106 protein-coding genes, 2 tRNA genes, 1 pseudogene and 1 other annotated feature (1 of these 110 running past the window's edge) are annotated in these 113,867 nt (G+C 59.3%); of the genes and pseudogenes, 45 read left to right on the forward strand and 64 right to left on the reverse strand.

The annotated features are described in order from the left end of the window. Nucleotides 1-1,782: 1,782 nt before the first annotated feature. The 4 genes from NW822_RS06100 to rimP all read right to left on the reverse strand — a co-directional run bounded on the left by NW822_RS06100 (nt 1,783) and on the right by rimP (nt 5,577). Nucleotides 1,783-2,814, reverse strand: coding sequence for a LysR substrate-binding domain-containing protein (locus NW822_RS06100; protein WP_414403861.1), 1,032 nt, complete (start codon nt 2,812-2,814; stop codon nt 1,783-1,785). A gap of 128 nt (nt 2,815-2,942) precedes the next feature. Further along, entirely contained in the window at nt 2,943-3,590 is a 648-nt protein-coding gene (locus NW822_RS06105) for a flavin prenyltransferase UbiX (RefSeq protein ID WP_414360105.1), read from the reverse strand. A 56-nt stretch (nt 3,591-3,646) separates the two neighbouring features. Next, nucleotides 3,647-5,011: a transcription termination factor NusA gene (gene nusA, locus NW822_RS06110; RefSeq protein WP_414403862.1), complete on the reverse strand. Its 1,365-nt coding sequence runs from the start codon at nt 5,009-5,011 to the stop codon at nt 3,647-3,649. Between the two features lie 92 nt (nt 5,012-5,103). Next, the gene (gene rimP, locus NW822_RS06115) at nt 5,104-5,577 is read right to left on the reverse strand and encodes a ribosome maturation factor RimP (RefSeq protein WP_414360111.1); all 474 of its coding nucleotides are present in this window, start codon (nt 5,575-5,577) and stop codon (nt 5,104-5,106) included. 269 nt (nt 5,578-5,846) lie between these two features. Between rimP and NW822_RS06120 the strand changes: the two genes are divergently transcribed. Together NW822_RS06120 and NW822_RS06125 are read left to right on the forward strand one after the other, a co-directional pair. Then, entirely contained in the window at nt 5,847-6,362 is a 516-nt protein-coding gene (locus tag NW822_RS06120; protein WP_414403863.1) for a TIGR02652 family protein, read from the forward strand. 33 nt (nt 6,363-6,395) lie between these two features. Next, nucleotides 6,396-7,163, forward strand: coding sequence for an MlaE family lipid ABC transporter permease subunit (locus NW822_RS06125; RefSeq protein ID WP_414403864.1), 768 nt, complete (start codon nt 6,396-6,398; stop codon nt 7,161-7,163). 7 nt (nt 7,164-7,170) lie between these two features. Here the strand turns inward: NW822_RS06125 and NW822_RS06130 are convergent, their stop codons facing one another. The 9 genes from NW822_RS06130 to NW822_RS06170 form a co-directional block, all read right to left on the reverse strand. Then, nucleotides 7,171-7,968: an ABC transporter permease gene (locus tag NW822_RS06130; protein WP_414360118.1), complete on the reverse strand. Its 798-nt coding sequence runs from the start codon at nt 7,966-7,968 to the stop codon at nt 7,171-7,173. 126 nt (nt 7,969-8,094) lie between these two features. Continuing rightward, nucleotides 8,095-9,006 (reverse strand): alpha/beta fold hydrolase, encoded by a 912-nt coding sequence (locus tag NW822_RS06135; protein WP_414403865.1) that lies wholly within the window; start codon nt 9,004-9,006, stop codon nt 8,095-8,097. Between the two features lie 40 nt (nt 9,007-9,046). After that, on the reverse strand, nt 9,047-9,997 hold the full coding sequence (locus NW822_RS06140; protein WP_414360123.1) for a LysR substrate-binding domain-containing protein: 951 nt from the start codon (nt 9,995-9,997) through the stop codon (nt 9,047-9,049). Between the two features lie 151 nt (nt 9,998-10,148). Beyond that, nucleotides 10,149-10,748 carry a thermonuclease family protein gene (locus NW822_RS06145; protein WP_414403866.1) on the reverse strand — a complete coding sequence of 200 codons (600 nt, stop codon included), beginning with the start codon at nt 10,746-10,748 and terminating at the stop codon, nt 10,149-10,151. An 85-nt stretch (nt 10,749-10,833) separates the two neighbouring features. Then, on the reverse strand, nt 10,834-11,310 hold the full coding sequence (locus tag NW822_RS06150) for a YqeG family HAD IIIA-type phosphatase (RefSeq protein ID WP_414360128.1): 477 nt from the start codon (nt 11,308-11,310) through the stop codon (nt 10,834-10,836). Nucleotides 11,311-11,314: 4 nt separating this feature from the next. Then, on the reverse strand, nt 11,315-12,337 hold the full coding sequence (gene mltG, locus NW822_RS06155; protein WP_414403989.1) for an endolytic transglycosylase MltG: 1,023 nt from the start codon (nt 12,335-12,337) through the stop codon (nt 11,315-11,317). Between the two features lie 264 nt (nt 12,338-12,601). Continuing rightward, nucleotides 12,602-13,360 carry a UMP kinase gene (pyrH, locus tag NW822_RS06160; RefSeq protein ID WP_414360130.1) on the reverse strand — a complete coding sequence of 253 codons (759 nt, stop codon included), beginning with the start codon at nt 13,358-13,360 and terminating at the stop codon, nt 12,602-12,604. Between the two features lie 123 nt (nt 13,361-13,483). Then, nucleotides 13,484-13,816, reverse strand: coding sequence for a TMEM165/GDT1 family protein (locus NW822_RS06165; RefSeq protein WP_414360133.1), 333 nt, complete (start codon nt 13,814-13,816; stop codon nt 13,484-13,486). A gap of 49 nt (nt 13,817-13,865) precedes the next feature. Next, the gene (locus NW822_RS06170; protein WP_414403867.1) at nt 13,866-14,270 is read right to left on the reverse strand and encodes a TMEM165/GDT1 family protein; all 405 of its coding nucleotides are present in this window, start codon (nt 14,268-14,270) and stop codon (nt 13,866-13,868) included. A 127-nt stretch (nt 14,271-14,397) separates the two neighbouring features. Here NW822_RS06170 and NW822_RS06175 point away from each other — a divergent pair, with 127 nt between their 5' ends. Together NW822_RS06175 and NW822_RS06180 are read left to right on the forward strand one after the other, a co-directional pair. Beyond that, nucleotides 14,398-15,414, forward strand: a complete 1,017-nt coding sequence (locus NW822_RS06175; RefSeq protein ID WP_414403868.1) for a CobW family GTP-binding protein — start codon at nt 14,398-14,400, stop codon at nt 15,412-15,414. Between the two features lie 83 nt (nt 15,415-15,497). Then, nucleotides 15,498-15,824 carry a hypothetical protein gene (locus NW822_RS06180; protein ID WP_414360139.1) on the forward strand — a complete coding sequence of 109 codons (327 nt, stop codon included), beginning with the start codon at nt 15,498-15,500 and terminating at the stop codon, nt 15,822-15,824. Between the two features lie 133 nt (nt 15,825-15,957). On the opposite strand, the gene guaA is transcribed toward NW822_RS06180, so the two are convergent. After that, nucleotides 15,958-17,508 carry a glutamine-hydrolyzing GMP synthase gene (gene guaA, locus NW822_RS06185; protein WP_414403869.1) on the reverse strand — a complete coding sequence of 517 codons (1,551 nt, stop codon included), beginning with the start codon at nt 17,506-17,508 and terminating at the stop codon, nt 15,958-15,960. 281 nt (nt 17,509-17,789) lie between these two features. On the opposite strand from guaA, the gene NW822_RS06190 reads away from it, so the two are divergent. The 6 genes and pseudogenes from NW822_RS06190 to NW822_RS06215 all read left to right on the forward strand — a co-directional run bounded on the left by NW822_RS06190 (nt 17,790) and on the right by NW822_RS06215 (nt 24,105). Continuing rightward, the gene (locus tag NW822_RS06190) at nt 17,790-18,755 is read left to right on the forward strand and encodes a hypothetical protein (protein ID WP_414403870.1); all 966 of its coding nucleotides are present in this window, start codon (nt 17,790-17,792) and stop codon (nt 18,753-18,755) included. Beyond that, a pseudogene (gene rsmG, locus NW822_RS06195) lies at nt 18,752-19,525 on the forward strand (16S rRNA (guanine(527)-N(7))-methyltransferase RsmG); the annotation flags it as partial. The gene NW822_RS06190 and the pseudogene rsmG, both read left to right, overlap by 4 nt. A gap of 170 nt (nt 19,526-19,695) precedes the next feature. Beyond that, nucleotides 19,696-19,983 carry an RNA recognition motif domain-containing protein gene (locus tag NW822_RS06200; RefSeq protein WP_414360146.1) on the forward strand — a complete coding sequence of 96 codons (288 nt, stop codon included), beginning with the start codon at nt 19,696-19,698 and terminating at the stop codon, nt 19,981-19,983. Nucleotides 19,984-20,342: 359 nt separating this feature from the next. Continuing rightward, on the forward strand, nt 20,343-22,148 hold the full coding sequence (gene aspS, locus NW822_RS06205) for an aspartate--tRNA ligase (protein ID WP_414403871.1): 1,806 nt from the start codon (nt 20,343-20,345) through the stop codon (nt 22,146-22,148). A gap of 61 nt (nt 22,149-22,209) precedes the next feature. After that, nucleotides 22,210-22,986: an enoyl-ACP reductase FabI gene (gene fabI, locus NW822_RS06210; RefSeq protein ID WP_414360150.1), complete on the forward strand. Its 777-nt coding sequence runs from the start codon at nt 22,210-22,212 to the stop codon at nt 22,984-22,986. 21 nt (nt 22,987-23,007) lie between these two features. After that, nucleotides 23,008-24,105 carry an AI-2E family transporter gene (locus NW822_RS06215; protein ID WP_414403872.1) on the forward strand — a complete coding sequence of 366 codons (1,098 nt, stop codon included), beginning with the start codon at nt 23,008-23,010 and terminating at the stop codon, nt 24,103-24,105. Between the two features lie 89 nt (nt 24,106-24,194). On the opposite strand, the gene NW822_RS06220 is transcribed toward NW822_RS06215, so the two are convergent. The 4 genes from NW822_RS06220 to psbV form a co-directional block, all read right to left on the reverse strand. After that, nucleotides 24,195-25,091: a sulfatase-like hydrolase/transferase gene (locus NW822_RS06220; RefSeq protein WP_414403873.1), complete on the reverse strand. Its 897-nt coding sequence runs from the start codon at nt 25,089-25,091 to the stop codon at nt 24,195-24,197. Continuing rightward, nucleotides 25,079-25,558, reverse strand: a complete 480-nt coding sequence (locus tag NW822_RS06225) for a LapA family protein (RefSeq protein ID WP_414360157.1) — start codon at nt 25,556-25,558, stop codon at nt 25,079-25,081. Before NW822_RS06225 ends, NW822_RS06220 begins: the two co-directional genes overlap by 13 nt. Before the next feature lie 40 nt (nt 25,559-25,598). Then, nucleotides 25,599-25,844: a hypothetical protein gene (locus NW822_RS06230; RefSeq protein WP_414403874.1), complete on the reverse strand. Its 246-nt coding sequence runs from the start codon at nt 25,842-25,844 to the stop codon at nt 25,599-25,601. 327 nt (nt 25,845-26,171) lie between these two features. Next, nucleotides 26,172-26,705 (reverse strand): photosystem II cytochrome c-550, encoded by a 534-nt coding sequence (gene psbV, locus NW822_RS06235; RefSeq protein WP_414360162.1) that lies wholly within the window; start codon nt 26,703-26,705, stop codon nt 26,172-26,174. Nucleotides 26,706-26,930: 225 nt separating this feature from the next. On the opposite strand from psbV, the gene NW822_RS06240 reads away from it, so the two are divergent. Beyond that, nucleotides 26,931-27,818 carry a hypothetical protein gene (locus tag NW822_RS06240; RefSeq protein WP_414403875.1) on the forward strand — a complete coding sequence of 296 codons (888 nt, stop codon included), beginning with the start codon at nt 26,931-26,933 and terminating at the stop codon, nt 27,816-27,818. Nucleotides 27,819-27,825: 7 nt separating this feature from the next. Here the strand turns inward: NW822_RS06240 and NW822_RS06245 are convergent, their stop codons facing one another. Both NW822_RS06245 and NW822_RS06250 read right to left on the reverse strand, forming a co-directional pair. Continuing rightward, entirely contained in the window at nt 27,826-28,908 is a 1,083-nt protein-coding gene (locus NW822_RS06245; RefSeq protein ID WP_414403876.1) for a hypothetical protein, read from the reverse strand. Between the two features lie 181 nt (nt 28,909-29,089). Next, nucleotides 29,090-30,871, reverse strand: a complete 1,782-nt coding sequence (locus NW822_RS06250) for a M61 family metallopeptidase (protein ID WP_414403877.1) — start codon at nt 30,869-30,871, stop codon at nt 29,090-29,092. Nucleotides 30,872-31,019: 148 nt separating this feature from the next. Between NW822_RS06250 and ntcA the strand changes: the two genes are divergently transcribed. After that, nucleotides 31,020-31,691, forward strand: a complete 672-nt coding sequence (gene ntcA / locus NW822_RS06255; RefSeq protein ID WP_414360797.1) for a global nitrogen regulator NtcA — start codon at nt 31,020-31,022, stop codon at nt 31,689-31,691. Between the two features lie 105 nt (nt 31,692-31,796). Here ntcA and leuB read toward each other — a convergent pair whose 3' ends face one another. From leuB to petB, 3 genes are all read right to left on the reverse strand, one after another. Beyond that, the gene (leuB, locus tag NW822_RS06260; protein ID WP_414403878.1) at nt 31,797-32,942 is read right to left on the reverse strand and encodes a 3-isopropylmalate dehydrogenase; all 1,146 of its coding nucleotides are present in this window, start codon (nt 32,940-32,942) and stop codon (nt 31,797-31,799) included. Nucleotides 32,943-33,066: 124 nt separating this feature from the next. Next, on the reverse strand, nt 33,067-33,579 hold the full coding sequence (gene petD, locus NW822_RS06265; RefSeq protein WP_414360175.1) for a cytochrome b6-f complex subunit IV: 513 nt from the start codon (nt 33,577-33,579) through the stop codon (nt 33,067-33,069). 65 nt (nt 33,580-33,644) lie between these two features. Beyond that, nucleotides 33,645-34,292: a cytochrome b6 gene (gene petB / locus NW822_RS06270; protein ID WP_011430625.1), complete on the reverse strand. Its 648-nt coding sequence runs from the start codon at nt 34,290-34,292 to the stop codon at nt 33,645-33,647. Between the two features lie 195 nt (nt 34,293-34,487). Here petB and NW822_RS06275 point away from each other — a divergent pair, with 195 nt between their 5' ends. From NW822_RS06275 to NW822_RS06295, 5 genes are all read left to right on the forward strand, one after another. Next, nucleotides 34,488-35,789, forward strand: a complete 1,302-nt coding sequence (locus NW822_RS06275) for a S41 family peptidase (RefSeq protein ID WP_414403879.1) — start codon at nt 34,488-34,490, stop codon at nt 35,787-35,789. Nucleotides 35,790-35,830: 41 nt separating this feature from the next. Then, nucleotides 35,831-36,451 carry a phycobiliprotein lyase gene (locus tag NW822_RS06280; RefSeq protein ID WP_414403880.1) on the forward strand — a complete coding sequence of 207 codons (621 nt, stop codon included), beginning with the start codon at nt 35,831-35,833 and terminating at the stop codon, nt 36,449-36,451. A 12-nt stretch (nt 36,452-36,463) separates the two neighbouring features. Further along, entirely contained in the window at nt 36,464-36,985 is a 522-nt protein-coding gene (locus tag NW822_RS06285; protein WP_414403881.1) for a hypothetical protein, read from the forward strand. 127 nt (nt 36,986-37,112) lie between these two features. Continuing rightward, a complete protein-coding gene (locus tag NW822_RS06290; protein ID WP_414403882.1) occupies nt 37,113-38,438 on the forward strand; it encodes a hypothetical protein in 1,326 nt (441 codons plus the stop codon). A 56-nt stretch (nt 38,439-38,494) separates the two neighbouring features. Beyond that, the gene (locus NW822_RS06295; RefSeq protein ID WP_414403883.1) at nt 38,495-40,540 is read left to right on the forward strand and encodes a hydantoinase/oxoprolinase family protein; all 2,046 of its coding nucleotides are present in this window, start codon (nt 38,495-38,497) and stop codon (nt 40,538-40,540) included. Nucleotides 40,541-40,548: 8 nt separating this feature from the next. Here the strand turns inward: NW822_RS06295 and NW822_RS06300 are convergent. Further along, nucleotides 40,549-40,621 (reverse strand) — tRNA-His (locus tag NW822_RS06300). Between the two features lie 68 nt (nt 40,622-40,689). On the opposite strand from NW822_RS06300, the gene NW822_RS06305 reads away from it, so the two are divergent. Beyond that, nucleotides 40,690-41,469 carry a photosystem II S4 domain protein gene (locus NW822_RS06305; protein WP_414403884.1) on the forward strand — a complete coding sequence of 260 codons (780 nt, stop codon included), beginning with the start codon at nt 40,690-40,692 and terminating at the stop codon, nt 41,467-41,469. 33 nt (nt 41,470-41,502) lie between these two features. Here the strand turns inward: NW822_RS06305 and NW822_RS06310 are convergent, their stop codons facing one another. From NW822_RS06310 to NW822_RS06370, 13 genes are all read right to left on the reverse strand, one after another. After that, nucleotides 41,503-41,997 carry a YceD family protein gene (locus NW822_RS06310; RefSeq protein WP_414360187.1) on the reverse strand — a complete coding sequence of 165 codons (495 nt, stop codon included), beginning with the start codon at nt 41,995-41,997 and terminating at the stop codon, nt 41,503-41,505. A 50-nt stretch (nt 41,998-42,047) separates the two neighbouring features. Continuing rightward, nucleotides 42,048-42,683, reverse strand: coding sequence for a protein jag (locus NW822_RS06315; protein WP_414403885.1), 636 nt, complete (start codon nt 42,681-42,683; stop codon nt 42,048-42,050). A 77-nt stretch (nt 42,684-42,760) separates the two neighbouring features. Further along, on the reverse strand, nt 42,761-43,921 hold the full coding sequence (gene yidC, locus NW822_RS06320; RefSeq protein ID WP_414360192.1) for a membrane protein insertase YidC: 1,161 nt from the start codon (nt 43,919-43,921) through the stop codon (nt 42,761-42,763). A gap of 258 nt (nt 43,922-44,179) precedes the next feature. Continuing rightward, on the reverse strand, nt 44,180-44,593 hold the full coding sequence (rplL, locus tag NW822_RS06325; protein ID WP_414403886.1) for a 50S ribosomal protein L7/L12: 414 nt from the start codon (nt 44,591-44,593) through the stop codon (nt 44,180-44,182). Nucleotides 44,594-44,662: 69 nt separating this feature from the next. Continuing rightward, nucleotides 44,663-45,226 carry a 50S ribosomal protein L10 gene (gene rplJ / locus NW822_RS06330; RefSeq protein WP_414403887.1) on the reverse strand — a complete coding sequence of 188 codons (564 nt, stop codon included), beginning with the start codon at nt 45,224-45,226 and terminating at the stop codon, nt 44,663-44,665. Nucleotides 45,227-45,286: 60 nt separating this feature from the next. Then, nucleotides 45,287-45,439, reverse strand: a sequence feature (ribosomal protein L10 leader region). Nucleotides 45,440-45,489: 50 nt separating this feature from the next. Next, on the reverse strand, nt 45,490-46,200 hold the full coding sequence (gene rplA / locus NW822_RS06335) for a 50S ribosomal protein L1 (protein ID WP_414360199.1): 711 nt from the start codon (nt 46,198-46,200) through the stop codon (nt 45,490-45,492). 74 nt (nt 46,201-46,274) lie between these two features. Next, nucleotides 46,275-46,700: a 50S ribosomal protein L11 gene (gene rplK, locus NW822_RS06340; RefSeq protein ID WP_414360201.1), complete on the reverse strand. Its 426-nt coding sequence runs from the start codon at nt 46,698-46,700 to the stop codon at nt 46,275-46,277. Nucleotides 46,701-46,709: 9 nt separating this feature from the next. Then, entirely contained in the window at nt 46,710-47,381 is a 672-nt protein-coding gene (gene nusG / locus NW822_RS06345) for a transcription termination/antitermination protein NusG (RefSeq protein ID WP_414360203.1), read from the reverse strand. Nucleotides 47,382-47,460: 79 nt separating this feature from the next. Further along, nucleotides 47,461-47,772, reverse strand: a complete 312-nt coding sequence (secE, locus tag NW822_RS06350; RefSeq protein WP_414360205.1) for a preprotein translocase subunit SecE — start codon at nt 47,770-47,772, stop codon at nt 47,461-47,463. 64 nt (nt 47,773-47,836) lie between these two features. Then, nucleotides 47,837-48,181 (reverse strand): hypothetical protein, encoded by a 345-nt coding sequence (locus tag NW822_RS06355; protein ID WP_414403888.1) that lies wholly within the window; start codon nt 48,179-48,181, stop codon nt 47,837-47,839. 2 nt (nt 48,182-48,183) lie between these two features. Next, a complete protein-coding gene (trmD, locus tag NW822_RS06360; RefSeq protein WP_414403889.1) occupies nt 48,184-48,930 on the reverse strand; it encodes a tRNA (guanosine(37)-N1)-methyltransferase TrmD in 747 nt (248 codons plus the stop codon). A gap of 11 nt (nt 48,931-48,941) precedes the next feature. Beyond that, nucleotides 48,942-49,367, reverse strand: coding sequence for a hypothetical protein (locus NW822_RS06365; protein WP_414403890.1), 426 nt, complete (start codon nt 49,365-49,367; stop codon nt 48,942-48,944). An 83-nt stretch (nt 49,368-49,450) separates the two neighbouring features. Beyond that, on the reverse strand, nt 49,451-49,636 hold the full coding sequence (locus NW822_RS06370; protein ID WP_414360215.1) for a hypothetical protein: 186 nt from the start codon (nt 49,634-49,636) through the stop codon (nt 49,451-49,453). A 121-nt stretch (nt 49,637-49,757) separates the two neighbouring features. Here NW822_RS06370 and NW822_RS06375 point away from each other — a divergent pair, with 121 nt between their 5' ends. The 4 genes from NW822_RS06375 (at nt 49,758) to NW822_RS06390 (ending at nt 53,578) form a co-directional block, all read left to right on the forward strand. Next, nucleotides 49,758-50,897, forward strand: a complete 1,140-nt coding sequence (locus tag NW822_RS06375; protein WP_414403990.1) for a 5-(carboxyamino)imidazole ribonucleotide synthase — start codon at nt 49,758-49,760, stop codon at nt 50,895-50,897. After that, nucleotides 50,894-51,247 carry a hypothetical protein gene (locus tag NW822_RS06380; RefSeq protein WP_414403891.1) on the forward strand — a complete coding sequence of 118 codons (354 nt, stop codon included), beginning with the start codon at nt 50,894-50,896 and terminating at the stop codon, nt 51,245-51,247. The genes NW822_RS06375 and NW822_RS06380 overlap by 4 nt, the downstream gene beginning before the upstream one ends. Before the next feature lie 6 nt (nt 51,248-51,253). Continuing rightward, nucleotides 51,254-51,736 carry a ribosomal protein S18-alanine N-acetyltransferase gene (gene rimI, locus NW822_RS06385; RefSeq protein WP_414360221.1) on the forward strand — a complete coding sequence of 161 codons (483 nt, stop codon included), beginning with the start codon at nt 51,254-51,256 and terminating at the stop codon, nt 51,734-51,736. Between the two features lie 249 nt (nt 51,737-51,985). Further along, a complete protein-coding gene (locus NW822_RS06390; RefSeq protein WP_414403892.1) occupies nt 51,986-53,578 on the forward strand; it encodes a mechanosensitive ion channel in 1,593 nt (530 codons plus the stop codon). Between the two features lie 173 nt (nt 53,579-53,751). On the opposite strand, the gene cydB is transcribed toward NW822_RS06390, so the two are convergent. Then, nucleotides 53,752-54,801, reverse strand: coding sequence for a cytochrome d ubiquinol oxidase subunit II (cydB, locus tag NW822_RS06395; RefSeq protein ID WP_414365090.1), 1,050 nt, complete (start codon nt 54,799-54,801; stop codon nt 53,752-53,754). 168 nt (nt 54,802-54,969) lie between these two features. Continuing rightward, a complete protein-coding gene (locus tag NW822_RS06400; RefSeq protein ID WP_414403893.1) occupies nt 54,970-56,403 on the reverse strand; it encodes a cytochrome ubiquinol oxidase subunit I in 1,434 nt (477 codons plus the stop codon). A gap of 403 nt (nt 56,404-56,806) precedes the next feature. On the opposite strand from NW822_RS06400, the gene mfd reads away from it, so the two are divergent. From mfd to NW822_RS06415, 3 genes are read left to right on the forward strand one after another with little or no spacing between them, the layout of a single operon-like run. After that, nucleotides 56,807-60,286 carry a transcription-repair coupling factor gene (mfd, locus tag NW822_RS06405; RefSeq protein ID WP_414403894.1) on the forward strand — a complete coding sequence of 1,160 codons (3,480 nt, stop codon included), beginning with the start codon at nt 56,807-56,809 and terminating at the stop codon, nt 60,284-60,286. Continuing rightward, a complete protein-coding gene (locus NW822_RS06410) occupies nt 60,283-61,206 on the forward strand; it encodes an ABC transporter ATP-binding protein (RefSeq protein WP_414403895.1) in 924 nt (307 codons plus the stop codon). Before mfd ends, NW822_RS06410 begins: the two co-directional genes overlap by 4 nt. After that, nucleotides 61,203-61,985: an ABC transporter permease gene (locus NW822_RS06415; protein WP_414360236.1), complete on the forward strand. Its 783-nt coding sequence runs from the start codon at nt 61,203-61,205 to the stop codon at nt 61,983-61,985. Before NW822_RS06410 ends, NW822_RS06415 begins: the two co-directional genes overlap by 4 nt. A 7-nt stretch (nt 61,986-61,992) precedes the next feature. Here the strand turns inward: NW822_RS06415 and NW822_RS06420 are convergent, their stop codons facing one another. Beyond that, entirely contained in the window at nt 61,993-62,520 is a 528-nt protein-coding gene (locus NW822_RS06420; protein ID WP_414403896.1) for a TM2 domain-containing protein, read from the reverse strand. Between the two features lie 184 nt (nt 62,521-62,704). On the opposite strand from NW822_RS06420, the gene NW822_RS06425 reads away from it, so the two are divergent. Beyond that, nucleotides 62,705-62,980, forward strand: a complete 276-nt coding sequence (locus NW822_RS06425; protein ID WP_414403897.1) for a hypothetical protein — start codon at nt 62,705-62,707, stop codon at nt 62,978-62,980. A gap of 27 nt (nt 62,981-63,007) precedes the next feature. Here the strand turns inward: NW822_RS06425 and NW822_RS06430 are convergent, their stop codons facing one another. Next, nucleotides 63,008-63,538 (reverse strand): MarR family winged helix-turn-helix transcriptional regulator, encoded by a 531-nt coding sequence (locus NW822_RS06430; protein WP_414403898.1) that lies wholly within the window; start codon nt 63,536-63,538, stop codon nt 63,008-63,010. A gap of 276 nt (nt 63,539-63,814) precedes the next feature. Between NW822_RS06430 and hisD the strand changes: the two genes are divergently transcribed. The 5 genes from hisD to NW822_RS06455 all read left to right on the forward strand — a co-directional run bounded on the left by hisD (nt 63,815) and on the right by NW822_RS06455 (nt 68,605). Then, nucleotides 63,815-65,128, forward strand: coding sequence for a histidinol dehydrogenase (gene hisD, locus NW822_RS06435; RefSeq protein ID WP_414360247.1), 1,314 nt, complete (start codon nt 63,815-63,817; stop codon nt 65,126-65,128). Between the two features lie 29 nt (nt 65,129-65,157). Continuing rightward, nucleotides 65,158-65,970, forward strand: coding sequence for a hypothetical protein (locus NW822_RS06440; RefSeq protein ID WP_414403899.1), 813 nt, complete (start codon nt 65,158-65,160; stop codon nt 65,968-65,970). An 18-nt stretch (nt 65,971-65,988) separates the two neighbouring features. Then, complete coding sequence (locus tag NW822_RS06445; protein ID WP_414360249.1) at nt 65,989-66,294, forward strand: hypothetical protein; 306 nt, start codon at nt 65,989-65,991, stop codon at nt 66,292-66,294. 6 nt (nt 66,295-66,300) lie between these two features. Then, nucleotides 66,301-67,488: a tetratricopeptide repeat protein gene (locus NW822_RS06450; RefSeq protein ID WP_414403900.1), complete on the forward strand. Its 1,188-nt coding sequence runs from the start codon at nt 66,301-66,303 to the stop codon at nt 67,486-67,488. A gap of 346 nt (nt 67,489-67,834) precedes the next feature. Next, entirely contained in the window at nt 67,835-68,605 is a 771-nt protein-coding gene (locus NW822_RS06455; RefSeq protein ID WP_414403901.1) for an RNA polymerase sigma factor SigF, read from the forward strand. A 92-nt stretch (nt 68,606-68,697) separates the two neighbouring features. Here the strand turns inward: NW822_RS06455 and NW822_RS06460 are convergent, their stop codons facing one another. Further along, complete coding sequence (locus NW822_RS06460) at nt 68,698-69,474, reverse strand: hypothetical protein (RefSeq protein ID WP_414403902.1); 777 nt, start codon at nt 69,472-69,474, stop codon at nt 68,698-68,700. A 134-nt stretch (nt 69,475-69,608) separates the two neighbouring features. Between NW822_RS06460 and NW822_RS06465 the strand changes: the two genes are divergently transcribed. Together NW822_RS06465 and NW822_RS06470 are read left to right on the forward strand one after the other, a co-directional pair. After that, complete coding sequence (locus NW822_RS06465; protein ID WP_414403903.1) at nt 69,609-70,094, forward strand: ureidoglycolate lyase; 486 nt, start codon at nt 69,609-69,611, stop codon at nt 70,092-70,094. Between the two features lie 381 nt (nt 70,095-70,475). Beyond that, complete coding sequence (locus tag NW822_RS06470; protein WP_414403904.1) at nt 70,476-71,633, forward strand: CAP domain-containing protein; 1,158 nt, start codon at nt 70,476-70,478, stop codon at nt 71,631-71,633. Nucleotides 71,634-71,863: 230 nt separating this feature from the next. Here the strand turns inward: NW822_RS06470 and purD are convergent, their stop codons facing one another. From purD to NW822_RS06490, 4 genes are all read right to left on the reverse strand, one after another. Beyond that, nucleotides 71,864-73,177, reverse strand: a complete 1,314-nt coding sequence (gene purD, locus NW822_RS06475) for a phosphoribosylamine--glycine ligase (RefSeq protein ID WP_414403905.1) — start codon at nt 73,175-73,177, stop codon at nt 71,864-71,866. A gap of 111 nt (nt 73,178-73,288) precedes the next feature. Then, on the reverse strand, nt 73,289-73,954 hold the full coding sequence (locus NW822_RS06480) for a glycosyltransferase (RefSeq protein WP_414403906.1): 666 nt from the start codon (nt 73,952-73,954) through the stop codon (nt 73,289-73,291). A gap of 26 nt (nt 73,955-73,980) precedes the next feature. Next, nucleotides 73,981-74,469, reverse strand: a complete 489-nt coding sequence (locus tag NW822_RS06485) for a glycosyltransferase family 2 protein (protein WP_414403907.1) — start codon at nt 74,467-74,469, stop codon at nt 73,981-73,983. Nucleotides 74,470-74,537: 68 nt separating this feature from the next. After that, on the reverse strand, nt 74,538-75,827 hold the full coding sequence (locus tag NW822_RS06490; RefSeq protein ID WP_414403908.1) for an HD domain-containing protein: 1,290 nt from the start codon (nt 75,825-75,827) through the stop codon (nt 74,538-74,540). 198 nt (nt 75,828-76,025) lie between these two features. Between NW822_RS06490 and NW822_RS06495 the strand changes: the two genes are divergently transcribed. Further along, complete coding sequence (locus tag NW822_RS06495) at nt 76,026-76,919, forward strand: SGNH/GDSL hydrolase family protein (RefSeq protein ID WP_414403909.1); 894 nt, start codon at nt 76,026-76,028, stop codon at nt 76,917-76,919. Nucleotides 76,920-76,937: 18 nt separating this feature from the next. Here the strand turns inward: NW822_RS06495 and NW822_RS06500 are convergent, their stop codons facing one another. Further along, the gene (locus tag NW822_RS06500; RefSeq protein WP_414360278.1) at nt 76,938-78,788 is read right to left on the reverse strand and encodes a ribonuclease J; all 1,851 of its coding nucleotides are present in this window, start codon (nt 78,786-78,788) and stop codon (nt 76,938-76,940) included. A 240-nt stretch (nt 78,789-79,028) separates the two neighbouring features. Next, entirely contained in the window at nt 79,029-79,949 is a 921-nt protein-coding gene (gene dapA / locus NW822_RS06505; RefSeq protein WP_414403910.1) for a 4-hydroxy-tetrahydrodipicolinate synthase, read from the reverse strand. A gap of 272 nt (nt 79,950-80,221) precedes the next feature. Between dapA and NW822_RS06510 the strand changes: the two genes are divergently transcribed. After that, a complete protein-coding gene (locus NW822_RS06510; protein ID WP_414360284.1) occupies nt 80,222-80,848 on the forward strand; it encodes a nitroreductase family protein in 627 nt (208 codons plus the stop codon). 71 nt (nt 80,849-80,919) lie between these two features. Here the strand turns inward: NW822_RS06510 and trpD are convergent, their stop codons facing one another. The 4 genes from trpD to purN form a co-directional block, all read right to left on the reverse strand. Then, nucleotides 80,920-81,951, reverse strand: a complete 1,032-nt coding sequence (gene trpD, locus NW822_RS06515; protein ID WP_414403911.1) for an anthranilate phosphoribosyltransferase — start codon at nt 81,949-81,951, stop codon at nt 80,920-80,922. A 70-nt stretch (nt 81,952-82,021) separates the two neighbouring features. After that, entirely contained in the window at nt 82,022-82,450 is a 429-nt protein-coding gene (locus tag NW822_RS06520) for a hypothetical protein (RefSeq protein ID WP_414403912.1), read from the reverse strand. Further along, nucleotides 82,447-82,656, reverse strand: a complete 210-nt coding sequence (locus NW822_RS06525) for a hypothetical protein (RefSeq protein ID WP_414403913.1) — start codon at nt 82,654-82,656, stop codon at nt 82,447-82,449. The genes NW822_RS06520 and NW822_RS06525 overlap by 4 nt, the downstream gene beginning before the upstream one ends. 48 nt (nt 82,657-82,704) lie before the next feature. Continuing rightward, entirely contained in the window at nt 82,705-83,352 is a 648-nt protein-coding gene (gene purN, locus NW822_RS06530) for a phosphoribosylglycinamide formyltransferase (RefSeq protein WP_414403914.1), read from the reverse strand. Between the two features lie 124 nt (nt 83,353-83,476). Between purN and carB the strand changes: the two genes are divergently transcribed. Then, nucleotides 83,477-86,701: a carbamoyl-phosphate synthase large subunit gene (carB, locus tag NW822_RS06535; RefSeq protein ID WP_414403915.1), complete on the forward strand. Its 3,225-nt coding sequence runs from the start codon at nt 83,477-83,479 to the stop codon at nt 86,699-86,701. Nucleotides 86,702-87,031: 330 nt separating this feature from the next. Beyond that, nucleotides 87,032-88,090 carry a photosystem II q(b) protein gene (psbA, locus tag NW822_RS06540; protein WP_414403916.1) on the forward strand — a complete coding sequence of 353 codons (1,059 nt, stop codon included), beginning with the start codon at nt 87,032-87,034 and terminating at the stop codon, nt 88,088-88,090. On the opposite strand, the gene NW822_RS06545 is transcribed toward psbA, so the two are convergent. From NW822_RS06545 to NW822_RS06555, 3 genes are all read right to left on the reverse strand, one after another. Then, entirely contained in the window at nt 88,087-89,910 is a 1,824-nt protein-coding gene (locus tag NW822_RS06545; protein ID WP_414360297.1) for an aspartate kinase, read from the reverse strand. The genes psbA and NW822_RS06545 overlap by 4 nt on opposite strands. A gap of 45 nt (nt 89,911-89,955) precedes the next feature. Continuing rightward, nucleotides 89,956-91,479 (reverse strand): site-2 protease family protein, encoded by a 1,524-nt coding sequence (locus NW822_RS06550; protein ID WP_414403917.1) that lies wholly within the window; start codon nt 91,477-91,479, stop codon nt 89,956-89,958. A gap of 168 nt (nt 91,480-91,647) precedes the next feature. Then, nucleotides 91,648-91,920, reverse strand: coding sequence for a DUF751 family protein (locus NW822_RS06555; protein WP_414403918.1), 273 nt, complete (start codon nt 91,918-91,920; stop codon nt 91,648-91,650). A gap of 412 nt (nt 91,921-92,332) precedes the next feature. Here NW822_RS06555 and NW822_RS06560 point away from each other — a divergent pair, with 412 nt between their 5' ends. Both NW822_RS06560 and NW822_RS06565 read left to right on the forward strand, forming a co-directional pair. Further along, nucleotides 92,333-92,803, forward strand: coding sequence for a hypothetical protein (locus tag NW822_RS06560; RefSeq protein ID WP_414360304.1), 471 nt, complete (start codon nt 92,333-92,335; stop codon nt 92,801-92,803). Nucleotides 92,804-93,168: 365 nt separating this feature from the next. Next, nucleotides 93,169-93,543, forward strand: a complete 375-nt coding sequence (locus tag NW822_RS06565) for a hypothetical protein (RefSeq protein WP_414360307.1) — start codon at nt 93,169-93,171, stop codon at nt 93,541-93,543. A gap of 92 nt (nt 93,544-93,635) precedes the next feature. Here NW822_RS06565 and NW822_RS06570 read toward each other — a convergent pair whose 3' ends face one another. Further along, nucleotides 93,636-95,525, reverse strand: coding sequence for an ABC1 kinase family protein (locus tag NW822_RS06570; RefSeq protein WP_414403919.1), 1,890 nt, complete (start codon nt 95,523-95,525; stop codon nt 93,636-93,638). A 270-nt stretch (nt 95,526-95,795) separates the two neighbouring features. Here NW822_RS06570 and NW822_RS06575 point away from each other — a divergent pair, with 270 nt between their 5' ends. After that, on the forward strand, nt 95,796-97,889 hold the full coding sequence (locus NW822_RS06575; RefSeq protein WP_414403920.1) for a caspase family protein: 2,094 nt from the start codon (nt 95,796-95,798) through the stop codon (nt 97,887-97,889). Here NW822_RS06575 and NW822_RS06580 read toward each other — a convergent pair. The 3 genes from NW822_RS06580 to NW822_RS06590 form a co-directional block, all read right to left on the reverse strand. Beyond that, nucleotides 97,886-98,557: a DUF1614 domain-containing protein gene (locus NW822_RS06580; protein ID WP_414360315.1), complete on the reverse strand. Its 672-nt coding sequence runs from the start codon at nt 98,555-98,557 to the stop codon at nt 97,886-97,888. The genes NW822_RS06575 and NW822_RS06580 overlap by 4 nt on opposite strands. A 124-nt stretch (nt 98,558-98,681) precedes the next feature. Continuing rightward, nucleotides 98,682-100,475, reverse strand: a complete 1,794-nt coding sequence (locus NW822_RS06585; RefSeq protein WP_414403921.1) for a hypothetical protein — start codon at nt 100,473-100,475, stop codon at nt 98,682-98,684. Nucleotides 100,476-101,099: 624 nt separating this feature from the next. Continuing rightward, nucleotides 101,100-102,494: a malic enzyme-like NAD(P)-binding protein gene (locus NW822_RS06590; RefSeq protein WP_414403922.1), complete on the reverse strand. Its 1,395-nt coding sequence runs from the start codon at nt 102,492-102,494 to the stop codon at nt 101,100-101,102. 157 nt (nt 102,495-102,651) lie between these two features. Between NW822_RS06590 and NW822_RS06595 the strand changes: the two genes are divergently transcribed. Continuing rightward, complete coding sequence (locus NW822_RS06595; protein WP_414403923.1) at nt 102,652-103,245, forward strand: chromophore lyase CpcT/CpeT; 594 nt, start codon at nt 102,652-102,654, stop codon at nt 103,243-103,245. Here NW822_RS06595 and NW822_RS06600 read toward each other — a convergent pair whose 3' ends face one another. From NW822_RS06600 to NW822_RS06620, 5 genes are all read right to left on the reverse strand, one after another. Continuing rightward, nucleotides 103,246-103,563 (reverse strand): hypothetical protein, encoded by a 318-nt coding sequence (locus NW822_RS06600; protein ID WP_414403924.1) that lies wholly within the window; start codon nt 103,561-103,563, stop codon nt 103,246-103,248. Between the two features lie 57 nt (nt 103,564-103,620). After that, nucleotides 103,621-104,232 (reverse strand): ATP-dependent Clp protease proteolytic subunit, encoded by a 612-nt coding sequence (locus tag NW822_RS06605; RefSeq protein WP_414360327.1) that lies wholly within the window; start codon nt 104,230-104,232, stop codon nt 103,621-103,623. Between the two features lie 242 nt (nt 104,233-104,474). After that, nucleotides 104,475-105,110 (reverse strand): ATP-dependent Clp protease proteolytic subunit, encoded by a 636-nt coding sequence (locus tag NW822_RS06610; RefSeq protein WP_414360330.1) that lies wholly within the window; start codon nt 105,108-105,110, stop codon nt 104,475-104,477. Between the two features lie 124 nt (nt 105,111-105,234). Continuing rightward, on the reverse strand, nt 105,235-107,709 hold the full coding sequence (locus NW822_RS06615; RefSeq protein ID WP_414360333.1) for an ATP-dependent Clp protease ATP-binding subunit: 2,475 nt from the start codon (nt 107,707-107,709) through the stop codon (nt 105,235-105,237). A 119-nt stretch (nt 107,710-107,828) separates the two neighbouring features. Then, nucleotides 107,829-107,902, reverse strand: a tRNA-Arg gene (locus NW822_RS06620). Nucleotides 107,903-108,585: 683 nt separating this feature from the next. Between NW822_RS06620 and NW822_RS06625 the strand changes: the two genes are divergently transcribed. From NW822_RS06625 to NW822_RS06640, 4 genes are all read left to right on the forward strand, one after another. Then, entirely contained in the window at nt 108,586-109,890 is a 1,305-nt protein-coding gene (locus NW822_RS06625) for a CmpA/NrtA family ABC transporter substrate-binding protein (protein ID WP_414403925.1), read from the forward strand. Nucleotides 109,891-110,315: 425 nt separating this feature from the next. Then, nucleotides 110,316-111,143 (forward strand): nitrate ABC transporter permease, encoded by an 828-nt coding sequence (gene ntrB / locus NW822_RS06630; protein WP_414360339.1) that lies wholly within the window; start codon nt 110,316-110,318, stop codon nt 111,141-111,143. A 133-nt stretch (nt 111,144-111,276) separates the two neighbouring features. Beyond that, nucleotides 111,277-113,274, forward strand: coding sequence for a nitrate ABC transporter ATP-binding protein (locus tag NW822_RS06635; protein WP_414403926.1), 1,998 nt, complete (start codon nt 111,277-111,279; stop codon nt 113,272-113,274). Between the two features lie 62 nt (nt 113,275-113,336). Further along, nucleotides 113,337-113,867: the 5' portion of an ABC transporter ATP-binding protein gene (locus tag NW822_RS06640; RefSeq protein WP_414360343.1), read on the forward strand. It continues 309 nt past the right edge of the window; only the first 531 of its 840 coding nucleotides appear in the window; the start codon lies at nt 113,337-113,339; the stop codon falls past the right edge of the window.

Raw genomic sequence — 113,867 nt, forward strand, 5'->3', positions numbered from 1 at the left:
GCGGGGGCGCCGCGTCCGCCGCCCCGGCGGGCCGGCGGGCGCCGCCCGCGCCCGCGCCGGCCCCCGCCGGGGCTGTGGCGGCGGTGTTGCTGGCCAAGTGGACAGGGGTGCTGTTTTTGCTGCCGCCACTGCTGGCTGTGCCCCTGGGGGTGAAGCTCCCTTGGCCGGTTCGGCTGGCCCACCTGGCGCTGGGGATGGGGGTGACGCTGCTCTTGTGCTGGCCCTGGTATGGAGCCAATTGGCTGTTTGTCTTCAGCAACGGCTGGGCCTATGCCGAGACTGCCCATTACTACGTCACCTGCCCAGCGGGATCCCTCTGCTGGTGGACAGCCTACTTGCGCGTTTTGCCCCTGCAGATGAGCCCTTTTTTGTGCCCCTTGCCGCTGCTTTCGCTCTGGGGATCCCCAAGCCGGCGGGAGACTCTCCTGTGGGGCCTCTACGGCTCGGGCTACTTGCTCTACACCCTGGTAGCCATTAAGGATGTGCGCTTTACGCTGCCGCTGTTGCCCCTGCTGGCCATCCTATCAGCGGGTGGGCTGGACAAAGTCTGGCGGTGGCTGGGGGCGCGCTGGGGGCAAAGGGCACTGGGGCAGGGAGTTGGCCTGAGCCTAGCCTTGGGATCCCTGGCCCTGCTCAACCTGGGGCAGCCCCTCACCCCTGGCGTGGCCCCTCTCTGGAAGGGGATCCAAATGCACTGGCAGGGGCAGCACCTCCAGCAGGAGCTGACGCGGTGGATTGGATCCCTGGTGCAGCCAGGTTTGGCCACCACCCTAGGCGTTCTTCCCAACACTGAGCTGATTTCGTCCGAGACGCTCAGCTACCTGGCGGCTCTGCAGCGCTGGCCCATTACCTTCCGGGGGGCTGGCCAGACTCCCTGGCCGGAGCTGGAGCTGGTGCTCTTGGATGGGTTTGTGGATGCGGCAGGGGAGCAGGGAATTGTCGGCCCCTACGGTCCAGCTAAGGAGCAAATTCGGCAACTCCTAGACAAGAGTCCGGACTGGCAGCAAGAGCATTTTGATCTACAAGCGGTGGGCCGGCTGTACACCTACTTCCCCACCCAGCCCAGGGTTGTGCTGCAAGAGGTGCCTGCTCCAGTAGAGGAAGTGGAGCTGCTGCAGCTCAAGGTCTTCCCAGAGGAAGGGATCCCGGCCTGGCGCCTGCGCTGGCAGGGCCCGGCCCAAGACTTAGCCCAAACGCTAGTCTGGGCGCGCCTGGAAGGTCCCCAGGGGCAGGTCTTGGCCAAGCGGGCTTGGGTGGTGGGGCAAAACCGCCTGCAGCCCCACACCCCCGACAGTTGGCAGGTGGAGGAAATCTTGGCCTGGCCAGAGCTGGCTGCAAAAGAAGGGATCCTCCACCTGGAGTGGCAACCCCCCCAGGGAGGGCGCCGGTCTTTCAGTCAGCCCTGGAAGGGATCCCACGGCGGGGAAGGAGGATCCCCTGTCAGTCTAGGAGATCCCCTCTTTCCTCTGCGGCAGGCAGCCCAAGCGGCTGCACGGGGAGATCTAGAAGCCCTGTCCCTTTACCTCAACGCCTGGACGACGTTGCAGTACCAGACTTTCCTCACCGATCCGGATCGGGTCGTGATCCGCCAACTCCTGGAAGGGGAGCGAAGGGGGGCAGCGGGGCAGAGGGAGCAAGAGATACAAAGCTACTACGAGCTGGCGCTGCTGGAGGTGGCCCTATTGCGGCCACAAGCAGCCCAGCGGCACTTTGAACAGATTGTCGAGTTGGATCCCCAGGACAACTGGGCACGCGCCTACTTGGCGTTTTTACGGATCTTTTTTACCCATGATTTTCAGAACCTCCAGGGATTGCAACAGGAGCTGGTGAATGCTTTTCATCCCCTCTGCCAGAAAGCAGATGATTTGGATTGGGATCTAAAGGGGATCTGTGCTGTTTTTTTGCCAGAAAATCCATCTCCATTCGAGGAACCTGAGCCAGCAGGAAATCAGCAAAAGTCTTAGCCACCAACGAAAGGTGCTTGGAGCGCAAATAGACCAAATACCAAAACCCCTGGATGGGAAACTCCTCCACATCCAAAATGGCCAAATGCTGTTGCCATCCCCCTAGAGCCAACACGTGCTGGGACAAAACCGAAATCCCTAACCCGCCGATAACACCTTGGCGAATGGCTTCGCTGCTGCCTATTTCCATGCGAATGTTGAGCTTTAGGTTGTGCTTGCCAAAGAGCCGCTCCACCGCCATGCGGGTGCCGGAACCCGGCTCGCGGACCAAGAAGGGCTCTTGGGCAATGCGGGCCAAAGGGATCCGCTTCTGGCCCACCAAGGGGTGGTGAATGGGGGCTATCACCACCAAGGGATTTTCCAGAAAAGGCTGGGCTACCACATCCAGATCCTCCGGCGGCATCCCCATCACATAGAGATCGTCCATGTTGCTACTTAGCCGCTCCAGAACTTGCTGCCGGTTCAGCACCTTTAGGGATACATCGATACCGGGATACTGCTGACAAAACGCCCCCAGCAGGCGAGGAATAAAGTACTTGGCAGTGGTGACAACCCCAATGCTCAGCCGTCCCTGTTTTAATCCCTTCAGGTCGGCGAGGGTCATTTCCAATTGATTCAACTGCTCAAAGATTTTCTGGCAAGTCTGGTACAGAGCCCGGCCGGCCTCTGTAAGATAGAGCCGCTTGCCTACCTGCTCAAACAGAGGCAGCCCCACGACTTTACTGAGCTGCTTGATCTGCATTGAAATCGTGGGCTGGGTCAGGTACAACTCCTCGGCAGCGCGGGTAAAGCTTAGGTGACGGGCAGCAACCTCGAAGATTTGCAGCTGGTGTAGCGTGATACTCTTCATGGGAGGATTAAGAGAGTACAATGACTTGCTCTTGAATCATAAACCAGGATCTATGAGCCCTCAATCCAAAGGGGCTAGCCCACTCCTCTCTGGAGGGAAGAAGAAGACCATCAAGGATTGGCCAAGGGTCACTCCTCAGAGGGGAACTTGAGGATCTGGCGCTGACGCATCCCTTGCCAGCGCTGGATGAGGTTGCTGTCGATGCCAAACTGATCTAACGCCTTTACCACGACAAAGTCCACCAAATCTAGGATGGTGCGTGGCTGGTGGTACCAGGCCGGAATGGCTGGAACAATGCGTGCCCCCGCCTCTGCCAGGGTGGTCAGGTTGCGCAGGTGAATTAGGCTAAAGGGGGTTTCCCGCGGCACGATGACCAGGCGGCGACCTTCCTTGAGCTGCACATCGGCAGCCCGCTCCAGCAGATCCGAACTCAAGCCGGCAGCTAGCTTGGCCACCGTGCCCATGCTGCAAGGGATCACCAACATCCCCTGGGTGCGGTAGGAGCCGCTGGCAATGGCTGCCCCTAAATCTTGCCAGCGGTAACAGACCAGGGAGCCGCCCTCGCTTTCAGCCTGCTGTCGCCAAAATTGGGCCTGCTGCTGGGGATCCGCCGGTAGGGGCACTCCCTGCTCTCCTTGCCACACCTGGTAGGCGGCCCTGGAGACCACGACTTCGACGCGGTAATCCAGGCTCAGCAGAACGTGTAGGGCGCGCACGGCGTAGAGCATCCCCGAGGCGCCCGATATACCCAGGATGATCGGTTGGGAGGAGTTCAAGGGTTAAGTCAGGAAAGCCTTCTGCTTAAGTTTATCGACTGCCCAGATCCCCCGTTCTAAGCCTTGGGCTGGGCAATGTCAAACTCGGCATCATAGTCGAAGTCCTCATCTTCCTCAACCCACTCGTCCTCCAGTCTCTCGTCCTCTTCCAGCTCCGCCAGGGGGAGCTTCTCAGGGTACTCCTCTTCCACTTCCAGAGCAGCCTGCTTTTCCCGCCGTCGGAAGCGTTCCAAAGCAGCTGGCGTGATGAAGGGATAGGGCAGTCCTTGGGCCTGCGCCTCTTCCAGAGCCGCTCGGTAGCTCTCCACTTCTTTGATGTCAATTTTCCAGCCAGTGAGGCGGGCAGCCAGACGGACATTTTGCCCCTCTTTGCCAATGGCTAGGCTAAGCTGGTCACTGGTTACCAGCACGTGGGCCTGTTGGATCTCCGGATCCACCAAGCGTACTTCCACCACCTTGGCCGGACTGAGGGCGTTGGCAATGTAGGTAGCTGGATCCGGCGACCAGCGGATAACGTCAATTTTCTCGTTGCGCAGCTCCGCCACCACCGCCTGGATGCGGGATCCCTTTGCGCCAATGCAGGCCCCCACCGGATCCACATCTCGCTCTAGGGTATCGACGGCAATCTTGGTGCGCGGCCCCACGTTGCGGGAAGGGGGGTTGGCCTCTCGGGCCACTGCCACGATGCGCACGATGTCCTCTTCAATCTCTGGCACCTCATTGGCGAATAGGTTGACCACTAGGCCAGCATCAGCCCGGGAAACCAAAAGCTGGGGCCCCCGCCGGGATCCCTCATAGACCTTTTTGAGATAGACCTTCATCACGGCGTTAGGGACGTAGCGGTCACTGGCCAGCTGCTCCTTCTTGGGTAGCTCGGCTTCCACCTCGGGCCGCCCAAAACCGCTAGATACTGCCATGATCACCGTCTGCCCTTCTGTGCGCAGCACCCGCGCCTGCAACACCGTTTTTTCCAGGTCGCGAAACTCCTCCTGGATATGGCGGCGCTGCTGGTCGCGCAACCTCTGGGCCAGCACCTGCTTGGTTTGGATAGCTGCCATGCGGCCAAACTCCGCCTGTTGGGGGGTGACGTCGTTGGTGACTTCCCAGCCAACTTCGGCTTCTGGGTAATCCTGCCGGACCTCGTACAGCGAGATCTCGTGATCCGGGTCCCGTACCTGCTCGACGATAGTTTTGGTGGCCAAAATGCGGAAGCCCCCTGCTTCCACATCCAGCTCCACCTCGAAGTTGCGGAAGTGGTCTTCTGGGAAAACGACGTCCCGCTGAATGGTCTTGCGGTAGCGTTCGTAGCCCTTGAGCAGCGCCTCTCGCAGGGCTTCAGTAACCACGTGGCGGGGCAAGTTGCGCTCCCGCGAGATCATCTCCACCATTTCTGCCAAACCTGGCAGAGGCACCATTGCCATAGACTGTCCTCCTGAAAGAATCCAACTGACTCTGGCTGTTGCTCCGCCATTTGCAGGGGAAAAGCAAGGGTCCAGCCGACAGCTCTACGACCTCACTCGGTTTCCGCCTCAGAAAGGACAACCCGCTGCACCAAGGCGCGGGGCAACTGGACGCGTCGCCCTTTGAGGGAGAGGATAACCTTCTCCTCATCCCGACCCACCAGCTGCCCTGCCCAGAGGGTTTTGCCCTTGTAGGGGGGATCTACTGTCACCTCCACCGCAAACCCTTTAAAAACTGTAAAGTCGCGGTCACTGAGCAGGAGGTTGCTGATACCCGGGCTGGAGACCTCCAGGATGTAGTGCCCAGGGATGAGATCCACCCGATCCAGCTCCACTTCCAGGGCTTGGCTCATGACTTCGCAATCGGCATGGCTGGTTTCCTGCTCTGGGTTCAAGGGGCGGATATCTACCCGCAGAACTGGCGGATACTGGTTTGTTTGAAAAACCAGCTGCACCAGTTGGTACCCCAGTCGCGCGGCCAGAGGACGGGCCAAGCTCTCCAACTGTGGAATCAGAGGATGAACCATAGCCAACTTTCGCTAACTCAGTAAACAGCCAGAGGCCAGCCTCTTGGAGCTGGTAGGGAGAATCTTCCCTAGAAAAAGCAAAAAAGTGGGCACAACCCACTCCCCGCTTCTCTCACGGAGCTTTCCCGGGAAACGCCAGCTCGGCAGGCTTTTTCCCCAGGACCATTCTAGGCGATCTCATCCAATTCTGCCATTGGGATCCCCGAGGCCAGATCTCTATAATGTGGACAGCCCCGTATGTGCCCAACCCTCCACGGGGGGAATTTCTCATGACAGTTGCCTTTTCCTATCCCATCTTTGGCCCTAGCATCCAGTGCCCCCACTGTCGGCAGACGATTGCGGCCCTCACCCTGACCGATACCTACCTCTGCCATCGCCACGGCGCTTTTGAGGCAGACCCTGAGCAGGAGGAGCTGATCCACCTCCAGTCAGGGCGGCGTTGGCGCCTCTGGGAAGGCCGCTGGTATCGTCAACACACCCACGCCGATGGGATTCGCTTTGAGATCCACGAGGAGCTGGATCGCCTGCGCATGCAGGGAATGCGGGCCACCCAGGTCATTGTAGCCGAGCGCTACCGTCCCCTCCTCACCCCCTACCTGGAGCAGGGATCCCAGCGTCGCCCCGGCCCCCCTCGCCTCTACGGCTTGCCGGTCAGCTTTAGCTCCCAGCTCCCCGAAGGGGCAGGCGGCTCCCCGCAGCGCTGGCGAGTGATTAACTTTGAGCTAGTCTGTGAGCCAGATCCTGCTGTGCGGCAGCTGCAGTCCCAGCTGCAGCTCTGTGACTAAGCTGAAGCAAGGCATTTCCCCCTCCCAGGCAGAATGGATTGGTTCCAGCGGCTCGGCAGCAGTTTTCTTCTGGCTGGTCAGGTGACCCTGCACCTCCTACAGGGCCGTATCCATCGCCGCAACACTCTAGAGCAACTGGCAGCGGTGGGGTTGGAGTCGCTGCTAATTGTCCTGATTACGGCGGTGGTGATTAGCGGCGTTTTCACCATCCAGGTAGCTCGAGAATTCCTCAACTTTGGGGCCTCTTCTCTAGTGGGGGGGGTTTTGGCCATTGCCCTTGCCCGCGAGCTGACGCCAGTGGTAACGGCGGTAATTCTAGCCGGACGAGTGGGGTCTGCCTTTGCTGCTGAGCTGGGCACGATGAAGGTAACTGAACAGATCGACGCCCTTTACCTGTTGCGCACTGATCCGGTGGACTACTTGGTGATCCCACGGGTGTTGGCAGCGGGGCTGATGCTGCCGGTGCTCGCCATCCTCTCCCTCCTGACGGGGCTGCTTGGGGGAATGGTCATCTGCGCTTCGGTTTACAACATTTCTTCTTCCGTCTTCCTGACCTCGGCCCAGACCCTCCTCACTGCTTGGGATTTAATTGTCTGCTGCTTGAAGGCGATGGTGTTCGGCGCTCTCATTGCCATCGTCGGCTCCAGCTGGGGCCTTTCCACGAGCGGGGGGGCCAAGGGGGTGGGGCGCTCCACCACCGATGCAGTAGTGACGGCGTTGCTGGGAGTGTTTGTAACCAACTTCCTTATCTCTTGGCTGGCCTTTCAGGGGCCAGGCAGCGCTCTTGGCCGCGTGCTGTAGCCCCTCTTTAGCGGCCTCGCTGCTGGCGCGAGCGGTTGAGTAGGGGAAATCCTATCACCGCAACTAAGGTTACCAAGATGATGACGGTGGAGAGGGCGTTGATCTCGGGCGTTACCCCCCGCCGCGCCATGCTGTAGATCAAAATGGGCAGGGTCTGGCTTTCGGGGCCACTGGTGAAAAAGGAGATAACAAAGTCATCTATCGAAAGGGTAAAGCTCAGTAAAGCGGCAGCTAGGATCCCTGGCATGGCCAACGGCAGGGTAACGTGGCGCAGCTTTTGCCAGGTGTTGGCGTAGAGGTCGTAGGCAGCTTCTTCCAAGGCGGGATCCAGAAGCTGGAGGCGGCTGCGCACCACAATGGCCACAAAGGCAATCTGAAACGTAATGTGAGCCACGATCATCGTTCCCAGGCCCAGCTCAAACCAGCCAGTGTAGGCGCGCACTAGCTGGTAAAACAGCAGCAGCCCAACGGCCATCACAATATCGGGGATGGCTACCGGCAACAGCAGCAGCCCTTGCACCATCGTTTTGGCGGGGAAATGATAGCGGTAGAGGCCGTAGCCCAACAGGGATCCCAGTAGGGTGCTAACTAGGGTGCTGACCCCCGCCAAGACAACGGTATTTTGCATTGCCTGCCAGATGGCAGCATTGCGAAAGAGAGCCAGGTACCAATCGAAGGTAAAGCCCGTCCACACCAGGCCAAAGCGGGCGCGGTTAAAGGAATAGATGGCAATGAGCAAAATCGGCAGGTAGAGAAAGCCGTAGGTAGCATAGCTCACACCCTGCAGCCAGATGCGTCTCTTCACCAATCCGCTCTCCCTGCAGCCTTTAGGCCCGTTCATCTACCCCTTAAGTCTACAGGCATCTCCCCTGCGGCAGACCGTGCCCTGCCTAGAGCTGTCCGTTGGGGGAAGCCGGAGGGGAGGCGGGGCCTACTCCTGAGATCTGCTTAGGCCCTCCAGAAACTCTCGCAGCAAAGGCAGAACTTGCTCGGCATGGAGAGCAGGAATAGCGTGGCTGGCCCCTGGCAGGATCCGGAGCTGGGCGCCAGGGATCCCCGCGGCATAGGTCTGGCAGTGCCAAAGGGGAATGGTCTCGTCCCGCTCGGCGGCCACCACCAGGGTGGGAACCTGAATGGCCTGCAGCTGACGCTCGACCGTATCGAGAGCCGCTTGGGGGCGCAGCCGCTGGCGGAGAAATTGGCGGGCCACCGGCTGTTGGCGCAGGGATCCCCGCAGCCACAGCAGCCAAGCCAGCTTCTGTTCCCAGCGTCCCCAGTGAGCCAAGGGGATGGCAGCCCGCAGCAGCCTATCAACCCAGGCGCCTTCCCGCAGCAAAAGTCGTAGGTGGCGGTAGCGTTTGACAAAGCTGTCGTCGCGGATCCCGGCAGGCGCCAGCAAGACCAACCCCCGCAGCGGGTAGCGGATGGCATAGGCCGCCGCCACCCACCCCCCAAAAGAATGACCCACCAATACGGGCTTGGGCAAACCCAGCGCCTGGACAAACCCCCGCACAAACTCCACTTCGGTGGCAATATCGTAGCGCAGGGCTGGTTGGCTGGACTGTCCAAACCCCAGTAAATCCAGGGCAAGGCAGTGGTACTGGTCGCCCAGTCCCTGCATCAGCGGCCACCAGTTGGCGTGGGTGGCCATGAAGCCATGTAAAAACAGCAGGGGGGGTTCCCCTTCTCCCCACTCCCGATAGGCAGCCCAGCAGGACTCTGCTCCCGCAATCTTGAGTCCCTCCAACTTCACCCTCTGCAGCGGTATTTCTTGAATGCAGGCCCTTAACTCCGCCAAACGCCGCGCCAAGGGCAGTCGTTCTAACAGCTCCTGCTCTTTCATCCGCTTCGATCCCCCTGAGCCGCTTGGAAAACGCTACACCTCAAGCCAGCAACTGCAGGTAGCGCGGAGGCGTTTTTAGCCAGTCCTGGTAGCCCAGCAAACCCTCGCGGAAGCGGGTGGCTGCTTGCGACTGGTAGCGCTCAGGGTTGTAGGCTAGCCAAAGGGTGCGCCGTATCTGCAGCCCTTCCACCTCTAGCTTGCGCAGCCGCCCCTGCTCCAGGTCAGATCCCACGGCCACCATTGACAGAAAGGCCACCCCTAAGCCTGCCTGGATGGCATTTTTAATGGCCTCAATTGAACTGAGCTCTAGGCGCACCTGCAACTGGGCAGGGTTAATGCCGTGGCGACTGAGGGCTCGGTCGATAGTCTGCCGCGTGGAGGACTGGGGATCCAGGGTAATAAAAGGCAGCGTCACCAGCTCTGTTAGGGCAGCAGCGGCAGGGGTGCAGCCGGGGGCACCAACCAACACGTATTCATCTTCCGCCACCGCGATTACCTTCAAATGCTGCTGCAACTCAAACGGGATTTCCCCCCCAACCACGGCCAGATCCAAGCGCCCGTCGACCAGCTTTTGAGCAATTCGCCGAGTGGATTGCACCAAAAGTTGCACAGCTATGCCGGGGTAGCAGCGGTGGTACTGGGCAATCAAAAAAGGCATCACATAGGTGCCTACCGTTTGGCTAGCCCCCAACACCAAGCGCCCCCTTCCCATCTCCCGCACCTCTGCCAGCGCCTGAACGGCCTCCCGGCAAAGCTTGAGGATGCGCTCGCTGTACTGCAGCAACACTTGTCCCGCATCCGTCAGCTCCACCCTACGCCCGCCCCGGTCAAACAGCATTACCCCCAGCTGGCGCTCTAGGTTCTGCACTTGTAAGCTAACCGCTGGCTGGGAGATAAACAGACTGTCAGCCGCCCGGCGAAAACTTCCCTCCTGGGCGATGGCCTGGAGAATGAGAAGCTGATCTAGGGTAAACGGCAATCCATCGGCCATAGAGAACTCCAAATGCCGGCGTGGATCCTCTAAGGACCTGGCTGTCGGCGCCAAGAGCCCCCTCGAGATCCCACTATAGTGCGACCCATAAGCCAGAGTAATCAGTGGCTAGGGCAGGTAAATAGCCGCCCTCTGTTCGGCAAAGAAACTCCTAGCGGGGGCCATAGGGCGCCCAATAGCCGCGACCTTGTTGCTTTGCGGCATTGGCGGCTTCCCTGAGAATAGGTCCGTACTTGAGGCCATCCGTTTGCTGTGCTAGCAGGCCATGCCCCAAAAACAGCATCTCCTGGTTGATGAGGGTATGGGCCCGCCAGACGTAGGCAGGCAGGGTCGGCCCAGGAGCCAGGGTTGGATCCAACTCCAAGAACACCTCGCGCTCCAGCAAGGTTGTCTGCAGGTATTGGCCGGCGTTGTCGATTGGCAAAGGGGTTTGCCCCCGCAGCTTCGTCCAAGTGGGGTTGATCCCCGCCGGCAAGGGATCAACCCCAATCAGCTGCACTAGCCGCACCTGCAAGTCCCCTTCGATTTGCACAGCCAGGGTGTTGGAGTTCACTATCCGAAGGACTTCTGCCCGTTTGAGGCTGCGCAGATCAGGGCGGGCCACCAGGGTCAAGGCCCAGCCAGGACAGGCCACAACCAGCAAGGGCACAGCCAGCAGGCTGCTCAGCCAACGCCGTCCCTGGGACTTGGAGCGGTGGGGAACTGGCTTTACCCGTTGCAGGGCAGATTTGACGAGAGAAAGGGATCGCATGGTCGGCTTTGCCTTTCACACTGCTCTTCACCGCCAGCCAGGGGTGGCTCACCTCGTTACTTTACAAAAAACAGGGGCCAAGGGGTCAGCTTGGCAGGATTTGCTGCCGTTCCCCTGGGCCAGGCCAGAGGGCATTGACCAGCACGGTCACCAAGCCCAGCCGGTTGCCTGCCAGAATATCCGTCCAGAGGCGATCGCCCACTATGGCTACCGCCTCCACCGGCAAGCCCATTTGCGCCACAGCTCGCCGCAGGGCGCGCCGTGAGGGTTTGCCCGCCCTGTGAATGAAAGGGAGGTTTAAGCTCTCGCCAATTTGCCGAATCCGGTTGCCGTTGAGGTTGTTGCTCACCAGCCAAATTTGAAAGTGGGGGCGCAACTGCTCTAGCCAAGCAGCTACTGCTGGATCCACCTCAGTCTGACGGATCGGCACCAGCGTGTCGTCCACATCAAAGATAATGCCCCTCACCTGCCAAGCCCGCAGCTCTTCCGCCCGCAGCTGCAGGACAGTGCCCTTCACAACCACATCCGGCTGCAGCAGCTTAAACCAAGGCTTGCGGACCATCTTTCTAGGGACTTGTTGGCGAGGGGGGCTGGGAGAGCTGGCTAAGAATTTGCCGTTGGGCCGCCTCGTGCTCCGCTAGGGTTTTGCTGAAAACGTGGGTGCCATCGTAGCGGGCCACAAAATAGAGGTAGTCAGTCTCCTCAGGCTCCAAAACCGCCTTCAGGCTGGCCAGCCCAGGGTTGGCAATGGGGCCGGGAGGCAGGCCGCGGTTAAGGTAGGTGTTGTAGGGGGAGGGGGTGCGCACCTCGGCGAGGGTAAGACGGCGCGTCGGCGTTTGCCGGATGTTGAGGGCATATTCTACGGTTGGGTCGGCAGCCAGGGGCATTCCCGCTTTGAGGCGGTTCAAAAAGACGCCTGCAATTAGGGCGCGCTCTTCTGGCACTACAGCCTCCCGCTCCACAATGCTGGCCAGGGTGACCCATTCGTGCAACGAGAGAGGGGTGACGTGCTGCCGAAACAGGGGCAGGGCCACCGTGGCAAAGCGCTGCAGCATCGCGTTGATGACTAGCTCAGCCTTCTGGCGATCCGGCAGGGATCCCTCCAGCTGCTCAGCGGGGAAGAAATAGGTGTCGGGGAAGAGGTAGCCTTCTAGGGAGCTGAGGTTGGGAGGCAGCCAATCCAGGGGAGGGATCACGCGAGCCGTAGCAATGAAAACCTCAGCTGACACCCAGTTGCGCTCCGCCAAAGCCTCTGCAATTTGTTGAATCCGCCAGCCCTCCGGGATGGTGAGCCGCCGCTGCAGAATGCGGCCCTGCCGCAGTTGCTGAGCCACTGCCAGCATGTCTTGGTTGGGATCCAGAGCGTAGGTGCCTGCCTGAAACACCCAGTTGCGCCCAAAGGTGCGGCTCCACAGCTCCCAGGCTAGAGCCGAGCGGATCACTCCCGCCTGCTGGAGTTGTCTCCCAATCTGGCGGCTACTGCTGCCCGGCTGAATCGTCACTTGGATTGGCTCTAAACCCCCTACTGGCTGGAGCCAGGTCTGCCATCGCCAGTAGCCCAATCCCGCTGCCAGCACTAGCAGAACCATCAAGCTCTGGCAAAGGCGCTGCCCAGCCACTCGGGGTGCCCTAGCGCTTTGCCTAGCAGAGAGGGGATCCCGGTGAAGCCAATCTGTCATCTTCCAATGGCGTAAACTCTAGGCGCTGGCATGAGCGTTGGGTTGACATCCTCCCTGCCCTGAGAGGTGGGAAGAGTACCCCGTTCTCCGGTTGTTGGCAGCAAAACCATCGTACGTGCTATCTGCTCCGCCTGCACCAGCAGCGCGAAGCGCTGGGACTCTTGCCCCTTTTGCTCATGACTTCTCCTGCTGGCAAACAGGGATGCCGTTGCTTCCAGAACCCCTTTGGCCAATCCAGGTGCCAATGGGCTCCCCCTGCACTGCACGGTAAATGTTGCCAGGAGTGGTCAGGTCAAAGACAACGATAGGGAGTTGATTTTCCTTGCAGAGGGCAATGGCAGTACTATCCATCACCCGCAGATCGCGGGTCAACACCTCTTGGTAGCTAAGGACATCGTAGCGGCGAGCCTGAGGGTGAGTTTTGGGATCTGCATCGTAAACCCCGTCCACCTTGGTAGCTTTGAAAATAACTTCTGCCTCGATCTCGGCTGCCCGCAAGGCGGCCGTGGTGTCAGTGGTAAAAAAGGGGTTGCCGGAGCCTGCCCCGAAAATCACCACTCGCCCTTTTTCCAGGTGACGAATAGCACGGCGACGAATGTAAGGCTCGGCCACCTCCTGCATGGCAATGGCCGTCTGCACTCGCGTCGGGATCCCGGCCCGCTCGATGGCATCCTGCAAGGCCAGGGCGTTGATGACAGTGGCCAACATGCCCACGTAGTCCGCAGAGGCTTGATCCATTCCCTGGGCAGCCGCCTCTTGGCGCCCGCGCCAGATGTTGCCCCCTCCCACCACGATGGCCACCTGGACCCCGGCTTGCACTACCGCGGCTACCTCGTTGGCAATGAAGTTCAAAACTTTGGGGTCGATCCCATAGGAACGCTCCCCCATCAGGGCTTCGCCACTTAGCTTCAGGAGAATCCGTCGGTATTTCATACTCGTCCGCTCCAGCCCACCCCTGCAATACAATAGCAGGTTTGCGCGGCTAGCTCCCTGGGCAGCGTCCAGGCCGCCACCCAGAGGGCAGAGCGCTCCTAGGGTAGGGCCGTTCCAAGCCTCTTAGCTGCCGGCAGCTAGGGATTCTCCCAGCAAGCCTAGGCCAATCAGCACAAACCCCACGCCGGCCAAGGTTTTCATCCAACGCGGGGGGATAAGCCGCGCCACCCAGGCCCCTGCCCAAACCCCGATAAAGCTGGTGCTAATGAGGGCAGCGGCAGCCCCACAAAAGATCACCGTTAGGTCTTGCGAGCGGGCACTGAGGAGCAGGGTAGCCAATTGGGTTTTGTCGCCCATTTCGGCCAGCAGGATTGAGCCAAAGCTGACCAGAGCAGCCCGACTGGCTATTTGCCTGAGGGAAAAAGAGGAGGCCTGGCTACTGTTTTCTTGGTTCACCACGTTCCTTGGCTGATCCTCCGAACTTGGGGGTGGTTGTCTAGAAAAGCTAGCCCTGGCGAAGGTGAGCACCCTGCCATTCTCGCCACAGCACGTAGACTCCAATCATCAGAAAACCCACACCCGCCAACCATTCTATCCAGGCTGCCGGGATCACCTGACCCAGCCACCCCCCCAACAATACACTGAGCAAACTGGCGGTAACCAGGGCACTGGCCGAGCCCAAGAAAATTGCCCAGGGAGACTGGGATTGGGCGCTTAGAAGCAAGGTTGCCAACTGAGTCTTGTCGCCCATTTCCGCCACAAAAACGGTTAAAAAGGTTACCAGCCACAGTTGCAGCGGCGATCCCTCCGCCAAGTTGCTCTCAGGAGCAAAGCTTACAAGAGGCGGCGGTAGGGCTAACCCCAAGGTACTTAGCCCCAACTGCTCCAGCCAAAAGCGCAGTAAAGCCATAGCCTCCGCCTCCGCAACCGCCCTCACTTAGCTTAGCGCCAGCTTACCGCATCGCCTAGCCGCTTAGCTTCCTGGCAGCCCCGCGGAGAGTAAGATAGAAAAAGGGGATCCACTTTACCGGCGCGCTATGACCACCACCCTTGAAGTACCTCAGCGAGGCTTACCCGTCACCATCATCACCGGCTTCCTGGGGAGTGGGAAAACCACCCTCTTAAACCACATCCTCAGGAATCAAAAGGGGATGCGCACGGCGGTACTGGTCAACGAATTTGGCGAGATTGGCATCGACGGCGAGCTGATTGTCTCCAGCGAAGAAGACCTTGTAGAGCTCAACAACGGCTGCATCTGCTGCACCATCCGCGATGACATTGTCGAGAGCGTGCTGCGCCTGATGGAGCGCTCCGACAAAATCGACTACCTGGTGGTGGAGACCACAGGGCTGGCGGATCCCTTGCCGGTTGCCCTCACCTTTTTGGGGCCAGAACTGCGGGATCTAACACGACTGGACTCGATCATCACCCTTGTGGATGCCAGTAACTTCGCCCCTGACCTATTTGACAGCGACGTCGCCTACAGCCAAATTGCCTATGGAGACGTCATCCTCCTCAACAAAATCGACCTGGTCGAGCCGGCAGAGGTCGAGCGCTTGGAAAAACGCATCCGCGAGATCAAGGAAGATGCCCGCATCTTGCGCACGGTCAACAGTGTTGTTCCCCTAGAGCTCATCCTGGATACGGATCTGTTTCAGTCCAGCTCCCTGCCCCAGCAGGAGACTCACGGCACTGAGCCTGAGCACGACCACGAACACGGCCACGAGCATGACCACTCGCACCGCAGCCACATCGAGGCCGATGGCTTTAACTCCCTCTCCTTTGAGAGTGATCGGCCTTTCTCTCTAGATGCCTTCCAAAACTTTCTCAATGAGTTGCCCGAGGCGGTCTTTCGGGCCAAAGGGATCCTGTGGTTTGAAGAAAGCCCAGAGCGGTATATCTTCCACCTCAGCGGTCGACGCTACACCCTCAGTAGCGATGAGTGGCCTCGCCAGCCCAAAAACCAGTTGGTGCTCATCGGCCAGCACCTCGATACGGTCAAGCTGCGGCAACAGTTGGAAGCCTGTCTTGTCCCTGCCCCCGTCCAGGGCTAAGGGCTGGGTGGCAGCCTAGGAAGAGTTAGGCCCTGCTCCCGAGCAGCCTCCCAAAGGGGGCCTCGAGAGAGGCCATTCCACCTATGTCCGACATCTTTGTGATGATCCGCAACCAGGCCAACAACGCCCTCGCTTCTATTGAGGGGATCCCTTTTGTCGCCTTCTTGGAACAGGAGGGGAAACAGATTGCGGAAGAAACCATCGAGTTAATCTACGCCGATGCCGGCTTTGATGACCTGCCTATTGGAAAGTACACTGTGGGAGTACGGCACGAGCGAGTGGAACCGCCAAGAGCCACCTGCCCAGTTGCCATCAGGACAGTCGACGAAGTTGTTTTGGTAACATTTACTTACCTTGAGCCAGAGCGGGTGCTGCTGAACACCCAAGTTTCTGTGGAAAAAAGGCTGTAGCCTCCTGCTCCCCCAAAGCTGGCAGCTATCGAAGGGAGCACCCTACCCTATCTTCACGGGGGTGTCTGGATCCCGGCCCTGACGCTACAAGGACAAGGCTTGTCCCGCTCCGCACCCCCAGGGCAGGAGACTCTTACTCCCACTCAATGGTGGCCGGCGGCTTGGAGGTGATGTCGTAAACCACACGGTTGACGCCTGGCACCTCGTTGACAATGCGGTTGGAGATGGTGGCCAAGAGGTCGTAGGGCACCCTGGCCCAGTCCGCTGTCATGCCATCTTCGCTGGTTACCAATCGCACGACCACTGGGCAAGCGTAGGTGCGCTTGTCCCCCATTACCCCCACTGAGCGCACCTCCGGCAGCAATACAGCAAAGGCTTGCCAGAGCTGGGAGTAGTAGCCAGAGCGGTTGATCTCCTGGCGGACAATCAGGTCGGCCTCACGCAGGATCTCCAAGCGCTCCTTGGTAACCTCCCCTACAATGCGGATGGCCAATCCCGGTCCTGGGAAGGGATGGCGGCCAACAATTTCTTCCGGCAAACCCAAGGAGCGGGCCAGTTGCCGCACTTCGTCTTTGAAGAGCTTGCGCAAAGGTTCTACCAGCTTAAAGCGCAGATTTTCTGGCAGGCCACCGACGTTGTGGTGGCTTTTGATCTTGACAGCGATGCGCTCTCCCGTCACCGGATCCACGTTGGTGTTGGCCGACTCGATGACATCGGGGTAGAGGGTGCCCTGGGCTAGGTACTCGAAGGGGCCTAGCCGCTGGGATTCTTCCTCAAAGACGCGAATGAACTCTGCCCCAATGCGCTTGCGTTTTTCTTCCGGGTCGGTGACTCCCTTCAACTGTTGGAGGAAGCGCTCCTGGCCATCTACGTAGTGAACGGGGATGTGAAATTGTTCCTGGAAAAGACGCAGCAGCCGCTGCGGCTCGCCCTTGCGCATGAACCCTTGGTCGATAAACACGCAGGTGAGCTGGTCGCCGATGGCCTTGTGGAGCAAAAAAGCCAGGGTGGAGCTGTCCACCCCCCCAGAAAGGGCCAGCAACACCCTTTTGTTGCCCACCTGGGCGCGAACCTCACGAATTGCTTGCTCCAAAAAGGCTTCCGTGGTCCAGGTGGGCTCGCAGCCACAGATGTGATAGACAAAATTGCGGATCAAGAAGGCGCCGCCCTCGGAGTGGGCCACTTCTGGGTGAAATTGCACGCCGTACAGACGGCGAACGGGATCGGCAATGGCGGCAAAGGGGGTATTGTCCGTGGCAGCCAGGGTGTGAAAGCCTGGCGGCAACTCAGTAACCGCATCCCCATGGCTCATCCACATAATGCTGTTTTCCGGCAAGTTGGTGAGCAGGTTGGTGGGATCCAAAATGTGGAGGGCAGCACGGCCATATTCGCCTTTTTGGGCTGGCTCCACCCTGCCCCCCAACTGTTGCACCATGAGCTGCATGCCGTAGCACACGCCCAGGATGGGGATCCCCAACTTCCAGATCTCAGGGTCACAAGTAGGAGCGCCCGGCTCATAGACCGAGTTGGGTCCGCCGGAGAGGATAATGCCTTGGGGCCGCAGTTGCCGCAGTTGTTGAGCAGTGGTGCGATAGGAAAGGATTTCCGAATAGACGTGGGTTTCGCGAATACGGCGGGCAATCAGCTCCGAGTACTGGGAGCCAAAATCAAGAATGACGATCATCGGGCACTGTCGGAAGGGAGGAGAGAAGCAGAAGAGACCCCCAAGCCTCACCCAGGGCCGGAGAGAAAGCAGGGCCAAAACCTGGCTGTGGATAAGAAACGTTAAGTATCCTTCCATCGTAGCAGGAAGGCCTTTCTGGAAACAAACCGCGCCCCGGATCCCTGGAAAAGTTGGCCCCCGGCTAGGCAACTCTCCCCCTAGAGAAGTAGGCAGAATGATGATAGGGCTCCAAAGGAGTGGGTAGAGCGGCAGGGGGCCCTAGCGCCATCCCTATTGTGTCCATGGTTGCCGAATCCTTCCAAACCTACCTACGTCGCCGCCGTCGTTTGCTGGCCCGCCGTTTCAAGCACCAGCAGGGATGGGTTGTGGTTTTGGCTCTCTTGGCCTTGTACTTGCTCAGTTGGGATGTACTGGGCAAGAATAAACTGCTGCCGCTGCCGTGGTTAGTGGCGATCCCGCTGCTGGGGGGAGGGCTCTACAGCCTAGGGGCCGCGATGATCTGGAGACTGCGCCAGCGCTGGTCTACCCAGCTTTTGGCCGAGATGATTAGCTTGCCCCATTTGGCTTTGGCCGCCCTGATCTGGCTGGGGCTGGCTATTTGGGGAGAGCAGCTTTCCCCTTTCCTACTAGGCCAAAGAAACCAACTGTTGGCCGGCCTGGTGATTAGTTGGCTGGTGGCCCAGGGGTGGAGTTTTCTGCGTCCCACCTCGATGGGGGAGGTGGGACAACTGTGGGCTGATTACCTGCAGGAGTTGCGGGCTTCCCTGTTACAGCCCTGCTACCGCCGCCTGGAGGCCTGTCGCCAGGCGTTGCAGCTCTACCAGGCTATTTGGCAAGACCTCCAACTGGAAGAGCTGGAGGCCCAGCACCTGATCCAATTGCTGTCTGAATCCCTGCTGCCGCTGACCTTACCCCTCAAAGTCTACGCCCAACGGGTTCACCACTGTTGTCAGCAGCTAGCAGCCCTGCTGGCGCGGATGCAAGAGCAGGTCGAGCGGCTGGAGCAGGTGCTTTTGGAGGTGGAACTGGTGTTGGCCTCCCGTCAGCCCTTCCCGGCGCAGTCGCAACCCATTAACCTCTGGCTGGAGGAGGGGCTCCCCTATCAGGAGCTGGATTTGCAGGAGCTGGTTTGCTTGAATCAGGAACTGGTGGGGGCGGATCGCTCTTTGCAGGGCTTAACCCAGGAACTCAAGGGTTGGGCCGAAAAAGCCATCCCTGCTGCCTTGAAGCTGGGCCTGCCAGGATGACCAAAGCCAAGCAGACCCCACTGTTCCCACCGGAGCCCCCAGATCTCAAAGCGCTGTGGGCAAGGTGGCTGGCAGATCTCGGTTGGCAACCCACGGAGCGCCAGCAACAGCAACTGCAGCAACTCTACCCCCTGGTGATGGCCGGCAACCGCACCCAAAACCTCACCCGCATCACCGACCCCATCGACTTCTGGGAAAAACACCTGTGGGACTCGCTGCGGGGCCTCTGCCTCCTGGGTCCCTGGGAGGTCATCCAAACCCAGCCCTGGCGGGGGATCGACGTTGGCACGGGAGCAGGCTTCCCAGGGATCCCAGCCCAAATTGCCCTACCCCAAGCCAGCTTTACCCTGCTAGATAGCACCCAGCGCAAGATTGCCTTTGTGCAAGGCGTTTTGCAGCAGCTTTCCCTCCCCCAGGCACGGCCAGTGGCTCAGCGGGCGGAAGTTTGGGGGCAAGACCCGCAGGAACGCGGCAGCTATGATCTGGCTCTAGCCAGGGCCCTAGCCGCCGCGGAGATCTGCGCCGAGTATTGTCTGCCCCTCCTCAAGGTGGGGGGACGCGCCATCCTCTACCGCGGCCATTGGACCCAGGCCGAAGCCCAAGTCCTGGAGCGGGCCCTCTCCCTTCTAGGAGGGAAATTGGTTCACGTTGAAGCCTTCACCACTCCCCACAGCCACAGCGTGCGCCACTGTCTGCTGCTAGAGAAAGTGGCCCCCACACCGGCTCTCTATCCCCGCCCGCCTGGCGTTCCCCAACGCCAACCCTTAGGGCGGAGCAAGTTTCCCCAAAGATGTCTGCAGAAAATCGAGGAGGGGGAGTTTGCAAATGCTGCTGCCAAGACTATGATGGTGGGGGCATCAGTTTCGGATCAAGCCAAGGGTCTAACCAGGCGAGCTTCCGAACTGAGCGCTAAAGGGTAAAGTTCGGAGTTCGCTAGGTTATGACCATTTTTGTCGGCAACCTGTCCTTCAAGGCCAGTGAAGAAGACCTACGGCGGGTTTTTGCTGAATACGGCACTGTCAAGCAAATCAAGATGCCAGTAGATCGCGAAACGGGCCGCAAGCGGGGCTTTGCTTTTGTGGAGCTGGAAAACGAAGCCGACGAGCAAAAGGCTATCGAAGAACTGGATGGAGCCACTTGGATGGGCCGCGATCTAAGAGTCAACAAGGCCCTGCCGCGGCAGGTTAGCACAAGCAGTAGCCGAGGGAATCGTTCCGCTCGCTTCTAGATCCTTAGGTTGCTGCACCGCTGCTGGGGATCCCTAGCTTCAACCCCAAAGGTGGGGGTTCAACAGGCTCAGCCAAACCAAGGAAGAGCAGGGGAGCCGCTCTGGAGTACCGGAAGGATAGCTGGGTAGCTCCCCACTTTTGCTGGCTCGGTTGAGCCCCAAAACAGCCATGAGGTGGGTCTTGCAGCGGCAAGTTGCCGTGGCGCCCGCTTGGAGTAGTCCTTAGGTCGTCCAACGGGTGGCCGCCTGGGAGCTGTCTGGGGGAGCTAGGCCCCCGCCTGGAAGCTGGAGGGGATTCCAGGCAAGGGGGCTGAGTTTTGTATGATAGGGGCTCAGACCCTCGTTTTCTCACGTTGTCCATGCCTGCTGCCATCCGTCGTCCTCCCCGTTCCCTCTACTGTGGCCAAGTGCGCCCGGCCCACATCGGCCAGAGGGTTACCCTCTACGGCTGGATCGACCGCCGCCGCGACCACGGGGGCGTGATCTTCCTGGATCTGCGGGATCGCTCTGGCATCGTACAACTGGTGGCCGATCCCCAGAAAACTCCCCTCTCCTATGAGCTGGCTAAGGAGGTGCGCAATGAATACGTGGTGCGGGTCACAGGCAGGGTTCAGCGGCGGCCTGAAGACGCCTTTAACCCCCGCCTGGCCACCGGCGAAGTGGAGGTCTACGCGGAGGAGCTGGAAATTCTCAGCCGTGTGGGCAAGCAGCTTCCCTTTAGTGTTTCTGGGGAGGAAGGGGAAGAGGTGCGGGAGGAGATCCGCCTGCGCTACCGCTACTTGGACTTGAGGCGAGAGCGCTTGTCTCGCAACCTGCAGCTGCGTCACCAGGTCATCAAGGCCATCCGCCGCTTCCTGGAGGATGAGGAAGGCTTTATCGAGGTGGAGACCCCCATCCTCACCCGCTCCACCCCCGAAGGGGCCAGGGACTACCTGGTGCCCAGCCGCCTCAATCCTGGCGAGTGGTTTGCCCTGCCGCAGTCGCCCCAGCTTTTTAAGCAGTTGCTGATGGTGGCTGGGGTGGATCGCTACTACCAAATTGCCCGCTGCTTTCGGGATGAGGATCTGCGGGCAGATCGCCAGCCGGAGTTTACCCAGTTGGACATGGAGATGAGCTTCATGGATCAGGAGGCAATCCTGGAGCTCAACGAGCGGCTCCTCTGCCACATCTTCAAAACCGTCAAAGGGATCGACCTCCCCCGTCCTTTCCCGCGGTTAACCTACGCCGAGGCCATGGCCCGCTACGGCTCCGACAAGCCCGACACCCGCTTTGGGCTGGAGTTGGTGGACGTTTCAACGGTGTTTCAGGGATCTCGCTTTCAAGTCTTTGCCAAAGCCCTGCAGCAGGGAGGAGTAGTCAAAGTTCTGCCGGTACCCGGCGGCGACGAGAGGATCTCCAACACCCGCATCAAACCCGGCGGGGACCTGTTCAAGCTGGTCACCCAGTACGGGGCAGGCGGCCTGGCCTTCATCCGGGTGCGGTCTGACAGCCTCGACACCATTGGTGCCCTCAAGGAAAGCCTTAGCCCTGAGCAGGAGAAGCAGTTGCTGCAGATGACCAATGCCAAGCCAGGGGATCTGCTGCTGTTTGGGGCGGGGCCGGCTGCCGTGGTCAACGAGTCGCTGGGCCGCCTGCGGCTGCACCTGGGCCAGGAGCTAGGCTTGATCCCGGAGAACGCCTTGAATCTTCTCTGGATCACCGATTTCCCCATGTTTGAGTTCAACGCCGAGGAAAACCGCCTGGAAGCCCTGCACCACCCCTTTACCGCCCCTCATCCGGAGGACTTGGCCGACCTAAAAACGGCGCGGGCCCAGGCCTACGATCTGGTCTGGAACGGCGTGGAAGTGGGCGGGGGATCCCTGCGCATCTACCAGCGGGAGATCCAGGAGCAGGTTTTCCAGATCATCGGCCTTACCCCTGAGCAGGCGCGGGACAAGTTTGGCTTTTTGCTAGAAGCCTTTGAGTACGGCACGCCGCCCCACGGCGGCATTGCCTACGGCCTGGACCGGCTGGTCATGCTGCTGGCAGGGGAAGATTCCATCCGCGATGTCATTGCCTTTCCCAAAACGCAGCAGGCTAGGTGTTTGCTCACCGGCGCCCCCTCTGGCGTTGAGCCCAAGCAGCTCAAAGAATTGCACGTGGCTTCCACCTATCAGCCCAGCTAAGGGATCCCTCCACCTGTGTGGGAGGATGGATAGGCATGTACCCCTACCTTTGGGTCTCCCTATGCTAGATCTGACCGGAAAGAAAGCCTTGGTAACCGGCATTGCCAACGAGCGCTCCATCGCCTGGGGCATTGCCCAGCAGCTGCACAAAGCGGGAGCTACGTTGGGGGTTACCTACTTGCCCGACGAGCGGGATCGCTTCAAAACCAGAGTCCAGCAATTGACGGAGCCCCTGCAGCCGGATTTTCTCCTCCCCTGCGACGTGCAAAGCGATCAGCAAATCAACGATCTGTTTCAGGCAGTAGCCCAGAAATGGGGTCAGGTCGATATCTTGGTTCACTGCCTAGCCTACGTCAAAAAAGAAGAGCTGAGCGGCAATTTTAGCGATATTTCTCGGGAGGGGTTTGCCCTGGCCATGGATGTGAGCACCTACTCCCTCATTGCCCTCTGCCGAGCCGCCAAGCCTCTTCTAAGACCTGGCAGCAGCGTCCTTACCCTCACCTATTTGGGGAGTGTGCGGGTGGTGCCTAACTACAACATGGCCGCTGTCACCAAAGCGGGCCTGGAAACCTGTGTTCGCTACCTGGCGGCCGAGCTGGGCCCCGCCGGGATCCGGGTGAATGCCATCTCTGCTGGGCCCATCCGTACATTGGCTTCCTCGGCCATTGCTGATTTTCATGCCATGCTGCACGCCGTCGAGGAGAAAGCCCCGCTGCGGCGCAACATCACGCAGCTTGAGGTGGGGAATGTGGCTGCTTTTCTGGCCAGCGACCTAGCCAGTGGTATTACCGGCCAGGTGATCTACGTGGATAGTGGATATAGCATCCTAGGTTTTTAAGCTCAGTGGGATCCCCCTGGCATGAACCGCTTCTCCCCCTTGCAGCGGCTGCTGCTTACTTGGATTTTGATTGTCATTAGCGGCTGGCTGGCCCTGCAAGTGGGCCAGCTGTTTGGCCATCTGCTCACCACCCTCCTGACGGCGGCGGTACTGGCTTTTTTGCTCAACTACCCGGTACAGGTCCTGCAGCGCTATCGGGTCAACCGCGTTGTAGCGGTGGCCTTAGTCTTTGCCCTCTCGGTGGTGCTGCTGGTCTTGGTGGGGATCGCCGTTGTGCCCATCCTAGCCAGGCAGGTGGTGCAGTTGGGAGCGCGGATCCCGGAGTGGGTGGATACTTTACAACATTGGCTTGACCAGATTAGCCTCTGGGCTGCCGAGCGCGGCATCAACCTTGGGCAGCCGGAGCTGGTGAACACTCTCCTTAACCGCCTGCAGGCCAGTGCCGAAAAAATTGCCGGCCAGTCCCTGGACCTCCTCCTGGGCACCTTTAACCAGGTGGTTGACCTGGTGTTGGTTTTGGTCTTGGCCCTCTATATGCTGCTCTACGGGGGCCAGTTCTGGCAGGGGTTGCTCAGCCTCTTTCCCAAGCCCTGGGGGCCACGCATTGGCGAAGCCCTGGTGCTGAGTTTTCAGAACTTTCTCATCAGCCAGTTGGTGTTGGGGTTCATTATGGCCCTGATGCTGGTGCCAGCGTTTGGGCTCCTGCGAGTGCCCTTTGGGCTTTTGTTTGGCCTCTTGATTGGCCTGCTGGAGGTGATCCCGCTGGTGGGGGGCTTCATTGGCATTGGTGCGGCAGCAGTGCTGCTGGCCTTCCAAGATATCTGGCTTAGCCTTAAGGTGGTGCTGGTCTCCTTGATTGTGCAGCAGATTAAGGATCGGGTCATCGCTCCCCGGCTAATGGGGGAGCTAATTGGCCTTAACCCAGTGTGGATCTTGATTGCCCTGTTGGTGGGAGCCCAGCTGGGGGGCATCCTGGGCGTGATTGTTGCCATTCCCCTCAGCAGCGTGGTGAAAAGTCTCTACGAGGTGGCCCGTTCCGCTGACTTGGCCGCCGAAGATGGCGAAAGGGAAACTCGCCGGGATCCCACCCTGCCCAAGCCAGAGACCCAGCAAGTCTAACCCCTTTCTCAGAGACGGCCCTTTCAGGCAGCAACCTAGCCCCGATCCCCATCTTTCCTGTCCCTAACAGAGAGAAGCTGGGGGCGTTGTTAGCGAATTTTTCCCTCGATAAAAGGCACTTCCAGCACCTTTTCGTGCTGGATGGGGCCATGGCCAAAGTAGCCCCCTTCCCCAAACAACTCGCCGTGGTCGGCAGTCACTGTAATGTAGGTGTTTTTGGGAACCAGATCGAACAGCTGCTCAAAGACCCCGTCTAGGTAGCGCACTGCCTCAATCTGCCGCTGGCGCAGCTCCTCCAACTGGGCGGCACTGAAAAAGGGGATCCCGTCCTCTTCCCCTTCATCCAGCCGCTTGAGCACCCCATTGACCCCCGAAAGGTGGGGCCACGAGCTGGGGTCCTCGTCGGGCAGAGCGTAGGGATAGTGAGTTTCGCCCACATTCAGCAGGTAAAAGCTAGGGCGATCCGGATCAAAGCGCAACTGCTCCACCATAGCCGCCATGTCGTTGTGGCGGGGCATGAGACGGTAGGAATCAAAGTCGCGATTGAGCAGGGTGCTGGGGTTGAGCACCGGCATGGAGACTAGGGCGTGGGTGGTGTAGCCCAGTTGATGCTTCAGTAGCGTTGGCAAATAGAGGTGCGGCAGCAGATGCTTGAACTCAATTGGCTGCCGAGTGCCAAGGCGCTCGTTGTAGCGCAAATACTCCTGCTTGTAGTGTTCGGAAGCAAAGACGTGGGTGGGGCTAGTATGGGGCAGCAGGCCCATGAGGAGGTTGTAGTGGGCAGGAGCTGTCCAGGAAGCGTAGCTCCAGCGCTTTTCCAGAGGGCCTAACTTCAGCAAGTGCTTGGGCTTAGCCGCCAGCAGGCTGTCGAAGCGGCAACTGTCCAGCACGATGAGCAGGTAGTTATTCTGCCCTTGAGGCTCGGGGCGAGGGGTGGGCTCAGAGGCAGGGGCTGCAGATGCTCTCCACCAGTTTAGGAATCCCATTCTTCCTCCTCCTCGGCAGCGTAAGGCCGCCGGACGATCCGCCAGCTGGGAGCTGCGGTGTCGTCCTCAGCTTCACTGGGTTCGGGGGCGGGATCGCGAATGCGTTCCGGCGGGATATTGGAATAGGAATAGCGGCCTGCTTGGGGATCCGGCAGATCTGGGGGCAAATAGTGGTCAGGGGGAAGCAGCTGCGCTTCCAAAAAACGCACCCGCTCGAGGAGTTGATTAAGCTTGCGGATTGCCTGTCGCTCCAACGCCCGCTGGTGTAGCTGCCAAGATCCCACGTACAGAAATCCCAAGCCCACTCCTACTCCATAGGCAGTCAAAAGCACCAGCGACAGGGGCAGAGCTGGGCTGGCCTGCCCAGCCACAATAACCACCGCTGCAGATCCCCAGTTTTGGACAAGGAAGATGAGCAAGGCCAGGATCCACAGGCCTAGGAGCAGGGAGCGGATGTTCTGGAGCATGGCCTCAACCTTTCCTCTCCCTTAGGCTACCATCAATCCCCTAGCAGGGGGCAGAGAGCCTCCAGCCAGGGTCAATTGAAGTGTTGGAGCCCCAGGTGGGGGCCACTTGAGCAGCTCTAAGGATAAAGGCAGCTAGGTTACGCAGAGCTTCCTCATCCATCCAGGAGGGAGGTACAGGACGGCAGCCGTAGCTGGGCTCGCTGCCATCGTAGCTGCGGGGTACTCCACGAGAGCATGACCACCGACTAACGCAGTCCACCGACGAACGCGCTGTGTCAAGCCACACCTAGACAGTTCCTTGGAACCAAGTCTCAAGGTTCCGCTTAGCACTATCCGGCTCTTTCACAGGGGTGGGTGCTTGAGCATTGGCAAACGACTCAAGTCGCTCAAGGACTACGTCCCGCTAACGCAAGCGGGCTTTTCCGCCCTGTACAAATCGCGCTAGCGGGACGGAGGGTTACCACCGGCTCAGTGGCCCACAGATACTGGCTCACGTAGGGATCAATACGGGCTGCCACTGGGCTAGCTAGCCCTAGCCATACCAAAAGCAGGATCCCGGCCTATCTCCAGCTCGGGATCCGCCACCGGTTTGCCACTTGAGCTTGCCTAGACATCAGAGATAGGCCGAAAGATCACTGTGGGATTCACTCTTAGTGCCGCCCCAACCGGGCACCGTCTTAGCTTGAACCAAGATGTAGCCGGCAATTAACTTTAGATCCTCATCAGTGAGGTTGCGCAGGCGAGGATACTCACTTAGGAGCTGGGTGTTGGGATGGTATTCCACCAGTGACTCTACTCCATCATAGGTAACTGGGTTTTTAATGTAGTCCACAATTGCCAGCACGTTGTCACGAGGAGGTGTTGCCCCCGCTAGATCCGAAAGGCTCAAGGTAACATCTGGGTTGGGAAGGGTCTGGCCTCCTACGTGGCACTGGGCACAGGTTTTGTTAAAGAGCTGCTTGCCGCGGGCCAGTTGCGCCTCGGTAAAAGTAATAGTTTCAGTGGGCGACAGGGGAACCGGAGGGATCTGCCTGGCTGCCAGGGCCGGCCCCCAGGCAAACCCAGCCAGCCCCAAAGCCAGGATCCAAGCCAAAAACCGCCGCACTGCCACCAGCGCCTTCTGGAAAGAAAAGGACTTGCTAAACATGGTTCTCCACCAATCAATGACCTCAAAAAGAAAGGGGGTCGGCTCTGCTCCAGTGACAAACCCGCCACCAGGATCTAAGGATAGACTATTGCGGGATCACTTGCAGGCGGGATTCTCTGGGAGGTGTTCAGGATCCCCAGCGGCTAGGATTGGCTTTTAAACAGGTAGCATAAAGCTTAGCCTGCCCTCTGGAGGTTCTGGAGCGAAGTTCTAGGATTATTGCCCATGTCATCCTTCCAGTTCCAGCCGTTGCGGGTGGCCTTCACCTGCGCAGATCCCAGTCAAGTGCCGATCCCTGTCGCCGAGTTAGTAACGGCTCTGCCGGCCTCGCCACTTCTGACCTATACTGAGCCGGAAACAGCAGCTCTGCGGGTGGAGATTTTGCCGGATGCCACTTATTACTTTTACCGCCGCGGAGAGGCGGTGGCTCTGGCTGCTTTCCGGATCCCAGTGAAAAAGCCGCAGGCTCTGCCCCGCAAGCTGGTGCGGCTGTTGGAGCACGTGGCTGCCTTCGACAACCTCCTCAACCTGCAACCTGCCAGCGATGCCTTAAGCAACGTCCTGGAAGTGGAGTTTCTGCAACTGGAAACGCCAGCCAGCGGCTCCAGGCCTGCCGAAGTTAGCCCCCTGCCGCGGGATCCTCAGGGCCAAGTGCAAATCCAGGCAGGACGCAACCTGGCTATTGCCTTGCGGAATAGGGCCCTCACCCCGGTGCATGTCTATGTAACAGTCTTTGACGAACGGCAGTGCAGCGTCGGTTTAGTCTATCCCTACCAGCCGGACTTTCCTGCCCGCCTGCGCCCTAGCGAAAGCGTGTTAGTCGGCTCTGGCCCTCGCTATCTGCTGCAGATGCAACTGCCCGAAGACGCCGAGACAACGGTGGATCGCTTCAAAATCTGGGTCAGCAGTACTGGCATGCAGCCCGGCATCATGGCAATGCCCCCTTTAGGGCAAAGACTGGAGCCCCCCTCCGAAGATCCCTATGGATCAGGATCCCGTCTGGATCGGGAAGTTCGGCTGGCCATTTTGGGTAGAGCAGGCAGCACGCCCATGCCGGCTTTTGCCGAGGATCCCTGGTGGTGTATGGAGCAGGCTGTCAAAGTGGTAGCTTAGACTGAGTCTACCTCCTCACAATTCTGTACAGTAGAGACTCAACCTCCTCGACACTAATTGCTGAAAGATTATAGGAGGAGGAGATCCTACTTCTCGTCTCTTGATCAGCATCTGCCAAGACCAGAAAGACTTGATCTGGGCCGAGACCCAACCCATTTCGGAGGCGAGCCAAGAGTACTTCGCTGCCGGTCTTCGACTCTATCCAGTAGAATCGGTTGTTAATGTGGAAGAAGAGATCGATCTCAAAGTCGCTACCGTTGGGCAAAGTAACTTCCGCATTTGCGATGTAGGAAAAATCGATCTTCTGTCCCTGCTCTCTAGCAAACTTGATCAGTTGCTGTTTGACATATCTCTCCAGCCAATCTCCAGATAGGAACTTGATTGCCTCTGAAGACTTGCTTAGTTTTACCATCAGGGTTTTGGAGGATTTTGAGTAGTTATATTCCTCTAAGAAATTAACCTTATGTAGAGTGGAAGCAAGTTGGCAGCTATAATTTATCACTTCTGGGGGGTTGCCTTTTAAGCAAAGAGTCAAGCTCTTTTCTTCTCCAATGCCAGATTTAATTTCTTTGTAAAGCTTCTCAATCATCGAGTACCTCTGACCCATAAGGTTTGATATCCAGTTCAGCTTGTTATCGAGTTCCCCTTCTGCTGCTTTTTCACTATATGGAAGCAGGTTCTTCATCCTTATGTTCTTAGACCACAGAAATACCCCTATCTTCACCTGTTCACGGCTAATCGTCTCTGGCGGCAAACTCTTGAGTCGCGCGTCAGCAGTTCGCTCGTTAGTTTCCTTCGTCTTTTGAAGGCTAGAACTTGAGCTTAGATTCTGGGAAATTTTTTCTGTACTTTCTAACCTGCTCAGGATATTCTGCTGGTTACTTATGTTCTTAACTAGCTGATTTCTGTACTCAGCTAAATGCTGAAGGAAGTTTTGGTAACTTTCGGACAGACTTTCTGAGATATGAAGTTTGAAGCCCTCAAGGTCAGCTTGTAACTTTCTTAGAATCTCATCCAGTAACTGACTATTAGCTCTTTGAGTGAACCGGTGAAGTTGCAAAGCTATTGCCCTCTCAGTTTCTTTTCTCAAACCTCGATTCGTAGCGGTTCACTTCAGATCGCCTACAGGTATAAACGCCCAGGGAGAAACCAATAGCCAATCCAATTAGAAGACCTAAAAGCAGAGTCATTTCCCTTTGATCCTATTTTCTTTAACTTAACTCAGGAGTTGTGAACAGCTAGGAAGATTTTAAAGCATTGCTACCTCCTGCTTACTCTTGAGCCAGAAGGGATCCCAGCCAGTCTCGCTGGAGAGACTCTTGTTCAGGGGTAAGTTCAGGCAAAGCTTCGAGGGTGTAAACATCCGGGCGGGGTGGATCCAGGGGGATCCAGAAGTGTTTCAACTGATCACCTTGGAAGACGCTTAGGCAGATCACCTGGTGGGGCTGGTAGGCTGCCAGGCGCTCCGGCAAGGTGGTGGCGCTCACCCGAAAGCCGTCTAGGGCTACGAGCTCGTCGCCAGCCCAGATGCCTGCTTTTTGGGCGGGGGATCCCATCTCGACGGCGCTGATGCGGTTGCCTTCCCCATTGAAGTGGAGACCCAGGTAAGGGCTAGGGTTGGGGCGGCTGAAGTGGGCTTTAAGGGTGAGGCCAAAAGGGTGGAGGTAAGCGTTGTAGTCCAGCTCTTCCGTACCTTCCACGTAGGCAGAGAAAAAGTGGCCAAGATCGGTGCCGGCTGCCCGCTCAAAGGCCTCCCGCAGGTCTTGGTGGGTGTAGCCTTTCTCAAACCGGCCAAAGCGCTGCCACAAATCCCGCATGGCTGTGTCTAGGGATCCCTGGCCCCCCGAAAGGTGGCGAATGTGCAGATCCAGCAGCCAGCAGACCAAAGCGCCCTTTAGGTAATAGGAAACCTGGCTGTTGAGGCTATTTTCGTGGGGACGGTAGAGCTTGATCCAAGCGTCGAAACTGGACTCCTGCAGCGATTGCACGGCCCGACCCGGAGTACGCTGCAGCTGGCCAATTTGCTCAGATAGGATCTGTAAAAACTCTTTGGCGGTGAGGATCCCTGCCCGCAGCAAGATCACGTTTTCGTAGTAGCTGGTCGCCCCCTCGCAAAACCAGAGGCAGTCCACATAGTTTTCTTGGTTGTAGTCAATTTTCTCCAAAGCCAGAGGGCGCAGCCGCTTGACGTTCCAAGCATGGAAAAGCTCATGGGCCAGCAGCGCCAAAAAGCGGCGGTAGGACTGGGGCTGATGCAGCTCCAGGCCAGAATAGTTGAGGGTAGCACTGTACTTGTGCTCTAGGCCGCCAAATCCCCCTGGTGACAAATGCACAATAAACCAGTAGCGGTCGTAGGGCAACCCGCCAAAAAACGCTGCAGTGGCCCGGACAATTTTCTCAGCATCGGCCACCGCTTGCTCCAAATCCAGGGTGCCTGCTCCCCAGACCACGAAGTAATGCGGGATCCCTTCCACCGCAAACGACCGCAACTGGTGCAGGCCCACCTCCACTGGACTATCCACCAGCTCGTCGTAGTCTGCCGCCAGGAACGACCAGCCGGCATTGGAATCCTCAGCGGCGGGCAAGGGCTGCAAGCTGGTGGCGACACGCCAGTCGGGTTGAGGAGGGATCACCGTCAAGGTGTAGGGTTCCCGCTCGCGGCCGAGCACGTAGAGAAAGAGCGCTGCCCCGTTGAAATAGGCATGGGTGAGATCCAGATGGTTGGTGCGCACCGTCAGCTCATAGGCATAGACCCGATAGCGGATGGTGACCGCCGAACACCCCGCTGGATTGACCTCCCAGGTGTTTTTATCAACCTTTCGCCAGGCCAAAGGGCTCCCTTGCTCGCTCAGGGCTTGAAACTCCTGCACATGGCGGGCATACTCCCGCACTAGGTAGGATCCCGGCGTCCACACTGGCAGCCGCAGCCGCAGAGGCACCTCCGGTTCCACTTCGCGAATCTGCAGCTCCACCTCCAAAAGGTGGTTGGCTGGCTCTGGCATCCGTACTGTAAAGTGCTGGCGGCTATGGCGAGAGAGGGTGGCAATCCCCATACGATCTTCCCCTACCGCAACAAGAGAAATGTAGCTATTGCTACAAAGATATCCAGAGTCTAGAGTAGTCTTCGAATCGTAGGCAGCTTGATCTGGGTTTAGGAGTTGATCCTAGAGATAAACTGACCTTGAGAGGTTGTCGAATCCCGTGGTGGCCGTTGCAGAAAAATCTCTCATTGCAGCCTTTAAACAGCTAGGAGGGCCTCACCATCCTCCAGTTATCGAAACCTTTGAACGTGGCAAGACCATTTTCCTCCCCGGCGATCCGGCGGAGCGGGTTTACTTTTTGGTCAAGGGAGCTGTTAAGCTGTCGCGGGTGTACGAAATGGGGGAGGAAATTACTGTCGCCCTCCTGCGGGAAAACAGCATTTTTGGGGTGCTCTCCTTCATTACCGGGCAGCGCTCCGACCGCTTCTATCATGCCGTAGCCTTCACTCGCGTCGAGCTGCTCTCTCTGCCCATCGAGCAGGTGGAAAAGTCTGTGCGGGAGAACGCTGAGCTGGCCATGCTGCTGCTCAAGAGCTTGGCTTCTCGCATCCTGCAGACAGAGATGATGATTGAAACACTGGCCCACCGCGACATGGCCTCCCGGCTGGTTAGCTTTTTGCTGATCCTCTGCCGCGACTTCGGCGTGCCCGGCCCCAATGGCGTGACCATCGACCTCAAGCTCTCTCACCAGGCCATTGCCGAAGCCATTGGCTCAACCCGCGTCACCATTACCCGTCTCTTGGGAGAGTTGCGCAAGAAGAACTACATTTCCATCCACAAGAAAAAGATCACTGTCCACGACCCAATCCAGCTAAGCTATCGCTTTGCCTAGGAGGAGGACCTGGCCCCACGGCCGTTTCCGGGAATGGCCGCACCACTGGTTGGCGGGGTGATCCCTCCCTGCAGGAGAGGGGGGCAGCAGCAAGCAAACCCCTACTTAACCGCCGGCGGCTGAGGGCGATTCTTGGGGAGAGGCTTGCTGTTGAGCCAAGGCGGCCAGGATCTTTTCTCCCATCTCGCGGCAGCCTACGAGGGTCATCCCCTCCGAGTAGATGTCGGCGGTGCGGTAGCCCTGGGCCAAAACTGTCTCAACGGCCTGTTCGATGCGGTCGGCAGCTTGGGGCTGATCCAAAGAGTAGCGCAGCAGCATTGCCCCAGAGAGCACCTGGGCAAGAGGGTTGGCCTTGTCTTGACCGGCAATATCGGGAGCTGAGCCATGGACTGGCTCGTATAGACCAGGGCCGGCAACTCCCAAAGAGGCGGAAGGCAACATGCCAATGGAGCCAGTTAGCATGGCTGCCTCATCGGAGAGGATATCCCCAAAGAGGTTCTCTGTCAGGATGACGTCAAACTGCTTCGGCCAGCGCACCAACTGCATAGCGGCGTTATCAACATACAGATGGGACAGCTCCACGTCAGGGTATTCCGCTGCCACGGCATTGACCCGCTCCCGCCACAGTTGCGACACTTCCAGCACATTGGCCTTATCCACCGAGCAGAGCTTGCGCCGCCGCTTGCGGGCCAGTTCAAAAGCCATGCGGGCAATGCGGTCCACCTCGGCCTCAGTGTAGACCATGGTGTTTACGCCGCGTCGGGATCCTTGGGCATCGACGAAGATCCCGCGGGGCTGACCAAAGTAGATGCCACCGGTGAGCTCGCGCACCACCACCAGGTCGATCCCGGCCACCACCTCCGGCTTGAGGGAAGAGGCCTCCACCAGTGGCGGAAAGATCTTCACCGGGCGCAAGTTGGCAAACAGTCCCAAGCCAGCCCGCAAGCCCAGCAAAGCCTGCTCAGGGCGCTTCTCCCGCGGCAGGGCGTCGTACTTGAAGTCGCCAACTGCTGCCAGGTAAACAGCATCGCTCTCCTGGGCCATTTTCAAGGTCTCTGGGGGCAAGGGATCCCCAGTGGCTTCGTAGGCTGCTCCACCAATGAGGCCCTCCTGCCACTGGATGGAAAACCCCATCTGAGCGGCCACTGCATCCAAAACCGCCCGCCCCACCTGCATGATTTCGGGGCCGATGCCATCGCCGGCTAGAGCAGTAATCCGGTAGATGCGGGGAGCAGGAGGGGGAGTACTCATGCGGGATCGCGGTAAAAGGAATGCGTAGCGATATTACCACCACTCGGCCCAGCAGTACCCACAAAAAAAGTGCAGCCCAGCCTTTGGCCTGCTGCACTTGTGCAGTGTCAACCTACCCGCAGCTCTAGAACAAGCCCAGAGTAACCCACTTGTCCAGAGGCAGGGTGGCGCCAATGCCTAGGTAGAGGGTTACCAACGTGCCAAGCAAAAACACCGTTGTTGCCACTGGACGGCGCAGTGGATTCTGGAACTTATTGACATTTTCAATGAAAGGCACAAACAGGAGGCCTACGGGAATAGCTAACATCAGAGCAATGCCCAGGAGCTTATTGGGAACCACGCGCAAAATGTGAAAGACAGGGTAGAGGTACCACTCCGGCAGAATTTCCAGCGGCGTGGCAAAGGGATCCGCCGGCTCGCCCACCCCCGCCGGATCCATGACCGCCAGGCCGACAATCACCCCAATCGTACCCAGGATGACCACCGGGAACATAAAGAGCAAGTCGTTGGGCCAAGCGGGCTCACCGTAGGTCATGTGGCCCATGTTCTTCTTCAGCTTGGCCAAAACTTTGGGGTTGTCCAGGTCAACTTTGCGTGTAATGACCTCAGTTGCTATTACTTGCTTCGAGACAGGCATAGCCGTTCTCCTTGTCTGGGGGAAAAAGGGTTAGAAGAGAAACTTGGGGATCGCACCCGCTAGGATCACAAGGGTCCAGAAATGCCCTGGCGGCGGATCATCAAAAAGTGCATGGTCATAAAGACTGCCGTCAGCCAAGGCAGGACAAAGGTGTGCAGGCTGTAGAAGCGGGTGAGGGTGGCTTGGCCAACCGCCTCGCCGCCGCGGATAAGCTGGACCAGGGCATCACCCACCACTGGGATAGCGCTGGGCACTCCTGAAACAATTTTGACCGCCCAATAGCCCACCTGATCCCAGGGCAGCGAGTAACCCGTAACCCCAAAGGAAACCGTCAGCACCGCCAAGATTACACCGGTTACCCAGGTCAGCTCGCGGGGCTTCTTGAACCCACCGGTTAGGTAAACCCGGAAGGTGTGTAGGATCATCATCAACACCATCATGGAAGCACTCCAGCGGTGGATGGAGCGCAGCAGCCAGCCAAAATTGACCTGGGTCATGATGTAGTTAACCGATTCAAAAGCCTCAGCCACCGTCGGACGGTAGTAAAACGTCATGGCAAAGCCGGTGGCAAACTGAATGAGGAAGCACACCAGCGTGATGCCGCCAAGGCAGTAGAAGATGTTAACGTGGGGCGGAATGAATTTCCCGGTTGCGTCGTCGACGAAAGGCGTGATCTCTAGCCGCTCGTCTAGCCAGTCGTAAACCTTGCTCATGATACCTGCAATCTTTAAAGAGTTTGAAGCTGGATATCCAGGAGGGGACAAGCCCACTCCCACCAGCACTGTAACACAGTTTGTTAACACCCTCCTCAAACCAGGCTCAGCTGCAGCTCAGGGATCCGCCTCTCCGCCGGCAAAGCAGCTTCTAATATTGCGCTTTGTTAATTTTTCTTAGCATTTTGGGAGGCAATGCTGGCACAGCAGTCGAGAGAAGGAGAAATCCGTCGCAAGGGGTGGGGGATCCGCTGGGCCCTGCGCGTTCTCGTGCTGAGTTGCTTGCTCTGGGCAGGCCTGAGCCTTGGCGCCTGTCAGGTGCAGGCCAGCCGTTGGGGGGAGGAGCAGCAACTGTTGGCGCAGGCGTGGGCCTATGTGGATCGGGCCTACGTGGATCCAGGGTTCAATGGACAAAACTGGTGGCAAGTGCGGCAGCGCTTTCTCTCTCGGCCCCTGCAGGATCGCCAGGAAACCTACCGGGCCATTGAGGAGATGCTGGCAACCCTGGGGGATCCCTACACCCGCTTTTTGGATCGGGAGCACTACCTTAGCCTGCAGACTTCTACGGCTGGGGAGCTGAGTGGTGTCGGCTTGCAGATTGCCATCGACGAGCAGGGAGCAGTGCGGGTCATTGCCCCGATGGAGGGGACTCCTGCCGAACGGGCTGGGATCCAACCCCAGGATGAGATCCTGGCAGTGGATCAGGTGCCAGTGGTAGGGCTGAGCCTAGACGAGGTAGCAGAGCGCATGCGGGGCCCCAGCGGCACCACTGTTAGCCTGCGGCTAAGGCGGCAGGATCGCATCTGGGAGGTGGAGCTGGTGCGGCAGTCGATTCTCATCAACCCGGTGCGCACCGCCTTTTTCCAGCTGCCCCAGGGCTTAGTGGCTTACATTCGCCTCAGCCAGTTTAACGGCAACGCCGCCGCCCAAGTGCGCCAGGCCATCCAGAAGGCAGAAGCGCGAGGGGTGCGGGGCTACCTCCTTGATCTGCGCAACAACCCAGGGGGGTTGCTGCAGGCAGCCATTGAAATTGCCCGCTTCTGGATCCCCAAAGGCGACATCGTGTTGGTTACAGACCGCCACGGCATTCAAGAGAGCATTCCCGCCACCGGCGACATCCTCACCCAGGCGCCGCTGGTGGTCTTGGTCAACCAGGGCAGCGCCAGTGCCAGCGAAGTTTTGGCAGGAGCCCTGCAGGACAGCGGGCGGGCGCAACTGGTGGGGACGCGCACCTTCGGCAAGGGGCTGATCCAATCCCTGCTGGAGCTGGCAGACGGCTCCGGGCTGGCCGTAACCACTGCCAAATACCTCACCCCCAACGGTCGCGATATCCACCGCCAAGGGATCCAGCCCGATGTGGTGGTGGCCGAGGGCCCTGTTCCCCTGACGGCAGAAACCCTGGGCGGCCCTGAGGATGGGCAGTTGCAGCGGGCTTTGGAGGTGTTGGGGTCAACTTTGGCTGTGGCCCAGGGGATCCCAGCGGCAGCCAATACCTGAGGTAGGGAAGAGGGGCAGGAGGTCTGAATTGGGGTGCCTGTTTGTCTGCGATTCGTTTTAGGATCGGGCTTAGCTGTCAACTCAGCCTTGCTGTCGATCCCTCTGGCATGAATGCCCTTCAGCAATTTCACTACTTCTTTAACTGCTGCATTGGTGCCTGGCACACCGAGCGCACCTACCACTACTTGGATCGCGGGGAGGTGGAGCGCTCCCGCACGGAGTTCACCATTCGCACCCTCACCCCTGAGCTTAAGGAGAAGGTGCTGAGGGACAACAACTACCCCAACCACGGCGTCGACGGCTTCTTGGGCTTCCACCTTGCCTTTGAGACTGTCTCTGAAAAGGGAGAGGAGGTGGGGCAAGAGCTGAACATGCTGTTTGTGCCCCGGCGAGAGAGCGCCCGCGGTCTTGAAGGCGACTATCTGCGCGATCGCGCCTATGAAGAGGAGCGGCCCATGGTGGCCGACTTCCGCTTCGATCCGCAATCCCTGCAACTGGTGATGACCACCACCTACACGCGCGTCGTTGCCGTGGATACCATCACTCTGCTCAACCCGCGCCTGCGCCTGCGGCAGATCCTCACCTACCAACGCCCCCCTCACGGTCAGCCGCCGCAGGAGGTGCTTCTGGTGGGGTTCGGGGTGGAACAAAAGCTTACCTAGGGGAGTTGCTCGGTGGAGCCAGAGTTGATCCCTTCTGAAGACTTGCGCTTGCCCCAGCATTTGGCCCGGATTCAGGCCAGCTTTGAGCGGGGACACTACCGCCAGGCTCTGGAACAGGTGAAACAGGCCCAGAGCCGCTACCCGCAAGCGAGCAAGCTGCGGCTCTGGCAGGCCCTAGCCCAGGATGCCCTTGGAGAGACCCAGGAGGCAATCCGCTTGGTGCAAACCTTGCTGGGCAACCCGGATCCGGAGGTCGCTCAGCAGGCCCGCTACGTGTTGGGCATCTGGCAGGCACCTCGTCTGCGGCGACCAGCAGAGTGGTTGCTTGAAATCCCAGATCTCAGCCACCTGGAAGAGGCCAAGCCAGGGGAACGCCGTCTGGTCTATGAGCGCCTCCGCCGCCCAGCTTCCTTGCCAAAAGTTACTGCTCCTATCTGCCGCGAGGCTACTCCCCCTTTGAATACCCAACGGCTGACGTGGGGATTGATCGGGATCCTCCTCGCCCTGCTGGCGGTGATGGCCTGGCTACCCTAGGGCCACCAAGGCAGGGGATCCTCTCGTCGCTGCCCAGCCGAGGAGAGATACTGGAAACAGGGGCAGATCCCCCGCGATCCCTCCTAGCGGGATGGGAGTTTACAGCAGGCAAAAGCGGAGGTTAACGGTGGCGGCACAGACTTTGGTTATAGACGCAGTGGAGCGGTTGGGCCTGCGAGTGACGCTGGGAGACATTGCCTCCAGCACTGGCCTGGCCCTAGAGGAGGCCAAACAGGAGTTGCTGCAGTTAGCCCAAAAGGCGGGGGGTCATCTCCAGGTTTTGCGGCAGGGGGAGATTGCCTACGTTTTTCCGCCCGACTTTCGCGACATTCTCAAGCGCAAGGAGCAGCAGGATCGGCTGGCGGTTCTGCGACGCAAGCTCTGGGGCGGCTTTCTCTACGGGCTGCGCATCTCCTTTGGCATCCTGTTGGTGGTGTCGATTGTCCTCATCACCCTAGCGTTGATGGCTCTGCAGATGGCCAGCAGCCGTGAGGAGGACAACCGCAGCCGCTCGCGGGGAGGGGGGGTCTTCTTCTATTTCCCCGACCTCTGGGTGGGCAACCCCTTCTGGAGTCCCTACGGGGGCTATTCCGGTCGGGCGCAACCCCACCGGAAAAAATCCGAGATGAACTTTTTGGAGGCGGTGTACAGCTTCCTGTTTGGGGACGGGGATCCTAACGCCAACCTGGAAGAGGAGCGCTATGCCTTGATTGGCCAGCTTATCCGCGCCAACGGGGGGGTGATCGCCGCCGAGCAGGTGCTGCCCTACCTGGATGTGGAGCCGGGATCCCCGGCCCTGGAGTATGAAGACTACATGCTGCCGATTCTGCTCAAGTTCGACGGCCAGCCGGAGGTAAGCGAGGACGGCGATATCGTCTATCGTTTCCCAGAGCTGCAGGTAACGGCCACAGAAAGCCCCCAACAGCAGCTTCCTGGGATGTTGCAGGAAAAACCCTGGGTGTTTAGCCGCGCCACCCCTGAGCAACTGACCCTGGCTGCTGGCCTAGGGGTGCTCAATTTCTTCCTGGCAGCCATTCTCTATGGGGCGCGGGAGGAGGTGGCAGCCGCCGCCAGGAGCAATGCCTTTTTGGCGTTTATCTACCCGCTGATTGAATTCCTCTTCCTCTACGGCACGCTGTTTTTGGCGGTGCCTGCGGTGCGGTGGCTGACGTTGCAATTTCGCAACCAAGGGGTGGAGCGGCGCAACCGCATCCGGCGGTTCTGGCAAGAGCGGCTGAAGCGTCCCTCCGAGGCGCTGCTGCGCAAGCTCGACTTTGCCCGCCGCTTCCGCCGCCAAGAGGTGGTGCAGGAGGCGGACACCATCTACTCTACAGATCGGGATTTGATCGAGCAGCGGGACTACCGGCTGGACGAGCCGGCCTTTCGCCGGCTTTTGCAGCAGGAGCAACCCCTGGCAACTGAGTCGGAAGAGATGCCCCGGCGTCGTCTCTAGGGAGGGGTTGAAATGAGAAGCGCAGGGGCGGACCTACACGAGAGCCTTATTGAGCAATGTCCAACACCAGCAGCGAGCAAGCCGAGCAACAGGATTGGAGGCAGGAGGGTTTGGTCCGTCTGGGGATCGATGTGGGGGGAACCTTCACCGATTTAGTGCTCCTTCAGGAAGGCCAGATCCGGACGGCCAAGGTGCTCTCCACCCCCAGCCCGGAAGAGGGGGTCTTTGCCGCCTTGGACAAGCTGGGCGCGGTCAAGGTGGATGTGTTCTGCCATGGCATGACGGTGGCCACCAACGCCCTCCTGGAGCGCAAGGGATCCCCTACCCTCTTTTTGACCACGGCGGGTTTCCGGGATGTGCTGGCCATTGGTCGCCAAAACCGCCCCTCCCTCTACGACCTCACCCAGCCCAAGCCGGAGCCAGTGGTGCCCCGCCACCACTGCCTAGAGGTAAAGGAGCGCTGCAGCGTAAGCGGCGTGTTGGAGCCGCTGACGGAGGAGGAGATCCAGCGCGTCATCCGGGAGGTGGGAGAGCGGGTGCAGCGGGAGGGGATCCGCGCCGTGGGGGTAGGGTTTTTGTTTTCTTTCCTCTACCCGGAGCACGAGCAGCGCCTGGGGGCGGCTTTGCGCAAGGCCTTTCCCGGCTTGCACGTTTCCCTCTCCTGCGAGGTGGCGCCGGAGTTTCGGGAATACGAGCGCTTTAGCACCACAGCCATTGATGCCTACCTCAGCCCGGCCCTGGCGGGCTACCTGCACCGCTTGGCCCAGGGTTGTCGGGAGAGAGGGATCCCCGCCCCCCTAATCATGCAATCTTCCGGCGGCGTCACCTCCCTTGCTCAGGCAGCAGCCCACGCCTCGGTGGCACTGCTTTCGGGGCCGGCGGGCGGCGTTTACGGGGCGGCCTATGTGGGCCGTCTGAGCGGCTATTCCCATCTGCTCAGCCTGGACATGGGAGGAACCAGCACCGATGTGGCCCTCATTCAAGACGGCCTCCCTCAGGTTACCTCGTCAGCGGTAGTGTGCGGCCTGCCGGTGCAGCAGCCCCAGATTGACATCCACACGGTCAGTGCCGGGGGCGGATCCCTGGCCTACCTGCTACCCGGCGGGGGGCTGCAGGTGGGGCCGGAAAGTGCCGGCTCCAACCCTGGGCCGGCCTGCTACGGGCGGGGAGGAACGGCTCCCACAGTAACCGACGCCAACCTTTGGCTGGGCTACCTGCCGGATGGGGGCTGGCTGGGGGACTCTGTTTGCCTGCGACGGGATCTGGCTGGCCAGGCTATTGCGACGCTGGCGGAGCCCTTGGGTTTGAGTTTGGAGGAGACGGCTGTTGGCATTCGCACCCTGGCCAATGGGGCCATGGCGCAGGCTTTGCGGGTCATCAGCGTGGAGCGGGGCTTGGATCCCGCCGATTTTGCCCTGCTGGCCTTTGGCGGAGCCGGGCCCATGCATGCCTGTGCCTTGGCAGAGGAGCTGGGGATCCGCTGCATCTTGATCCCGGCCTTTGCCGGTGTCCTCTCCGCGCTAGGTATGGCTGTGGCCAACCTACAGCGGGATTACCGGCGGGCCCTCCTGCAGCCGCTGCGGCAACTGGAGTCGGCTGCCGAGGGATCCCTTTTGGCCCAATGGGCAGCCCCCCTCATCCGCCAGGCGAAAGCCGACCTGCAGGAGCCGGAGCTGTACTTTAGCTTGGACCTGCGCTACCGCGGCCAGTCCTTTGAGCTGGAGATCCCGGCCCAGTTGGCGGATCCGGTTGCCCTCCTAGAGCAGCGGTTTCACCAGGCCCACCAGCGGCGCTACGGCTGGCAGGATCCCGACCAAGAGGTGGAGGTGATCCACCTGCGTCTGCGGGCGGTTCAAGCTTTGCCCCCTGTGCCTTTAAAGGCGCCGCCCCCCCTGCCAGGGGATCCCTTCAAAGGAGAGCGCAAGGCCTGGTTTGCCGGTCGGCTGCGCCCAGTACCGGTTTACGATCGGCGGTGCATGGACGTGGGGTTTCAGCTGCGCGGACCAGCCATTGTCGAGATGCCAGAGGCCACCGCCGTAATCGAGCCGGGTTGGACGGGCAGCATCGACGCCGTGGGCACCCTGGTTTTAAGCTGCAACTAGAGGAGTAGGGCGGACGATGGGATTCGAACCCACGAGTGGAGGAACCACAATCCTCTGCCTTAACCACTTGGCTACGCCCGCCAAGCTCTAGACATCTAGCTTAGCATGGGAGAAAGGGAACAAAACCCTAGAGCTGGAAGTGCTCTCCCATGCTGCCCAGAGCCGATCTCCTCAAAGGTGCCGAGTACCGAGAAACCTTGGCGCGCATCCTGGATCTGGGGGAGCAAGCCCTCAAAACCTGGCAAGTGGTCTGGAGCGATTTTCTCTCCCCCCCAGAGGTAGCCGAGGTGCAAAGCCGCTTGCATAACTTGGCTGAACTGCAGGTGGTGGCCTGGGGGGGCTATGCCCAGGCAGAACGCCAGCGCCTGGCCCTGGCTCGCCCCGAGGTTGGTGTGGAGGCGGAAGGGATCCCCCTGGCCGCTATTGAAATTGAGGGGAACTTTCTTTTCGACCCCGCCACTCACCGCGACTTTTTAGGAGCCCTTTTGGCAACGGGAATTGCCCGCGAGAAGGTGGGAGACATCCTCGTAATTGGGGAGTCAGGCGCACAGGCTATCGTGGTACCCGAACTGGTGGACTATCTCAGCCTCAACCTGACCCAAGTGCGCAGCGTGCCCGTCAAGGTCAGCCCCATCCCTCTTAGTCACCTAAAGGTCCAACCGCCACGGGTCAAGTCCATTACCACTGTGGAAGCCTCTTTGCGCCTGGACGCAGTGGCCTCGGCGGGATTCGGCATCTCCCGCAGCAAAATGGTGGAAGAGATCCAACAAGGAGAAGTGCGGGTCAACTGGAAGCCGGTTACCCAAGCCAGTTACCTCCTTAGGCCCCAGGATTGGATTGCCATCCGCGGCCGTGGTCGGCTGCAAATTGAAGAGGTAGCCGAGACAAAAAAAGGCCGCTTTCGCATCCAAATGAAGCGGTATTTCTAGGGCTCTGGCCTCAGGCCAGCAAAAGGTCTAGGACTAGGAGATCTCTTTGAGAAGAGCTGCCAGCGGCGCCCAGCGGGGATCCCCTGCCGGCGCAGCCGGTTCCACCACAATGCCTGGGCAGTCAGGGCGGCAGGGCAACTGGCTGGGCATCTCCAAATGCAGGTATTGGTACATCCAGTCTTCCACATCCAGCTCGCCGTCAGGAGGCAAGCTTTCCAGCAGATCCTCCTCATCCCGCAGTTCCAGCTCCAGGGGTGGAGGGCCAGGGCTGGGCTCACGAATGAGAATGATCTCCTCAACGTCCAACTCCAGCCGGTGGTTAAACTGTTGCAGGCAGCGGTGACAAGTTAGCGTCACGATGGTGCGGGCCTGGGCACTGACCTCAACAAAGTGCCCTCGGTGGCTGACCTGCAGGGATCCCTCCACCGGTGTCAGGCTCTCAAAGCCAGCAAAAAACTGCCTAAACCGTACCTCCTGAGTTTGGCCAGGCAGTTGTCGCAGATCGGATAGACGAATTGGCTTTAGCATGGCATTGTTCCCCTCGAGTGGGATCTCTTAGCTGCCCCGAGCTCCACAGCCTACCCTCGGCGCGAGGCCCGCCGGATTACCAAGCGGCGATCCGGCTCTTTTCCGCGGCTGAAAGTTTCCAGGTCGGCATAGGCAGGGTCCTTGAGGAGCGTGTGGATTTGCCGCCGGTCGGCAGCCGAAAGATGCTCAGGAAACTCATACTCCCGTCCGCTCCCTCTTACCTTCTCCACAGCTGCCGCAACCAAAGCCTTCAACTCCTGCAAACGGCGCTCCCGATAGCCGTCTAAATCCAGGATATAGGGTTGTTGCTGGTCTTCTGGCTGGTTGAGGTTGAGAATTGTGTTGGCTAGATATTGCAAAGCATCTAGAACGACTGGAGTCCGCTCTTCGTCAACTTTAGTCTCCTTAGGGAGGGGCCCTGGGAGCACCTTGGAAAGCAGAACTTGTTTTTGGGCAGGCGTGAGAGAACTGGCCTCAATTTCAATGACCTCCCCCACCACCCGCACCACTGCTGGTATTCCCATTGCCGCCAGTACCTGCTGCAACCACTCTCTAGCCCGTTCTCGCTGCTCAGCGGGAGAAAGCTTAATCGGGGAAGGGGCAGCGGTTCCCTCAGACTGCTGGTGGGACTTCCTAGCGGCAGCGGCTCCTTTGGGGGAACCTGTAGAAGACTCAGGGTGGCTCATCCTGAACAGCTTCCACTTGCTGAGAGACTATCAACCAGTCAACTGTAAGCCCACCCCCTGAGCAGCCAGAGGATTGCTTAGGGCTCAAAGGGCAAAGATTCGCGACCTCCCCCAGCTGCTTTGGGTTTTGCTACTCGGTCAGCACTGACCTGGGCAGTACGGCGACGTTCCTCTTCCACCAACTGCTGCAAGCTCTCTGGCAAAGGCTCTCGCGAGAGCAAGAAAGTTTGCAGTGTCTGGAAAAGGCTGGAAATGAGGATATAAAGCAAAACTCCCGCCGGCAATGGGAAAAACAGAAACATCGCCGAAAAGAGCACCGGGGTAATACGGGCCATCGAGCTCTGGCTGGGATCCTCCTGGCCGGTACTGGTCAGGGCCTGGTTTAGGTAGATGGAAAGGCCAAAGAGGACAATCATGGCAATGATATCCCAGTGGATGGTCCCATCTGGGTCAAAGGCGCCAACGCGGCCTAGTTTATCGATAAACAAAAAGCCAGTATCTGAGGCCAAGCCAGGAATTGAGATCTGCAGCGTTACCTCCCCTGGCTGCAGCGCCAGCAGGCTGCCATCCGGCTGGAGCTGGACCCGCTCCTCCCCCTTAACCACCTTCCAAGTTGGCTGCAACAGCTTGGGGTCTCCCCCTGCTTCTGTAACCAGCTGCTCGAAGGGCTTGCCCCCCGGCCCCTGCAACCTCCACTGCACCTGCTCCCCCACCGCAATCTTGGTACCCTTAGGTACCACCAGCACCACTGGCTTGTGGACTGAGTCGGCAACGAAGATGTTCTTGCTGGGGCTGACGTAGGGGGTGGGCACCACCTCAGCTGCCACCTCCGCCGGCAAGATCTGCAGGTTGACGTCATAGGTTACCGCTGCAAACGGCGATCCCCGCAGCGTGGCAAAGAGAGCAAATAGCACTGGCATTTGAATCAAGAGCGGCAGGCACCCCCCAAGCGGGTTGACCCCTAGTTCGCTGTAGAGTTTGGCCTGGGCCTCCCGCAGCTTTTGCGGGTCGTCGCGGTACTTCTCCTGCAGCTCTCGCATCCGCCGCTGCATCACCGGGCTAATCACTTTCATGCGGCGCATGTTGCGGATGGACCCGGCATTGAGGGGGTAGAGGGCAAAGCGGATCACCAACGTCAGAAAGATGATGGCCAGGCCGTAGCTAGGCACGATCCCGTAGAAAAAATCCAGGATCGGCAGCATGACATTGTTGGAGAGAAAGCCGACTCCGAAATCCATGGGGGGTGGTGGCAAGCGTCCGTAACCCATTGTAATGGTTTCCGGCCCCCTGACGAGGGCCTTTTCCTCCTCTGGCCCTGAGAGCTGGCCGAGGCTACAGCCCCTTGCTCCGCGGTGCTGGCAGAGGCGGCGCAAAGGTCCCCCCGCCTCTAAACCACCAAAAGAGAGGGGCAAAGCGCCCCTCCCCTACAACTTGCAGCCGGGCAGAGCCCTGGTCCCAAAAGAGAGTAGGGAAAAACCCCTCTTCCCCAGCTCGGCCTACTTGACCTTGACCGTAGCGCCAGCTTCCTCTAGCTTCTTCTTGATCTCGTTGGCCTCCTCTTTGGAGACCCCTTCCTTAACTGCCTTGGGGGCAGCTTCTACGAGATCCTTGGCATCTTTCAGGCCCAAGCCAGTCAACTCCCGCACCACCTTGAGGACGGCAATCTTCTTGTCGGCAGGGACAGCCTCGAGAATGACATCAAAAGCCGTTTGCTCCTCTACCGGCTCAGCCGGGGCTGCAGGTGCCGCTGCCGCTGGTGCTGCCACAGGAGCAGCCATGACCATGCCACCTACCGGCGCAGCTGCACTGACGCCAAAGGTTTCTTCAATGGCTTTCACCAGCTCAGCAGCTTCCAGCAAAGTCAAGGCCTTCAGCTCTTCTAGGATGCTTTGAACACGCTCTGAAGCCATAGTTTTATCTCCTTGGTTCACAAGTGGATAGGGTGAAATTGGACCATCGACCTAAGGAGGCAGCTGCCTTTAGGCTGCCTCCTTGTCGGCAATGGCCCGCACAGCCCGTGCCAGCGAGGCCGGGATCTCCTGGATACCGCGGGCCACCTGGGTGGGCACGGCATTGAGCCCAATCGCCAGCCGGGTAGCTACCAACTTGAGGCTGCCCGCCACCTGGGCCATGAGCACCTCCTTGGGCGGCAGCTCGGCAATAGCCTTGGCCTGATCCAAGGTCAGAGACAGCCCCTCCGCTGCAGCACCGCGAAACTCAGTCTTCTTGGTTTGCTTGGCAAAGTCTTGATACGCCTTCAGGGCTGCCGCAATATTGCCTCGGATCATGATAAAGGCCGTTGGCCCCGACAAGAAAGGCAGGATCCCTGCCCAAGCCTTGAGGTCAGCAACCGCCCGCCGCATCAGGGTATTTTTAACCACCATGCAGACCGCATCCGCTTTGCGGAGCTCCGCCCGCAGTTGGTTCATCTCAGCCACGGTCAGGCCTTTGTAGTCAATGACCAGCACCATTTGGCTGGCTTGCAGCAGGGATCGAACCTCATCGACCACCTCTATTTTTTTCGCTAGGGGTTGCTTGCCCACGCGCTCACCTCCTCGATTGTCCGTCATTGGGTGAGAACCGAACAGCGGTTGCCACTGCAAAAGGCCAAATAGAATGCGCCTCAGCTCTGGCCGAGACGCACTCGGGCAAGTACGAAAGTTACCCCCTTGGGATCCTTCCCCACTCTACCCCAGCCTCGGCAGGAGATTAAGCCACTTGGCACCTGCTGTCTTCGGCTCTCTGTTCAACTGTGGAAAGGATTTTTGCTGGGATCCCTTCCTTGGCTGGAATTTGCCCTGAGAAACTAGGCAGCCAACTTTAGCTCCCGCAGGGCATTGATATCAACCTCGATGGAGGGACCCATCGTAGCACAAATATGCATCGTTCGCCAATACTTGCCCTTTGCCCCCGGGGGACGATTGCGGTCAATAGACTCCTGCACCGCTTTCAGGTTTTCCAGCAGGGCTTCGACGGGAAACTGACACTTGCCGAAGATTAAATGGACAATGCCAGATTTGTCAGCCCGGTACTCTAGTTTGCCAGCTTTGAACTCCTTAATTGCCTGGGCCAGATCCATGGTAACCGTGCCCCCCTTAGGAGAGGGCATCAGGCCGCGTGGCCCCAACAGGCGCCCCAGCTTAGCCACCTGGGGCATGACATCGGGAGTGGCAATCAGCAGGTCAAAATCAATCACGCCTTTGCTGATCTCCTCGATGAGGTCTTCAAACCCCACTCGATCGGCCCCGGCATTCTGGGCTTCCACCACCTTTTCGCCGCGGGCAATCACCGCCACTCGAATTTCCTGTCCGGTGCCGCGCGGCAAAACTACAGTGGAGCGCAGCTGCTGGTCGGCATATTTGGGATCGATCCCCAGGCGAATGTGAACCTCAGCCGCCTCGTCAAATTTAGCAGTGGCTGTTTCCTTCATGAGGGCAATGGCTTCTGCAGGAGGATAGGGGATGGGCTTGACCTTCTCCCGCAAAGCCTGCATGCGCTTGGATAGTTTTCGAGCCATAGTTCCTCCTTGGGGTACTGGCGAGAACTTCTCTCCCCCAGAACAACAAACACCTCCACTAGATCAGCAGAGCCCTAGTCAACTATCGTCACTCCCATGCTGCGGGCAGTGCCGGCAATGATTCTCATTGCTGCCTCTACATCGTTGGTATTCAAATCCGGCAGCTTCTGCTCAGCAATCTGGCGCAGTTGCGCGCGAGTTAAGGAGCCCACCTTGACTTTGTGGGGCTCACTAGAGCCTGACTCAATGCCAAGGGCTTTCTTAATCAGGACCGAGGCTGGCGGCGTCTTGAGGACGAAGGTGAAGCTGCGATCGTCGTAAATGGAGACCTCAACTGGCACCACCATGCCAGCCTGATCTGCCGTTCTGGCATTATATTCCTTGCAGAAGGCCATGATGTTGACCCCGTGCTGACCCAAGGCGGGGCCAATAGGAGGAGCGGGGGTGGCTTTGCCCGCTTGGATGGCCAGCTTGACCACTGCCACCAGTTTCTTAGCCATGCAACGCAGTTACACCTCTTTTCGCACTTGACCAAGCTCTAATTCTACCGGAGTATCCCGCCCAAAAATCGAGATTAAAGCCTTGAGCTTGCCCCGTTCTGGGCTGACATCCACGACCTCGCCGTAGAACCCCTGGAAGGGTCCAGAGAGCACCTCAATGCGATCCCCAGGGGCCAGGTCAATCTTAAGGGGCACCGCTTCCACCTCAGTAGTGCTGAAGATGCGCTGAACCTCGCTGGGACTGAGGGGTCGCGGCGTCACGTGCCCCCGGCCGCGACCATAGGGCCGTCTCTGTTCTGTACCGACAAAGTTGATGACATTGGGAGTGGTTTTCACCACCATCCAGGTGTCATCGTTAAGGTCCATGCGCACCAGCACATAGCCGGGGAAAATCTTTTCCTCTTGCTCCTGGCGCTTGCCAGATCGGTCCAGCTTGAAGCCTATCCGCTTTGGGATCACCACTTCAACGATTTGATCGGCCACATCCAGCGCTGCTGCTCGCTGCAGAAGAGCGCTTTTAACTTTGTTTTCGCAGCCAGCAGCCACCTGGACGGCGTACCAGCGCAAGTTGCGCTGGCTTTGACCTTCCCCTTCTTCCCTTTCTGCAGTCGTTTCTGGAGCTTCTAGGGGCTCAACGTAGTTCCCACGGCGTCTCCGCCGTTGCTCTAACCCTGACCTCATACCTCACCTCCTCTCCGTAGGCTTCCCCTCCCCCCAGGGGGGATTCGCTACCTCAACTCTGCCCTGTCCAGAGAAGGATTTATGAGAACAGCTGCGTGGCTACCCAGCCAAACAGTTGATCAACCAGGTAAATAAACGCGGCGAAGATCAGCACAATTAGGAAGACGCCAATGGATTCGCTAATCAATTGCTGGCGACTTGGCCAAGCAATTTTAGCCAACTCCGCCCGCGTCTCTCGGAGGAAGCCTGCAATCCCTTTGGGCTCAGGGGAACTGTCTTTGGATTGACCCCGCCTGGCGGGATCCAGACGCTCTTCCCGTTCAGTTTTGCTGGAGGGGGTACTCTTAACCACGGCGGCATCTCCTAGGGGATCCCGAGAACAGAGCGCCATTGTCTAGCGCCCACAAGGATATCTTTGTAATCTTAACAGATCAGGCTGGCGAGGGGAGCGAACCTCAAGGGGTAAGAGAGGTGTTGGGCCTCTCTGGGGAGAGCAACAAGGGGCGACGGCGGGATTGGTTGAACTGCTCCACAGCTGCATCGACGGCCGCCCCACTGTCCCAGCGGGAGGAGGCCCTTTGGCGAGAGAGAAACTCGGCAGCCCGGAAGAGATCGCTTATGTCAATGCTGGTGCCGTCGAACCACTGAACTCCGCTGTCGCGGTAAAGGGCCTCGTTGCCACTCCCCCTTTGGGCTAGAGCAAGCCCCGGGCTGGCCAGGATCCCCAACAGAAGCAGTCCCAGAATCCTAGGAATTGCCGGGTGGCCATTGAGAAGGGAGTTGAGATAGCTTACCCACATCCTTATTCCTCCACCTCAGTGTGCTGCTTGGCTAGGCCTTCGGCCAACAACTGTTGTTCTTGGGGGGTGAGGGGACGTTTGGCCAACAGATCTGGCCGCCGTTGCCAGGTGCGCACCAACTGCTGCTGTAGGCGCCAGCGGGCAATGGCCTCGTGGTTCCCTGAAAGGAGCACCTGGGGCACCTTGTACCCCAGAAACTCAGCTGGGCGGGTATATTGGGGGTAGTCGAGCAGCCCTTCCTCAAAGCTCTCCTTCTTCAGAGAGTCTACCTTACCCACAGTACCCGGCAAGAGGCGCAGCACGCCGTTGATCAAGGCCAGCGCCGGGATCTCTCCTCCTGTCAGCACAAAATCCCCCAGCGACACCTCGCGGGTAGCTAGATATTGGCGGATCCGCTCGTCAAAGCCCTCGTACTGCCCGCAGAGCAGGATGAGCTGGGCCTTTTGGGCCAGCTCCCGCAGCAGGGCCTGGTCTAGGGGTTGCCCCTGGGGCGTGAGCAAGATAATCTCGTAGGGCTCCAAGCGAGGTAGGGAGGCGACAGCGGCAAAAAAGGGCTCTGGCTTGAGCACCATGCCTACCCCACCCCCATAGGGCTCATCGTCGACCCGGCGGTGCTTATCGGTGGCAAAGTCGCGCGGGTTGGTGAGATGAACCTCGGCGATCCCCTGCTTCAGGGCTTTGCCCACCAAGCCAATGCGCAGCGGCGACTCAAAAAATTCCGGGAAAAGGGTAACAACGTCAAACCGCACAGGAGTTGGGATCAGGCAGAAGGACCAGCATCAGAGCAAGGTTCTGTGCGCAGCCGCTCTAACTCCAGGCGCAAGGACTCAATCTGGTGGATCAGCTCCATCAGGTCGGCCATCTCTTCTTGGGAGATGGGGGCAGCAGGAGCCGGGGTTGGGGAGCTGCTCCTAGCAGGCGGGCTGGCCGGTGCTTGGCTATCTACGGTTGGATCGGAGGCCTTGCTAGCTTGACGGCGGAGGCTTTCCAGGTAGCGAACAGCCTCTTGTTCAATCTGCTCCCCTTTTTGCTCCAGTTCTGTAGCCAGCGCCGCCCAGTCGACAGAAAGGCGACTGAAACTTTCCGCGCGCTTTTGGGGATCCTCCAGAATTTCCACCAGGGCAGTGGCGGTGCCGTAGAAGAGATGCCGTGCCCGCGTAAACCAGTCCGAGGAGCGAGAACTCATGGTGGCGGCAGAATCTCAGCGGATACTGCTAGAGGTGGCCAAGGGATCTCCAGTCTATCCCAACCCTTTGGAGCTGCGGGTTTTTACTCTACGACGCGAATCTCACCGCTATTGAGGCGCTCCACAATCTGGTCCAGCAGTTCGTGTTCTTCCGGTGAGACGTAGGAATCGGCGGTAACTGCCTTGAGGATTGCTTCTTGCTCGGCGCGGGTGAGGACCTTATCCGCCAGCGCTCGGTCGATGAGCTCTTTTAGCTTAGAGGGCTCCACCGTTTTTCTCCTAGCGGGATCCCGCCAGTAGGGTTCTAAACCCGAGAGACAGTAGACTAGACGGTGCTTTACCTCTCAGTGTAACTCGTGGGGCGGTGCGGCCGTGAAGTCCCAAACTCAGATGCAGCCGGTAGGGGTAATCGGCGGCGGACAGTTGGCGCAGATGTTGGCTCTAGCGGCTCGTCGGCTGGGGATCCCCCTGGTTGTGCAGGCCGCTGCTCCCACCGAGCCGGCGGTGGCGGTGGCCGACGGGGTAGTTTGGGGCTCTGTAACCGACACCCAGGCCACAGCCCAGTTACTGGAATGCTGCTCGGTGGTAACCTTTGAAAACGAGTTCATCCCTTTGGCAGAGCTGCAAAAGCTGGATCCAGAGGGATCCCGCTTTCGCCCCCGCCTGAGCACCCTGGAGCCGTTGCTAGACAAGTTGCGCCAGCGGCAGTTTCTGGCGGAGTTGGGGTTGCCGGTGCCGGCTTTTTGGCCTGTGGAGATGGCGGATCTCTCTAGCCTAAGCTTCCCCTTGGTGCTCAAGCGGCGGCGGCAGGGCTACGATGGCCAGGGCACCCGCATCCTGCCCGACCGAGCAACCTTGCAAGAGGCCCTGGCCGAGTATGCCGGGATCCCGCTGCTTGTCGAAGAGTGGATCCCCTTTGAGCGGGAGCTGGCGGTGATGGTGGCGCGGGGGCTAGCCGGCGAGATCCAGATCTACCCGGTGGTGGAAACTGTGCAGATCGAGCAGGTCTGCCGCCATGTTCTGGTGCCTGCCCGCATTCCCGCAACTGTCGAGGCCGAGATTCGCGACCTGGCGGTCAGGGTGATGGAAAAGCTGGAGGCAGTGGGAGTGTTTGGCATCGAGTTGTTCTGGGTGCCGCCGCCCCACCCCAAGGCTGGGATCTGGATCAACGAGATCTCGCCGCGGGTTCACAACTCTGGCCACTACACCCTGGAAGCCTGCCACACCTCCCAATTTGAGCAGCACCTGCGGGCCATCACCGGTTTGCCGTTGGGGGATCCCTCCCTCAAGTGTGGGGGGGCAGTGATGGTGAACCTCCTGGGCTATGAGCACTCCAGCAGTGACTATGCCCAAAAGCGGCAGCGCCTGGCAGAGATCCCCAATGCCACAGTGCACTGGTACCACAAAACCCCTGCCCGCCCAGGACGAAAACTGGGCCATGTCACGGTCTGCCTACCCCATCCTCCCTCTCCTGCGGAAGCGGCGGCCCTTGTCCGTACCCTCGAAGCCCTCTGGTATCCCCAGCCATGAGCCAAGCCTCAGATCCCACCTTTTCTCCAGCTATCCAATCCCCCCAAGAGCACTCTGCAGTGTTGAGCCCCGCTCTCCAATACCTCGCCGAGGTGGATCCCGGCAGTGCCCGCTGGTTTGTTCGCTACCTCATGGCCCCTGCTGCCAAAGCCCAACTGCGAGCAGGGATCCTGAAAGCCGCCCAAGGTTACCTCCAGGAGGCAGAAGGGCTCGACTACGAGCTCAAGCTCCATTCGCAATCGGGGGACCAGATCTTGAGCCTTAGGCGCCGAGCCCTGCCCTATGCCGGCCCGGATGACGATCCCTTTGGGCAGTTGTTGCTATCGGAGTTTTGCAAATTGCGGGACTAGACCACCATGGGTAGCACAAGTTATCGGCTGCAGGTGCTGGACATCACTGCCCTGCCCCAATTGCTGGAACTGGATCGGCGCTGCTACGGGGGATACTGGGGGGAGCAGGGCTACCGCGCGGAGCTGGAACGGCCCACCAGCACTGTCATTGGAGCTGTGGTGGAACCTGGAGACAGGGGCGAGAAGACGTCGCCTACCCCAACGTTAGTAGGCTTTGGCATCCTCTGGCGCATTGAGGAAGAAGCCCACATCATCTCGTTGGCAGTGGATCCTGACCATCGGCGGCGTGGTTTGGGTCGAAGGATCCTGGAGGAGCTGCTAACCCAAGCCAGGGCAGCAGGCTGCTGTTGGGCCACGTTGGAAGTGAGGGCTTCTAACCACGCTGCCATCCGCCTCTATGAATCGGCAGGGTTTCAACTGTTGGGACGTCGCAAGGGCTATTACAACAACGGAGAAGATGGGCTGGTGTATTGGAAGAAACCAATTTAGGAGGAACCAACAGTTCTAAGAAGCTGCAGAAGTTTTCCCTGGACACCTTTTTTCTTTGCCAGCACCCCTGCAGTTTTGGTCAACCATCAGCTCCTGATATGAGTGGACGTAAAGTTTCGTTTCAAGACGTGGCGTTTTTGTTTTTTGAGGCTCTCTCCTAGGTCAGCCCAGCTTGCCTGAAGAAGCGCTTCAGGCTAGCCTACTCTTATCATTTGAACATCCTGATCATTTCAGGTTGTGAGGGTAATCATGGACACCTCTATAAACACTCTTCAAGATGAGGCCGTCTCCTTTGTTGTCAATCTTTGGGGTAGAGTTACTGCTTTTATGCCCAATCTGCTGGCGGCGATTGCCATCCTAGTTCTGGGTTGGCTCGTGGCCACGGCGGTGGCCTTCGGCGTTCGGGGGCTGCTCAGGCGGACGCAGCTCGATAACCGCCTAGCTGCTTGGGTTTTGGGGCAAAAGCCTGGCGAGAAGCTGCCGCAAACGGAGCGCTGGGTGGCCGCTGCTGTTTACTGGATCATCCTGGCTTTTGTGTTGGTGGCGGTGCTGAATGCCCTACAGCTTCAGGCCGTCTCCGACCCACTCAACAGGTTTTTGGGAGAAATTTTCGTCTATCTGCCGCGGCTGGGTGGAGCCCTGGTGCTGCTGGTGGTGGGCTGGGCGGTGGCCACGGTTGCCCGCCTAGCGGTCATTCGGGGGCTGCGGCGCTTTAACTTGGACGAGCGGCTGGTTCAGCCTCTTCACCAAGAGAGTGCTGCCGGTGAGGTGGGTACAGAAGGAACAGCTGCAAAGTCAGAGGGGGGGGCTGAGGTCGCTCCTTTTCTCTTGAATGAAGCTCTGGGTGACGCCCTCTACTGGTTGGTTCTGCTGTTCTTTTTGCCGCTCATTCTGGATACGCTGAACCTGCGGGGGCCGCTGCAGCCGGTGCAGAACCTGCTGGATCAAATCCTGTCGATGGTGCCGCGCATTTTGGGAGCGCTCATCATCGGTGGGGTGGGCTGGTTTTTGGCCCGCATTGTGCGTGGGATCGTTTCCAATTTGCTAGCGGCAGCAGGAGCCAACCGCTTGGGGGCCCGCTTTGGCATTCCCCAGTTGGCCCAGACGGTGGGCACGGTAGCCTACATCTTAGTGTTGATCCCGGCGGTGATTGCGGCTCTCAATGCTCTGGAAATCCGGGCCATCTCGGATCCGGCGGTGGCGATGCTGGAGCAGGTGTTGCGGGCCATTCCCCGAATTGCAGGATCGGCTCTGATTCTGGCCGTCTTTTATTGGCTGGGGCAGTTCTTGGCCGGTTTGGTGACCCAGTTGCTGCAGGCGGTGGGCTTTGACCGTCTGTCTGCTGGCCTGGGCTTGCCCTTGGCCCCTGCTCCTGAAGCACCTGCTGCTGAAGGGGAGTTGGTGAAGCGGCGCACCCCCTCTGAGATTGCTGGACTGGTGGTCTGGGTGGGCGTGGTCTTGTTCGGGGCAGTGCCGGCGGTGGAGCTGCTGCAGTTTGCCGCTTTGACCGACATCGTGGAGGGGCTGTTGCTGATTTCCGGGCGGGTGCTCATCGGCGCCTTGGTGTTCGGGATTGGCCTTTACCTGGCCAATTTGGCCCATTCCATGATCAAGAGCTTGGGCAACCCCTCTGCGGGCGTGCTGGCGCAGGCGGCGCGGGTGGCCATTTTGGTTTTCGTCGGCGCCATGGCCTTACAGCAGATGGGTGTAGCCACCGACATTGTGGTGCTGGCTTTTGGCCTGGTGCTGGGCGCGATTGCCGTCGCGGTGGCCTTGGCTTTTGGCTTGGGAGGTCGCGATGTGGCTGCCGAGCAGATCCGGCAGTGGCTGAAGCGGGAGTGAAAAGGCCAAATCTGCTAGAGGAATTGCTCTTCCTAGCCTAAAACCTAAGGAGAGCAGGGCCTCCTAAGGAGTGGCCGTGCCGCCCATCCGATGGCCCCCTCAAGGTTAACCCTGTTTTGCTTGCAAATGTACCCCGCCTGGCAAAACGCTCGGCGGGGTCTTGTTTTCTGGGTTTAAGCTGCCTCCGAAACTTTGGCCTCTTCTGGCGTTGCTTCCTGCACCACGATCTTGCCCCGGAACACCACATAGTTGTAGATGTTGTAGGACAAAATAACCGGGATCAAAAAGCCAATAAAGGTGAGCATAAACACCAGTGAACTGGGAGAAGCGGCTGCTTCGTAGATGGTGACGCTGGGAGGAATAATGTTGGGGAAAACCATAAACCCCAGGCCGATAAAAGAAAGGGCAAAGATTAAAAAAGTGTAAACCAAAACGCTATTTTCTTCTCGCCGCCGCAGGCTGCGCAGCAACAGAGCCACCAACAAAAGTCCCAAAACGGGGATGGCAGCAAAGATATAGAAAAGAGGAGGCGAGAAAAGCTGAGCGCGCGCCTGCTCCGACATGATGGGGGTGCTGATGGTGATAAACACTGCCCCCAGCAACGTTGTCCAGGTGGCGATGGTTGCTGTCTTGTAGTAGGTTTTCTGCAGCTCGCCGGTGGTCTTAACGATTAGGTAGGCCGAGCCGATTAACACGTAGCCCTGGATAAGCGTAAGAGCCACCAACACCGTGCGCCAGGTTAGCCAATCCCAAGGGCTGCCGGCAAAGTGGCCGGCTTCGTCGACGCGGATCCCTTCGAAGACGCTGCCCAAGGCAAACCCCTGGCCCAAGGCCGCCAAAAAGCTGCCCACCCCAAAGGCGAGGTTCCACACCAGCTTGTTGTCGGCGTTCTCCCGAAACTCGAAAGAGACAGCCCGCAAGATCAGGCCCACCACCATGATCACCAGCGGAATGTAGAGGGCGTTGAGAATGGTGGCGTAGGCAAGGGGAAAGGCTCCAAATAGGGATCCCCCCATCAACACCAGCCAGGTCTCGTTGGCATCCCAGACATTGCCCAGACTGGTCATGAGAATGCTGCGGCGCGTTTCGCTGGAGGCTGTCAGGGAAAGAATGCCAACCCCCAAGTCAAATCCATCTAGCAGAACATAAAGGAAGAGAAAGAGACCGAGGATAAAAAACCAGACTTGCGGTAAAAACTGCTGTAAAGGCTCGAAAGATTCCATCGTCGTTCTCTCCGCTTTGGGTATTTCCGACCAGTTCGAGACATGATCCCCCTCACCCCCAGCTCCTCTCCTTCTGGGAGAGGGGAGCTGGAAATCGACAAGTGGCTTGGCTGCTGTTGGATAAAGAGCCGGCAGTGTCGCCTGGGTCCTGTTGGAGCCGCACCGGCGCTAGCGAGCTTCTGCAGGACGGCGATCCGGCTCGTGGCGGGCAGGCTCGATCACGATCACCGGCTGGGTTGCCGGAACGGGGGCAGGCAGCTCCAGGTTAGGCCCTCTGCGGAGGATGCGGCTGCCAAAGTAAAGGGCAGCCACGAAAAGCACTGTATACAAAGCAGTCAGGCCGACCAAAGAAAACAGCACCTCTCCCGGCGGCAGCGGCGAAACGGATTCCGCGGTGCGCAGTTGTCCATACACAATCCAGGGCTGCCGGCCAACACAGCGGACAATCCAGCCAGCCTCGACGGCAATGTATCCTAGGGGGCCAGCAAAGACCCAGGCCCACATCAGCCACTTCTGCTGGGAGAGGGCCTCCGCCGACAGCTTGCCCCTCAACCACTGGATCAAGGTAACCCCCACAAGCCCGGCCAGAAACAGGCCAATGGCCACCATTGTCCTAAAGGAGTAGTAGATGAGGCCAATCATGTGAGGACGATTTTGGGGATCCCAAGCTTTCAGGCCCTGCACCGGTCGATCCAGCCTGGGCTTAAATTCCAGCAGATAGCCCAGCGCACCGGGGATCTTCACCTCCCACTCGTTGCGCTCTTCTCGGTCGTTGGGCAGGGCTAGCAGGCTCCAATCGGCTCGTTCGCCGGCAGGGATCGTCTCCCACTGGGCCTCCATGGCCGCCAGCTTGGCCGGCTGATAGCGATACACTTGCTCTGCGCTCAAGTGGCCGATAAACACCTGCAAGGGGGCTACCACCAGAGCCATTGCCAAGACCACTTTGAGGGAACGGGAAAAAAACTCGCTGTGCCGCCGCTTGAGAATGTACCAGGCACTGATGCCACCAATTACAAACAAAGAGGTCTCCAAAGTGGCAAAAAACATGTGCAGAAAGCTATTGACCATGAAGGGATTGACAATGGCTTGCAGGTAGTCGTGCACCACAAACTTTCCATTGACAAATACTCCCCCTGCCGGCGTCTGTAGCCAAGAGTTAGCCGTCAGGATCCAAAAGGTAGAGAGGTTGGCGCCGAAGGCCACCAGGATGGTCGAGATCCAGTGAATCACCGGCGGCACCCGCTCCCAGCCAAAGAGCATGATCCCCAAAAAGCTGGCCTCCAGCATAAAGGCCATCGTGCCCTCAAACCCAAGGATGGTTCCAAAAAAGTCGCCCACTGCCTCAGAAAAAGGGGCCCAGTTCATGCCAAATTGAAAGGCCATCGGCAACCCTGAGGCCACGCCAAGGCCAAAGTTCAATACATAGATCTTTGACCAGAAACGAGCGTGGCGATAGTAATCTAGATTGCGGGTTTTTAGCCAAAGGCCCTCTATAACAACAAGATAAATAGCCATTCCTGTTGTTAAAACCGGCCATAGCATATGGAAAATGGCCGTGAGGGCAAACTGTAGTCGAGAAAGTGCGACGGTGTCTAGAAACATGATTGGCACCCAGTTTGGATGGATAAACTCAACTTTTCCCAACCCTCTCTGCTGCAGTTTGTGCAGGCCCACCTCCAGGTATGTTCGCTGCAGACACCCGTAGCCATTTGGATAAGGTGGGGAAGGCTATCTTTCTTGTTCCTCCTAGGACTGCATCTTGACCAGGATCAGCGATGGGCTGCTCGACTCTAAAGGTTAACTTTAGGATCTTGGAAGAAGGGGTTTTCTTCGTGTAAAGCGGACTACAGAATAAAGAGGGTTGCGAACTTGGCAGCCTGGGGATCCGCAATCCCGAAATGGCCCGTTGAGGGGCGGGGATAACGCCATGCAAATTCTCCTCAGGGCCTGCCAGAATTGGGATCCCGGCTTGTTAGAGATCCCAGTTGGCAGTGGGGGGTAGAAGATGTCGTTTGTCCCGCTGGTGCACTTTCTCGCCCAATCCGGCTTGGTACAAGAGTTGGCCGCCCGCTTGAGATCGCGGCGACAGGCAGCCATTCAGGGGGCAGGGCGGATTGCCAAGGGGTTGATGGCCTCAGCTTTGGCCCAGCAGGAGGGGAGATCCCTGCTGGTGGTGACTGCCACTTTGGAAGAAGCAGGCCGCTGGACGGCGCAACTGGAGGGCATGGGCTGGGAGAGCGTGTACCTTTATCCCACTTCTGAGGCTTCCCCCTATGAGCCGTTTGACCTGGAGCCGGAACTGGTGTGGGGCCAGTTCCAGGTGCTGGCCGACTGTCTCCAGGGCAGAAAGGGCATGGCCATCGTGGCGACGGAGCGGGCCCTGCAACCTCACCTTCCCCCTCCAGAGGTGTTTCAGGGCTTTTGCCTCAAGCTGGAACCTGGCCTGGAGCTGTCGCCGCAGCAGTTGGGGCAGCAGTTGGCCCGGCTGGGCTACCAGCGGGTAAGCCTGGTGGAAAGCGAGGGGCAGTGGAGCCAAAGGGGCGATATTCTCGACATTTTCCCGGTGGCCTGCGAGTGGCCAGTGCGCCTGGAGTGGTTTGGCAATGAGCTGGAACGGCTGCGGGAGTTCGACCCGGTAAGCCAGCGCTCCCAGGATTCAATTCCCTCTGTCTGGCTGACTCCCACCGGCTATGGGCCCATGCTTTGGCCAGGGCTGCAGGAAAAGATGGAGCGGCTCTCCCCCGCCCTGCAGCAGCATTGGCTGCAGGGATCGCCTCCCCCAGAAGGCCTGCGCCGTTTTCTCGGCCTGCTCTACGATCCACCGGCCAACCTGCTGAGCTACTTGGATCCTAATACCTTGATCCTGATCGACGAGCCGGAGCAGTGCCAGGCCCACAGCCGGCAGTGGCTAGCCCACGCCGAGGAGCAGTGGCAGCTGGCCCAGGCTGCCGAGCCGGCTCTAGTGCCCTTCCACCGCCCCTTCGATCTTGAGGCCGCTGAGTGGGATCCCTTCCCCCGCCTGTTGGCCCGTGCCTTTGCCCCTGCTGGTGAGGGGGAAGCTGTCCTCGACCTCAAAAGCCGGCCTGTCCCTGCCACTCCCCACCAGTTTGGATCCCTGGCCAAAACCCTGCGCGAGTACCGCAAGCAACACTTGCAGGTGTGGATCCTCTCCGCCCAGCCCTCCCGCACCGTGGCTCTGCTGCAGGAACACGACTGCCCGGCCCAGTACGTGCCCAACCCCAGAGATTTTCCGACTATCGAGCGCCAGCTCCAGTCCTACACGCCGGTGGCCCTGAAGTACTCCGGCCTAGCGGATCTGGAGGGGTTTCTCCTGCCCACGCTGGGGTGGGTGGTGCTGACCGACCGCGAGTTTTTCGGCCAGCACAGCCTGGCCACCCCCACCTATGTGCGCAAGCGCCGCCAGGCCAGCTCCCGCCAGGTGGATCCCAACCTGCTCAAGCCGGGGGATTTTGTTGTTCACCGAGCCCATGGCATTGGCCAGTTCCTGCGCTTGGAAAGCCTCACCATCGGCGGCGAAACCCGGGAATATCTGGTCATTCAATACAGCGATGGCTTGTTGCGGGTAGCTGCCGACCAGGTCAACTCCCTCTCCCGCTACCGGGCTAGCGGCGATGGACCGCCTGCTCTGCACAAAATGTCCGGCAGCAGTTGGGAAAAGACCAAGCAGAAGGTGAAAAAGAGCCTGCGAAAAGTGGCCTTTGATCTGCTGCAGCTCTACGCCAAACGAGCCGAACAGGAGGGCTATGCCTTCCCGCCCGATTCTCCGTGGCAACAGGAGTTTGAGGAGTCTTTTCCCCATCCGTTGACGCCGGATCAAATTCGCGCCGTCCAGGAGATCAAGCGGGATATGGAGTCCCCTCGCCCCATGGATCGGCTGCTGTGTGGGGATGTGGGTTTTGGCAAAACGGAAGTGGCCATCCGCGCCATTTTCAAAGCCGTAACCGCTGGCAAGCAGGTAGCTCTTCTGGCGCCAACCACCATTCTCACCCAGCAGCACTACCACACTCTCAAAGAGCGCTTTGCCCCCTATCCCATTCAAGTGGGCTTACTCAACCGCTTCCGCACTCCTGAAGAGAAAAAAGAGATCCTGGCCCGCCTCAAAAGTGGCGAACTGGATGTCATTGTGGGCACCCACCAACTTTTGGGCAAGGATGTGCAGTTTCGGGATTTAGGCCTTCTAGTCATTGATGAAGAACATCGCTTTGGTGTCAACCAAAAAGAGAAAATTAAACTCCTCAAAACCCAGGTAGATGTGCTCACCCTTACGGCTACTCCTATTCCCCGCACGCTGTATATGGCCTTGTCAGGGTTGAGGGAAATGAGCTTGATCCAAACTCCCCCGCCCTCGCGGCGCCCGATTAAAACTCACCTCTCCCCCTACAACCCTGAGGTCATTCGCACGGCTATCCGCCAGGAGTTGGATCGCGGCGGGCAAGTCTTTTATGTCGTCAACCGCATTGAAGGGATCGAAGAAACCAGTGCCAAACTGCGGGAATGGGTACCCGGCGCCCGCATTGCCATTGCCCATGGGCAGATGCCGGAAGGGGAGCTGGAAGCGACGATGCTGGCTTTTAACAATGGGGAAATCGATATCCTGGTCTGCACTACCATTATTGAGTCTGGTTTGGATATTCCCCGCGTCAACACCATTTTGATTGAAAATGCCCAGGAGTTTGGGCTGGCTCAGCTTTACCAACTGCGAGGTCGGGTGGGCCGGGCTGGGATCCAAGCCCATGCCTGGCTATTCTACCGAGAAGATGGGATCCTCACCGAGGAGGCCCGCAAACGCCTGCAGGCCATTCAAGAATTTACCCAACTGGGATCTGGCTACCAGTTGGCTCTGCGGGATATGGAAATTCGCGGGATTGGCAACTTGCTGGGAACGGAGCAATCGGGGCAAGTCAATGCAGTGGGCCTTGATCTCTACCTAGAAATGCTGCAAGAGGCCATTCGAGAAATTCGCGGCCAGAAGATCCCGCAGGTGGAGGACACCCAGATCGACCTCAACGTTACGGCCATGATTCCCCAGAGCTATATCCCTGACGAGGAACAAAAAATGCAGGCTTATCGCCAGTTGGCGGCTGCTGGATCGCGCCTGGAGCTTTCTCAGATAGCCCAGGAATGGCAAGACCGCTTTGGCCCGCTGCCCAAGCCTACCCAGGAACTGCTGCGGGTGATGGAGCTAAAGATTTTGGCCCGCACGCTGGGCTTTTCCCGCATCAGGCCAGCCAAGGAGCATGTTCTTTTGGAAACTCCCATGGAGGAGCCGGCCTGGAACCGCCTCAAGGAAGCCCTACCAGCCCACTTGCAGTCCCGCTTTGTCTACCAGCCGGGCAAGGTCACAGTACGGGGGCTGGGGATGCTGGCGCCGGCCCAGCAACTGGAAAACCTTTTGCAGTGGCTAGATAAGATGAGCCTGGCCTTAACGGAGCCGGAGGCTGGGATGCCAAAGCTTGCCTCATGAAAGTTCTCGCAGTGCATCACCTCCAGAAAACCTACCGGCAGGGGGGCAAGCAGGTGCGGGCGGTGGTGGATGTCTCTCTGACGCTGGCGGCAGGGGAGATCCTGGCTTTCTTGGGGCCCAATGGAGCCGGCAAGACCACCACCATCAAAATGATTGCTGGGCTGATCCGGCCGGATGCTGGCACGGTGCGCATCCTGGGACGGGATCCCCACGCCGATGCGGGTGCGCTGGCCCAGGTGGGGGCGGTGCTGGAAGGCAACCGCAACCTCTACTGGCGGCTGACCCCCTTGCAAAACTTGGAGTACTTTGGCGTGCTGCGGGGGCTATCCCCCAGAACGGCTCGCCAGCGGGGGCTGGAGCTACTGGAGACCTTTGGCCTGCTAGAAAAACGGGATGTTGCTGTGCAGACCCTTTCGCGGGGTATGCAGCAGAAGGTGGCCATTGCTGTTGCCCTCTTGCACCAGCCGGCTCTGCTCCTTTTGGATGAGCCCACCCTGGGGCTGGATGTGGAAGCCGCCCAAGCAGTGAAATCCTTGATCCGCCAAATTGCCGCTGCAGGTCGGGCCATTCTCCTCACTACCCACCAACTGGAGATGGCCGAGGCCCTCTCAGACCAAGTGGCCGTGATTGAGGGGGGGAGAATCCTCCTCCAGACTCCCACGCAGGAGCTGATCCGCCAGTTTGCCGCTGCGGCCAGTACTTATCGGATTGAGTTGGAACAAGAGCTGGATCCCAGCCGGGCGGGGCGCCTGCTCCGGCAAGGGGTGGAGATTCTCGGCTGCCATCAGCTGCGCTTTGGCGGCTCCTCGGAGGCGTTGTATCAGGTGCTGGAGATCCTCAAGCCCTTGCCCCTGCTTAGCGTTAAGCGAGAGGAAGCAGATCTCACCCACATTTTTCTCAAGCTGCTGCAGAGGAGATGAGACCACTGCTGTACCTGTTTTGGGCGGAGCTAAAGCGCACCTGGATCCAGTACATTCGCTATCCGGCAGAAGCCCTGGGCGGGATCCTCATCACCACCTTTTTCTTCTATGCCCTCTTTGCCGGCGCTCAGTATGTGGCGGGGCCAGCTTCCCAGTTTGGCGAACGGCTGGACGCGGTGGTGATTGGCTATGTGCTCTGGACGCTAGTGATTTTTGTAGTGAACGATATTGCCCTCAACTTGCAGGTGGAAGCCCAGACGGGCACGCTGGAGCAGGTGTTGCTCTCGCCCTTTTCGGCGGCCACCCTGTTTTTGGCGCGGGCCTGCGCCAGTTTGGTGTTACGCCTCACCCTCGTTGTCGTCATTTTGGGGATCATCCTGTTGCTCACCGGCAGCCAGCTGCGCTTTCCCCCCAGCTTGCTGCTGCCCCTTTTGAGCGTGGTGCTAGGGGCCTATGGCTTCTCGTTTTTGCTGGGATCTGCTGCCTTGATCTGGAAGCGCATTCAACAACTGCTGATCCTGAGCCAATTTGGCCTGCTCTTTCTCCTAGCTACCCCCACGGAAGAGTGGTCGGGATCCCTAAAGTGGCTGGGGCAGATGCTGCCCATGACGGCAGGGGCTGGCCTGCTGCGGGATCTGATGGTGCGGGAGGTGGGATTGGATCCCCTGCGGCTGCTCATGGCTCTGGCCAGCGGCATTTTCTACTTCGGGCTGGGCTTGCTGGCCTTTCGCCGGGCAATGCAACTGGCCAAACAGCGGGGGATCCTGGGATCCCAGTAGGACCTTGTCAGAGGGAGCGCCGGTCGCCAGGGGAGCGCAACAGGTGAGGGAAGTGGTATTCCACTGCGCCGGTGGTGAGGTTGTTCTCAGGGGAGGCCATGCCCCGTCGGCTTAGCTCTCGCAGCGCTTTTTCAATCTCGTCAAAGTCGGCAGGGAGCTCGATGGCGATCTCCGAGAGGGTGAGGATCCCTTGTCGCTGCTGCGCCAGCCGTAGGATCTCCCGCATCAAAGCCTGACCCTTCAAAGGCTGAGGCGGGGCCGAGACAGACTTGGCGGGAGCCCCAGAGGGGCGGATCCCTTGCAAGACGGCCAGCTTGAAGTTGTAATCTTCCACCATGCCTGGGATCAAAAACAGGTCAATCAACTGGCCAATTCCCAACAGGCCAAAGGTAAAGAACCAGAGAAGGCCTGTCCCGGTTTTGCCCAGGTAAAAGCGATGGACACCGCAGATGCCGAAGACGCTCAACGCCCAGAGGAGATAGGCGGTGCCGAGGGATTTGGGCTCGGCAGGGGGCAGCAGGTAGCGAGAGCTCATGGGCATCAGTCAAGGTAGCTTGGGCGAGTAACCCTAGTCTGCCATCTTTTGCCTTGGACGGGCAGGACGCCTCTTCTCTGGTGCTTGGGAGCGGGGTAGCTTCAAGAAAAGAGGCTGAAAAGGGGGATCCAAGAACGCCATTGAGGGGGTGGCGGTCGCGCCCCCGGGAGACTCAGGAAGGTCGATGCTTGAGCCCATCTTGATCGGGTTGAGTGCTGTGCTCTGGGGCCTCCTCTGGAGCTACGCCACGCTTCTAGTTGTACTGGTCAACTTCAAGGAGCAGGATTCCGTTTACGCCTACCCCCTGCAAGCAGTGTTAGATCGCTTTGTGGAGTCGCTGGGGCTGGGTTGGCTTAAGGATCTCCATGCCATGCACCTGCAGCCACTGCGCCGGATCAGCTATGCCCTCTTTGGCGTCGTCACGCTGGGGGTGGCTTTCATGCTCTGGGTTTTGGGGTGAGGCAGTGGCCAGCTCCTCGATCTGGCCCTAGGCAGAGCCGACTGCAGCCGCTGAAAAGTCCCGCTGCTCAGCCTCTCCCGAGTAGAAAATTGCCTGCAGCTTTTTCAAACAGGCTTGGATCTGAGCCATCTCTTCGGGACTCAGCTTTTGAAAACGCTCTTTCAGGTAGGCCACGTGGGCCGGGAAGATCTGTTCAAACAGTTTTTCCCCCTCTTCAGTGAGCACGACCCTAAAGCAGCGGCGGTTTTCTGGAGGTACCTCGCGACGCACCAGCCCCTTTTGTTCCAGGCGATCCACGATCCCGGTCAGTGTTCCTTTGGTAACCAGTGTTTTTTGGGCCAGGACATTCATTGTCAGGCCGGGAGTGTTGCCAAGAGTTACCAACACATCAAATTGGGGGGCGGTCAGCCCCATTTGACGAATGTGAGCGCTGGCGCAATTTTCAAAGGCTTGGTAAGCCCGCGCCAGATCCCGCAGCAGCCCCAAGAAAGGCTCCTGGTCTGCTGCTACCGAAGGCTGGAGAGCTTGCTCTGTAGGCAGCTGAGCAGAGGTGGGCATGGTCAGCAATCGCTAGAGGCGACGGATTCCTCAACAACTGTTTTAGCTTCACCATAGCCTACTGTAATATAGTCCTAACACAAATTAATACTCCTTGAAACAACTGCTAGCTCTGGAGATCCCAGCTACTGCAGAGGGATGCCCCCTTAGCCCTCTGAGGAGGGCTTGGCGGCGGAAAATCCAGGCTAAGCTATGACCATAGCCCCTGTGGAGCGTGCTAGGCGCAGATGGGATCCCTCACTCTCTGCCTACAATAAGCCAGGCGAAGGAGTTGCCATGCTGAGAATTGTTACCCAGCTAGCCGAGGCCGAAGCGGAGCTCAGACGGATCTCGGAGCGCACTCAGGCTGAGCAAAACCTTCATCGCGAGGCAACTGTGCGGGAGATCCTGCAAGCAGTGCGCCGCCAGGGGGATCGGGCCCTGCTGGCCTACACGGCAGAGTTCGACCAGGTGGAGCTCAGCGTAGCTGAGCTAAGGGTCTCGGGGGCGGAGCTGGAGGCGGCCTACCAGGCAGTCTCGCCGCAACTGCTCTCGGCTCTGCGCCTGGCCAAACAGCGCATCGAAGCCTTCCACCGGCAGCGGGTGCCCAGCAGTTGGGTGAGCTTTCCTGGTCCCGAGATTGTCTTGGGCAAGCAGTACCGCCCAGTGGATCGCGCTGGCCTCTACATTCCCGGAGGGCGCGCCGCCTATCCCAGTACCGTGTTGATGAATGCCATTCCAGCCAAGGTGGCGGGAGTGCCGGAAATTGTCATGGTAACCCCACCAGGATCCGACGGCTCAGGAGGCAAGGGGATTCACCCCGCCATTTTGGTGGCCGCCCAAGAAGTAGGTATCCACACCATCTATCGCGTCGGCGGGGCCCAGGCGATTGCAGCACTGGCCTATGGAACCGAGACCATCCCCAAGGTGGACGTGATCACGGGCCCCGGCAACATCTACGTAACCCTGGCCAAAAAGCTGGTGTATGGCACAGTGGGCATCGACTCCTTGGCCGGTCCTTCGGAAGTGGTGATCATTGCCGATGAGAGCGCCAACCCCCTTTATGTTGCTGCCGATCTCCTGGCCCAGGCCGAGCATGACCCCCTGGCAGCGGCCATCCTGCTTACTCCAGACCTCCAGCTGGCCCAACAGGTGCAGCAGGCGGTAGCTACCCAGATCGAGGAGCATCCCAATCGCCTCATGGTGGAAAAGGCGGTGGCCAACTACGGGCTAATTGGGGTGGTGCCCGATCTGGCCACGGCGGTCAACTTGTCCAACCAGTTTGCGCCAGAACACCTGGAGCTCCAGGTAGCCGATCCCTGGGCCCTGGTAGATGCGATTCGCCATGCGGGGGCAATCTTCTTGGGACACTATACCCCAGAGGCGGTGGGGGACTACCTGGCCGGACCCAACCACACCTTGCCTACGGCAGGGGCAGCCCGCTACGCTTCAGCGCTGGGGGTAGAAACCTTCCTGAAGCACTCCAGCTTAATCCAGTACGGCTCGGCAGCCCTGCAAGAGGTGGCCGGTGCCATTCAAGCGCTGGCGCAAGCGGAGGGGTTACCCGCCCATAGCCGGTCGGTACAGGTGCGGCTGTCGGCCAAGGCCTAGCCAACTGGAGGGGCAGGAAGGTCGGGCAAATGGAGAACTGGCGCAGGGGAAGCTGCCTGTGGCAACTGGGGGGAGCCCTGTTGGCGGTTTGGATTGGCTGGACAGAGGGGAGCGGTATCTGGTTGAGGGATCGGGCAACGGCTGCCCCAGAAAGCTCCTCTCCCTTGCCCCTGCCCTGGGAGTGGGTGTACTCCTTGCAGGAAGAGGCAGGGCAGCGGCAGTGTACGCTGGTGGGCCTGCTGCGCAGCCAGCCGCTGCCGGCTCCGGATCCCCAGTGGCAGGTGTACACGCGGCTGGATTTGGTGGCCACACCGCAGGCCAGTCGGTTGACCAGTGTGCTGTTTGCTGAGAACCTCCGTACCCAAGCTTTGCACGTGATCTATCAGGCGGCAGCGTCTGTGTACGACCCTGTTGAGCCCTTGGATTTTGCCATGATCCTGCCGCTAGCCTGGCAGGACAACACCCTGCTGGCGCGGGAGTACACAGGCTGGTTCCAGACCGACTTAAGCTGGGATCGGGCGGTGATCTGGCCTTTGCCCACCGGCTCGAGCCAGATCCCACCGGTGCAAATCTGGGATCCACCCCCAGCACTGGCCTATGCAGAGCTACTGGGCTGGGATGCCGCGGCAAAGGGACGGGTGCTGTTTGCCGTAGCCGACAGCCTGGGAGAGAGTCCCCGCTTGGTGAGCGTGGGTTCAGACGGCCAGGTGTTGCAGCGGGCATCTGCTGTTGCTTTTCCCCAAAGCAGCTCTTCTCTGGAAGGGTGGCAAGCGGTGATGGCAGAACCCCTGTGCCATCAGAGCCGTTTTGGGGTGGAGCAGAAAGAGGAAAATGGAGAGTAAAAGACCGAGGGAGCCAACATGTCCAGACCCATCGTGCGGCGCGGTTGGCCGCGGGAGGCTTTTGTAGGGGACATCATCGTCTGTACTCTCGAGGGATCCCATCTGGATCAGGTAACCGAGATCCGGGTCAGCCCGGCAGGCAAGGGGATCCGGGTTAGCTTCGGGGATCCCTTGGGGCGCTCCCAAGAGCCAGTGCAGGCCAGCGCCGAGGCCCTGACAGTTACCTTTGAGATTGATCCCAGCACCTACCCTGGCGAAAAGCGCATTGAGCTCATCTCGCCGGCAGGACCCAGCGATCCCCTGCCCTTTTTGGTGATGATGTAGTAGGTCATGCCGTTGGCAACTGCCCCAATCGACCTGGGCGCGCTGGTACTGGGGGTAGGCCTGCTGCTCCTGGTGGGAGGCTGGGCCTGGTGGCTGCGGCGGCAGCAGCGGGCTGCTCCCCCCGACTCGACAACTGTTTTGCCAGCAACAGCGGTTGACCTCTCTGCCCTTACGGCGCAACAGGCGGCCCAACTGCAGCCTTTCGAGGAGGCAGTGGCAGAGCGGCCGCAGGATCCCATTGCCTGGTACAACCGCGCCACCCTCCTCGACCACTTGGGGCAGGCGCAAGCCGCTCTAGCTAGCTACGACCGGGCCCTAGAGCTGAAGCCGGACTTTCCCGAAGCTTGGAACAATCGTGGCTCGCTGCTAGACGAGCTTGGCCGTCACCAGGAAGCGCTGGCCAGCTACGAGCGGGCTCTGCACCTAAAGCCGGATTTTTTTGAGGCCCGCTTTAACCAGGCCAACACGCTGCGGCAACTGGGCCGCTACCAAGAGGCCCTGCGCGCCTACGAGCAGGTTCTCACCTTGCGCCCCGACAGTGGAGAAGCCTGGCATCTGCACGGGCTGACCTTGGCCTCCCTGGAGCGGTGGCAGGAGGCGGTGAACAGCTACGACAAGGCCCTGGCCATCAATCCCCTGGATCCCCAGCTTTGGCAGAGCCGCGGGCTGGCTTTGGTGCACCTGGAGCGCTACGCTGAGGCCCTGGCCAGCTACGAGCGAGCCCTGCAACTGGGCTGCGAATCTGCTTCCCTCTGGGCCGGCCACGCCCTTGCCCACCACCAGCTGGGCAACTGGATGGAAGCTCTCAACAGCTACGACCGCGCTCTAGCCCAGGATCCCCAGCGCTCCCAGCTCTGGCTGCAGCGCGGCCTAGTGCTGATGGACTTGGAGCTCTATGGGCTGGCCATTCAGAGTTTTGAACGGGCTCTGGAGCTGGATCCCAACAATGCCGATGCCCACTACGCCAAAGCCTGCTGCTGCGCCTGGGAAGGCCAAGTGCCCCAGGCCCTCCAAGCCTTAGAGCAAGCTCTGCGGCTGCAGCCAGAACGCTACTGCCCCTTACTTGCCTCCGAACCCTACTTCGATCCCATTCGCAGCGAGCCAAGCTTTGCGGCATTCCTAGCCTCTCTCTGGCCCTGCAACTCATGGCCGCCCCCCGCTGCTGACCCCAAGAGCCCTCCCTCCGCTACCTGAGAGGCCCAACAGCATTCCGCCCAATGGCGGAGGAAAGGGAGGCTCTTTTGCCGACGCAAGCCGCCAATTTTCCCTTTGCCGGTGGCTCCCCGCCGCGGTCTGAAGGGCAGGCTGTGTTCTTAGTAACATCTGGTAGCATCTTGATGGTCACGCTTTGAAAGGGTTTGCCTGCAGGTTGCTCCCCAGTTGGGCCCAGTAGAGGTCTGATCTGGAAAAGTTCGAGGTCAGGGGGGATCCCTTGTTTGGCTCCTTATCCGGCCTTGAAGGAAAACCAGGGACTTCCAGGCTCATAGCTCCCCAACGGTCTCCTCTCGACAGCCCCGACCCACCGACGCCGTTTGTCTCCATGGCCTCCAAGCAGGAAGACGTCAAAACCCAAACCGTCGAGCTGTTGCGGCTGTACCACCAGACTCGGGATCCTGCCCTGCGCAATCGGCTGGTAGAACTGAACCTCGGCTTGGTGCGCAAAGAAGCCCACCACTGGCGCAGCCAATGCAATGAGGCCTACGACGACCTGGTGCAAGTGGGATGCATCGGATTAATTCAAGCCATCGAACGCTTTGACGTCAGCCGCGGCTTGGCTTTTAGCTCCTTTGCTCTTCCCTACATTCGTGGCGAAATCCAACACTACCTGCGAGACAAGAGCCCAGCAATTCGGATCCCACGCCGTTGGGCGACTCTGCAGCGGCAAGCCAAGAAGGTAATCGTCCGTCTGCGGCAGGAGTTGGGCCGTCCTCCCTCCGAAAGGGAGGTAAGAGAAGCCCTGCAGCTAACAGAGGAAGAATGGCGAGAGATGCAACTGGCCCAGCAAAACAGCAGCTTGCTCAGCCTTGATGCCCCCATTCAAACAGAGGAAGACAGTGCTGCCTTAGGGGAGGTCATTCCGGATCAGCGCTACCGCAGCTTTCAACTGGCGGAAGAAGATCGCATCCGCTTGCAAAATGCCCTTGCCGCACTGGAGGAGCGCACCCGCCAGATTTTAGAACTTGTTTTCCTCTACGATCTCACCCAAAAAGAGACAGCAAAGCGGCTGGGGATCAGCGCCGTTACGGTTTCCCGCCAGGTCAAAAAGGGCCTGGAGCGCTTGGCCCAGTTACTCAAGCAGGACATTTTTTAAAAGCTAGAGCTCTGCTACCTTCGGGATCCCTGCTCCAGTTTTCCACCCCTGCTTCAGCAACAGTCGCCAGCACCTGCCGCCGCTAGGAGGGCCTATCCAAGAGGAGGGGAATCTGGGTTTTGAGATTCGCTGGGAGGTTGAGTTTTGTCTGGGGATAGGCTTGCTTCCCTTTTTTGCAGTTGGCTCACTTGGGAGCGCACCTGCAAGGCAATTTGCAAAGCAGCCTCCAAAAGCCGCGAGTGTTCGCTGGCCTGTTCCCTTACCTGGAGCGCAGTTAGAGTTGTCAACTCGTCGCCAAAGAACTCACTTTGCTGCTCAATAAAGTCTTTGTTCTGCCGCAAGATCCGTTCGGTTTTCAAGGCGCGGATTAGGTCGCTGCGAGCCAGCTTCAAGGCCTCGATAATCTGATCCCGCTGGAGCAGCTTGACCTCAGGATTACCTGCCTCCACCAATTCGTCGTTGATGTGAATAGCTTGAATAAGCTGATGGTAGCGATCTACTTCTTCCAGCAAGTTCAGCAAGAGCGGCAGGCGGCGGCTGCGGAAAATCCAATAGGCTTGGCCCAAAGCGGCAATGGCTGCCAGGATCCCCCATTCCACCAGCCAACTGCCCCAGCTGCTGCGCAGACCAGGGATCACCATCCGCCCCACCAAGGTCACTAGGGATCCCCCTGCCCAAAAGGTCAAGAAACGGCAGAAGAGATCCAGCACCAACAGCAGGCGCAGCAGCTCCCAAAAAGCGGAGAACTGGCGCAGCCAATCTTTCCAGCGACGGACAGGCCGAGGCCGGTACAGCCAATCTATAGGTACCCCGGAAAGCTTTTCCACTAGAGAAGGAGAAATGACCAGCTCCTGTAAATCCCGCCGCATCGCTAGGGGCTCTGCAAAGAGCTAAGTCTTCCCCCTAATTCTACCGTCGGTATCTTAAGATCCGGCTGGGGAAAACAGACAGGCTACGGCAAGCTGCGGAGATAGTCTCAATATCCAAGGAGGAGACAGGTAGAGTGAGCAGCCAATTGCGCCAACTAAAGGCCCATCTGGTGGAGTCGGAAAACTTTGCCCCCTACGGGCAGGTGATCTACCCTGTCCCTGACGACAAACCCTTCGACAGCCAAGATGCCCAGTTGGTTTTGAATCAGGGGCAACCCCGCTTTTACCTCATGCGCTTGCCCCGCCGTGGCCTTCGGTTCACCCAAATAACTCACCACACCCGTTGCACCCAGTGTCTGGGATCCCTGCACGGCAAGGAGTGGTTTATTGCCGTTGCACCGCCTCGCAAGAAGCTGCAGGTGGACGAGATTCAAGCTTTTCGGGTGCCCGGCGATTGCTTTATCAAACTGGAGGTGGGCACCTGGCATGCCGGCCCCTACTTTGACCACGAGGAGTTTATCGATTTTTACAACCTGGAGCTGGCCGACACCAACCTCACCGATCACGAGACAATCAACCTGCTTCAAACCTACAACCTGGAGTTTCAGATCATCCCTTGAGCAGCCGAATTCAGCAGCAAAAAAGCAGATTCATCTAAGGTGCCATTAAGGTACGGGGATCCCTACCAGCACTAAGGGTGGAGAGAGAGGATCGCTTTGGGCTCTATCTCTAGTAGGCAGGGCCAAGGGGGAGAAACCAGGTTCTGCTCTGGCACTTCCCCCCTGTGTGATAAAACAGGGTCAAGCCTGGCAGGGTTTTGGAGATCTGTTGCGATGGCTACACTTCAACCCACCCAAGTGACCTGCAAGCTCTTGGGGGCTCTGGCCCTGTTCCTCTGCCTGGGGCTGCTGTCTGCCTGTGACGAGGGTAGCAGCAGCACCGTCAGTCCCCCCAGCCTCCCTACCCCTACTCCTGCTAGTCGATAACCCTACAGGACTTACATGCCTTGGCAGCGGCTGCCCAGTTGGAAGCCAGTCTGGGCAGGGGGAGTTCTTAGTTTGCTCTGCCTACTATTTTTGGTGGCTGCCTGTGGTGGGAGGGGATCCCTCACAGCTCCAGAACCTCCGCGGGCAGGAGAGCTGCCGATTGCCAACTTCCTCTGCCAGTTGGATCGCCAGACCCGCACCTTTGCTGGCCCCATCTATGCCGAGCAGCCGCAAGTTGCCACCTGCAATCCCGGTCGCCTCACCCCGGCAGCAGCCCAGAAGATGATGGATCGGCTGAACTTTCTGCGGCTGTTGCACGAGTTGCCGCCGGTGGAGCTCAATCCCGAATTCTTGGCGGCCGCTCAGCAGGCGGCGCTGCTGCAGGTGGCCAATGGCGCCCTCAGCCACGAGCCACCCCCCTCTTGGCGTTGCTTCACTGCTGCCGGGGCGGCGGGATCCCGCTTTAGCAACTTGGCAATTGGCCCGATTCTGGAGCTGAACGGCCCCGACCCAGGGCGGGTGCTGGCGCGCCAGGTAGATATTTATTTTGCCGAGCCGGGCCGGGAAAACTTCGTGGATGTGGGGCATCGCCGCTGGAACCTCTACCCCCAGTACGCCCAAGGAGCTTACGGCATTGTCTACGACCCGCGGGCCGGACGGGTGACCCAGGCCAATGCCAATTGGATCTTCGGTTTTGACGAGTCGGTGCCAGATCCAGAGTTCATTGCCTTCCCGGAGAGGGACGGCTACCTGTACCGCCTCGAGGGGTTTTCCGGCCAGCCTTTGTCTGCCTACCGCTGGTCTTTCTCGGTGCCCAGCCGCGGCGGCCTCTCTGATCTCAGCCAGGCCCAAGTTCGCATCACCGATGCCCTCACTGGCGAGGCAGTGCCGGTTTGGGATCTGCGGGTTGGGGATCCCGCCTTTGGCCTAGAGACTCTCACCTACTCGGTGGGACCCGTCCAGCCCAATCGCCCCTACCTCTTTGAGATTAGCGGCATCCGGCTCAAGGGCGGGCCGCCGCGCACCTATCGCTACACCACCACCCTCTACGACTGCAACCCTCAAGCGCCGCAAAGGTCTGCGCCCTTAACCGAAGGACTGGGGATCCCACCTCGCTGGCTCTGGCAGAAGAAGCCCTTCAACCTCAGCTTAGAGTGGGACTTTGCACCCTGATGCTCAACTGCATGCCTTCGGGAGCAAGACGTTAGGCCTCTTCTCCTCAGCCGGAAACAGCCCCACCGTTGAGAAAATCTAAGGAAAGTTGAGATTCTGATACTATCGTTGCCGTCTCTTTACTGGAGGAGTTAGGCTCTAATCATCAAAGCTTTTTTCAAAGCCGCTTTACCAGCCCCAGAGAAGCGACCTCTCTGGGGCTTTGAGATGCAGTCGAAAAAAGAAGGGGACTAGGAGGCGGGCACTACACCTCGCCGGACGGCAGGCCCAAGGGCGCGGCTGCCAATGTCAGAACGGTAGTGGGCTTTGGGGAACTGCACCTGCTCCACAGCAGCATAGGCTTGGCGCAGCGCTTCCGCCAGCGTTGCCCCTTGGCCGGTAAAACAGAGGACACGCCCGCCGTCGCTGAGAAGCTGCTTGCCCACCTGGCGAGTGCCGGCATGGAACACCAGGGCCCCGGTGGCAGCAGCAGCCTCCAGACCAGTAATGGGGATCCCTCGCTCGTAGCTGTCAGGGTAGCCGGGGGCAGCCATGACCACGCAGGCGGCGTAGCCAGGTTTCCACTTTAGTTGAAGATCGGCCAGCCGTCCCTCGATGCAGGCCAGCAGCACCTCGTCCAGAGGGTTTTCCAACAGGGGCAGGATCACCTGGGCTTCGGGATCCCCGAAGCGGCAGTTGTACTCCAACACATAGGGATCCCCGTTGGGTGCAATCATCAGGCCGGCGTAGATCACCCCCTGGTAGCGAATGCCCCGCCGCTGTAGCGCCTGTAGGGTGGGATCCAGCACTTGGGCCTGGATGCGGGCCAAAAGCTGTGGCGTCACCAGGTGGTCTGCTGGGGCGTGGGCCCCCATGCCGCCGGTATTGGGGCCGGTATCGCCATCGCCAAGGCGCTTGTAGTCTTGGGCGGGCAGCAGCGGCAGGCAGATCTGGCCATCCGTCAGAGCCAGCACCGAGACCTCTTGGCCGGCAAGGAACTCCTCAATCAGCACCCGCTCGCCCGGCTTGGCCAGGGCTGCCTCCAGGGCCTGCACGGCTTCTTCCCGGCTGTGGGCAACGGTTACCCCCTTGCCGGCGGCCAGCCCATCTTTTTTAATCACCACCGGATAGCTGCCTTTGCCTGACGGAGTTCTTGAATCCAGGTAGGCCAGTGCCTCAGACAAGTCGGCAAAGCCAGCAGCCGGAGCCGTAGGGATCCCTGCTTCCTGCATCAGTTGCTTGGCCCAGAGCTTGCTTCCCTCCAGTTGGGCGGCGGCGCGACTGGGACCAAAAATGGGGAGCCCCGCTGCCTGAAAGGCGTCCACAATTCCCGCGACCAAGGGCAGTTCCGGCCCCACCACCGTCAGGCGGATCCCTTGAACGGTAGCGAATCGAACTAGACCCTCGATGTCAGTGGCTGCCAGCGCTACGGATTGACAGCGGGGCATCTGCTGCGTGCCGCCGTTGCCAGGTGCACAGTAGACCCGAGTAATCTGGGGAGACTGCAACAGCTTCCACGCCAGAGCGTGTTCCCTTCCCCCGGAGCCGATGACCAAAGCCTGCATGGTGCTACCCCACCTTTGTAAACACCTTGTCAACGCCGCTTGTTTATTTTGGGATGCTCCCCGAACATCCCCCATTAGACCATGTTCCCAACAGATTTCAGAGGATCCAGGCTAGTTTGACCCCAGGGGACGGCCCCGCCAAGTCCAGTTGCGCCCGCTGGTGGTGCGGATGGCAGAAGCCAAGATGATGGCTGCCGTCACCCAGCCTCCCACCACCGTCAGCCACCAGTAACGCAGCGGCAGGTGGGCCCAACGCCATAGAAGCAGGCGGATGACCCCTTGGCCTAGGATCCCGGCCAGGCTGGCCGCCAAGACCTGCAGGGATCCCATAGCCGCAGCCAGGATCAACCCCAGCCAGGGCAGGCTGCAGATGCCCAAGACAGTGACCATCGCCAACACGGCGAGGGCCCAGTTGCGCTCCAGGCCTAGGAACCAGTTTTTCGTCCACCCTTCCCAGAGGGCGGCTCCATTGGCGTACATGCGGCATCGCACCCGCGACCCCCCTAGGCAAATCTGCAAGCCCAGGCCAGCCACTTTGATGCGCTGGGCCAAGGCCACATCCTCGATAACCACATTGGCCACGCCGGCGTGTTCGCCCACTTGCTCGTAGGCAGAGCGGCGAAACAGCATGAACGGCCCGAAGGCAAAGGCCTTGGGACACTTGGGATCGTTGACGGCGGCAAAGTCGTAGCCTGCCGCCAAGATGACCATCATGATGGGCTGCACCAGCCACTCGGCCAGGCAGCCGCACACCAACTGAGGCCCTACGCTTACCAAGGCGCTGCCGCTTGCCAGCAACTGTCCTAGGGCTGCTTCAATGGCAGCCGCACGTCGCAGTCGAGAAAGAGCAGGTAGTCGGGGGGATCAGGCTGGGCGGCCAGGGCAGCAACGGCATGGGCACAGGCCCAGTTTTTGCCCACCCACGTTTGACCCTGGGGGCGGAGATCCCCTTGGAGCAGGTGCAGCCGCGGATCTTGCCGTTCGGCAGCCAGGGCCTGGGCCAGCTCCCAGGTGGCATCGGTGGAGCCGTCGTCCACCAGCCAGACCTGCAGCGGGGCGGCGGTGCTGTCCAGGATGCTGCTTAGGCAGCCCACCACGTTTTCCGCCTCGTTGTAGGCAGGCACGATCACCGCCAGCCGCTCCAGGGCCGCTGCGACCTCTGCCGCTTGCTCCGGCAAGGGATCCCGCAGCCAGGGGGAAGCCCACAGCGCCTGCCCCAGCCGCAGCGCCACCAAGGCAATCGCCAGGGCCGTTAGCGCCAACACCATCGCCAGGATCTCCGGGATTCCCACTCTTGCTTCCCTCTTTCAGATAAGGAACGGATTTTGCCCATGCCCTAGCCCTGGGATCTGCCAATCCTCTAGGCAGACAAAGCCCTCTCTACGATATCGCTGTAGGGGCGGGGGAAGATCAGCCAAACCTGGCTTTGCGTTTCCACCAGGGATCGCACCAGTGGCGAGAGCTGGGCAATTTCCACGTAGCCGTCCTCGGTTTTGAGTTGGATCCCTTGGTCGTAGAAGCTGTAGCCCTGGACATGGGCCGAGCGAATTCCCAAGTAGCTTTCTGGATCCAAGCCATCTTGCTGCATCTTCTGGCTTAGAGTTGCCACCAGCTCTTGGCGTCGCTCTTCTGACAAGCGGGTGATGTTGCGGGCTTTGAACAGATCCCGATCCAAATAGCGCCGCGCCAAATCGGCCAAGATGGGATCCTTCCCCGCCATGGCCCAAAAGCGAAAAGGGTAGCTGAACATCACATCGTCAGCGGCCAAATAGAGGGGCAAAGGCAGCTCGAAGGGATCCCCCTTTTGCGCCGCCAGCGCCGCCCAACACCAGGCACTCAAGATGGGATCCAACTCGATCTTTCCCTGTTGCAACAGCACCTGGGCCCGCTTGAAGAGCCGCTCCAAAATAAAGCGGGCACACAGGCTCTTGGGGTGCTGGTACACCTGGGTGTACATGAAATAGCGCACCACCAGATAGTGCTCAATGGCTCCCAGGCCCTTGCGGGCGGGAATGGAGAGGGATCCTGTCTCCGGGTCGTAGTCCAACACCGTGAGGATGCGATCCAGATCCAGGTGGCCGTATTGGGCGCCGGTGAGCAGGCTGTCGCGCATCAGGTAGTCAAAGCGGTCGCAGTCCAGTTGGCTGGCAATCAGCTGCCCCACCAGCGGCAGGGGAAATTGTTTCTGCCACACCTGCTCCAGTTGGGTCGGCAGTTGCGGGTCGAACTCCGCCACCAGCGTGGCTATCTGGGGATCCTCCCGCACGATGCGGGCCGTCCAGACCTCGTGCCGGCAGCCGAAGATTTCCTCGCCGGCATGGCTAAAGGGGGCATGGCCAATGTCGTGCAGCAGAGCGGCAACCAGCGTTACAGCGCGGTAGGGGCGCAGCTCCGGGTAGCGGCGGGCCAATTTGTCAAACAGGCGCCGCGTAACCTGCAGCACTCCCACCGAGTGGGTAAAGCGGGAGCCCTCAGCGCCATGGAAGGTAAAAAAAGCGGTGTCCAACTGGCGGATGCGGCGCAGGCGCTGGAAGGCCGACGTGTCGATGAGGCGAATCAGCAGCGCCTCGACCGGATCCCCGCCATCTAGGCTAATGGCGCCGTGCAGGGGATCGTGGTAGGTGCGGGACTTGCAAAAACGCAGCGCCATACTCCCACCATACTCCCCGATTGGCTGATCTTCGGCTAGCTTGGCTGGGGGCTTCCCCCACCTCTGCAGCAAAGCTACCCTATGGGATCCCCTACTTGGCAAAAGAGGCAAGCCCCCAGACCCGTTCGGTTGCTGCTGCTCTCAGTGGCAATCGGGATGCTGGGGTGGGGGCTGACCGCTTGTTCCGAAGCCTCTAGAATGCCCAGCTCGCCCGCCCTCACCCGCTATGTGGCTCTGGGAGCCAGCGATGCCGTTGGCTTCAACGCCTCCATCTCCTGCGATGGCCCAGCCAACGCTGCCGGCACCCCCCCGCAGCGCTCAGAACCCCTGGACTGCCCCAATGGGACGGGGTATGTCCCCCGCCTGGCCCGCCTACTGCCCGGCCCGGTGGAGCTAATTAACTTGGGCCGCTCAGGAGCCGTCCTCAGCCCAGCCCTGCAAGCCCTGCGGGAAGGGATCCCGGCCAACCTGCTTCAGGACCAAGTGCCGCGCATCCCTCCCGACGCCACCCTGATTACCCTCTGGGTAGGCGGCAACGACACCAACGCCATTGTCTTTGCCGCAGCCCAACGAGCCCTGCAGGGCGAGGATCCCTTGCCCTTTATTGAGCGCCAGATCCAACAATTTGCCGCCGACTACCAAACCCTGCTGCAGGCGGTGCGGGCCCGCGCCCCCCAAGCCCGCCTGGCGGTGGCCAACCTGCCCAACTTTGCCCTGATCCCCCTGGGGCAGCAGCAGCCCAGGGGCCTGCGGCAGCTGCTGGCTTTGGTCTCCGTCGGCCTCAGCCAACGGGCCATTAACCCCCTGAGCCAGGAGGGGATCCCCGTGGTGGACCTCCTCTGCGATCCCCGCTCCTACCGCCGCGAGTCTTTCTTCCCCGGCCCGCTAGCCGATGGCTTTCATCCCAACGACCGGGGATATGCCGACCTGGCGGAGGCTTTCCTGAGGATCCTGCAGCAGCCGGTCCCACCCCAGCGCCACTGCCCCCCCTTTAGCGAGGTGGGATCCCTTGCTCCCGAGGCATTGGCAGAGCTCTCGTCTAGCAGCTTCCCAAAAGCAGAACTTTCCTTCCCCAGCCCAGGGAAGCCCTGAGAGCCAGCCACCCCCGTCTTACGAAGCCGCCACCGCCGCCGAGGAGCGCCGCCGCCGTCCCAAGGCCAGCCGTTCCTGTTCCGGCTGGGCTTCCCCAACAGGCAGAGAGGATACCGGCCCAGACTCCTCTTCAGGCGACTGCACAAAAACCAGTATCGTCGGCTTGCCGGGCAGTTGTTCGCGGACAAAGCGGCGCACCACCCGCTCCACCTCTGCCTTGAGGCCAGCCCAGTCAATCTCCAACCTGCCCCGCTCCAGCGAGCGGGCAAAGTGCGGCCATGCTTGCTTGAGGGTCTCCTCCACTAGGGGTTTCAAGTCGGATCCCTTGAGAGAGGTGCCCTCACCTGCCAGGCCCAAACTTTGCACCTGCGGCGTGCAGAGCAACTGGCCCCTGCCATCCAAGCTGATGACCACCGTCACCATGCCATCTCTGGCAATCTGCTGGCGCTCCTGCAGCATCTCGTCCATGACCACCCCATCGTGGGAAGCGGCAATCATCTGTACCCCCGTGGGCACCTTGCCGACAACAGCAATGCGCTCCTGGTTCACCTCCACCACATCGCCATTGTCGATGATCACGATGTTTTCCCGCGGGATCCCCATGCTCATTGCCGTTTCGGCGTGCTTGACCAGCATGCGGTACTCCCCGTGGGTGGGGACAAAGAACTTGGGACGGGTGAGGGCGATCATCAACTTTTGATCTTCCTGGCAGCCGTGGCCGGAGACGTGCAGCCCCTTGTCTTTGCCGTAGATAACATTTGCCCCCAGCTCCATCAGCTTGTCGATGACCCGCGTTACCGCCAGCGTGTTGCCGGGAATGGGGTTGGCCGACCAGATCACTGTATCTCCCGGCTTAATCTGCAACTGCGGATGCTCGCCGTTAGCAATGCGGGTCAAAGCAGCCAGGGGTTCGCCTTGGGATCCCGTGGTGAGGATGATTACCTTATCATCCGGCAAGCTGTTGATGACATGCATCGGCTGCAGCGTTTCATCCTTGCAGCGGATGTAGCCCAGGCGCCGCGCGTGAGCCACCACGTTTAACATCGAGCGCCCCAGCAGAGATACCACCCGGCCCTGCTGCTCGGCAATCTGCAACACCAAATTGAGGCGATGCACCGAAGAAGCAAAGGTAGTGATGATTACCCGTCCCTTAGCTTCCGCAATGGCTTTGGTGAGGCCCGGCACTACCGCGGCTTCAGAAGGAGTAAAGCCGGGTACCTCAGCATTGGTGGAGTCGCTGATAAGACAGAGCACCCCCCTTTCCCCATGCTCAGCTAGCCGATGGAGGTCAAAGCGCTCGCCATCCACCGGCGTGTGGTCAATCTTGAAGTCGCCCGTCTGGATGACAACGCCCACCGGCGTGTGCAAAGCCACGGTAAAGCTGTCGGCAGAAGAGTGGGTATTGCGAATAAATTCGGCAAAGAAGTTCTTGCTCAGGCGCACAATATCCCGCGGCCCCACGGGGCGCAATTCTGTACGATTCAGAAGACCCATATCGCGCAGTTTTTCCTCCAGCAGCGCCAGCGCCAAGCGGGGGCCATAGATGACTGGGATGTCAAATTCCCGCAAGTGGTAAGGGATCCCACCAATGTGATCTTCGTGGCCGTGGGTAACCACCATTGCCCGCAGCTTGTCCCGGTTTTGCTTGATATAGGTCATGTCCGGTAGCACGATGTTGACACCGTGCATTGTCTCATCGGGGAAAGCCAGGCCGGCATCCAGCAGGATGATGTCGTCTTCGTAGCGGAAGACCCAGGTGTTTTTGCCAATCTCGCGTTCGCCTCCTAGCGGGATCATCTGCAGAGAGGAAGTGGGCTTGGCAGCAGAGGTCCCAGGACGGGAAGCAACCGAAGTCCGTGGTGTTGGCATACGAGCTACAGATCCTCAACAGCGACAGCTGAACAAACAAAAACCGATGCAGACAAAGCCCTGAAAGCCAGCAGCAAAGTCAGCAGGGAAAGCTGGATTTTGCTACCAGAACCTGTCCCCTCCCAGTTGGGAAAGAGCAAAAAATCCTAAAAGGACAGCTGATTTAACCACAGGTTAAATTCCGCGAAGTTTCCCCTAAAAACCTCCCTCCAGTAGAGGCACAACTCGAAAAAGATGTGGTCATGAAGCCTTTGCTGCCGCTGGTTTGGATCCCTGCGCCTCCTCGAGTAGCCCCATCTCTTGCAGTACTTGTCGCAAAGTCTGTAGAGAATTGGCCTGAAGAGGGGCTAAGGGAGAGCGCACTTGACCCACTTGCCAACCCTGCATTGCCAGCGCCGTCTTGATGGGAACGGGGTTGGTCTCAATGAACAAAACCTTAAACAGCGGCAAGAGACGTAAGTGGTAGGCTAAAGCTTGCTCGTGCTGCCCCTCAGCGTAGCTTTGGATCAATTCCTGCAGCTGCGGTCCAACCAGGTGACTGGCTACGCTGACTACCCCCCTCCCTCCCAAGGACAAAATTGGCAATGTCAGGGAGTCATCCCCAGAGTAGATACTAAAGTGAGGGGGGGTAAGCCGCCGAATTTCCGAGACTACGTCCATTATACCACTGGCTTCCTTAATGGCAACAATGGTCTCCAACTCCGCCAATTTCGCCACTGTTTCCGGCTGGAGGCTTACCCCTGTGCGGCCGGGGATGTTGTAGAGCATGATGGGCAAGTCGCTGGCTTGGGCAATAGCCTTGAAATGCTCGTAGAGCCCCGCCTGGCTGGGCTTGTTGTAGTAGGGCACCACTTGGAGGGAGCCATCCAGGCCCAACTGGGCAGCTTTTTTAGTGGCTTCGATAGCCTCGCGGGTGGAGTTGGAGCCTGTGCCGGCAATCACCTTGGCCCGCCCCCCTACGGCCTCCCGTACCACCCGAAACAGTTCGTACTCCTCTTGCCAGCTGAGGGTGGGAGACTCGCCAGTGGTGCCGCAGACCACCAAGCCATCGCTGCCGTGGGTTACCAAGTAATCGGCCAAACGAGCGGCCTCATCGTAATTGATTTCCCCCTCTTCCGTAAAGGGAGTCACCATGGCCGTTAGCACTCGACCGAAGTTCACCGATTGCTTCTCCCCCTCCACCACACCAATTGGACAACGTCACCTGGCCCTCCAGATGAGACCAGCTCGCTTCTCCATCATACCTGCCTTCGCGTCAGGGATCCCCTCTGACCAACCCCAGCTTGCCAGTTGTCCCCGGCCAAAGCAGGAGATATATTGGAGGGGGCAGATTGTTTGAACCCAGAATGTCGAGCTGCTTACCAGTTCTGCCGTTAGCCCTGGGGTGAGCAGCCCTGTTGCTCTTGAGCTGTCCATTTTGAGGAGGCCCATCCATGGACGCCCTAACTGCTCTCAAGACGCGCGTCTCCGCCGATCATTTCGATCCCAGCCGGCTTCTATCGGAAGCGGAGATCCGAGAGCTGGTGGCCTATGCTACGGAAGCTCCTTCCTCTTTCAACATCCAGCACTGGCGGTTTGTGGCCGTCACTGATCCCAAGGACAAAGAGCGCCTCAAAGCCCTGGCCTACAACCAACAGAAGGTGGCGGATGCGGCGGTGGTGTTCATTGTCCTGGGGGATCTCAAAGGCTATGAGAAGCTGCCTGAGATTGTCCAAAGGGCAGTGGCTGCGGGGATTCTCCCCCCGGAACGGGCAGAAAGCTGGGTCAACATGGCCCAAGCCACCTACGCCAACAACCCCACCTTGGCGCGGGATGAGGCGATTCGCTCTGGGGCGCTAGCGGCCATGGCCTTGATGATTGCGGCCCAGGCAAAGGGCTTGGTGAGCGGGCCGATGATTGGCTTTGACCCAGAAGGGGTGAAGCGGGAGTTCGCCATTGCTGACCGCTACGTGCCGGTGATGCTGCTGGCGGTGGGCTACCCCGCCGCGGGCAACTTGCCGCGCAAGCCCCGCCTGGGGGTGGAGGAGGTGCTGGCCTTTGGGCGAGGACGGGAGTTTTAAAACAGGGGGGCCGGGGCAGCGGGGTTGGCGGGAGGTTCCCCAGCCCATGGCAAAGGAAGCAGAGCTTGGCCTCAGGGCTGGAGGAAGTTGACCAACCTTTGCAGGCGATCCCAAGCGGCGCCGCTGGCAAGGATCTCCCGCGCGCGGGCAATTCCGGCTCTCAAGTCAGCCACAGCTCCCGCTACCTGGAGAGCTAGCGCCGCATTGAGGGCCACCACATCCCGCTGGGCAGGTTCCCCCTCTCCCTGGAGGACGCGGCTGAGGATAGCGGCATTTTCCGCTAAGTCCCCTCCCTGGAGAGCCTGGACGGACGCAGGGGTGAGATCGTAATCCCGCGGGTTCAAGACTTCCGTGCGCAGGGATCCCTGGGAGAGAACGGCCAAGTCCGTGGGCTGGGCAAGGCCAGCTTCGTCAAGGCCTTCCCGGCTATGGAGTACGATGGCTGCTTTCCGCCCTAGCAGGCGCAGAGCCTCGGCCATGACCGGCACCAGCTCCGGCGCATAAACCCCGATGACCTGCCGGTTGGGGTAGAAAGGATTGACCAAGGGCCCCAGCAGGTTGAAAACAGTGCGCACCTTGAGGGCCCGTCGGTAGGGAGCTACCGCCCGCATCGCTGGGTGCCAGTTGGGGGCAAAGAGAAAGGTAATGCCCACTTCTGCCACTGCCGCCCGCACCCGCTCCGGCTCGGCGTTGAGGTTCACCCCCAAAGCCTCCAGCACGTCCGCCGAGCCCACTCTGCCGGAAGCGGAACGGTTGCCATGCTTTACCACCGGGATCCCGGCAGCGCTGACCACGAAGGCCACGGCGGTGGAAATGTTAAACGTCCCGGCCCCATCTCCCCCGGTGCCGCAGGTATCCAGCAAGAGGGGCAGATCCAGAGGGGATCCCAGAGAAGCGCGCTGCAGCACCCGCGCCATGCCGGCCAGCTCGCTGGCGCTCACTCCCTTGGCTTGCAGAGCCGCCAAAATCGCTCCCGACACCACATCCGGCACTTGGTTGTGCAACCAGCCGTTCATAAGCTGCTCCGCCTGGGCCTCGCTGAGGGATTGCCGCTCCAGCAGTTGGCCTAAAAGCTGGGGCCAAAGGTCAGCTGTTGCCGTCATGGGTGGGGACTGGTTTTGAGAAAGCCTTCACCCTAGCATACGCCTGTTTGGGCTGCTGCCGGCAAGGCGGCTAGAGATCCCGCAGCCAAGGGAGCCAAGACAGGGGCAGCCGCCGCCAGATCCCTTCGCTCCCCGCCGGATCCAGCACGCGCCAGGCCAACAACCCTGATGCTGAGAAAAAGGTCAAGGCCAACAGCAGCGCCAGGGTGCTTTGGAGGGCCAAGCCAACTTGAGATCTGCTCTGGGCAGGTCGGGATCCCTCTTGAGGCGGGAAGGGTGGTTTTGCAGAAGTTGGGGAGGGGCGCAACGGAGTAGCAGGAAGGGGGGCCCTGGCAGCCGCCGTAAAGCCATGACCACCGCTTGGGGTTGCTTCGGCTGGCGCATCCACCGGTTGAGCTCGGCCAGGGGTTAGGGACACCCAGTGCCTGCCTACCAACGGCCGATTGTTACTCACCACCACCAGGGAGTCTGGCTGCTGTTGGGCAAGGGCATAGGTCACTCGACAATGGCCTGCTCCAGGCGAACTCCCCGTGACTGCTGGCCAGCGTTGGCGTCCCCCACCCCAGCGCGGGCTGCCGAGACGGCAAATCCCAAACTGGACCCCTGGCGCAAGAAGGCGCGCGCTATCGATTCTTCCTGGGGATCGATAGCCTGTCGGCTCAGGCGTTCCAGCTCCGCCATCACCGCTTGTGGCAGCACCCCCACCCCAAAACGGCTCCATTCTTGCCAGAGGGCCGGGCGACCGGCCAGGACTCAACTCAGCTTGGGAAGGCGGGATCCCTCGGCTAGGCAGAGGCGAATGGCCAGGGGATAAAGGCGATGTTCCTGGACCTGGATGCGCCGGTGCAGAGACTCCACCGTATCTTCCGGCAGAACCGGCACGGCTGCTTGGGCCACGATGGGGCCGCTGTCCATTTCCAACGTGACGCGGTGGACGGTGCAGCCAGTGATTTTTACGCCGCACGCCAGCGCCTGCTCGACCGCCCGCAGGCCCTTGAAGCTGGGCAGGAGGCTGGGGTGAAGGTTTAAGACCCGCTCCGGATAGGCAGACAGCAACACCTGGGTCACCAAGCGCATCCAGCCAGCCATGATTACCCACTCCACCTGATGCTGCTGCAGCACCTGCACGATGGCGGCATCCAGCGCCTCCCGACTAGGATACTCCCGATGGTTGAGCAGGACACAGGGGATCCCTCTTCGCTGCGCCCGCTGCCGCACATAGGCCTCGGGATTGTTGGTGATAACAACGGCAATGTGGGCTGGCAACTCGCCGGCCTCGATGGCCTGGGCAATGGCCTCGAAATTGCTGCCGTTGCCGGAAGCCAAGATGCCTAGGATCCCCGGCTGAGGCGGAGCCGGGATCGCGTCAGGATTCGGCCAGAGGAGGCTGGGTAAGTTCATCTTTGACCAACAGCCACCACTTCTAGAGCCCCTCGTTCAAGGTACCCCATTCCCCTCCCTTTCGCACCCTGAGCTGAGCCTGCCTCTTAAAATAGAAGGCTGACCTTGCCACCCCAGGGATCCCATGCCGCGTCGTACTGACATTCACAAGATCTTGCTCATCGGAGCGGGGCCTATTGTTATTGGCCAAGCCTGCGAGTTTGACTACTCGGGCACCCAAGCCTGCAAAGCCCTGCGAGAGGAGGGCTACGAGGTAATCCTGGTCAACTCCAACCCGGCCACCATCATGACGGATCCCAGCATGGCGGATCGCGTCTACATCGAGCCGGTGACGGCGGACTTCGTGGCCCAGATCATCGAGCGGGAGCGCCCCGATGCCCTCCTTCCCACCATGGGGGGTCAGACGGCCTTAAATGTGGCGGTGGAGCTGGCCCGGCGCGGGATCCTGGACCAGTACGGGGTGGAGCTAATTGGGGCCAAGCGGGAGGCTATTGAAAAGGCGGAGGATCGGGAGCTCTTTAAGCAGGCAATGCAGCGGCTTGGCCTGGCCGTGCCCCGCTCAGGGTTGGCCCGCAGCCTGGCCGAAGCCAAGCAGATTGCCCAAGAGATTGGCTATCCCCTCATCATCCGCCCTGCCTATACCTTGGGAGGCACCGGCGGCGGTGTGGCCTACAACCAGGAGGAGCTGGAGGAGATCTGCGCCGCCGGCCTGGAGGCCAGCCCGGTCTCCCAGATCCTGGTGGAAGAGTCGGTGATTGGCTGGAAGGAGTTTGAGCTGGAGGTGATGCGGGATCTGGCGGACAACGTGGTCATCATCTGCTCGATTGAAAACATTGACCCCATGGGGGTACACACCGGCGACTCCATCACCGTGGCCCCGGCCCAGACCCTCACCGACAAGGAGTACCAGCGGCTGCGGGACTACGCCATCGCCATCATGCGCGAAATTGGGGTGGAAACCGGGGGATCCAACGTGCAGTTTGCCGTCAACCCCGCCAATGGTGAAGTGCGGGTGATCGAGATGAACCCGCGGGTTTCCCGCTCTTCTGCTTTGGCCAGCAAGGCCACCGGCTTCCCCATTGCCAAGATTGCCGCCAAGCTGGCCGTGGGCTACACGCTGCCGGAGCTCCCCAACGACATTACCCGCAAAACGCCGGCCAGCTTTGAGCCTACCCTCGACTATGTGGTCACCAAGATCCCCCGCTTTGCCTTTGAGAAGTTCCCCGGTGCAGAGCCGGTTTTGACCACCCAGATGAAGTCGGTGGGGGAGGCAATGGCCATTGGCCGCACCTTCCAAGAATCTCTCCAGAAGGCGCTGCGATCCCTAGAGATCGACCGCCCTGGCTTTGGCAGCGACCGACCGGAAGTCTTCCCTACCCCAGAGGAGGTGCGGGCCAACCTGCGCACCCCCAACCCTTTTCGCCTCTTGACCATTCGCACCGCCCTGCTCATGGGTTTTTCCGTTCAGGAAATTGCCCAGCTTACCCACATTGATCCCTGGTTTATCGACAAGCTGCAGGAGCTGGTGGAAGTGGAACAAGCCCTCAAGGGGCGGGAGCTGGGATCCCTGAGTGCTGAGGATCTGCGCCACCTTAAGCAAATGGGCTTCAGCGACCGACAAATTGCCCACCTGACCGGCTCCACTGAAGCGCAGGTGCGGGATCGCCGCAAGGCACTGGGGGTGATCCCCACCTACAAAACCGTCGATACCTGTGCCGCCGAGTTCGAGGCGACCACCCCCTACCAGTACTCCACCTACGAGAGCGAATCCGAGACCTTCCCCACCGCCAAGCCGAAGGTGATGATCCTGGGGGGCGGCCCCAACCGCATTGGCCAAGGGATCGAGTTCGACTACTGCTGCTGTCATGCCGCCTTTGCCCTCAGCCGTCTTGGATATGAGACCATCATGGTCAACTCCAACCCCGAGACGGTTTCCACCGACTACGACACCGCCAATCGCCTCTACTTTGAGCCCCTGACCTATGAAGAGGTGATGAACCTGGTCGAAGCTGAGCAGCCGGTGGGGCTTATCCTGCAGTTTGGCGGCCAAACCCCCCTGAAGCTGGCCCAGAGGCTGGCAGCAGCTCAGGCGCCCATCTGGGGCACTTCCCCTGACTCCATTGACATAGCCGAGGATCGCGGTCGTTTTGGGCGCCTGCTTCAGGAATTGGGGATCCGCCAGCCGGCCCACGGCATTGCCCACAGCGTGGAAGAAAGCCTGGAAATTGCTCGCCGCATCGGCTACCCGGTGGTGGTGCGGCCCAGCTATGTGCTGGGGGGGCGGGCCATGGAGATTGTCTATTCCGACCAGGATCTGCAGCGCTACATGCAGCTAGCCGTGGCAGTGGATCCCGACCGTCCTGTGCTGGTGGACCAGTTTTTGGAAGAGGCGGTGGAGGTGGATGTGGATGCCATTGCCGACCGCACCGGGGCTGTAACCATCGGCGGGATCCTAGAGCACATCGAGCAGGCCGGAATCCACTCGGGGGATTCCGCCTGCGTCTTGCCCAGCCGCACCCTCAGCCCCGCAGTGCTGCAGGTGATTCGCGACTGGACGGTGAAGCTGGCGCAAGCTCTCAGGGTGGTGGGACTCATTAACGTGCAGTACGCCGTCCAGAAGGAGCAGGTTTACGTCCTGGAGGCCAACCCGCGCGCTTCCCGCACCGTACCATTTGTCAGCAAGGCCATTGGCCACCCTCTGGCCGATTATGCCGCCCAGGTGATGAGCGGCAAAACCCTGGCGGAGCTGGGCTTTACCCAGGAGGTGATCCCACCCTACGTGGCTGTCAAGGAGGCGGTGCTGCCGTTTCACAAGTTTCCTGGTACCGACACGTTGCTGGGGCCGGAGATGCGCTCCACCGGCGAGGTGATGGGGATTGACACCGACTTTGGCCGTGCCTTTGCCAAGGCGCAACTGGCTGCCGGCCAGAACCTGCCCCTAGGGGGCACGGTGTTCATCAGCGTCAGCGATCGCGACAAGCAGGCCGTGATCCCACTGGCCCAAGAGTTTGTCAAGCTGGGCTTTCGTCTACTGGCCACTGCCGGCACGCAAAAAGTTCTGGCCCAACACGGGATCCCTGTCGAGAAGGTGCTCAAGCTGCACGAGGGCCGGCCCCATGTTATCGACGCCATCAAAAACCGCCAGATTCAGCTTATTGTCAATACCCCTTCCGGCAGCGAGGCCCAACAGGATGGGCGGAAGATCCGGCGCACGGCCCTGGCCTACAAGATCCCTTTGGTTACTACTCTGGCCGGGGCCAAGGCCACCGCGGCTGCCATCCGCGCCCTGCAGTCGGGATCCCTACAGGTGAAGTCCCTGCAGGAGTTTCACGCCGAAATTGGGAGATAGATCTCAGCCTTCTTAGGTTACCTTTCTGAAGAAATTCTTAAGACCTTCACCTTAAGAAATTCTAAAGTTCTCGGCTGGAGAAAGTGGCCTTGGCTGCCCAGGAAAAGCCGAGACCAAGGCATCAAAATCGCAACACTGATTTGCCTATTTGTATCGATACATCAATTTGTTTCACATTCTGGCTGCACACGTTAGGGATCCCTGTCGGCATCCCGAAAACTGTCTAGTTTGGAAGAAAGCTCCCCTAGGCCTTGTCGAAGGAGCTCCTGAGATCAGTTCGGCAAAGGCAGGGGGGAGGTGGCTTTGCTGAAATTTTCTAGGAGTTGGCCTATGAGTACGGTCATTCGTCGCTCCGCTGCTGCGCGGCGGCTGTGGAGTTGGGAAAGTTTTTGTCAGTGGATTACCAGCACCGAAAACCGGCTTTACATTGGCTGGTTTGGCGTATTGATGATCCCAACATTGTTGGCAGCAACCTTTTGTTTTGTGATTGCCTTCATTGCCGCGCCGCCGGTGGATATGGACGGGATCCGCGAGCCGGTGATTGGCTCTTTGTTGGGGGGCAACAACCTCATTTCTGCAGCGGTGGTGCCCACCTCAGCCGCCATTGCCCTGCACTTCTACCCCATCTGGGAAGCCGCCTCCTTGGATGAGTGGCTCTACAACGGCGGCCCCTACCAGCTCATCGTGTTTCACTTTCTCCTTGGGGTGTGGTGCTACCTTGGCCGGCAGTGGGAGTTGAGCTACCGGCTGGGCATGCGCCCCTGGATTGCGGTGGCCTTTTCTGCGCCGGCGGCTGCCGCTACAGCGGTGCTCTTGGTCTACCCCATCGGCCAGGGCAGCTTCTCAGAGGGACTGCCGCTGGGGATTGCCGGCACCTTCCACTTCATGCTGGCCTTCCAGGCGGAACACAACCTCTTGATGCACCCCACCAGTTGGCTGGGGGTAGCCGGGGTGTTTGGCGGCGCCCTGTTGGCGTCTCTACACGGCTCCCTAGTGCTCTCCAGCCTAATCCGGGAGACCTCGGAAGAGGAGTCGGCCAATGCCGGCTACCGCTTTGGCCAAGAGGAGGTCACCTACAACTTCCTGGCCGGCCACTACGCCTTTTTGGGGCGGCTGGGGATCCCAAGCCTTGGCTGGCGCAACAGCCGCTCTGTCCACTTCTGGATGGCGGCCCTGCCGACCGTAGGGATTTGGGCGGCAGCCATTGGCATTGGGGTGATGGCCTTTAACCTCAATGGCTTCAACTTCAACCAGTCCATTCTGGATAGCCAGGGTCGGTTTATCCCCACCTACGCCGACCTCCTCAACCGCGCCAACCTGGGGATCCAGGCCATGCACGCCCCCAACGCCCACCACTTCCCCCTGCTGCTAGCAGCCAAAGCCGACTAGGCTCGGTCGAGTTCAAAGGCGCGGTGGGCAGCTTGCAGAGCGCGGATTCCTTGCTCCCGTCGCACCACGCAGCTTACCTTAATCTCTGAGGTGCCAATCATCTCAATGTTGATCCCGGCGTTGGCCAAGGCAGCGAAAAAGCGCGCGGCGACGCCGGGATAAATTTCCATGCCGGCGCCGACGATGCTCACCTTAGCGATATCGTGGTCGGCTTCGACCCCCGCCGCCTGCAGCTCCTCGGCCACCTGCCGGCACACGGCCTCAGCCGCCAGCGCTTGCTCCTGGGGCACAGTAAAGGCAATGTCGGTGCTGGGGATCCCATTGTGGTAGCCCCGCTGGCTTTGGATGATGGTATCGACGATAACGCCAGCTGCGGCCAGGCGCCCAAACAGATGGGCAGCCGTCCCTGGGCGGTCCGGCACCTTGCGGATGCCCAGCCGCGACTGCTTGAGATCCAGGGCAACGCCCCGCACGGGGTGGCTGCTGGGGAGGGGATCCCGGCCAGGAGCTACCGTGACCCGATGCAAGTGGGGGATGACCTGAAAGGCTTCTCCCAAGGCCAGGGCGGCCTCCCCAGCCCGCTCAGCAGCCACCACACAGCTTACCTTGATCTCCGACATGGAGATCATCTGGAGATTGATCCCGGCTTCCGCTAGCACTCGAAACATCTCGGCGGCAATGCCCGGGCGACCCATCATCCCCACCCCGGCAATGCTGACCTTGGCCACCGCCTCCTCGACGAGGACTTCCCTACACCCCAGCTCCTGGCCCACCTGCTGTGCCACGGCTGCCGCCTGGGCTGCCTGCGCCCGGCTGACGGTAAAGGCAATGTCGTTGGTAGGGGATCCCTCGGCTGCACTGAGGTGGAGCGACTGCAGGATTAAATCGACGTTGATCCCGGCTGCCGCAATTTCCTGGAACAGCTGAGCGGCAATGCCCGGGCGATCCGGCACTCCCACCAACACCACCTTGGCCTGATCCCAATCCAGCTCCACCGTATCCACTGCCCGGCCCAGCTCAATGCTACTATCGGCGGGGCGAGGGCGGGGAGGAGGAGAAAGAATGAGGGTGCCCTCGGATCCTGCCTGCAAGGGCTCCAGGCTGGAGCGCACCCGCAGCTTGACGCCGTAGTTGCGGGCAATTTCTACGGAGCGGGGGTGGAGCACCTGCGCTCCCAAGCTGGCCAGCTCCAGCATCTCGTCAGCAGTAATCTCTGGCAACAACCTGGCCTCGGGTACCTTGCGCGGGTCGGTAGTAAAGATCCCTGGCACATCGGTGTAGATCTCGCACAGCTCTGCTCCCAGAGCCACCGCCAAAGCCACCGCCGTAGTGTCGGATCCCCCCCGCCCCAGGGTGGTAATTTCCAGCTCAGTTAGGCTGGTGATGCCCTGAAAGCCGGCCACCACCACCACCTCTCCCCGCTCCAAGTGCTGCCAGAGGCGGTCGGTGTGGATGTGCAAAATGCGGGCCCGCCCGTGATCCCGGGTGGTAACAATCCCTACCTGAGCCGCCGTCAGCGAAACGGCAGGATAGCCCAAGCGCTGCAGCGCCAAGGCCAGCAGGGCAATGCTTACCTGTTCGCCCGTGGAAAGGAGCATGTCCCACTCCCGCCACTGGGCCGGCGTGGTCGGGGATCCCTGGAGGATCTGTTCCCCCAGTTCCACCAGGCGGTCTGTTTCCTCTCCCATCGCTGAGACCACCACCACCACCCGCTGGCCCTGATCCACCGTGTGGGCCACCCGCTGGGCCACGGCCTGGATGCGCTCAATGGAGCCGACAGAGGTGCCGCCGTACTTCTGGACAATTAAACCTGCTGGCATGGCTAGGGCTGAGCTGGTTAGGCGTGGTTTGGATCCTACCCCGAACTAGGCCAAGCCCAACCAAGTTTGCAAAAAGGGTGGCACCGGCAGCAGGATCAACACCAGCAACGTCAGCATCCCCAGCCCCAGCAGCTCCCGCCCCTCATCCAGCTCAGTGACGTCGTTGAGGGCCGGCTCGTCGGCACTGGAGATAACAAACAGCAGCAGCGCCCACAATAACAGCCAGGGCTGCACCGTCAAGGCCAGCAGCAGCACCAGCCAGCGAGTTACTCGCCCCACATTGGCCCCCATCTGCTGGCCATAGACGGCGTGGACAAGGTGGCCCCCATCCAGTTGGCCCACCGGCACCAGGTTAAAGGCAACCACCACTAGACCCAGCCAGCCGGCAAAGGCCAAGGGGTGCAGATCGATCACCTGGCCCGGCTGCAATTGATCCCCTAGCACCATACGCGCCAGGATTGCTAGCAGCACCGATAGGCGTGGATCGATGCGATGGAAGCTAATCGGGGTCGGCTGCCCCTCTGGCACTGCCGGAGGATCCGCAGGCGTCGAAAAGACTAGCCCCAGGAGCAACATTGCCAAAGCAACGAGGCTGCCTGCCAGCGGCCCGGCAACGGCAATGTCAAACAGCACCTTGCGGTTGGGCACCGGTTCTTTCAGCTCAATGAAGGCCCCAAAAGTTCCCAGAACAAAAGGCACCGGAATGAAGTAGGGGAGCGAGGTTTTGATGCCGTGGCGGCGGGCCACCCAGTAGCGGATCCCCTCATGGGATCCCAGAATGGCCAGGATCCCCACTGCATAGGGCAGCCCTTGTAGCAGCGAGGGCAAATGCAGCAACCGATCAGGGCTGACCCCAGCCGCCTGGGCGCCGGCAGTTAGAGTTGTCCAAAAGGTAAACAGCAGTAGCCCCAGCGCCAGCAGAGGCCATTCTTCCTGACGGGTTAGGGAGCGCCGCGCCGCTGGGTTGGGCACCAGAGCAAAAAAAGGCTTGCCGGCAAACCCCTCCTGGAGCACCACTAGAAAGCGCTTGCCAAAGGTGGTTTCCACATTCCGCTGCACCCGCTCATAGGCTTCGGTGGGATCCGCCCGCAAATTGCCGCGGCAGATGATGGCCTGAGGGCGGTATTCCACGCTTTGCAGATAGAAAACGTTCCAAGGAAAGCAGCGATTGAGCTTTTCCCGCGACACCTCAGCGATGGAAAGGGGAGCAGCCGCAGCCCCTTCCTCCTCGTCTTCCTCTCTCTCCAGCAAAGGCTCCTGCTCTGGTTCGGGATCCCGCTCGAGCGGGGTGTTTTCCGCCCGAGGCGGAGGGCTTGCTGGTGGAGGCGGGAGACGCCCCCGCCGCACCAGGGTCATGCTGGCAAAGTAAGAAGCCAAAAACAGCCCCAACATCAGCAAAGGGGGCATTTCGTACTGAAACACCTGCCGCCCCAGCACCCAAATCAGGGGGGGCAGCATCATCACCAGCCACAGGATCCGCCACGGCACCTTGGAGAGGCGGGCCACGCTTTTTTGTAGCAGCAGGTAGGTCGTTGAACCCACCAGCGCCAACAGGATCCAATCTGCCATGAGCTCAAATATGGAGATACCCCTACCAAGCTAGCGGCAAACCTCCTCCGCTTGCTACCGCCACCCCTAGGGATCTCTTAGGAGCTTGCTCGGCTTAAAGCAGCACCCGGATCTAAGCAGGCGGTGGGGGGCACTTGCTTTTGTAAGCGACGGAGAGGATCCTCCCCCTCAGCCCAACATCCAGGCTGGAAGCAAGGGATGCCCCGTCATTGCCCGCAGGGTGAAATAGACAAACAGCAGCAGAGCCAGGGCTCCCAGCGTCACCAGAGCCCCTGCCGTCCGGCTTTTGCGATACAGGTTCACAAAGGGCTGGAGGCCAGCCCAGATCCCTCCTAGCAAGACAGTAATGAAGTAGGTAGGGTAGCGGGAGACATTCTCCACAAATTGATCTTCTAATCGGCGGGGAGGCTGCGGCTGGGGCATGGGCAGAAAGCAATCCAAGTCCACTCCCTATTGACACTCCCCCGACTAGTCGCGAAGCAAGACGTAGTCCTTAGTCAAGGGATTCTTACGCAGTCCACAGAGGGACTCGTAAAGGCGCTGTCAAAACGCCCCTAGATGGTTGGCTCCGCTTACTTGTTGACTTACAGCCCTGTCCGGATTTTTTACCGGGGCAGGTGCTTGCCTAGGAGCAATTGTAGCATTGGCAAGCGACTCAAGTCGCTTAAGGACTATGTCCCGCTAACGCGAGCGGGCTTTTCCGCCCCGCACTAACCGCTGGCTGAAGCAGCAGGAAACCTGATATGGATATGGTAGGGGTTATCCGGCCTCCTTTGCTGGACTAATGCAAGAATTGTCCTCTGATGCCTTCAATCGCGCTGGGGAGCTGCCTGGGGATCAGGCCCTGGCATTAATGCGTGTTCAGGAGGCCCTGGATCAACTGGAGGCGGCCATTCTCAGCAGTCCTCGTTTGTTCTGGTCTCGCACCCTCATAGACGAAGAAAAGATCCTGGAGCAGTTGGACTTCATTCGCCTTACCTTGCCCACTGCTTTGGAGGAAGCTGAGGAAGTGCTGCGCCAGCGGGATCAGATCTTGGCGGAGGCCCATCGCTACGCCCAGGAAATCGTGGCCATGGCCCAGCGCCGGGCCGAGCAGCTTGTTAGCGAATCAACCATCCTCCGCCAAGCCCAAGCTCAAGCGGAACAGTTGTTGCGGCAAACCTACCAACAGAGCGAGGAAGTGCGGCGACAGACCCTCCAAGAGTCAGAGCGTCTCCAGCGGGAGGCCCACCGCTACGTGGATCAGGTTTTACAGGATCTGGAGATGCGGCTGCTGGAGTCGCTGCGGGTGCTCCGCAACGGCCGACAAAACCTGCAAACCTGAGCTTGCTTCTGGCTAAAGAGTGTTCACCTGTCCGGTTTTAAGTCATATTAAAAGTAACATCCGGACTTCCCTACTCTGCAGACTGGGGGTAACCAAGCCCCGTTAGGCAAAACGAAGCCAAGTCCTGGATGTGTGGCCAGGAACTCGATGCGCTGGAGATTGCCGCGGCAGGCAAGGGATCTCAAGCTTTGGTGGCAAGCTGGCGCAGTTTTTCCCTCGCTGGACTGAGAGCGTGTGTCCCTACTTCTCAGCGATTGCTCCAGGACTGTACCCATCGAGCTACCTTCCGCAGCGGGCTCTTGCTTCAGCCTGCGAGTTCTGGCTTTTGTCCCTTCTGGGAGTCCCTTAGTTGTCTAGGAGATTCTATGGCCATTGAACCGAAAGCTCGTAAGAACCGCGAAAGTGCTAAATCTCGTTCTCGCAGCCGTCGTCATGAGCCAACCAAAGCCAGCAATTCAGACGCTAGCCTTTCCCTGCCGAAGTTGATCCAAGAAAACGCCGTGCTCCAGTCCCGCAGTCAGTTGTTGCTGATGTACAGTGACTTTCAAACCGAAATGCCCAACGATGGCAAGACAGGCGTTGGCACCTGGCTGCGAGCTCGCCTCAAAGAGCACGGCATGCCTAGCCTACTGCGTTTTGGCCCGCGCTCCTGTCCCCAAGTTTTCCGCCGCGATGAATTTTCCGAGTGGATGATGCTAGCTCTCAACACTCCCAGTCCCAAAAACGACAGCGCCCAGTAGGGGAAGCTGAGGCAGCAAACTAGACTAGGGGGTTGGCTGGGGAAGTTCTGCAGCAAGCAAAGCTAGCTCGAATTTCCCCAGCTTGCCTACCCCTACGCTACGGAAGCGGAGAGGCGAGTCGCTGGTTTGGGGGATCCCGTTCGCCCATCTAGGGAGGCTGGTGGCTCCTTCTCCTCCTCCGCCAGCAACAAGTCTCGGATTAGACGGGCTGCCAGGCGCTGCAACCAGCGGGAGGCCAGCTGCTGCCCCAGTTGTTGGGCCTCCGGTCTAGTGGCTACCTTGGCCACTAGAGGCAGAAGTTGCAGCGGCTGAAAGGCTGGGTTGCTACTGAGGATGGCCCACAGACGCTGCAGATGGGCCAAGCCGTCTGCAGCTCCGTTTCCTGAGCTGGAAAAGAGGATATCCACCAGGTGCTCTCGCAGGAAAGCTCCCCGCTCAGAAAAGAGGAAGTCAATGGCTTTTTCCAGGGATCCCTGCAGGTCAAAATCCTCGCTGTTGACGGCATTGCGCAGCAGATTCTCCAGGCGGTTCCAGCGAAATTGCCCCTGGTTAAACAGCAGCTCCCGTAGAGACTCGCGCAGCTCTGGAGCGGGGTCGGTGAGGAGCCGCTGGGCGACGTAGGGATAGGCCACGCTCAACACTTTGAAGTTGGGATCCAAACCAATGGCGATCCCCTCTAAGGTGAGCAGAGAGCGGATGATGAGGGCGTAGTAGGCAGGTACGCGGAAGGGGAAGTCGTACATCACCCCCGAGAGCCTGTCAGTAATACTTTTGAAATTTAGCTCCGCCACGGAGCTGCCCAAGGCTTCTGCAAAGACAGCCTCTAGGGCGGGAATGATGGGCGTGAGGTCAGTATCGGGATCTAGGAATTCCAGATCCACATAGTCCTGGGCCAGGGCAACAAAATCCCGGTTCACCAAGTGGACAATGGCCTTGATGAGGCCGTAGCGCTGGTGGGGCTGGATGGTGCTCATCATCCCAAAGTCAATGTAGGCCAGCCGCCCGTCGTACATGGCTAAGAGATTACCGGGATGGGGATCGGCATGGAAAAAGCCGTGCTCCAAAAGCTGCTTAAGGGAGCAGTTAACCCCAATCTCGATCAGGTGCCGCCCGTCCAAACCTGCCGCCGTGATCTTGTCAAGCTGGGTTAGCTTGATGCCGTCGATCCACTCCATCGTCAGCACCTTGGTGCGGGTGTACTCCCAGTAGATTTTGGGAGCGTAGATGGAGGGGTGGCGATACAGCTCCAGGAAGCGCTCGGCGTTGCGGCCCTCCTGGGTGTAGTCCATCTCTTCGTACAGCCGGCTGGCAAACTCATCGACAATCCCCACCAAGTCACTGCGGATACGGCGAAAGGTGCGCTTGGCCCAGGCGGCCAGGCTACGAACGATGTACATGTCAAGGGAGATGCGTTCAATCAAATCGGGTCGCTGCACCTTGACAGCGACTTTCTCTCCCGTGTGCAAATAGGCTTGGTAAACTTGCCCCAGGCTGGCAGCCGCTATTGGCTCGGGGCTAATCTCGCGAAAGATTTGTTCTACCGGCCGGCCGAGCTCCGACTCGATGAGGGCAAAGGCAGTGGCATTGTCAAAGGGGGGTAGCTCATCCTGAAGCTTGGCCAGCTCTTCCAGAAAAAGAGGCGAGACCAAGTCGGGCCGGGTGGAGAGGGCCTGGCCAATTTTGATAGCTGTCGGCCCCAGTTGCGTGAGGATCTCTCGCAGCCGCACCGCGTGCTGGGGACGATTTTGCAGCTCCACTCCCCGCCAGCGATCCCACAGGACCCAGATCAACAGTCCCAAAAAGGGGGTAATCAACTGAAAAAGACGCCTCAGCACCAGATCCCAGCGCCCCCGGTATTGCCTGGCCAACTGCTCTGGGTCATAGCGCAGAGCTGGTTGCGAGGGTTGCCACCCCCCCGCCGTCACAGGTTGTTCTGCCCTCCCTGGCTGGGTTGCGGCCACTGTTGACCGTGTTGCGCCCATAGAAGTCCCGACGGATCTCGTAACACATCTTAACCTGCTGGGTTCGCAAGCGGCTTTTGGGCTGGGCGGGTGACCCGGGACGTCAAATCCCCTTGCTCTAGAGGCAGAGGCTGGGCCAAAGAAGGTCAAAAAAGGCTGGAAACTGTTCCCAGATCTCTCAAAAAACCTGGGGTGGATAAAGATATCCTGAAATAGGCAGCAACAGGTTGGGTGCAAAGTTTAGGCCAATGGGTTAGCCGTTAGGCCAAGGGGGCAACCCAGCAGGTCAGCATGGAAAGGCGGTCTTTTCTCCAAAAGTTACTCTTGGCTGCTGCTGGCCTTGGCCTGCCTCCTGGCTGGCTAGCCAGCCAGGCTAAGCGTTATGGACAAGCTTTGGCAGCCACCTCCCGCAAGTTGGCTCTTCTAATTGGCATTAACCGCTACCCTGGCGAGGGATCCCCCCTGCAGGGCTGCGTTACAGATGTGGAGCTGCAGCGGGAGCTGCTGCTATACCGCTTTGACTTTGACCCAGCAGGCATTCTCACCCTCACCGATGCCGCAGCTACGCCAAAAGGGATCGAATTGGCTTTTGCTGAGCACCTGGGCGCTTCAAGTCAGACGGCTGCAACCGTGGTGATCCAGTTTAGTGGCTATGGCCAGTGGCGGGCAGGGGCCGAGCCGAGGCGCTGGCAACCGGTGTTGCTGTTGTCTGGGTCTGAAGGCCCCGCAGCCATGGGTCTGGAGCACTTTTTCCAGCTTGTGCAAGGCCTAGGCACAGCCCAGATTACAACTGTACTTGATTGTGGCTTTACCTATGTTGCCCCCGCCGTACGGGGCAACTTGCAACTGCGCTCCCGCCCACCCGCTCTGCCAGCAGCAGCCTCCACGGTGCCAGATCCCGGCCGTCTACCCTCTGCGGCAGAGCAACAGGCTTGGCCCTCGCCGCCCAAAGGGGTGTTGATTGCCGCCACCACCCCCCAAGACTTGGCAGCGGAAGCCGCCTGGCCCGGATTCCATGCGGGAGTGCTCACCTACCTGCTGACCCAGTACCTGTGGGAAACCACGCCAGCTACGCGCCTGCTGATGGCTTTCAGCCAAGTGGCGGGGCGGCGGGAGCTGGGCCTATTTTCCTGTCAGCGTCCTACCCTCGAAGGTAGAGAAACGGCTCGGCGTATCCCCCCCTACTTTCTTACCCCTTCCCAAGGGGTAGCCAGTGGAGTCATCCAAGAGGTGAAGGGGAATCGAGCCCAGGTGTGGCTGGGAGGGATCCCGGCGGCCGCCTTGTGGAGTCTGCAGCCGGGTACTCTTTTGGCTCCCCTTGCTGCCGAACCTTCCACCGTTTCCCCGCTGCCGCTTCTGGTTCGTTCTCGCAGTGGGCTGTGGGCGCAGGTGCAGCCGGCCAATGGGGAAGGTCAATTGCCTCCGGTGGGGACACTGGTGCGCGAGCAGTTGCGCGTCCTCCCCAGCAACCTCAAGCTGCTGGTGGGCCTGGAGGAGAGCTTGGGCCGCGTTGAAAGGGTGGACCTAACCAACGCCATCGCTGGCTACAGCTGGATGGAGACAGCCAACCCGCGCGAGCGCCAGGTGGATTGCCTGCTGGGCCGCATCACCCCCGAAATGGCCGCTGCTTTCCAGGTGGATGCTTTGTCCAAGCCCTTGGAAGTTAACAGCTACAGCCTTTTTTGGCCGGGACGCGAGTTGCTCCTCAATTCCTGTGGCCCGCCAGGGGAAGCGGCAGCTACAGCGGTGCAGCGGCTGGCACCCCGTCTGGCTCATCTGCTGGCAGCCAAGCGCCTGCGGACCACCCTCAACGCGGCCATCTCGCCGCTGGCGGTGGTGGGAGAATTGTCTACCTTCAAACCCTCACGAGCGGCACGGTTTGCCCAAGGAGCCCCTGCGGAGCCAGGCATCCAGCGCTTCCTGCGCGGCGAGCCTCTCTATCTCATCCTGCGCAACGAGGGGGACCAAGATCTGTTCGGCTACCTGTTGATGGTCGATCCCGGTGGGCAAGTGCACCTGCTGGCTCCCCTGCCCCAGGACGACCCTGCTCTGCCACTGCGCCTTGAGGCCAAGGGTACCCTGACCTTACCGCCCCTGCCTGACTCTGCCGTTCCTCCCGACCTGCTTACCTGCCATGCCCAGGGGTTGACTGAGCTATTGTTTGTGGCCAGTACTCGCCCTTTATCGACCAGCTTGGAAGCCCTCAAAGCCATGGTCCGTCAGCAGGGGATAACCCGTTCGCCGATGTTGCTCAGCAAACCGCTGGAGTGGACGCAGATGCTGCTAGAAGAGCTGACCCGTCGTCCGCCCGAAGGGGATCCCGATCTGCGCTGGCTGGATCCCAGCCAGGCTGTTACCCTTTCCCTCACCTATTTGCTGGTCTAGCTCAGCAACAGGGCAAACAGACCACAGAGGGCAATGCCATCGAAAACGCCGGCCCCGCCAATGCTGAGAATGCCCGAGCAATTGCGCCGCAGCACTTCCGGCAGGTGCAGCAGATCCGCTCCAATCACTGTGCCCAAAACCCCGCCGGCAAAGGCCACCGCCGGCGCCTGATCCCCGGCCCAGAATAGAGCGGCTAGGGCTGCCGTGGCCGGCGCAACTAGCGGATTCATCTGAATGCCGATCCCGGGCACCACGTGGGAAGCGTAGTAGCTGACCACCGTTACCAGTGCCGTTACAGCCAGGATCAACAGCCCATCAGCCCGGCCAAATTGATATAGGGCCAAGAGCACCGGGATCAGCCCTCCACCCACGTTGAGGGCAATCACCGTCTCCTGGGAGATTTTGGCCAACGGGATCCCCCAAAATTGCCGCATCCACAGGCTGGCCAGATCCTCTACCAGAGTTACCTCGCACTTGACGCGATAGAGAGGAATATTGACCGAGCTGCCCACCAGGATGGCTAGCAGCAGCAACAGCGCCCCCTCCCGCGAGAACCCCAGCTTCTCCACCGCCAGCGCCACCACGTCCACCGCTAGCCCCAGCCAGAGGAAGGGCAGCAGCAGCACCAGCATCAAAAACAGCAACAGCGAGAACGGTAGGTAGAACATGGCAGGGATCCCAGGCTTTCCTCCAGCCTACCAGGACTCGGTTCAACTTTTCTTGGCCTCAGAGGACAAGTAAGAAGTTAGGTTTGCAACTACAGATCATTTGCCTGAGGCGCCTCAAGATTGTCTAGAGACCAAAAATAGTGTTGCGGATATCCCGAGAAATGCTGTGGCCGGCCTCCCGATCGCTAGGGGTTTTGGACAGGCTAATTTGGTAGCGTCTATCCCCGTGAAAGCAAATCCTGACATGATTATCTTCCGCGATGACCTCAAAACCGAGCTCTTCCAACCTTTTTCTGTAATAATCACTCCATCCATTGTAGTCTGAAGACAAGCTGTCTACAGATTCCCTAATCCTCCGACGATGATCATCACCCTCGTTTGCTTCGTTATTCTCAACCAAGTTTCTAAGTATATGCTGGACTCTGCTCCCTTCGTGTACGTTATTAATTTTCTCTCTCAGGATTTCCAAAATAAAACTCTTAGCTTCTTGTGGGTAAAACTCTTTCTCGGTTATTTTCAAGACTATATCTATTTCCGACGGCTCGTACCTTGTATAATGCCCTCTTCCCTGAAGAATTGTAGACAGAGTCTTTTCATAACCTTCTATGCCAGTCTTCAGCGTCTTTATTTCCTCATCCCTTTGTTGAAGCTGTAGTCTCAGCTCTCTAATCTCGTCTGCGTCTGCATGGAACTGCTCCGCACGCAGCCTCTCTATCTCTGCTTGGAGACTTCGCACTTGCCGATCTTTGTCTTGGAGCTGTTGCAAAAGCTGACGCCGCTCGGCCAACTGGGCCTCAAGTTCTTGGAGCCGCCCGCTCCTTTGCTGAAGCTCTTCCCGCAGCCTAGAAAGTTCTTTCTCGCCTTCCTCAATTTGCCAGCGGAGCTCTTCTTGCAAGCGCCGTTGCTCGGCCAGCTGTGCTTCCAGATCTTGGACTTGCTTGCTGCTCTGCTGAAGCCGGGTTTGGAGCTCTGTCAGTTCCGCTTGCCGGTTCTGCAGCTTCTCGTCCCTCTCCTGGAGTTGCCGGGACAAGTCTCCGACGAGACCCTGCCATCTTTGCAGATCGGCAACCAGTCTTTGAATTTCTTCCTCCTTCCGCGCAGACTGGTCCTGTAGCTCTTCAATCTCTGCTTGGAGGCTTTGCACTCGCCGATCTCTGTCTTGGAGCTGTTGCAAAAGCTGACGCCGCTCGGCCAACTGGGCTTCAAGTTTTTGGAGCTGCTCGCTTTTTTGCCGAAGCTGATCCCGCAGCCTAGAAAGTTCTTTCTCGCCTTCCTCAATTTGCCAGCGGAGCTCTTCTTGCAAGCGCTGTTGCTCGGCCAGCTGTACTTCCAGATCTTGGACTTGCTTGCTGGTCTGCTGAAGCTGGGTTTGGAGCTCTGTCAGTTCCGCTTGCTGGTTGCGCAGCTCCTCCTCCTTCTCCTGGACTTGCCGGGACAAGTCTCCGACGAGACCCTGCCATCTTTGAATTTCTTCCTCCTTCCGCGCAGACTGGTCCTGTAGCTCTTCAATCTCTGCTTGGAGGCTTTGCACTCGCCGATCTCTGTCTTGGAGCTGTTGCAAAAGCTGACGCCGCTCGGCCAACTGGGCTTCAAGTTTTTGGAGCTGCTCGCTTTTTTGCCGAAGCTGATCCCGCAGCCTAGAAAGTTCTTTCTCGCCTTCCTCAATTTGCCAGCGGAGCTCTTCTTGCAAGCGCTGTTGCTCGGCCAGCTGTACTTCCAGATCTTGGACTTGCTTGCTGGTCTGCTGAAGCTGGGTTTGGAGCTCTGTCAGTTCCGCTTGCTGGTTGCGCAGCTCCTCCTCCTTCTCCTGGACTTGCCGGGACAAGTCTCCGACGAGACCCTGCCATCTTTGAATTTCTTCCTCCTTCCGCGCAGACTGGTCCTGTAGCTCTTCAATCTCTGCTTGGAGGCTTTGCACTCGCTGATCCCTGTCTCGGGCAGAAGACCAAGCAATCCTCGAGGCTACTGCGTTCCCGGCTCCAACCACCAGAGCCACTCTGAGGGCTCTGCCGAGGTCAGACTGAGGCAAAGCGGCAATGCTAGCAGCGGTGAGCGTGGTGACGATGTGGACGTAGAGCGGCTTACGTATGTCCATTGGGAGTGCTGAGTGATCAGAAACCTAAAACTCAGGGTAATCGATGAAGTCAGTGAGGTCTGCACAAAATACTACACAAAGAAGGAAGAAAGCTTGAAGGGTTGTTAAGTTACAAGGGATCCAAAAAAGAAAGTAGACTTCAACGTTGCCGCATTTGCTGCTCCAAAGCGTCCCCCAGGCCATTTCCGACAAAATTGATGCTCGGTATGTTGAGATCTTCCCTGCACTGCCAGCTTGCTTCCGCGCAGTGCTAGGACGTGAATAAATTGCAGTTGCAATGGTTTGCTACCCTAAGGGGTTGACGCTTTAGGAGCCTGCAGACCACTGATACAAGCGGATGCTGCCTTTCACCCGCTTTTGGTAAGGTTTTCCTCCGCCAACGGACTGTCTGCCCGCAACTTCTTCGTTGCCCACAGTTGCCCTAAAGGAGGGCCGCCTGGGCAACCCTCAAGGGATCCCGGCCACTCCTGTTTGGCGGGCAGCCTGGATCACGGCGGCAGCCACCTGGGGAACTACCCGCCCGTCGAAGACGGAGGGAATGATCCACTGGGGATCCAAATCTTCAGGTGGGATCAAATTGGCGATGGCCTGGGCGGCAGCCAGGCACATCTCGATGTTGATCTGCTTGGCGCGGCAATCCAGAGCACCGCGAAATACCCCCGGAAAGGCCAACACATTGTTGATCTGGTTGGGGTAGTCGCTGCGCCCGGTGGCCATCACCGCCACCCGATCGCTCACCACCTCCGGCTGAATCTCTGGCACCGGGTTGGCTAGAGCAAAGACAATGGGATCCAGCGCCATTTTTTCCACCATCTCTGGGGTCAAGGCATTGGCCACGCTCACCCCAATGAACACATCTGCCCCCACCAAGGCATCTGCCAGGGATCCACTCTTCTCAACGGCAATGGCAGCTTTCTCGGGGGTGAGGTCGGTGCGGGAGCGGCTGAGGATCCCTTGGCGGTCACAGACCACGATATGGGCTGCCCCAGCCCGCCGCAGCAGTTGCGTTACCGCAATCCCGGCTGCTCCTGCGCCGTTGAGGACAATGCGCACCTCGTCTAGGCTTTTTTTGACCACCTTCAAAGCATTCAGCAATGCCGCCAGCACGACAATGGCCGTGCCGTGTTGATCGTCGTGAAACACTGGCAGGCTGAGACGGGCCTTGAGCTGGGACTCGATGGCAAAGCAGCGGGGGGCACTGATGTCCTCCAGGTTAAAGCCGCCAAACCCCGGCGCCAGGCGCACCACTGTCTCCACGATTTCTCCCACATCCTGGGTAGCCAGGCAGAGGGGGAAAGCATCGATATCGGCAAAGCGCTTAAACAGAGCTGCCTTCCCCTCCATCACCGGCAGAGCGGCCTCTGGGCCGATATTTCCCAGGCCCAGCACGGCGCTGCCGTCAGTAACAATGCCAACGCAATTGCCTTTGATGGTGTATTCATAGACAGCACTGGGATCGGCGGCAATCTCCAGGGCCACCCGACCCACACCCGGGGTATAGGCCATGGCCAGATCGGCGGCGCTCTCCAGGGGGCTTTTGGCCACCACCTGTAGCTTTCCTCCCCGGTGCAGCTCAAAGGTGCGATCCACCACCCGCTCCACCTTCACGTTGGGCAAAGAGGCAACAGCAGCGTGAATTTGCTGGGCGTGCTCGCTGCTAACGGCATCCACGCAGATTTCCCGTACCGTTTCGGCTGCCGATTGGTGGATAAGGTCAATCTGGCTGAGGCTGCCTCCCACCTCGGCAATGGCTTGGGTAACACGGGCCAGCGCCCCCGGCTGGTTGGGCAGACGTAGGCGTAGGGCAATGCTGTAGCTGGAGCTGGGGGTGAGTTTTGCCATAGCTTTCTATAGTAGAAGAAAAATTGCTTTCAGCAGAGCAAACTCCTCAACGCTGAGCCCTCTGGTTGCGCCGATCCTCAACTCCCTTCTCCCTCCGATCGATGGAATAAGCGTAGGATCGAGAAATCCTGTAGACAGGCAACCCTCCTTCCTGCATATGACAACCTCTGCTGCGGCAACTTCCAATTCCGACCTCAATACTTTTGCCGATTGGCTGGAAGGTTACTATAGCAACCGCGCCCAAGCAATGGCAGAGCCCGTGTGGTTTGTGCCGGTGAGCCTTTGGTACGTGCGCCTTCCCCACCTCTTTTCAGAAGGAATCGGCTTTTTTACCGAGCAATTTAACGAGCACACACCGGGCCGATTTTACCGCAGCCGAGTGCTGCAGGTGTTGGCCGATCCCTTGCGGATTGAGAACTATAAGTTACGGGATCAAGCAGCTTGGGCAGGCGCCTCCCAGGAGCCGCAGCGCTTGGCGCAGCTTTCGTTGTCCGACCTGGAGCACTTGCCCGGCTGTCGTATTTTGGTGGAGAAACACCCAGGCTGCTTTCACGGCGAGATGCTGCCCGGGGGAGCCTGTCGCCTTAACCCCGGCGACAGCACCTATATCCATATTGAATTTGACCTCACGGCCCAGGAATTCATCACCTGGGATCGCGGCTTTGACGCCACCAGTGGTCAACAAACTTGGGGATCCCGCGCCGGCCCCTACCGCTACCAGAAAGGGATCCCGCCCCGCCTTTGGAAATAGTTAGGGGAGCAAAAAGGGAAACAAGTCGCGAACCCCTTTGCGCAGCTTGAGTAAAAAGATCAGGCGCTCCACCCTTGGCGAAACTGATCCCGTAGCGGGACGAGTTGCCAGCTGCGCCTGCAACTCCTGCGCTTCAGTGGCAGAGAGGGGTTGGTTATCAACTGGTGAGCGGGTGTCCAGGCTGGGCTGGGCCCGCAACACCTCCTCTGGGATCTCAGAAGCCGGGGGTAACGACCAGGCTGGGCCGCAGGGATCTAGCCCAAGCAGCAACAAGCCGACGCAGCTACCCAGTCCCACCCTCCAGAACTGTCGGCTCATCCCACCCCTTTTCCTGGCCTTCTTGGCCTCTCGGGAGCAGACTGCTGCCTGGCTAGGTTAGCTAGCCACAGCTTCCGAGCGCTCCTGGATTACCCGGTCAACGATTCCATAAGCCTGGGCTTCTGTAGCCGAGAGGTAGAAATCTCGCTCCACGTCCCGCTCAATTTTCTCCAGGGGCTGGCCAGTCATTTGCGCCAAGAGCTCGTTCATGCGGCGTTTGACCCGCAGTGTTTCGCGGGCGCGAATTTCAATGTCGCTGGCTTGGCCTTGGATCAGTCCCAGCGAAGGCTGGTGCAACATGATGCGAGCATGAGGTAGGGCAAAGCGTTTTCCCTTGGTGCCGGCAGCCAGCAAAAAGGCCGCCATTGAAGCCGCTTGGCCCACGCAGACAGTCACAATGTCCGGCTTGACGTGGTTCATGGTGTCATAAATAGCCATCCCCGCTGTTACAGAGCCACCGGGGGAGTTGATGTACATCACAATATCTTTTTGGGGATCCTGGGAATTGAGGTAGAGCATCACCCCCACAATGGTATTGGCCAAGCTGTCATCAATCGGCTCGCCAATAAACAGGATTCGCTCCTGGTAGAGGCGATCATCAAGGCTAATCCACTGGGTGTAAGGCTCACCGGGCAAACGGTAGGGAACGCGAGGCACTCCAATCGGCATGAAGATCTCCTAGCACAACTACCCAGAATGGCATACTTGCAAAACTGCTCCCGCCTTTAAGTCTAGCTGGGGCAAAACCAAGGAAACCACTCCCTTGGAGCTAGTCTTGACCTCGTTGTTGGCCGCCAACCCAGTACAGCGCAGGTCTTCCAAGCTCCAACCTCGGCCGGGGGAAAAGGCTGAGCAATTTTGCAGTAAGAATCTCTACACCGGAACTTGAGCCATCGACGGATCCCTCCACCTTAGTTTTTGGCTGCTGCCAGCTTTGGCAAGCCTTTGGAACTGGTCAGCACCTGGTCAATGAGGCCGTAGGCCTTGGCCTCTTCCGGTGTCATGAAAAACAGCCGCTCCGTATCCTTTTTAAGGCGCTCCACAGGCTGTCCTGTGCTGCGGGAGAGTTCCTCCAGCATCATGTTGCGGAGGGTTAGAATCTCACGGGTACGAATTTCAATGTCGCTGGCCTGTCCACGTGTGCCTCCGTAGGGCTGGTGCAGCACAATCGTGGCGTTGGGTAGACTGGCCCGAAACCCCTTGGCACCCGCTGCTAACAGCATGGCCGCCATGCCAACAGCATTGCCAATACAGATGGTATGCACTGGCGGCTTGATGTAGTTCATGGTGTCCAGAATAGCAAACGCTGCCGTGTCATAGTTGTAGGTGCCTGTCGAGTTGATGTACATCTTGATCGGCTTTTCCCGATCCTCGTACTGCAAATACAGCAGTTGCTCAATGATTAGCTTGGTAACGTTGGCATTCGACTCTTCCGCTAGAGGTAGACCCAGGTAGACAATGCGCTCCTGGAGCAGCAGGGAAGCCAAATCAGGGGGCGGTGTCCGAACCGGAGCGCCGCCGTAGTAGTAGTAAGTAGATTGCACCATGCCAGAGTTCTCCTAGAGCCAATCCCTTGACTTAAGGATAAAGAGTGGAAGTTAGGAACAAGGGATCCGGGAGCGGCAACGGATCCCTTGTCCGGTAACAAGCTACCGAGGTGTCCTGGCAACTTTACTCGGCTCCCTGTGGCAAGAGCACCGGCTCCGCCTGCGTGACCAGCACCTTGGGCTTGCGCTCCTCGTCCACGTCGATGAGGACTTCGGATCCCTCTTTGACGCGGCCAGTCAAGATCTCCTCTGCCAGCAGGTCTTCCAACAGGCGCTGGATGGCCCGGCGCAGCGGACGTGCCCCGTAACTGGGGTTGTAGCCCTCCTCCACCAGCAGGTCTTTGAAGCGATCGCTGACCGTGAGGTGAATTTTCTTCTCCTTCATGCGGTCGAACACTTCCTTGAGCAGGATGTCGGCGATCTGCTTCACCTCGTCCTTAGTCAGTTGCCGGAAGACGATAACCTCGTCCACCCGGTTGAGGAACTCGGGGCGGAAGTACTGCTTCAGCTCTTCGTGCACCAGGTTGCGGATGCGGTTGTAGTTGGCCTCTTCCTCGTTGGCATTGAACTCGAAGCCGAGGCTGCCGCCACCCTTCTCGATGACCCTGGAGCCAATATTAGAGGTCATCACGATCAACGTGTTCTTGAAGTCCACCGTGCGACCTTTGGCATCTGTCAGGCGGCCATCTTCGAGAATCTGCAGCAGCAGGTTAAACACGTCCGGGTGGGCTTTCTCAATCTCGTCAAAAAGCACCACCGTGTAAGGGCGCCGCCGCACCGCTTCCGTGAGCTGGCCTCCCTCGTTGTAGCCCACATAGCCGGGCGGGGATCCAATTAGCTTGCTGACCGTGTGCCGCTCCATGTACTCCGACATGTCGAGGCGGATCATGGCCGACTCGGAGCCGAAGAAGTAGGCTGCCAAGGCCTTGGTCAGCTCAGTTTTGCCCACCCCAGTTGGGCCGCAGAAGATGAAGCTAGCGATGGGGCGATTGGGATTTTTCAGCCCCACGCGAGCGCGACGAATAGCGCGAGAGATGGCCCGCACCGCCTCATCTTGACCGACGATGCGCTGGTGCAGGGTCTCCTCCATATGCAGCAGCTTCTCCGATTCACTCTCGGTGAGCTTGGCCACCGGCACCCCTGTCCAGGCGCTCACCACCTGGGCCACATCTTCCTCGGTGACCTCTGGCATCTCCGTGCGGCTGCTGTCTTCGGCTTTCTTGGCCGCTGCGATGGCGCGGATCTGCTGCCTGATCTCCATCTCCCGATCCCGCAGCTCACCTGCCCTGTCGAAGTCCTGGGCTCGCACTGCGGCATCTTTTTCCCTGAGAACCCGCCGCAGCTCCTGATCGAGCTCTCGCGCTGCTGGCGGCAGTTGGGAATTGATCAGGCGCACCCGCGAAGCTGCTTCGTCGATGAGGTCAATAGCCTTGTCCGGCAAGAACCGGTCGGAGATGTACTGATCGGCCAACTTGGCCGCCGCTTCCAGAGCGGCATCGGAGATCCTCAGCTTGTGGTGCTGCTCATAGCGCTCCCGCAGGCCATAGAGAATCTCAATGGTCTCAGCTACACTCGGCTCGCCCACCATGATGGGCTGGAAGCGGCGCTCTAGAGCGGGATCCCGCTCAATGTGCTTACGGTACTCATCCAGCGTGGTGGCACCAATGCACTGCAGCTCGCCGCGGGCCAAGGCAGGCTTAAGGATGTTGGCAGCATCGATGGCACCCTCCGCCGCCCCGGCTCCAATCAGCGTGTGCACCTCATCGATGACCAGGATGATGTTGCCAGCGTTGCGGATCTCATCCATGATTTTCTTGAGGCGCTCTTCAAACTCGCCGCGGTACTTGGTGCCAGCCACCAGCAGGCCGATATCCAAGCTGATTACTCGCTTGTCGGCCAAGATGTCAGGCACATCGCCTTGCACAATGCGCTGGGCCAAACCTTCGGCAATGGCAGTTTTGCCCACCCCTGGCTCACCAATGAGGACAGGGTTGTTCTTGGTACGGCGGCCCAAGATCTGGATTACCCGCTCGATCTCCCGCGTCCGACCCACCACTGGATCCAGCTTCCCTTCCTGAGCCAGCTGGGTCAGGTTGGTACCAAACTCATCCAGGGTGGGTGTCTTAGTGCGGCTGGAGGAGCCACCCCCTGCTGTTACTTCGGCGGTTTCGCCCAGCATGCGGATGACTTGGGTGCGCACTTTGGCCAGATCCACCCCTAGGTTTTCCAGAACTCGAGCAGCTACTCCCTCCCCTTCTCGGATCAAGCCCAGCAGTAGGTGCTCAGTGCCAATGTAGTTGTGGCCAAGCTGGCGTGCCTCTTCTAGGGAGAGCTCCAGCACTCGCTTGGCCCGGGGAGTAAAGGGGATCTCGACAGCCACAAAGCCAGATCCTCGGCCGATAATTTTTTCGACCTCAATTCGGGCGTCTTTTAAGTTGACTCCCATGGACTTGAGGACCTTGGCGGCAATCCCCGTGCCCTCACCAATTAACCCCAACAAAATTTGCTCAGTGCCAACAAAATTGTGACCTAGCCGTCTGGCCTCCTCTTGGGCCAGCATGATCACCTTGATGGCCTTTTCCGTAAAGCGTTCAAACATGATCCTCGGGCTCCCTACGCCTGCATCAAGGCGGACCTGATAGGCCTGATCCTAACACAGGATTCAGGCCAACCACGGTATGGTAAACACCCCAGACGAAGAATCATCTGGGCCTAGAACGCGCCTGGAGAGATTTGAACTCCCGACCGCGTGGTCCGTAGCCACGTGCTCTAGTCCACTGAGCTACAGGCGCAAGAGTTCACCTAACCACGCTAGAGAGGGACATCTAACGCGGCTTAAGCATTGTAGCACAGGAAAGTTCAACAGCGGTGTAGGTATCCGCCCACGTTCACCAATGTCCTGGCCCAGGATCCTGGAACTTCTCTCCCCCTTGAGGGGCAGACCAGACTCCCAGGGCTGTGGCCTGGGATCCCTACGTGCCCTAAGGCCAGGGGGGTTGAACTGGCCCACAGAAGCACCGCAGCTTGGGGAAGGTGCGCCCCTCTAGCCTCTCGTCGGACCCCAACACCTGTGCCATACCTCTTTGCTTGGGATCAGTGGCGTACATGAAGGCAAAGCTGAGGGAGGGATCCCTGGGCAAGGTGACACGGCTCTACCAACCTTCAAAAAACGGCTCGGCACAGCCGTCCCAGTGATAGCCGGCATGGGGCAGGGATCCCCCATCCGCTAAGCCGTTTTGCTTAGGGCACCTTGCCCCTGGAGAGCAACTCCCTCGAGAATCCCTAGAGGATAGAAAAATACCTATGAGTACCAAAAGAATGATTGTATTGTTTCTATGCCTGTCTGCTTTTAGGATGTCAACCAAGCTGAGATTTAAGGATTTCTTTACGAGGGAAATCCGTCGGTCTAGCGGCTTGCCCTAGAAAGGCTTCCCTTGGCATGCACATATTTTCTTCTCTCGGAGATGAGGTGATCATGACATCACGTCGCAACTTTTTGTTGTCTGCTGGTGCAGTCACAGTGGGTGGGCTTGTGGGTGGCGGCCTAGCACGGGCCAGGAGGGGCTACTGGGTTGCCCAAGCCAGCGGCCCGGAAACCCCTAACCTCAGGCTAGGTTTTATTCCAATTGTGGAGGCTGCCCCCCTGATCATCGCCAAGGAGAAGGGCTTTTTCGCCAAGCACGGCATGACCGGCGTAGAACTGCTGAAGCAGGCCAGTTGGCCGGCAGCGAGGGACAATGTGGTGATCGGCTCGGCGGGTGGGGGGATTGACGGCGGCCAGTGGCAGATGCCGATGCCCCATCTGATCCACATCGGCGCCATCACCAACAACCAACCGGTGCGCATGGCGGTTCTGTGTCAGTTAAACACCCAAGGCAACGGGATTGCCATTGCGGGAATGCACGCCGGCAAGAGTCTGGGGCTGGATGTTTCCGGAGCTGCGGACTACATCAAAAATTTCAGCGCCACCAAAGGACGCAAGTTCAAAGCTGCCTACACTTTTCCCAACGCCAATCAAGATTTTTGGATCCGCTACTGGCTGGCCGCGGGGGGCGTAGATCCGGATCAAGACATTGAGCTATTGACAGTGCCCTCGGCTGAAACGGTGCAGGGGATGCGCAATGGCACCATGGATGCTTTCAGCACCGGGGATCCCTGGCCCTACCGAATTGTGGCCGATGGGATCGGCTTTATGGCAGCCCTCACGCAGCAGATTTGGCCTTTTCACCCCGAGGAATACCTGGCCATTCGTGCCGACTGGGTGGAAAAAAACCCCAAAGCCACCCGCTCTGTTCTGATGGCGGTCATGGAAGCGCAGCAATGGTGCGACGATCCGGCCAACCGTGAAGAGTTGGTGCGCATTCTCTCGGGGCGCGCCTATCTCAACGTGCCGGCCAAGGTTCTCACGCCTCCTTTCCAGGGCAAGTATGACCTGGGAGACGGCAAGCCGGCGGTTCAAGATTTCAACGCCGGGCCCCTGTACTGGGAAGATGGGCGGGGCAGCGTTTCTTATCCCTACAAGAGCCATGACCTGTGGTTCTTGACCGAATCGCTGCGTTGGGGCTTCCACGCCCGCTTCCTCAAGGATCTGGATACTGCCCGCCGTCTGGTGGATGAGGTCAACCGCGAAGATCTCTGGCGGGAGGCGGCTCAGGCTTTGGGAGTGAAGAACATTCCCACCAGCACTTCGCGGGGAACGGAGCGTTTCTTCGATGGGGTGGTGTTTGACCCTCAAGATCCCCAGGCCTACTTGAACAGCCTGAAAATCAAGAGGGCCTAGTCTCGGCTCAGGTCAACATAGACGTGCTTCTTGTGTAGCAGAGATCTAGCCCATTTGCGGGATTCTATTGAGTTAAAAAAAGCTGGGCCAAGCTGCCCGCTCCCCTCGAGTTAAACTGTTAGCCTTGCGCCTTTTGAAGAGTTCTGATGAAGAATTCTAAACGCTGGGGTGAGGATCGGCCATGTTGGCTCTACTTCACGTTCCGCGGGAATACTCCAGGGATCCCTGCTTCGAGAGACCGGCCCAGCCCTGCTGGGACAAGCTTATCCTCTCGATAGCGATGGGGGTGCTGATTTTGCTGATTGTTGTGAGAGTTTTGTCGAGCTTGCAGTCCTTATGTTTGCCCGTCCAAGGAAGAGGCAAAGCTGATCCAAGTTCGTGCTCTGTTGCCAGCACTTTGTAAAACCCTATCCTCTCTAGGAGCCATGACGACGACACTTCCTTCTCCGCCAAAGTCTTCAACGGCCAAGTTCGACTTTGCCAAGTATCGGGATCAGATCCTCCCTCCCGTAGTTGGCATTGCGGGATTTTTGTTAATCTGGCAACTTTTGTCCAGCGCCAACCTGATCCGGCTGCCGGGGCCATGGGAGGTTTGGATGGATGAGCGCAGCCGTTATCTAATCCTGCATCCTCTGTACTACAATAGCGACCTCGATCAAGGACTGCTGCGGCAAACTTTGGCCAGCCTGCAAAGGGTTGCCATTGGCTACTGCAGCGCTGCCTTGGTGGGCATTGCCCTGGGGATCTTGGTGGGCAGCAACGAGTGGATCAACCGCGCTTTGGATCCCATCTTCCAGTTTTTGCGCATGGTGGCTCCCTTGGCTTGGGTGCCCATCTCCTTGGCGGCTTTGCAGCGCAATGAGCCGGCTGCCCTGTTTGTTATTTTCATCACCTCTATCTGGCCCATTTTGATTAACACAGCAGTGGGGGTAAGGCAGATTCCGGAAGACTACATCAACGTTTCTAGAGTGTTGAGGCTTTCCAAGATAGACTTCTTTTTTAAAGTGCTGTTGCCCTCTGCTTTGCCCTACATGTTCACAGGTTTGCGAGTTGGCATCGGCCTCTCCTGGCTGGCGATTATTGCTGCAGAAATTGTCATGTCTGGCGTGCCAGGGATCGGCTTTTTCATCTGGGATGCCTACCAGCAGAACTATGTAACTGAGATCATCGTTGCTGTCATCTACATTGGGGCGGTGGGCTTGCTTTTGGATCGACTGGTGGCTGCCCTGCAAAATAAGCTAGCCAACCGCTAGAGTCCTTTTTTGCAGAGCTGTTATTCCAAGAGTAGACCGCACAAAAACCCCTTTGCGGCACTTAGCTTGGGAGTTAGGTCTGGGGTCAAGTTGCTGAGCAAGTTGAGGTTATCCACAGGTGGGGAGGTCTGCTGTGTCTGTATTGGTTAGTCTAGAGCAAGTGGAAAAAACCTTTGGTCTACCTGGGGAGCAGGAATACATTGCTCTTAAAGGGATCGATCTCCAAATTCACCGCGGGGAGTTTGTCTCCTTAATCGGCCACTCCGGCTGCGGCAAGTCCACCCTGTTGAACATGGTGGCGGGGTTATCTTTGCCTACTGGAGGGATCGTGGCTTTGGATGGACACACCATCACCGTTCCCGGCCCCGATCGCATGGTGGTGTTTCAGAATTACTCCCTTTTGCCCTGGCTAACGGTTCGGCAAAACATTGCCCTGGCAGTAGACGCTGTGCTGAAAAACCACTCCCCAGCAGAACGTCGGCAGATTGTCGAAGAACATATCGATCTGGTTGGTTTGCGGCAGGCGGCCGATAAGTTCCCAGCGCAACTGTCAGGGGGTATGAAGCAGCGGGTAGCCATCGCTCGCGCTTTGGCGGTAAAGCCCAAGGTGTTGTTGTTGGACGAGCCCTTTGGCGCTTTGGATGCCCTTACCCGAGGAAATTTGCAGGAGCAGTTGATGCGCATCTGCGAAGAACATCACGTGACCACCCTCATGGTTACCCACGATGTGGATGAAGCCGTCCTGCTCTCGGATCGGGTGGTGATGCTGACCAACGGGCCGGGATCCCGAATTGGCAACATTTTAACCATCGATATTCCCCGCCCCCGCCGCCGGTTGGAGGTGGTCAATCACCCCAGCTACTACAGCTATCGCAGCGAGATTATCTACTTTTTGAACCAGCAAAAACGGATCAAGCAGTGGCGGGCCCGCCGCAGCACCGTGGTGGCCAGGCACGGTTTGGAAAAGATCAACTTGGAGATTGGCTTTGTGCCCCTGACCGCCTGCGCCCCGCTGGCGGTGGCCAAAGAAAGGGGGTTTTTTGCCAAACACGGCCTGGAAGAAGTCAATCTGGTGCGGGAAACCAGTTGGCGAGGGATCCAAGACGGCATCCAGGGAGGTTACTTGGATGCGGCCCTCATGCCTGCCGGTATGCCGGTGTGGATGTCTCTGGGCGGCGGGGACAATCCGCCTCAGCCGGTGGTGACTGCCCTTACCTTGACCCGCAACGGCAATGCCATTACCTTGCACAGGCGCTTCTACGAGCAAGGGATCCACACGCTGAGCCAGTTGAGGGCTTACATCTTAGATAGCCCCAGCCGTCGGCTAACCTTTGGAGTGGTGCATCCCAGTTCCATGCACAACTTGCTGCTGCGCTATTGGCTGGCAGCGGGCGGGATCCACCCGGATCGCGATGTTGTGCTGAAAACCCTGCCCCCGGCCCAGATGGTGGCCAACCTAACAGCCGGCAACATCGACGGCTACTGTGTAGGAGAGCCTTGGAACTTGCGGGCCGCTCTGGAGGGCAGCGGTTTTGTGGTGGCTACCGATCTGGAAATCTGGCCCGGCCACCCCGGCAAGGTGTTGGGGGTGCGGGAGGATTGGGCTAGGGCCTATCCCAATACCCACATTGCCCTGGTGAAAGCGTTGCTGGAAGCCTGTCGCTACTGTGAAGATCCGGCCCACCACGACGAGATTCGCGAGCTGCTCAGCCGCCGCGCCTACCTGAGCACTGATCCTTCCTACATTCACCTGGGGGATCCCCAGCGCCTGCTCTGTGACCTAGACATGCCAATGCGGGAATATGCCCACCACCGCTTCTTTCTGGGCGCCGGCAACCGTCCCAGCCGCACCGAGCATCTGTGGATGATGACGCAAATGGCCCGCTGGGGGGATCTGCCCTTCCCGCGCAACTGGGTAGAGATCGTGGAGCGGGTGTGTCAGGTGGGAGTCTTCAGTACGGCGGCCCGCGAGCTGGGGCTGGATGTGTCTTACCAACGCCAGCCCATTCAATTGTTCGACGGGATCCCTTTTAATGGTGAGGATCCCTTGGCTTACCTCAACAGTCTGGCCATTAAGCACGACATCTACGTGGCCGAGGTTGCTTGGGATCGTCGTCCCGTGTTGCTCTAGAGATTTCCTTGGCAAAAGCATGTTCCCAGCTGTGAGAAAACGATGAATTGGAGCACCCCACGATGACTGCTCTCTTGACAACCTCTACCCCAGCAGCCACAGCCGCAGAGCCCTACTTAACCCTTGAGAATGTCAGCAAGACTTACCCAACTCCTAAGGGGGAGTATCCCGTATTGCGCGATATCAACCTCAGCGTCTGTGAAGGAGAATTTGTTTGCATCGTTGGGCATTCCGGCTGTGGCAAAACCACCCTGCTGAATATGGTTTCTGGCTTTACCCAGCCCACCAGCGGCTCGGTAAAGCTCAAAGGCCAGCCAATTACAGCTCCTGGGCCAGACCGCATGGTGGTGTTTCAGAATTACTCTCTTTTGCCCTGGCTCACAGTTTATGAAAATGTTTACTTGGCTGTTCAGGCGGTGTTTCCCCAAAAGAGCCAGTCAGAAAAGCATCAAATTGTAGAAGAACACCTAAATTTGGTGGGACTGGGGGAAGCAGCCCAGAAATATCCTCCGCAAATTTCCGGAGGGATGAAACAGCGGGTGGCCATTGCCCGTGCCTTGGCAATCCGCCCAGCAGTGCTGATTTTGGATGAA

This window comes from Synechococcus sp. H70.2, assembly GCF_047462275.1.
Lineage (GTDB): Bacteria > Cyanobacteriota > Cyanobacteriia > Thermostichales > Thermostichaceae > Thermostichus.

Coding starts and splice junctions, on each gene's coding strand:
- NW822_RS06565 (WP_414360307.1), top strand. CDS start 93,169: ATGGCCATTGAACCGAAAGCTCGTAAGAACCGCGAAAGTGCTAAATCT.
- NW822_RS06135 (WP_414403865.1), bottom strand. CDS start 9,006: ATGAAAGAGCAGGAGCTGTTAGAACGACTGCCCTTGGCGCGGCGTTTG.
- psbA (WP_414403916.1), top strand. CDS start 87,032: ATGAGTACGGTCATTCGTCGCTCCGCTGCTGCGCGGCGGCTGTGGAGT.
- NW822_RS06605 (WP_414360327.1), bottom strand. CDS start 104,232: ATGCCGATTGGAGTGCCTCGCGTTCCCTACCGTTTGCCCGGTGAGCCT.
- NW822_RS06215 (WP_414403872.1), top strand. CDS start 23,008: ATGAACCGCTTCTCCCCCTTGCAGCGGCTGCTGCTTACTTGGATTTTG.
- NW822_RS06310 (WP_414360187.1), bottom strand. CDS start 41,997: ATGCTAAAGCCAATTCGTCTATCCGATCTGCGACAACTGCCTGGCCAA.
- cydB (WP_414365090.1), bottom strand. CDS start 54,801: ATGGAATCTTTCGAGCCTTTACAGCAGTTTTTACCGCAAGTCTGGTTT.
- NW822_RS06175 (WP_414403868.1), top strand. CDS start 14,398: ATGACCACCACCCTTGAAGTACCTCAGCGAGGCTTACCCGTCACCATC.
- NW822_RS06600 (WP_414403924.1), bottom strand. CDS start 103,563: ATGAGCCGACAGTTCTGGAGGGTGGGACTGGGTAGCTGCGTCGGCTTG.
- NW822_RS06625 (WP_414403925.1), top strand. CDS start 108,586: ATGACATCACGTCGCAACTTTTTGTTGTCTGCTGGTGCAGTCACAGTG.
- NW822_RS06400 (WP_414403893.1), bottom strand. CDS start 56,403: ATGTTTCTAGACACCGTCGCACTTTCTCGACTACAGTTTGCCCTCACG.
- psbV (WP_414360162.1), bottom strand. CDS start 26,705: ATGTTTAGCAAGTCCTTTTCTTTCCAGAAGGCGCTGGTGGCAGTGCGG.
- NW822_RS06415 (WP_414360236.1), top strand. CDS start 61,203: ATGAGACCACTGCTGTACCTGTTTTGGGCGGAGCTAAAGCGCACCTGG.
- purD (WP_414403905.1), bottom strand. CDS start 73,177: ATGCAGGCTTTGGTCATCGGCTCCGGGGGAAGGGAACACGCTCTGGCG.
- NW822_RS06305 (WP_414403884.1), top strand. CDS start 40,690: ATGCTGCCCAGAGCCGATCTCCTCAAAGGTGCCGAGTACCGAGAAACC.
- ntrB (WP_414360339.1), top strand. CDS start 110,316: ATGACGACGACACTTCCTTCTCCGCCAAAGTCTTCAACGGCCAAGTTC.
- NW822_RS06500 (WP_414360278.1), bottom strand. CDS start 78,788: ATGCCAACACCACGGACTTCGGTTGCTTCCCGTCCTGGGACCTCTGCT.
- NW822_RS06410 (WP_414403895.1), top strand. CDS start 60,283: ATGAAAGTTCTCGCAGTGCATCACCTCCAGAAAACCTACCGGCAGGGG.
- rplL (WP_414403886.1), bottom strand. CDS start 44,593: ATGGCTTCAGAGCGTGTTCAAAGCATCCTAGAAGAGCTGAAGGCCTTG.
- NW822_RS06295 (WP_414403883.1), top strand. CDS start 38,495: ATGTCCAACACCAGCAGCGAGCAAGCCGAGCAACAGGATTGGAGGCAG.
- NW822_RS06460 (WP_414403902.1), bottom strand. CDS start 69,474: ATGCGGCGGGATTTACAGGAGCTGGTCATTTCTCCTTCTCTAGTGGAA.
- NW822_RS06575 (WP_414403920.1), top strand. CDS start 95,796: ATGGAAAGGCGGTCTTTTCTCCAAAAGTTACTCTTGGCTGCTGCTGGC.
- NW822_RS06170 (WP_414403867.1), bottom strand. CDS start 14,270: ATGGCTTTACTGCGCTTTTGGCTGGAGCAGTTGGGGCTAAGTACCTTG.
- NW822_RS06495 (WP_414403909.1), top strand. CDS start 76,026: ATGCCCAGCTCGCCCGCCCTCACCCGCTATGTGGCTCTGGGAGCCAGC.
- NW822_RS06450 (WP_414403900.1), top strand. CDS start 66,301: ATGCCGTTGGCAACTGCCCCAATCGACCTGGGCGCGCTGGTACTGGGG.
- NW822_RS06490 (WP_414403908.1), bottom strand. CDS start 75,827: ATGGCGCTGCGTTTTTGCAAGTCCCGCACCTACCACGATCCCCTGCAC.
- NW822_RS06225 (WP_414360157.1), bottom strand. CDS start 25,558: ATGCTCCAGAACATCCGCTCCCTGCTCCTAGGCCTGTGGATCCTGGCC.
- NW822_RS06140 (WP_414360123.1), bottom strand. CDS start 9,997: ATGGCCGATGGATTGCCGTTTACCCTAGATCAGCTTCTCATTCTCCAG.
- NW822_RS06275 (WP_414403879.1), top strand. CDS start 34,488: ATGCTGGCACAGCAGTCGAGAGAAGGAGAAATCCGTCGCAAGGGGTGG.
- rimI (WP_414360221.1), top strand. CDS start 51,254: ATGGGTAGCACAAGTTATCGGCTGCAGGTGCTGGACATCACTGCCCTG.
- NW822_RS06315 (WP_414403885.1), bottom strand. CDS start 42,683: ATGAGCCACCCTGAGTCTTCTACAGGTTCCCCCAAAGGAGCCGCTGCC.
- NW822_RS06425 (WP_414403897.1), top strand. CDS start 62,705: ATGCTTGAGCCCATCTTGATCGGGTTGAGTGCTGTGCTCTGGGGCCTC.
- NW822_RS06615 (WP_414360333.1), bottom strand. CDS start 107,709: ATGTTTGAACGCTTTACGGAAAAGGCCATCAAGGTGATCATGCTGGCC.
- rplA (WP_414360199.1), bottom strand. CDS start 46,200: ATGGCTCGAAAACTATCCAAGCGCATGCAGGCTTTGCGGGAGAAGGTC.
- NW822_RS06560 (WP_414360304.1), top strand. CDS start 92,333: ATGCGTGTTCAGGAGGCCCTGGATCAACTGGAGGCGGCCATTCTCAGC.
- fabI (WP_414360150.1), top strand. CDS start 22,210: ATGCTAGATCTGACCGGAAAGAAAGCCTTGGTAACCGGCATTGCCAAC.
- NW822_RS06440 (WP_414403899.1), top strand. CDS start 65,158: ATGGAGAACTGGCGCAGGGGAAGCTGCCTGTGGCAACTGGGGGGAGCC.
- NW822_RS06145 (WP_414403866.1), bottom strand. CDS start 10,748: ATGCGATCCCTTTCTCTCGTCAAATCTGCCCTGCAACGGGTAAAGCCA.
- NW822_RS06100 (WP_414403861.1), bottom strand. CDS start 2,814: ATGAAGAGTATCACGCTACACCAGCTGCAAATCTTCGAGGTTGCTGCC.
- NW822_RS06190 (WP_414403870.1), top strand. CDS start 17,790: ATGGTTGCCGAATCCTTCCAAACCTACCTACGTCGCCGCCGTCGTTTG.
- nusA (WP_414403862.1), bottom strand. CDS start 5,011: ATGGCAATGGTGCCTCTGCCAGGTTTGGCAGAAATGGTGGAGATGATC.
- secE (WP_414360205.1), bottom strand. CDS start 47,772: ATGGCGCTCTGTTCTCGGGATCCCCTAGGAGATGCCGCCGTGGTTAAG.
- rimP (WP_414360111.1), bottom strand. CDS start 5,577: ATGGTTCATCCTCTGATTCCACAGTTGGAGAGCTTGGCCCGTCCTCTG.
- NW822_RS06590 (WP_414403922.1), bottom strand. CDS start 102,494: ATGGCAAAACTCACCCCCAGCTCCAGCTACAGCATTGCCCTACGCCTA.
- NW822_RS06510 (WP_414360284.1), top strand. CDS start 80,222: ATGGACGCCCTAACTGCTCTCAAGACGCGCGTCTCCGCCGATCATTTC.
- NW822_RS06580 (WP_414360315.1), bottom strand. CDS start 98,557: ATGTTCTACCTACCGTTCTCGCTGTTGCTGTTTTTGATGCTGGTGCTG.
- NW822_RS06250 (WP_414403877.1), bottom strand. CDS start 30,871: ATGGGGATTGCCACCCTCTCTCGCCATAGCCGCCAGCACTTTACAGTA.
- petB (WP_011430625.1), bottom strand. CDS start 34,292: ATGAGCAAGGTTTACGACTGGCTAGACGAGCGGCTAGAGATCACGCCT.
- NW822_RS06545 (WP_414360297.1), bottom strand. CDS start 89,910: ATGCCAGCAGGTTTAATTGTCCAGAAGTACGGCGGCACCTCTGTCGGC.
- NW822_RS06610 (WP_414360330.1), bottom strand. CDS start 105,110: ATGGTGCAATCTACTTACTACTACTACGGCGGCGCTCCGGTTCGGACA.
- NW822_RS06355 (WP_414403888.1), bottom strand. CDS start 48,181: ATGTGGGTAAGCTATCTCAACTCCCTTCTCAATGGCCACCCGGCAATT.
- yidC (WP_414360192.1), bottom strand. CDS start 43,921: ATGGATTTCGGAGTCGGCTTTCTCTCCAACAATGTCATGCTGCCGATC.
- petD (WP_414360175.1), bottom strand. CDS start 33,579: ATGCCTGTCTCGAAGCAAGTAATAGCAACTGAGGTCATTACACGCAAA.
- NW822_RS06550 (WP_414403917.1), bottom strand. CDS start 91,479: ATGGCAGATTGGATCCTGTTGGCGCTGGTGGGTTCAACGACCTACCTG.
- leuB (WP_414403878.1), bottom strand. CDS start 32,942: ATGAGTACTCCCCCTCCTGCTCCCCGCATCTACCGGATTACTGCTCTA.
- NW822_RS06365 (WP_414403890.1), bottom strand. CDS start 49,367: ATGAGTTCTCGCTCCTCGGACTGGTTTACGCGGGCACGGCATCTCTTC.
- NW822_RS06220 (WP_414403873.1), bottom strand. CDS start 25,091: ATGGGATTCCTAAACTGGTGGAGAGCATCTGCAGCCCCTGCCTCTGAG.
- NW822_RS06125 (WP_414403864.1), top strand. CDS start 6,396: ATGGATTGGTTCCAGCGGCTCGGCAGCAGTTTTCTTCTGGCTGGTCAG.
- NW822_RS06570 (WP_414403919.1), bottom strand. CDS start 95,525: ATGGGCGCAACACGGTCAACAGTGGCCGCAACCCAGCCAGGGAGGGCA.
- NW822_RS06420 (WP_414403896.1), bottom strand. CDS start 62,520: ATGAGCTCTCGCTACCTGCTGCCCCCTGCCGAGCCCAAATCCCTCGGC.
- NW822_RS06595 (WP_414403923.1), top strand. CDS start 102,652: ATGACAACCTCTGCTGCGGCAACTTCCAATTCCGACCTCAATACTTTT.
- NW822_RS06380 (WP_414403891.1), top strand. CDS start 50,894: ATGAGCCAAGCCTCAGATCCCACCTTTTCTCCAGCTATCCAATCCCCC.
- purN (WP_414403914.1), bottom strand. CDS start 83,352: ATGAACTTACCCAGCCTCCTCTGGCCGAATCCTGACGCGATCCCGGCT.
- NW822_RS06150 (WP_414360128.1), bottom strand. CDS start 11,310: ATGGTCCGCAAGCCTTGGTTTAAGCTGCTGCAGCCGGATGTGGTTGTG.
- NW822_RS06375 (WP_414403990.1), top strand. CDS start 49,758: ATGCAGCCGGTAGGGGTAATCGGCGGCGGACAGTTGGCGCAGATGTTG.
- NW822_RS06240 (WP_414403875.1), top strand. CDS start 26,931: ATGTCATCCTTCCAGTTCCAGCCGTTGCGGGTGGCCTTCACCTGCGCA.
- nusG (WP_414360203.1), bottom strand. CDS start 47,381: ATGAGGTCAGGGTTAGAGCAACGGCGGAGACGCCGTGGGAACTACGTT.
- trpD (WP_414403911.1), bottom strand. CDS start 81,951: ATGACGGCAACAGCTGACCTTTGGCCCCAGCTTTTAGGCCAACTGCTG.
- NW822_RS06430 (WP_414403898.1), bottom strand. CDS start 63,538: ATGCCCACCTCTGCTCAGCTGCCTACAGAGCAAGCTCTCCAGCCTTCG.
- guaA (WP_414403869.1), bottom strand. CDS start 17,508: ATGATCGTCATTCTTGATTTTGGCTCCCAGTACTCGGAGCTGATTGCC.
- NW822_RS06455 (WP_414403901.1), top strand. CDS start 67,835: ATGGCCTCCAAGCAGGAAGACGTCAAAACCCAAACCGTCGAGCTGTTG.
- mfd (WP_414403894.1), top strand. CDS start 56,807: ATGTCGTTTGTCCCGCTGGTGCACTTTCTCGCCCAATCCGGCTTGGTA.
- aspS (WP_414403871.1), top strand. CDS start 20,343: ATGCCTGCTGCCATCCGTCGTCCTCCCCGTTCCCTCTACTGTGGCCAA.
- carB (WP_414403915.1), top strand. CDS start 83,477: ATGCCGCGTCGTACTGACATTCACAAGATCTTGCTCATCGGAGCGGGG.
- NW822_RS06390 (WP_414403892.1), top strand. CDS start 51,986: ATGGACACCTCTATAAACACTCTTCAAGATGAGGCCGTCTCCTTTGTT.
- NW822_RS06200 (WP_414360146.1), top strand. CDS start 19,696: ATGACCATTTTTGTCGGCAACCTGTCCTTCAAGGCCAGTGAAGAAGAC.
- NW822_RS06180 (WP_414360139.1), top strand. CDS start 15,498: ATGTCCGACATCTTTGTGATGATCCGCAACCAGGCCAACAACGCCCTC.
- mltG (WP_414403989.1), bottom strand. CDS start 12,337: ATGGTTCTGCTAGTGCTGGCAGCGGGATTGGGCTACTGGCGATGGCAG.
- NW822_RS06120 (WP_414403863.1), top strand. CDS start 5,847: ATGACAGTTGCCTTTTCCTATCCCATCTTTGGCCCTAGCATCCAGTGC.
- pyrH (WP_414360130.1), bottom strand. CDS start 13,360: ATGAAATACCGACGGATTCTCCTGAAGCTAAGTGGCGAAGCCCTGATG.
- rplK (WP_414360201.1), bottom strand. CDS start 46,700: ATGGCTAAGAAACTGGTGGCAGTGGTCAAGCTGGCCATCCAAGCGGGC.
- NW822_RS06470 (WP_414403904.1), top strand. CDS start 70,476: ATGCCTTGGCAGCGGCTGCCCAGTTGGAAGCCAGTCTGGGCAGGGGGA.
- NW822_RS06445 (WP_414360249.1), top strand. CDS start 65,989: ATGTCCAGACCCATCGTGCGGCGCGGTTGGCCGCGGGAGGCTTTTGTA.
- hisD (WP_414360247.1), top strand. CDS start 63,815: ATGCTGAGAATTGTTACCCAGCTAGCCGAGGCCGAAGCGGAGCTCAGA.